General features: G+C 59.9%; 110 protein-coding genes and 1 pseudogene (2 of these 111 running past the window's edge). 64 read left to right on the top strand and 47 right to left on the bottom strand.

What is annotated here, in order from left to right; translation table 11 throughout:
- Window positions 1-835, bottom strand: partial view of a KpsF/GutQ family sugar-phosphate isomerase gene (locus CKW21_RS10505; RefSeq protein ID WP_095193904.1) — the 5' portion only. It extends 140 nt beyond the left edge of the window; only the first 835 of its 975 coding nucleotides appear in the window; its start codon is at window positions 833-835; its stop codon lies off the left edge, out of view.
- Window positions 836-1,109: 274 nt separating this feature from the next.
- Between CKW21_RS10505 and CKW21_RS10500 the strand changes: the two genes are divergently transcribed.
- The 10 genes from CKW21_RS10500 (at window position 1,110) to hisC (ending at window position 9,067) form a co-directional block, all read left to right on the top strand.
- Complete coding sequence (locus CKW21_RS10500; protein ID WP_095193903.1) at window positions 1,110-1,922, top strand: ATP-binding cassette domain-containing protein; 813 nt, start codon at window positions 1,110-1,112, stop codon at window positions 1,920-1,922.
- A complete protein-coding gene (gene mlaE, locus CKW21_RS10495) occupies window positions 1,922-2,719 on the top strand; it encodes a lipid asymmetry maintenance ABC transporter permease subunit MlaE (RefSeq protein WP_095193902.1) in 798 nt (265 codons plus the stop codon). The genes CKW21_RS10500 and mlaE overlap by 1 nt, the downstream gene beginning before the upstream one ends.
- Window positions 2,719-3,186 (top strand): outer membrane lipid asymmetry maintenance protein MlaD, encoded by a 468-nt coding sequence (gene mlaD / locus CKW21_RS10490; RefSeq protein WP_008054374.1) that lies wholly within the window; start codon window positions 2,719-2,721, stop codon window positions 3,184-3,186. Before mlaE ends, mlaD begins: the two co-directional genes overlap by 1 nt.
- An 11-nt stretch (window positions 3,187-3,197) precedes the next feature.
- Window positions 3,198-3,851: a phospholipid-binding protein MlaC gene (locus CKW21_RS10485; RefSeq protein ID WP_095193901.1), complete on the top strand. Its 654-nt coding sequence runs from the start codon at window positions 3,198-3,200 to the stop codon at window positions 3,849-3,851.
- Window positions 3,848-4,153, top strand: coding sequence for a lipid asymmetry maintenance protein MlaB (locus CKW21_RS10480; protein ID WP_095193900.1), 306 nt, complete (start codon window positions 3,848-3,850; stop codon window positions 4,151-4,153). Before CKW21_RS10485 ends, CKW21_RS10480 begins: the two co-directional genes overlap by 4 nt.
- 114 nt (window positions 4,154-4,267) lie before the next feature.
- Window positions 4,268-4,507 (top strand): BolA family protein, encoded by a 240-nt coding sequence (locus tag CKW21_RS10475; RefSeq protein WP_095193899.1) that lies wholly within the window; start codon window positions 4,268-4,270, stop codon window positions 4,505-4,507.
- 22 nt (window positions 4,508-4,529) lie between these two features.
- Window positions 4,530-5,795: a UDP-N-acetylglucosamine 1-carboxyvinyltransferase gene (gene murA / locus CKW21_RS10470; protein WP_095193898.1), complete on the top strand. Its 1,266-nt coding sequence runs from the start codon at window positions 4,530-4,532 to the stop codon at window positions 5,793-5,795.
- Between the two features lie 129 nt (window positions 5,796-5,924).
- Window positions 5,925-6,560 (top strand): ATP phosphoribosyltransferase, encoded by a 636-nt coding sequence (gene hisG / locus CKW21_RS10465; RefSeq protein WP_095193897.1) that lies wholly within the window; start codon window positions 5,925-5,927, stop codon window positions 6,558-6,560.
- Window positions 6,561-6,686: 126 nt separating this feature from the next.
- Complete coding sequence (hisD, locus tag CKW21_RS10460; RefSeq protein WP_095193896.1) at window positions 6,687-8,012, top strand: histidinol dehydrogenase; 1,326 nt, start codon at window positions 6,687-6,689, stop codon at window positions 8,010-8,012.
- Window positions 8,013-8,014: 2 nt separating this feature from the next.
- Window positions 8,015-9,067: a histidinol-phosphate transaminase gene (hisC, locus tag CKW21_RS10455; protein ID WP_095193895.1), complete on the top strand. Its 1,053-nt coding sequence runs from the start codon at window positions 8,015-8,017 to the stop codon at window positions 9,065-9,067.
- A gap of 122 nt (window positions 9,068-9,189) precedes the next feature.
- Here the strand turns inward: hisC and CKW21_RS10450 are convergent, their stop codons facing one another.
- The 3 genes from CKW21_RS10450 to algW form a co-directional block, all read right to left on the bottom strand.
- Entirely contained in the window at window positions 9,190-9,909 is a 720-nt protein-coding gene (locus CKW21_RS10450; RefSeq protein WP_095193894.1) for a DUF4198 domain-containing protein, read from the bottom strand.
- 12 nt (window positions 9,910-9,921) lie between these two features.
- Complete coding sequence (locus CKW21_RS10445) at window positions 9,922-12,027, bottom strand: TonB-dependent siderophore receptor (protein WP_095193893.1); 2,106 nt, start codon at window positions 12,025-12,027, stop codon at window positions 9,922-9,924.
- Between the two features lie 87 nt (window positions 12,028-12,114).
- Window positions 12,115-13,275: a Do family serine endopeptidase AlgW gene (algW, locus tag CKW21_RS10440; RefSeq protein WP_095193892.1), complete on the bottom strand. Its 1,161-nt coding sequence runs from the start codon at window positions 13,273-13,275 to the stop codon at window positions 12,115-12,117.
- Between the two features lie 102 nt (window positions 13,276-13,377).
- Between algW and CKW21_RS10435 the strand changes: the two genes are divergently transcribed.
- The 3 genes from CKW21_RS10435 (at window position 13,378) to cysN (ending at window position 17,211) form a co-directional block, all read left to right on the top strand.
- Window positions 13,378-14,136 (top strand): Nif3-like dinuclear metal center hexameric protein, encoded by a 759-nt coding sequence (locus tag CKW21_RS10435; RefSeq protein WP_095193891.1) that lies wholly within the window; start codon window positions 13,378-13,380, stop codon window positions 14,134-14,136.
- A 249-nt stretch (window positions 14,137-14,385) separates the two neighbouring features.
- Window positions 14,386-15,303 (top strand): sulfate adenylyltransferase subunit CysD, encoded by a 918-nt coding sequence (gene cysD / locus CKW21_RS10425; RefSeq protein WP_095193889.1) that lies wholly within the window; start codon window positions 14,386-14,388, stop codon window positions 15,301-15,303.
- Window positions 15,304-15,312: 9 nt separating this feature from the next.
- On the top strand, window positions 15,313-17,211 hold the full coding sequence (gene cysN / locus CKW21_RS10420; protein ID WP_095193888.1) for a sulfate adenylyltransferase subunit CysN: 1,899 nt from the start codon (window positions 15,313-15,315) through the stop codon (window positions 17,209-17,211).
- 204 nt (window positions 17,212-17,415) lie between these two features.
- Here the strand turns inward: cysN and CKW21_RS10415 are convergent, their stop codons facing one another.
- From CKW21_RS10415 to CKW21_RS10405, 3 genes are read right to left on the bottom strand one after another with little or no spacing between them, the layout of a single operon-like run.
- The gene (locus CKW21_RS10415) at window positions 17,416-18,321 is read right to left on the bottom strand and encodes an acyltransferase (RefSeq protein WP_095193887.1); all 906 of its coding nucleotides are present in this window, start codon (window positions 18,319-18,321) and stop codon (window positions 17,416-17,418) included.
- Complete coding sequence (gene pta, locus CKW21_RS10410; RefSeq protein ID WP_095193886.1) at window positions 18,322-20,421, bottom strand: phosphate acetyltransferase; 2,100 nt, start codon at window positions 20,419-20,421, stop codon at window positions 18,322-18,324. It abuts the gene before it with no gap.
- 57 nt (window positions 20,422-20,478) lie between these two features.
- Window positions 20,479-20,805: a DUF3565 domain-containing protein gene (locus CKW21_RS10405; protein WP_095194069.1), complete on the bottom strand. Its 327-nt coding sequence runs from the start codon at window positions 20,803-20,805 to the stop codon at window positions 20,479-20,481.
- On the opposite strand from CKW21_RS10405, the gene CKW21_RS10400 reads away from it, so the two are divergent.
- From CKW21_RS10400 to CKW21_RS10390, 3 genes are all read left to right on the top strand, one after another.
- Complete coding sequence (locus tag CKW21_RS10400) at window positions 20,774-21,259, top strand: peptidylprolyl isomerase (RefSeq protein WP_095193885.1); 486 nt, start codon at window positions 20,774-20,776, stop codon at window positions 21,257-21,259. The genes CKW21_RS10405 and CKW21_RS10400 overlap by 32 nt on opposite strands.
- A gap of 123 nt (window positions 21,260-21,382) precedes the next feature.
- Complete coding sequence (locus CKW21_RS10395) at window positions 21,383-21,865, top strand: glutathione peroxidase (protein ID WP_095193884.1); 483 nt, start codon at window positions 21,383-21,385, stop codon at window positions 21,863-21,865.
- Window positions 21,866-22,081: 216 nt separating this feature from the next.
- Entirely contained in the window at window positions 22,082-23,185 is a 1,104-nt protein-coding gene (locus tag CKW21_RS10390; protein WP_095193883.1) for an NADH:flavin oxidoreductase, read from the top strand.
- 118 nt (window positions 23,186-23,303) lie between these two features.
- Here the strand turns inward: CKW21_RS10390 and CKW21_RS10385 are convergent, their stop codons facing one another.
- Window positions 23,304-24,503, bottom strand: a complete 1,200-nt coding sequence (locus CKW21_RS10385; protein WP_095193882.1) for a glycosyltransferase family 1 protein — start codon at window positions 24,501-24,503, stop codon at window positions 23,304-23,306.
- A gap of 40 nt (window positions 24,504-24,543) precedes the next feature.
- Window positions 24,544-25,296, bottom strand: a complete 753-nt coding sequence (cysZ, locus tag CKW21_RS10380) for a sulfate transporter CysZ (RefSeq protein WP_095193881.1) — start codon at window positions 25,294-25,296, stop codon at window positions 24,544-24,546.
- A 315-nt stretch (window positions 25,297-25,611) separates the two neighbouring features.
- Here cysZ and trxB point away from each other — a divergent pair, with 315 nt between their 5' ends.
- Entirely contained in the window at window positions 25,612-26,568 is a 957-nt protein-coding gene (trxB, locus tag CKW21_RS10370; RefSeq protein ID WP_095193879.1) for a thioredoxin-disulfide reductase, read from the top strand.
- 182 nt (window positions 26,569-26,750) lie between these two features.
- Here trxB and CKW21_RS10365 read toward each other — a convergent pair whose 3' ends face one another.
- The 6 genes from CKW21_RS10365 to CKW21_RS10335 form a co-directional block, all read right to left on the bottom strand.
- A complete protein-coding gene (locus CKW21_RS10365; RefSeq protein WP_095193878.1) occupies window positions 26,751-28,001 on the bottom strand; it encodes an aspartate aminotransferase family protein in 1,251 nt (416 codons plus the stop codon).
- Between the two features lie 263 nt (window positions 28,002-28,264).
- On the bottom strand, window positions 28,265-28,603 hold the full coding sequence (locus tag CKW21_RS10355) for a HopJ type III effector protein (protein WP_095193876.1): 339 nt from the start codon (window positions 28,601-28,603) through the stop codon (window positions 28,265-28,267).
- The gene (locus tag CKW21_RS10350; RefSeq protein WP_095193875.1) at window positions 28,596-28,892 is read right to left on the bottom strand and encodes a DUF1244 domain-containing protein; all 297 of its coding nucleotides are present in this window, start codon (window positions 28,890-28,892) and stop codon (window positions 28,596-28,598) included. Before CKW21_RS10350 ends, CKW21_RS10355 begins: the two co-directional genes overlap by 8 nt.
- Before the next feature lie 45 nt (window positions 28,893-28,937).
- Window positions 28,938-29,684 (bottom strand): hypothetical protein, encoded by a 747-nt coding sequence (locus CKW21_RS10345; RefSeq protein ID WP_095193874.1) that lies wholly within the window; start codon window positions 29,682-29,684, stop codon window positions 28,938-28,940.
- Window positions 29,677-30,375, bottom strand: a complete 699-nt coding sequence (gene folM, locus CKW21_RS10340) for a dihydromonapterin reductase (RefSeq protein ID WP_095193873.1) — start codon at window positions 30,373-30,375, stop codon at window positions 29,677-29,679. Before folM ends, CKW21_RS10345 begins: the two co-directional genes overlap by 8 nt.
- A 131-nt stretch (window positions 30,376-30,506) precedes the next feature.
- Entirely contained in the window at window positions 30,507-31,076 is a 570-nt protein-coding gene (locus CKW21_RS10335; protein ID WP_095193872.1) for an antibiotic biosynthesis monooxygenase, read from the bottom strand.
- 210 nt (window positions 31,077-31,286) lie between these two features.
- Between CKW21_RS10335 and CKW21_RS10330 the strand changes: the two genes are divergently transcribed.
- Window positions 31,287-32,246 (top strand): MerR family transcriptional regulator, encoded by a 960-nt coding sequence (locus tag CKW21_RS10330; protein WP_095194068.1) that lies wholly within the window; start codon window positions 31,287-31,289, stop codon window positions 32,244-32,246.
- Between the two features lie 2 nt (window positions 32,247-32,248).
- On the opposite strand, the gene CKW21_RS10325 is transcribed toward CKW21_RS10330, so the two are convergent.
- Window positions 32,249-32,854 (bottom strand): hypothetical protein, encoded by a 606-nt coding sequence (locus CKW21_RS10325; RefSeq protein WP_095193871.1) that lies wholly within the window; start codon window positions 32,852-32,854, stop codon window positions 32,249-32,251.
- Window positions 32,855-32,908: 54 nt separating this feature from the next.
- Window positions 32,909-33,385 (bottom strand): PAS domain-containing protein, encoded by a 477-nt coding sequence (locus tag CKW21_RS10320; RefSeq protein ID WP_095193870.1) that lies wholly within the window; start codon window positions 33,383-33,385, stop codon window positions 32,909-32,911.
- A gap of 130 nt (window positions 33,386-33,515) precedes the next feature.
- On the opposite strand from CKW21_RS10320, the gene CKW21_RS10315 reads away from it, so the two are divergent.
- The 4 genes from CKW21_RS10315 (at window position 33,516) to CKW21_RS10300 (ending at window position 37,085) form a co-directional block, all read left to right on the top strand.
- Entirely contained in the window at window positions 33,516-33,971 is a 456-nt protein-coding gene (locus tag CKW21_RS10315) for a flavodoxin (RefSeq protein ID WP_095193869.1), read from the top strand.
- Between the two features lie 232 nt (window positions 33,972-34,203).
- A complete protein-coding gene (locus tag CKW21_RS10310) occupies window positions 34,204-34,986 on the top strand; it encodes a class II aldolase/adducin family protein (protein WP_095193868.1) in 783 nt (260 codons plus the stop codon).
- Entirely contained in the window at window positions 34,986-35,885 is a 900-nt protein-coding gene (locus CKW21_RS10305; protein WP_095193867.1) for an alpha/beta fold hydrolase, read from the top strand. Before CKW21_RS10310 ends, CKW21_RS10305 begins: the two co-directional genes overlap by 1 nt.
- 288 nt (window positions 35,886-36,173) lie before the next feature.
- Window positions 36,174-37,085, top strand: coding sequence for an SDR family oxidoreductase (locus CKW21_RS10300; RefSeq protein WP_095193866.1), 912 nt, complete (start codon window positions 36,174-36,176; stop codon window positions 37,083-37,085).
- Between the two features lie 52 nt (window positions 37,086-37,137).
- Here CKW21_RS10300 and CKW21_RS31750 read toward each other — a convergent pair whose 3' ends face one another.
- The 3 genes from CKW21_RS31750 to CKW21_RS10285 are packed head-to-tail and all read right to left on the bottom strand — an operon-like array spanning window position 37,138 to window position 39,912.
- Window positions 37,138-37,662, bottom strand: a complete 525-nt coding sequence (locus tag CKW21_RS31750; protein WP_256590185.1) for a hypothetical protein — start codon at window positions 37,660-37,662, stop codon at window positions 37,138-37,140.
- A 34-nt stretch (window positions 37,663-37,696) separates the two neighbouring features.
- Window positions 37,697-37,957, bottom strand: coding sequence for a bacteriocin immunity protein (locus CKW21_RS10290; protein ID WP_095193865.1), 261 nt, complete (start codon window positions 37,955-37,957; stop codon window positions 37,697-37,699).
- Window positions 37,954-39,912 (bottom strand): S-type pyocin domain-containing protein, encoded by a 1,959-nt coding sequence (locus CKW21_RS10285; RefSeq protein ID WP_095193864.1) that lies wholly within the window; start codon window positions 39,910-39,912, stop codon window positions 37,954-37,956. The genes CKW21_RS10290 and CKW21_RS10285 overlap by 4 nt, the downstream gene beginning before the upstream one ends.
- 754 nt (window positions 39,913-40,666) lie before the next feature.
- On the opposite strand from CKW21_RS10285, the gene CKW21_RS10275 reads away from it, so the two are divergent.
- The 3 genes from CKW21_RS10275 to CKW21_RS10265 all read left to right on the top strand — a co-directional run bounded on the left by CKW21_RS10275 (window position 40,667) and on the right by CKW21_RS10265 (window position 46,544).
- The gene (locus tag CKW21_RS10275; protein ID WP_095193862.1) at window positions 40,667-42,460 is read left to right on the top strand and encodes a DUF1302 domain-containing protein; all 1,794 of its coding nucleotides are present in this window, start codon (window positions 40,667-40,669) and stop codon (window positions 42,458-42,460) included.
- Between the two features lie 23 nt (window positions 42,461-42,483).
- On the top strand, window positions 42,484-43,854 hold the full coding sequence (locus CKW21_RS10270; protein ID WP_095193861.1) for a DUF1329 domain-containing protein: 1,371 nt from the start codon (window positions 42,484-42,486) through the stop codon (window positions 43,852-43,854).
- Between the two features lie 140 nt (window positions 43,855-43,994).
- A complete protein-coding gene (locus tag CKW21_RS10265) occupies window positions 43,995-46,544 on the top strand; it encodes a LuxR C-terminal-related transcriptional regulator (protein WP_095193860.1) in 2,550 nt (849 codons plus the stop codon).
- A 254-nt stretch (window positions 46,545-46,798) separates the two neighbouring features.
- On the opposite strand, the gene CKW21_RS10260 is transcribed toward CKW21_RS10265, so the two are convergent.
- Window positions 46,799-47,605 carry an IclR family transcriptional regulator gene (locus CKW21_RS10260; protein WP_095194066.1) on the bottom strand — a complete coding sequence of 269 codons (807 nt, stop codon included), beginning with the start codon at window positions 47,603-47,605 and terminating at the stop codon, window positions 46,799-46,801.
- 179 nt (window positions 47,606-47,784) lie between these two features.
- On the opposite strand from CKW21_RS10260, the gene hmgA reads away from it, so the two are divergent.
- From hmgA to maiA, 3 genes are read left to right on the top strand one after another with little or no spacing between them, the layout of a single operon-like run.
- The gene (hmgA, locus tag CKW21_RS10255) at window positions 47,785-49,089 is read left to right on the top strand and encodes a homogentisate 1,2-dioxygenase (protein WP_095193859.1); all 1,305 of its coding nucleotides are present in this window, start codon (window positions 47,785-47,787) and stop codon (window positions 49,087-49,089) included.
- A 3-nt stretch (window positions 49,090-49,092) separates the two neighbouring features.
- Window positions 49,093-50,397: a fumarylacetoacetase gene (gene fahA, locus CKW21_RS10250; RefSeq protein WP_095193858.1), complete on the top strand. Its 1,305-nt coding sequence runs from the start codon at window positions 49,093-49,095 to the stop codon at window positions 50,395-50,397.
- Between the two features lie 12 nt (window positions 50,398-50,409).
- On the top strand, window positions 50,410-51,045 hold the full coding sequence (gene maiA / locus CKW21_RS10245; RefSeq protein WP_095193857.1) for a maleylacetoacetate isomerase: 636 nt from the start codon (window positions 50,410-50,412) through the stop codon (window positions 51,043-51,045).
- 114 nt (window positions 51,046-51,159) lie between these two features.
- Here maiA and CKW21_RS10240 read toward each other — a convergent pair whose 3' ends face one another.
- Entirely contained in the window at window positions 51,160-51,963 is an 804-nt protein-coding gene (locus CKW21_RS10240) for a SirB1 family protein (protein ID WP_095193856.1), read from the bottom strand.
- A gap of 183 nt (window positions 51,964-52,146) precedes the next feature.
- On the opposite strand from CKW21_RS10240, the gene CKW21_RS10235 reads away from it, so the two are divergent.
- Window positions 52,147-53,166, top strand: coding sequence for a Glu/Leu/Phe/Val dehydrogenase dimerization domain-containing protein (locus CKW21_RS10235; protein WP_095193855.1), 1,020 nt, complete (start codon window positions 52,147-52,149; stop codon window positions 53,164-53,166).
- Window positions 53,167-53,355: 189 nt separating this feature from the next.
- Here CKW21_RS10235 and CKW21_RS10230 read toward each other — a convergent pair.
- Window positions 53,356-53,595 (bottom strand): annotated as a pseudogene (locus tag CKW21_RS10230) (YebG family protein); the annotation flags it as partial.
- A 341-nt stretch (window positions 53,596-53,936) separates the two neighbouring features.
- Here CKW21_RS10230 and CKW21_RS10225 point away from each other — a divergent pair.
- On the top strand, window positions 53,937-54,437 hold the full coding sequence (locus tag CKW21_RS10225; protein ID WP_095193853.1) for a phosphate-starvation-inducible protein PsiE: 501 nt from the start codon (window positions 53,937-53,939) through the stop codon (window positions 54,435-54,437).
- On the opposite strand, the gene CKW21_RS10220 is transcribed toward CKW21_RS10225, so the two are convergent.
- Complete coding sequence (locus CKW21_RS10220) at window positions 54,434-54,751, bottom strand: DUF3509 domain-containing protein (protein WP_095193852.1); 318 nt, start codon at window positions 54,749-54,751, stop codon at window positions 54,434-54,436. The two genes, CKW21_RS10225 and CKW21_RS10220, sit on opposite strands and share 4 nt — an antisense overlap.
- 325 nt (window positions 54,752-55,076) lie before the next feature.
- Window positions 55,077-56,453: an L-serine ammonia-lyase gene (locus CKW21_RS10215; protein ID WP_095193851.1), complete on the bottom strand. Its 1,377-nt coding sequence runs from the start codon at window positions 56,451-56,453 to the stop codon at window positions 55,077-55,079.
- Between the two features lie 135 nt (window positions 56,454-56,588).
- Here CKW21_RS10215 and CKW21_RS10210 point away from each other — a divergent pair, with 135 nt between their 5' ends.
- The 8 genes from CKW21_RS10210 to CKW21_RS10175 all read left to right on the top strand — a co-directional run bounded on the left by CKW21_RS10210 (window position 56,589) and on the right by CKW21_RS10175 (window position 64,876).
- Window positions 56,589-57,536, top strand: a complete 948-nt coding sequence (locus CKW21_RS10210; protein ID WP_095193850.1) for a LysR substrate-binding domain-containing protein — start codon at window positions 56,589-56,591, stop codon at window positions 57,534-57,536.
- A gap of 214 nt (window positions 57,537-57,750) precedes the next feature.
- The gene (locus CKW21_RS10205) at window positions 57,751-58,161 is read left to right on the top strand and encodes an HPF/RaiA family ribosome-associated protein (RefSeq protein WP_095193849.1); all 411 of its coding nucleotides are present in this window, start codon (window positions 57,751-57,753) and stop codon (window positions 58,159-58,161) included.
- A 271-nt stretch (window positions 58,162-58,432) separates the two neighbouring features.
- The gene (locus CKW21_RS10200) at window positions 58,433-58,735 is read left to right on the top strand and encodes a DUF3649 domain-containing protein (protein WP_095193848.1); all 303 of its coding nucleotides are present in this window, start codon (window positions 58,433-58,435) and stop codon (window positions 58,733-58,735) included.
- Window positions 58,732-60,312, top strand: coding sequence for a PepSY domain-containing protein (locus CKW21_RS10195; protein WP_095193847.1), 1,581 nt, complete (start codon window positions 58,732-58,734; stop codon window positions 60,310-60,312). Before CKW21_RS10200 ends, CKW21_RS10195 begins: the two co-directional genes overlap by 4 nt.
- Window positions 60,313-60,639, top strand: a complete 327-nt coding sequence (locus CKW21_RS10190; RefSeq protein WP_095193846.1) for a DUF3325 domain-containing protein — start codon at window positions 60,313-60,315, stop codon at window positions 60,637-60,639.
- A 4-nt stretch (window positions 60,640-60,643) separates the two neighbouring features.
- Window positions 60,644-61,231 (top strand): RNA polymerase sigma factor, encoded by a 588-nt coding sequence (locus CKW21_RS10185; protein WP_095193845.1) that lies wholly within the window; start codon window positions 60,644-60,646, stop codon window positions 61,229-61,231.
- On the top strand, window positions 61,228-62,217 hold the full coding sequence (locus CKW21_RS10180; RefSeq protein ID WP_095193844.1) for a FecR family protein: 990 nt from the start codon (window positions 61,228-61,230) through the stop codon (window positions 62,215-62,217). Before CKW21_RS10185 ends, CKW21_RS10180 begins: the two co-directional genes overlap by 4 nt.
- 217 nt (window positions 62,218-62,434) lie before the next feature.
- Window positions 62,435-64,876 (top strand): TonB-dependent receptor, encoded by a 2,442-nt coding sequence (locus tag CKW21_RS10175; protein ID WP_095193843.1) that lies wholly within the window; start codon window positions 62,435-62,437, stop codon window positions 64,874-64,876.
- Window positions 64,877-64,993: 117 nt separating this feature from the next.
- On the opposite strand, the gene CKW21_RS10170 is transcribed toward CKW21_RS10175, so the two are convergent.
- Entirely contained in the window at window positions 64,994-65,869 is an 876-nt protein-coding gene (locus CKW21_RS10170) for a helix-turn-helix domain-containing protein (RefSeq protein WP_095193842.1), read from the bottom strand.
- A 138-nt stretch (window positions 65,870-66,007) separates the two neighbouring features.
- Between CKW21_RS10170 and CKW21_RS10165 the strand changes: the two genes are divergently transcribed.
- Window positions 66,008-66,910: a DMT family transporter gene (locus tag CKW21_RS10165; protein ID WP_095193841.1), complete on the top strand. Its 903-nt coding sequence runs from the start codon at window positions 66,008-66,010 to the stop codon at window positions 66,908-66,910.
- Window positions 66,911-66,922: 12 nt separating this feature from the next.
- Here the strand turns inward: CKW21_RS10165 and CKW21_RS10160 are convergent, their stop codons facing one another.
- The gene (locus tag CKW21_RS10160) at window positions 66,923-67,432 is read right to left on the bottom strand and encodes a DUF2165 family protein (protein ID WP_095193840.1); all 510 of its coding nucleotides are present in this window, start codon (window positions 67,430-67,432) and stop codon (window positions 66,923-66,925) included.
- Between the two features lie 203 nt (window positions 67,433-67,635).
- Entirely contained in the window at window positions 67,636-68,610 is a 975-nt protein-coding gene (locus tag CKW21_RS10155; protein ID WP_095193839.1) for a D-glycerate dehydrogenase, read from the bottom strand.
- A gap of 198 nt (window positions 68,611-68,808) precedes the next feature.
- On the opposite strand from CKW21_RS10155, the gene CKW21_RS10150 reads away from it, so the two are divergent.
- Window positions 68,809-69,066 carry a hypothetical protein gene (locus tag CKW21_RS10150; protein WP_095193838.1) on the top strand — a complete coding sequence of 86 codons (258 nt, stop codon included), beginning with the start codon at window positions 68,809-68,811 and terminating at the stop codon, window positions 69,064-69,066.
- Between the two features lie 156 nt (window positions 69,067-69,222).
- On the opposite strand, the gene CKW21_RS10145 is transcribed toward CKW21_RS10150, so the two are convergent.
- The 5 genes from CKW21_RS10145 to norR form a co-directional block, all read right to left on the bottom strand.
- Window positions 69,223-69,972, bottom strand: coding sequence for a YkgJ family cysteine cluster protein (locus tag CKW21_RS10145; protein WP_095193837.1), 750 nt, complete (start codon window positions 69,970-69,972; stop codon window positions 69,223-69,225).
- An 83-nt stretch (window positions 69,973-70,055) separates the two neighbouring features.
- Entirely contained in the window at window positions 70,056-70,382 is a 327-nt protein-coding gene (locus CKW21_RS10140) for a hypothetical protein (RefSeq protein ID WP_095193836.1), read from the bottom strand.
- Between the two features lie 138 nt (window positions 70,383-70,520).
- Window positions 70,521-70,979 carry an N-acetyltransferase gene (locus CKW21_RS10135; RefSeq protein WP_095193835.1) on the bottom strand — a complete coding sequence of 153 codons (459 nt, stop codon included), beginning with the start codon at window positions 70,977-70,979 and terminating at the stop codon, window positions 70,521-70,523.
- A gap of 39 nt (window positions 70,980-71,018) precedes the next feature.
- A complete protein-coding gene (locus tag CKW21_RS10130; protein ID WP_095193834.1) occupies window positions 71,019-71,921 on the bottom strand; it encodes a chemotaxis protein CheV in 903 nt (300 codons plus the stop codon).
- A 190-nt stretch (window positions 71,922-72,111) separates the two neighbouring features.
- On the bottom strand, window positions 72,112-73,662 hold the full coding sequence (gene norR / locus CKW21_RS10125) for a nitric oxide reductase transcriptional regulator NorR (RefSeq protein ID WP_095193833.1): 1,551 nt from the start codon (window positions 73,660-73,662) through the stop codon (window positions 72,112-72,114).
- 156 nt (window positions 73,663-73,818) lie between these two features.
- On the opposite strand from norR, the gene hmpA reads away from it, so the two are divergent.
- From hmpA to cyoE, 7 genes are all read left to right on the top strand, one after another.
- Complete coding sequence (gene hmpA / locus CKW21_RS10120) at window positions 73,819-75,000, top strand: NO-inducible flavohemoprotein (protein WP_095193832.1); 1,182 nt, start codon at window positions 73,819-73,821, stop codon at window positions 74,998-75,000.
- A 290-nt stretch (window positions 75,001-75,290) separates the two neighbouring features.
- Complete coding sequence (locus tag CKW21_RS10115; protein ID WP_095193831.1) at window positions 75,291-75,800, top strand: disulfide bond formation protein B; 510 nt, start codon at window positions 75,291-75,293, stop codon at window positions 75,798-75,800.
- A gap of 826 nt (window positions 75,801-76,626) precedes the next feature.
- On the top strand, window positions 76,627-77,562 hold the full coding sequence (gene cyoA / locus CKW21_RS10105; RefSeq protein ID WP_095193830.1) for a ubiquinol oxidase subunit II: 936 nt from the start codon (window positions 76,627-76,629) through the stop codon (window positions 77,560-77,562).
- Between the two features lie 3 nt (window positions 77,563-77,565).
- On the top strand, window positions 77,566-79,596 hold the full coding sequence (cyoB, locus tag CKW21_RS10100) for a cytochrome o ubiquinol oxidase subunit I (protein WP_095193829.1): 2,031 nt from the start codon (window positions 77,566-77,568) through the stop codon (window positions 79,594-79,596).
- Window positions 79,597-79,599: 3 nt separating this feature from the next.
- Window positions 79,600-80,226 carry a cytochrome o ubiquinol oxidase subunit III gene (locus tag CKW21_RS10095; protein WP_095193828.1) on the top strand — a complete coding sequence of 209 codons (627 nt, stop codon included), beginning with the start codon at window positions 79,600-79,602 and terminating at the stop codon, window positions 80,224-80,226.
- On the top strand, window positions 80,226-80,561 hold the full coding sequence (gene cyoD, locus CKW21_RS10090; protein WP_095193827.1) for a cytochrome o ubiquinol oxidase subunit IV: 336 nt from the start codon (window positions 80,226-80,228) through the stop codon (window positions 80,559-80,561). Before CKW21_RS10095 ends, cyoD begins: the two co-directional genes overlap by 1 nt.
- An 11-nt stretch (window positions 80,562-80,572) precedes the next feature.
- Window positions 80,573-81,460, top strand: coding sequence for a heme o synthase (cyoE, locus tag CKW21_RS10085; RefSeq protein ID WP_095193826.1), 888 nt, complete (start codon window positions 80,573-80,575; stop codon window positions 81,458-81,460).
- A gap of 938 nt (window positions 81,461-82,398) precedes the next feature.
- On the opposite strand, the gene CKW21_RS10075 is transcribed toward cyoE, so the two are convergent.
- Window positions 82,399-83,811: a PLP-dependent aminotransferase family protein gene (locus CKW21_RS10075; protein ID WP_095193825.1), complete on the bottom strand. Its 1,413-nt coding sequence runs from the start codon at window positions 83,809-83,811 to the stop codon at window positions 82,399-82,401.
- Between the two features lie 148 nt (window positions 83,812-83,959).
- Here CKW21_RS10075 and CKW21_RS10070 point away from each other — a divergent pair, with 148 nt between their 5' ends.
- The 10 genes from CKW21_RS10070 to CKW21_RS10025 all read left to right on the top strand — a co-directional run bounded on the left by CKW21_RS10070 (window position 83,960) and on the right by CKW21_RS10025 (window position 93,285).
- The gene (locus tag CKW21_RS10070) at window positions 83,960-85,060 is read left to right on the top strand and encodes a hypothetical protein (protein ID WP_095193824.1); all 1,101 of its coding nucleotides are present in this window, start codon (window positions 83,960-83,962) and stop codon (window positions 85,058-85,060) included.
- 40 nt (window positions 85,061-85,100) lie between these two features.
- Window positions 85,101-86,381, top strand: coding sequence for an acetyl-CoA carboxylase biotin carboxylase subunit family protein (locus CKW21_RS10065; RefSeq protein ID WP_095193823.1), 1,281 nt, complete (start codon window positions 85,101-85,103; stop codon window positions 86,379-86,381).
- Between the two features lie 46 nt (window positions 86,382-86,427).
- The gene (locus CKW21_RS10060) at window positions 86,428-86,922 is read left to right on the top strand and encodes a RidA family protein (protein WP_095193822.1); all 495 of its coding nucleotides are present in this window, start codon (window positions 86,428-86,430) and stop codon (window positions 86,920-86,922) included.
- Window positions 86,923-87,004: 82 nt separating this feature from the next.
- A complete protein-coding gene (locus CKW21_RS10055) occupies window positions 87,005-87,472 on the top strand; it encodes a cupin domain-containing protein (RefSeq protein WP_095193821.1) in 468 nt (155 codons plus the stop codon).
- Between the two features lie 265 nt (window positions 87,473-87,737).
- Entirely contained in the window at window positions 87,738-88,382 is a 645-nt protein-coding gene (yfcF, locus tag CKW21_RS10050; protein WP_095193820.1) for a glutathione transferase, read from the top strand.
- A 30-nt stretch (window positions 88,383-88,412) separates the two neighbouring features.
- On the top strand, window positions 88,413-89,765 hold the full coding sequence (locus tag CKW21_RS10045; RefSeq protein WP_095193819.1) for a KamA family radical SAM protein: 1,353 nt from the start codon (window positions 88,413-88,415) through the stop codon (window positions 89,763-89,765).
- 30 nt (window positions 89,766-89,795) lie between these two features.
- Window positions 89,796-90,668 (top strand): branched-chain amino acid aminotransferase, encoded by an 873-nt coding sequence (locus CKW21_RS10040; RefSeq protein WP_095193818.1) that lies wholly within the window; start codon window positions 89,796-89,798, stop codon window positions 90,666-90,668.
- A 21-nt stretch (window positions 90,669-90,689) separates the two neighbouring features.
- The gene (locus tag CKW21_RS10035) at window positions 90,690-91,448 is read left to right on the top strand and encodes a TauD/TfdA family dioxygenase (protein WP_095193817.1); all 759 of its coding nucleotides are present in this window, start codon (window positions 90,690-90,692) and stop codon (window positions 91,446-91,448) included.
- A 63-nt stretch (window positions 91,449-91,511) separates the two neighbouring features.
- Window positions 91,512-92,471, top strand: coding sequence for a diiron oxygenase (locus CKW21_RS10030; RefSeq protein WP_095193816.1), 960 nt, complete (start codon window positions 91,512-91,514; stop codon window positions 92,469-92,471).
- Between the two features lie 13 nt (window positions 92,472-92,484).
- On the top strand, window positions 92,485-93,285 hold the full coding sequence (locus tag CKW21_RS10025) for an N-acyl homoserine lactonase family protein (RefSeq protein WP_095193815.1): 801 nt from the start codon (window positions 92,485-92,487) through the stop codon (window positions 93,283-93,285).
- A gap of 111 nt (window positions 93,286-93,396) precedes the next feature.
- On the opposite strand, the gene CKW21_RS10020 is transcribed toward CKW21_RS10025, so the two are convergent.
- The 4 genes from CKW21_RS10020 to CKW21_RS10005 form a co-directional block, all read right to left on the bottom strand.
- Window positions 93,397-94,827 carry a PLP-dependent aminotransferase family protein gene (locus CKW21_RS10020; RefSeq protein WP_095193814.1) on the bottom strand — a complete coding sequence of 477 codons (1,431 nt, stop codon included), beginning with the start codon at window positions 94,825-94,827 and terminating at the stop codon, window positions 93,397-93,399.
- Window positions 94,828-95,248: 421 nt separating this feature from the next.
- Entirely contained in the window at window positions 95,249-95,953 is a 705-nt protein-coding gene (locus tag CKW21_RS10015; protein WP_095193813.1) for a hypothetical protein, read from the bottom strand.
- Window positions 95,954-96,210: 257 nt separating this feature from the next.
- On the bottom strand, window positions 96,211-97,731 hold the full coding sequence (locus CKW21_RS10010) for a HAMP domain-containing sensor histidine kinase (RefSeq protein ID WP_095193812.1): 1,521 nt from the start codon (window positions 97,729-97,731) through the stop codon (window positions 96,211-96,213).
- Entirely contained in the window at window positions 97,728-98,447 is a 720-nt protein-coding gene (locus tag CKW21_RS10005; protein ID WP_095193811.1) for a response regulator transcription factor, read from the bottom strand. The genes CKW21_RS10010 and CKW21_RS10005 overlap by 4 nt, the downstream gene beginning before the upstream one ends.
- 256 nt (window positions 98,448-98,703) lie before the next feature.
- Between CKW21_RS10005 and msrB the strand changes: the two genes are divergently transcribed.
- Both msrB and msrA read left to right on the top strand, forming a co-directional pair.
- Window positions 98,704-99,222, top strand: coding sequence for a peptide-methionine (R)-S-oxide reductase MsrB (msrB, locus tag CKW21_RS10000; protein WP_095193810.1), 519 nt, complete (start codon window positions 98,704-98,706; stop codon window positions 99,220-99,222).
- 47 nt (window positions 99,223-99,269) lie between these two features.
- The gene (gene msrA / locus CKW21_RS09995) at window positions 99,270-99,983 is read left to right on the top strand and encodes a peptide-methionine (S)-S-oxide reductase MsrA (protein WP_095193809.1); all 714 of its coding nucleotides are present in this window, start codon (window positions 99,270-99,272) and stop codon (window positions 99,981-99,983) included.
- A gap of 206 nt (window positions 99,984-100,189) precedes the next feature.
- Here the strand turns inward: msrA and CKW21_RS09990 are convergent, their stop codons facing one another.
- Both CKW21_RS09990 and CKW21_RS09985 read right to left on the bottom strand, forming a co-directional pair.
- A complete protein-coding gene (locus tag CKW21_RS09990) occupies window positions 100,190-101,203 on the bottom strand; it encodes a sensor domain-containing diguanylate cyclase (RefSeq protein ID WP_095193808.1) in 1,014 nt (337 codons plus the stop codon).
- Window positions 101,204-101,277: 74 nt separating this feature from the next.
- Window positions 101,278-102,183: a LysR family transcriptional regulator gene (locus CKW21_RS09985; RefSeq protein ID WP_095193807.1), complete on the bottom strand. Its 906-nt coding sequence runs from the start codon at window positions 102,181-102,183 to the stop codon at window positions 101,278-101,280.
- 102 nt (window positions 102,184-102,285) lie between these two features.
- Between CKW21_RS09985 and CKW21_RS09980 the strand changes: the two genes are divergently transcribed.
- Complete coding sequence (locus CKW21_RS09980; RefSeq protein ID WP_095193806.1) at window positions 102,286-103,461, top strand: aspartate aminotransferase family protein; 1,176 nt, start codon at window positions 102,286-102,288, stop codon at window positions 103,459-103,461.
- 97 nt (window positions 103,462-103,558) lie between these two features.
- Here the strand turns inward: CKW21_RS09980 and CKW21_RS09975 are convergent, their stop codons facing one another.
- The 4 genes from CKW21_RS09975 to CKW21_RS09960 all read right to left on the bottom strand — a co-directional run bounded on the left by CKW21_RS09975 (window position 103,559) and on the right by CKW21_RS09960 (window position 107,284).
- Window positions 103,559-104,050 carry an adenylate kinase gene (locus CKW21_RS09975; RefSeq protein WP_095193805.1) on the bottom strand — a complete coding sequence of 164 codons (492 nt, stop codon included), beginning with the start codon at window positions 104,048-104,050 and terminating at the stop codon, window positions 103,559-103,561.
- Window positions 104,051-104,192: 142 nt separating this feature from the next.
- A complete protein-coding gene (locus CKW21_RS09970; RefSeq protein ID WP_095193804.1) occupies window positions 104,193-106,112 on the bottom strand; it encodes an alkaline phosphatase D family protein in 1,920 nt (639 codons plus the stop codon).
- Between the two features lie 133 nt (window positions 106,113-106,245).
- The gene (locus tag CKW21_RS09965; protein ID WP_095193803.1) at window positions 106,246-106,503 is read right to left on the bottom strand and encodes a hypothetical protein; all 258 of its coding nucleotides are present in this window, start codon (window positions 106,501-106,503) and stop codon (window positions 106,246-106,248) included.
- On the bottom strand, window positions 106,493-107,284 hold the full coding sequence (locus CKW21_RS09960; RefSeq protein WP_095193802.1) for a VacJ family lipoprotein: 792 nt from the start codon (window positions 107,282-107,284) through the stop codon (window positions 106,493-106,495). Before CKW21_RS09960 ends, CKW21_RS09965 begins: the two co-directional genes overlap by 11 nt.
- 166 nt (window positions 107,285-107,450) lie before the next feature.
- On the opposite strand from CKW21_RS09960, the gene CKW21_RS09955 reads away from it, so the two are divergent.
- The 3 genes from CKW21_RS09955 to CKW21_RS09945 are packed head-to-tail and all read left to right on the top strand — an operon-like array spanning window position 107,451 to window position 110,026.
- On the top strand, window positions 107,451-108,161 hold the full coding sequence (locus CKW21_RS09955; RefSeq protein ID WP_095193801.1) for a response regulator: 711 nt from the start codon (window positions 107,451-107,453) through the stop codon (window positions 108,159-108,161).
- On the top strand, window positions 108,158-109,519 hold the full coding sequence (locus tag CKW21_RS09950; RefSeq protein WP_095193800.1) for an ATP-binding protein: 1,362 nt from the start codon (window positions 108,158-108,160) through the stop codon (window positions 109,517-109,519). The genes CKW21_RS09955 and CKW21_RS09950 overlap by 4 nt, the downstream gene beginning before the upstream one ends.
- Window positions 109,520-109,573: 54 nt before the next feature.
- Window positions 109,574-110,026, top strand: a complete 453-nt coding sequence (locus tag CKW21_RS09945) for a hypothetical protein (protein ID WP_095193799.1) — start codon at window positions 109,574-109,576, stop codon at window positions 110,024-110,026.
- A gap of 3 nt (window positions 110,027-110,029) precedes the next feature.
- Here CKW21_RS09945 and CKW21_RS31485 read toward each other — a convergent pair whose 3' ends face one another.
- Complete coding sequence (locus CKW21_RS31485; RefSeq protein WP_170948653.1) at window positions 110,030-110,206, bottom strand: hypothetical protein; 177 nt, start codon at window positions 110,204-110,206, stop codon at window positions 110,030-110,032.
- Window positions 110,207-110,344: 138 nt separating this feature from the next.
- On the opposite strand from CKW21_RS31485, the gene CKW21_RS09940 reads away from it, so the two are divergent.
- Window positions 110,345-110,686, top strand: a complete 342-nt coding sequence (locus tag CKW21_RS09940; RefSeq protein WP_095193798.1) for a potassium channel family protein — start codon at window positions 110,345-110,347, stop codon at window positions 110,684-110,686.
- Window positions 110,687-110,824: 138 nt separating this feature from the next.
- Here the strand turns inward: CKW21_RS09940 and CKW21_RS09935 are convergent, their stop codons facing one another.
- Together CKW21_RS09935 and fdhF are read right to left on the bottom strand one after the other, a co-directional pair.
- Window positions 110,825-111,046, bottom strand: a complete 222-nt coding sequence (locus tag CKW21_RS09935) for a formate dehydrogenase subunit delta (RefSeq protein ID WP_095193797.1) — start codon at window positions 111,044-111,046, stop codon at window positions 110,825-110,827.
- A protein-coding gene (gene fdhF, locus CKW21_RS09930; protein WP_095193796.1) for a formate dehydrogenase subunit alpha crosses the window boundary here: on the bottom strand, window positions 111,043-112,950 show its 3' portion. 969 nt of this gene lie beyond the right edge of the window; only the last 1,908 of its 2,877 coding nucleotides appear in the window; its start codon lies off the right edge, out of view — the gene reads right to left on this strand; the stop codon is at window positions 111,043-111,045. The genes CKW21_RS09935 and fdhF overlap by 4 nt, the downstream gene beginning before the upstream one ends.

Genomic DNA, 112,950 nt, shown 5'->3' with positions numbered 1-112,950 from the left:
CGGTCTTGCCGTGGGCGGTCATGACCTGATCGATGGTGACGCTGTGGATATCGATTGTGCGATCCAGGGTGCGGCGCAAATCACCGTCAGTGAAGATCCCGGCCAATTTGCCGTCGGCTTCAAGGATTACGGTCATGCCCAGTCCCTTGCGGGTCATTTCCATCAGCGCATCCTTGAGCAGGGTGCCGCGCTGGACCTGTGGCAGCTCTTGCCCGGCGTGCATGACATTTTCCACTTTCAGCAGCAGGCGTCGGCCCAATGCACCGCCGGGATGGGAAAAGGCGAAGTCTTCGGCAGTAAACCCACGGGCTTCCAGCAGGGCCACGGCCAGGGCATCGCCCATGACCAGCGCGGCGGTGGTCGAAGAGGTGGGCGCCAGGTTCAGCGGGCAGGCCTCATGTTCGACATGCACATTGAGGTTGACCTCGGCGGCCTTGGCCAACGGCGAATCGGGATTGCCTGTCACGCTGATCAGCTGGATGCCCAAGCGCTTTATCAGTGGCAGCAGGGTGATGATTTCATTGGTGGAGCCGGAGTTCGACAGCGCGAGGATGATGTCGTCGCGGGTGATCATGCCCATGTCACCGTGGCTGGCTTCCGCCGGGTGGACGAAAAATGCCGTGGTGCCGGTGCTGGCCAGGGTTGCAGCGATCTTGCTGCCGATATGCCCGGACTTGCCCATGCCGACCACGACTACGCGGCCTTTGCTGGCCAGAATCATTTCGCAAGCGCGTACGAAATCTGCGTCGATGTGCGGCAGCAAGCCTTGTACGGCTTCCACTTCGAGGCGGATGGTACGTTGGGCGGATTGAATCAGGTCGCTGGATTGGCTCATGTCGGAAATCGTTTAGCCTGATGAAAAGGCGGCGATTATAGCGGTTATGATCAAAACCCTCACGCAAGTTCGTCGCGCATTGTCATTCCTTGTTACTTAATCCCTCTAAATGAAGCTTTTGGCTGGTCATATTGCTGAACTTGGTCCGGCAATGACCTTGGGCGCATGGCGCTTGCAGTGATATAGTTCGCCGCCAGTTCGGCCCGCCCGGGAGTATGTGCTTTCGTCAGGAAGCCAGGCGTCCGAGTGAGAGGCTGCATCGCAAGGAGTTTAGATGAGTGCCGATAACGCCTACGCGGTCGAGCTGAAGGGACTGACCTTCAAGCGCGGTGCGCGCAGCATTTTCAATAACGTCGATATCCGTATTCCCCGCGGCAAGGTCACCGGCATCATGGGGCCTTCCGGGTGTGGCAAGACTACGCTGTTGCGGTTGATGGGCGCGCAGTTGCGACCTACCAAGGGCGAAGTCTGGGTCAACGGTCAGAACCTGCCGAAGCTCTCGCGCAGCGATCTGTTCGATGCCCGCAAGCACATGGGCGTGCTGTTTCAGAGTGGTGCGCTGTTTACCGATCTCGATGTGTTCGAGAACGTGGCCTTTCCGCTGCGCGTTCATACCCAGCTGCCGGAAGAGATGATCCGCGATATCGTCCTGCTCAAATTGCAGGCCGTTGGCTTGCGTGGCGCCATCGAGCTGATGCCCGACGAACTGTCCGGCGGCATGAAGCGTCGTGTCGCGCTGGCGCGGGCGATTGCGCTTGATCCGCAGATTCTCATGTATGACGAGCCCTTCGTCGGCCAGGACCCTATCGCCATGGGGGTGCTGGTGCGCCTGATCCGCCTGCTCAACGATGCGCTGGGGATCACCAGTATCGTGGTTTCCCACGACCTGGCCGAGACCGCGAGCATTGCCGATTACATCTATGTGGTGGGCGATGGGCAGGTGTTGGGGCAGGGCACGCCTGATGAACTGATGAAATCGGACGACCCGCGCATCCGTCAGTTCATGACTGGCGAACCCGATGGCCCGGTTCCGTACCACTTTCCAGCGCCGGATTACCGCGCAGATCTCCTGGGGAAGCGCCGCTGATGCGCAGAATTTCATTAATAGAACGCGTACGTCGGTTCGGTCTGGCCGGAATCGACACCGTTGCGGTGTTCGGTCGCTCGACCCTGTTCCTGTTTCACGCATTGCTCGGCCGTGGCGGCATCGGCGGTGGTTTCGGCCTGCTGGTCAAGCAGCTTCATTCCGTCGGCGTGATGTCGCTGGTGATCATCGTGGTCTCCGGGATTTTCATCGGTATGGTGCTGGCGCTGCAGGGCTTCAATATCCTGTCCAGCTACGGTTCGGAGCAGGCGGTAGGGCAGATGGTTGCGCTGACCCTGTTGCGCGAATTGGGTCCGGTGGTGACGGCCTTGCTGTTTGCCGGGCGTGCCGGTTCGGCGCTGACCGCCGAGATCGGCAACATGAAGTCCACCGAACAATTATCCAGCCTGGAAATGATCGGGGTCGACCCGCTCAAGTACATCATTGCCCCACGCCTGTGGGCCGGCTTCATTTCCCTGCCGGTGCTGGCGATGATTTTCAGCGTGGTGGGCATCTGGGGCGGTTCGTGGGTGGCCGTCGACTGGCTGGGCGTTTATGAAGGCTCCTACTGGTCGAACATGCAAAACAGCGTGACCTTTGCTGACGATGTGCTCAACGGCATCATCAAAAGCATGGTGTTTGCCTTCGTCGTGACCTGGATTGCCGTATTCCAAGGCTATGACTGCGAACCCACTTCCGAGGGGATCAGTCGTGCCACTACCAAGACCGTGGTGTATGCCTCTCTGGCAATCCTCGGCCTGGACTTTATTTTGACCGCCTTGATGTTTGGAGATTTCTGATGCAAAACCGCACCCTGGAAATCGGTGTCGGCCTTTTCTTGCTGGCTGGCATCCTGGCTTTGCTGTTGCTGGCGCTGCGGGTCAGCGGCCTGTCCCCGAGCCCGAGCACCGAAACCTATAAACTTTATGCGTATTTCGACAATATCGCCGGTTTGACTGTCAGAGCTAAAGTGACCATGGCCGGTGTGACCATCGGCAAGGTCACGGCAATCGATCTGGACCGCGACAGCTTCACCGGTCGAGTGACCATGCAACTGGAAAAGCGCGTAGATAACCTGCCTGCCGACTCCACTGCATCTATCCTGACCGCTGGCCTGCTGGGCGAGAAGTACATTGGTATCAGCGTGGGCGGGGAAGAAGCCCTGCTCAAGGATGGCGGGACCATCCACGATACCCAGTCGTCGCTGGTACTCGAGGACCTGATCGGCAAGTTCCTTCTCAATACCGTTAGCAAAGACGCCAAATGAGGAATGTTTAAATGATCTCTACCTTGCGACGTGGCCTGTTGGTATTACTCGCGGCCTTGCCGTTGATGGCTAACGCCGTGGCGGCGCCTTCCGCGCACGAACTGGTACAGGACACCACCAACCGTTTGCTGGCCGATCTGGCAGCCAACAGGGAAAAGTACAAGCAGGATCCGCAGGATTTTTATGCGGCGCTCAACAGCATTGTCGGGCCTGTCGTGGATGCCGAGGGTATTTCCAAGAGCATCATGACCGTCAAATACTCGCGCAAGGCCACGCCTGAGCAAATGAAGACCTTTGAAGAAAACTTCAAAAAGGGTCTGTTTCAGTTCTATGGCAATGCCTTGCTCGAATACAACAACCAGGGCATCACCGTTGATCCTGCCAAGGACGAGTCGGGCGAGCGCACCAGCGTCGGCATGACCGTCAAAGGCAGCAATGGCGCGGTCTATCCGGTGTCCTACACCCTGGAAAAGGTCGGTGGCGAGTGGAAGCTGCGTAACGTCATCATCAATGGCATCAACATCGGCAAGCTGTTCCGCGATCAGTTCGCCGATGCGATGCAGCGCAATGGCAATGACCTGGACAAGACCATCAACGGATGGGCCGGGGAAGTCGCCAAGGCCAAGGAAACCGCTGAACAATCCACCGAGAAACAAACCCAATGAGTGAGTCGGCAGTCCAGATGGACGAAGCCGGCGAGCTGCGGCTCAGCGGCGTGCTGGATTACCGCACCGGTCCAGGCTTGCGAGAGCAGGGGCAGGCGTTGATCAAGGCGAGCAAGGCCGCGGCACTGGTGGTCGATTGTTCAGCGGTGACCAAGTCCAGCAGCGTCGGTCTATCCTTGTTGCTGTGTTTCATGCGCGATGCTCAGGCGACCGGCAAGTCGCTGAGCATCCGCGCGATGCCAGAAGACATGCGCGAAATCGCTCAGGTCAGTGAACTGACCGAGCTGTTGGCGCATTCCTAACCCGCATCGATAAAGAAGCCCCCCGTCAGAGTCCTGCTTCGCGGGGTTCGCAGGCGAGGGGCTTTTTTGTATGATGTCCGACCCGCGCGCACAGGGCGCCGATTGAGGTTGAGCATGCAGGCCGTAGAAGTGAAGAGCTTCCTTGAAGGAAAGCTGCCTAATACAAAGGTGGAAGTTGAAGGCGAAGGCTGCAATTTCCAGCTGAACGTGATTAGCGATGAACTGGCGGCGTTGAGCCCGGTCAAGCGTCAGCAGCAGATCTATGCCCATTTGAACCCATGGATCACCGATGGCAGCATCCATGCGGTCACTATGAAATTTTTCAGCAGCGCGGCCTGGGCCGAGCGCACCTGAGCCCAAGGGCGTCGAGATTCTTATGGATAAATTGATTATTACTGGCGGTGCTCGTCTTGACGGCGAAATCCGCATCTCCGGGGCAAAGAACTCTGCCCTGCCGATCCTGGCTGCCACCCTGCTGTGCGATGGTCCGGTGACCGTTGCCAACCTGCCGCACCTGCACGACATCACCACCATGATCGAACTGTTCGGTCGCATGGGGATCGAGCCGGTGATCGACGAGAAACTGGCCGTCGAAATCGACCCACGCACCATCAAGACCCTGATCGCTCCGTACGAACTGGTTAAAACCATGCGTGCGTCGATCCTGGTACTGGGCCCGATGGTTGCCCGTTTCGGTGAAGCCGAAGTGGCGTTGCCTGGCGGTTGCGCCATCGGTTCGCGTCCGGTTGACCTGCACATCCGCGGCCTGGAAGCCATGGGCGCGATCATCGACGTCGAAGGCGGCTACATCAAGGCCAAGGCCCCTGAAGGCGGCCTGCGCGGTGCGCACTTCTTCTTCGACACCGTCAGTGTGACCGGTACCGAAAACATCATGATGGCTGCTGCGCTGGCCAAGGGTCGCAGCGTACTGGCAAACGCCGCGCGCGAACCTGAAGTGGTCGACCTGGCGAACTTCCTGAACGCCATGGGCGCCAAGGTTTCCGGCGCGGGCACCGACACCATCACCATCGATGGCGTCGAGCGTCTGCACACCACCACTTACAAAGTGATGCCTGACCGTATCGAAACCGGCACCTACCTGGTTGCCGCTGCCGTGACCGGCGGTCGTGTGAAGGTCAAGGACACCGATCCGACCATCCTCGAAGCCGTTCTGGAAAAACTTCGTGAGTCGGGCGCAGAAATCACCTGCGGTGACGACTGGATCGAACTGAACATGCACGGCAAGCGGCCTAAAGCCGTCAACGTGCGAACCGCTCCGTACCCGGCGTTCCCGACCGACATGCAGGCGCAGTTCATCTCCCTCAACGCCATTGCCGAAGGCACCGGCGCTGTGATCGAGACGATCTTCGAAAACCGCTTCATGCACGTTTACGAACTGCACCGCATGGGCGCCAAGATCCAGGTCGAAGGCAACACCGCCATCGTCACCGGCACCGAAAAGCTCAAGGGCGCGCCAGTCATGGCCACCGACCTGCGTGCCTCGGCCAGCCTGGTGATCTCGGCGCTCATCGCCGAAGGCGACACCCTGATCGACCGCATCTACCACATCGACCGTGGTTACGAGTGCATCGAAGAGAAACTGCAGATGCTGGGCGCCAAGATCCGTCGCGTTCCGGGCTAGTTTCTGTTTCATGGGCATACGGATGTGCCCGCCGGTTTTGTTTCAAGTCGAGGCTGGCAACAGCCTCGATGTGTGTCCGGCGCCATTTGCGACCGGGCATCAGTAGCCTGATAAGGACTGACGTTTCCCATGTTGACCATCGCACTGTCCAAGGGCCGCATCCTTGACGACACCCTGCCGCTTCTGGCTGAAGCGGGCATCGTGCCGACCGAGAATCCGGACAAGAGCCGCAAGCTGATCATCCCCACGACCCAGGAAGATGTACGCCTGCTGATCGTGCGTGCCACCGACGTGCCGACGTATGTCGAGCATGGTGCCGCCGACCTGGGCGTCGCCGGTAAAGACGTGCTGATGGAATACGGTGGCCAGGGTCTGTACGAGCCGCTGGATCTGCAGATTGCCCAGTGCAAACTGATGACCGCCGGCAAGGTCGGCGCAATCGAACCCAAGGGCCGCCTGCGTATCGCCACCAAGTTCGTCAACGTTGCCAAGCGCTACTACGCCGAACAGGGTCGTCAGGTCGACATCATCAAGCTGTACGGCTCGATGGAACTGGCACCGCTGATCGGTCTGGCCGACAAGATCATCGACGTCGTCGACACCGGCAACACGCTGCGGGCCAACGGCCTGGAGCCACAGGATTTCATTGCCGCCATCAGCTCCCGGCTGATCGTCAATAAAGCTTCGATGAAAATGCAGCACGCCCGTATCCAGGCGTTGATCGACACCCTGCGCAAAGCAGTGGAGTCTCGACACCGCGGCTGATTCACCTGCGCGCCCGCAAGGCGCGCCCGTCTATCCGCCTCATAGCCAGAATTCTCAGGTGCCCAAGCGGAAACGACTGCTAAGTTAGGGCGCCTGAGTTTTTGCCAATTCTATGAGGCTCTCGCTATGACCGCACCGACTGCAATTCGCCGACTCAATGCTGCTGACCCGGATTTCGCACATCATCTGGATCATCTGCTGAGCTGGGAAAGTGTGTCTGACGACTCGGTCAATCAGCGCGTGCTGGACATCATCAAAGCCGTGCGCGAGCGTGGCGATGCGGCGCTGGTGGATTTCACCCGCCAGTTCGATGGCCTGGACGTGAAAACCATGGCCGACCTGATTCTGCCGCGCGAACGCCTGGAACTGGCGCTTACGCGCATTACCGTGGAGCAGCGCGAGGCCCTGGAGAAAGCCGCGGCCCGCGTGCGCAGCTATCACGAAAAGCAGAAACAGGACTCCTGGAGCTACACCGAAGCCGACGGCACCGTGCTGGGCCAGAAGGTCACGCCGCTGGACCGCGCCGGCTTGTACGTTCCGGGCGGCAAGGCGTCGTACCCGTCGTCGGTACTGATGAACGCGATTCCGGCCAAGGTTGCCGGAGTGACCGAAGTGGTCATGGTGGTGCCGACCCCGCGCGGTGAAATCAACGAACTGGTGCTGGCCGCTGCCTGCATCGCCGGTGTGGACCGCGTGTTCACCATCGGTGGCGCGCAAGCGGTCGCCGCATTGGCCTACGGTACCGAAAGCGTGCCGAAGGTCGACAAGGTGGTGGGGCCGGGCAATATCTATGTCGCCACCGCCAAGCGTCATGTGTTTGGCCAGGTCGGTATCGACATGATTGCAGGCCCGTCGGAGATCCTCGTGGTATGCGACGGCAAGACCGATCCGGACTGGATCGCCATGGACCTGTTCTCCCAGGCCGAACACGACGAAGACGCCCAGGCGATTCTGGTCAGCCCGGATGCCGCATTCCTCGACCAGGTCGCCGCCAGCATTGCCAAACTGCTGCCGACCATGGAGCGCGCCGCGATCATCGAAACCTCGATCAATGGCCGTGGTGCGCTGATTCAGGTGCGTGACATGGAACAGGCCATGGAAGTGGCCAACCGCATTGCGCCAGAGCACCTTGAGTTGTCGGTTGCCGATCCGCAGGCCTGGTTGCCGCAGATCCGCCACGCCGGCGCGATCTTCATGGGCCGCCACACCTCCGAAGCCCTGGGCGACTACTGCGCAGGTCCCAACCACGTATTGCCGACTTCCGGTACGGCGCGGTTCTCGTCGCCGCTGGGTGTGTACGATTTCCAAAAGCGTTCGTCGATCATCTTCTGCTCCGAATCCGGCGCTTCCGAGCTGGGCAAGACCGCCTCGGTGCTGGCCCGTGGCGAATCGCTGAGTGCTCATGCGCGTAGCGCCGAGTACCGCATCATTGACGACAAGCAGGGGAACTGAGCATGAGTAAATTCTGGAGCCCGTTCGTCAAGAATCTGGTGCCTTACGTACCGGGCGAGCAGCCGAAACTGGCGAAACTGGTGAAGCTCAACACCAACGAAAACCCGTACGGTCCATCGCCGAAAGCGTTGGCGGCGATGCAAACCGAACTGAATGACAACCTGCGTCTGTACCCGGACCCGAACAGTGACGTGCTGAAAAACGCAGTTGCCAGGTACTACGGCGTGCAGACCAATCAGGTGTTCCTCGGCAACGGTTCCGACGAAGTGCTGGCGCACATCTTCCACGGCTTGCTGCAGCACGATCAGCCGCTGTTGTTCCCGGACATCAGCTACAGCTTCTATCCGGTTTACTGCGGTTTGTACGGTATCCAGTTCGACGCGGTGCCGCTGGATGAGCAATTCCAGATCAACCCGGCGGACTACGCCAAACCGAACGGCGGGATCATCTTCCCCAACCCGAACGCACCGACCGGTTGCCTCCTGGCGCTGGACGCTGTCGAACAGATCCTCAAGGCCAGCCCGGACTCGGTGGTCGTGGTGGACGAGGCTTACATCGACTTCGGCGGGGAAACGGCGATCAGTCTGGTCGACCGTTATCCAAACCTGCTGGTGACACAGACCTTGTCCAAGTCCCGTTCTCTGGCCGGTCTGCGTGTCGGCCTGGCGGTGGGGCATCCGGACCTGATCGAGGCGCTGGAGCGGATCAAGAACAGCTTCAACTCCTATCCATTGGATCGCATGGCGAATGTCGGCGCGGCAGCGGCTTTCGAGGACCGCGAGTATTTCGACAAGACCTGTCGCCTGGTGATCGAGCACCGTGAATGGGTGGTCGCGCAATTACAGGCCAAGGGCTTTGAAGTGCTGCCGTCGGCGGCGAACTTCATTTTTGCCCGGCACCCGCAGCATGATGCAGCGGGATTGGCGGCGAAGCTGCGCGAGCAGGGCGTGATCGTGCGGCACTTCAAGCAGCAGCGGATTGCCCAGTTCCTGCGGATCTCGATTGGTACGCCGGAGCAGAATCAGGCGCTGATCGACGGCCTCGGCGAGCTTTAATCCAGTACAGGACCTGTGGGAGCGAGCCTGCTCGCGAAGAGGCCATAACCTTCAACATCATCGTTGACGGTTAAACCGCTTTCGCGAGCAGGCTCGCTCCCACAGTTTTTTTGTAATGGCTTTTACTCGTGATGCGGCTCGCCCAGGAACGTCAGCGAACTGAACAACCCTCGGCTATTCACATCTGCGCTGTCCTTCACCGGCACTTCGACCTGCGCCGAAATCACATTCAACCCTTCATTACGTACCAGCACCTGCGCCCGACCGTCCTTGTCGGTTTCGGTGGTCAGGGTGTTCGGCGCGTTCCGATAGTCGCCAACCAGCTTCACGCCTGCCGCCGGTTTGCCATCCAGTAGCACCCGGACCGGCAGCGAGTTGCCCGGTCCAACGGTCAGCGGATCGACCTCCGGCTGGATCAGCAACTTGATCTGATCAAGTTTCGGCAGCTTTGCCCCCGGCTGAAAGATCGCCAGGCTGTACTTGAATGTTTCCGTGGATTCGATGGCGCCGGGCACTTTGCTGCGTCCCTCGTTGATCCATTTTTTGTCAGCGGTTTGCGACCACATGCCGTTGTTCAGCGCCACCGCGATGACGGCGGGTGGTTTCAGCGGTTGCAGGCGTGCGTGATCGGCCAGGCGCTGCACCGTGACCGGAATCATTTTTCCATTGCCGTCGTAGGCCCAGGCGCCGCTGATTTTCTGGGCCTTGAACGCATTGTCCTCGGCGCCATGGCCGTAGATCACTTCGATGTTACCGCGGCGTTGTTCGGTCCAAAGACCATGGGCCGAGACCTGAGTGGCGAACAGCAAGCCGAGTAGCGCCAGGGGTTTGAGAGGGTGCATGGGGACGTCCTTTTACAGAGTGAGTGTCAGGCTGACGGTGAAATTGCGCGGCTCACCGGGGTTGACCCAGTAGTTGCTGTACGAGCGCTCGAAGTATTTCTCGTCGAAAACATTGTTCAGGTTCAGCCCCACCGTGACGTTTTCGCTGGCCTTGTAATGGGCGAGCAGGTCGACGGTGTGGTAGGCCGGCAGCTCGAAGTCGCTACCGGCTTCGCCCGAGCGGTCGCCGACATAAGTGAAGGCTGCGCCGACGTCCGAACCGCGTAAGTGGCCGTCCTGAAATTCGTAAACGCCCAACAGGCTGCCGCTGCGCTTGGCCACGCCGAGAATTCGGCTGCCCGTGGGAATGACTTTGTCGCCCTGGGTGACTTCAGCGTCGATGTAGGCGAAGGCGCCGATCACCCGTACCGCATCGGTGACTTGCCCGGCGACTTGCCAATCGAAACCCCGGCTGCGCGCCTTGCCCATGGCGCGGCTGGTGTCGGTACCCGGATCAAGGGCAAGGACGTTTTCCTTCTCGATATGGAAAGCGGCAAGGGTGCTGCTCAAGCGCTGGTCGAACAGCTCGCTCTTGATGCCGACTTCATAGCCGACGCCTTCTTCCGGGTCGAAGGATTTGCCGGCGGCGTCCAGACCGTTATTGGGTTTGAACGAAGTGGAAGCATTGGCGAACAGGCCCACTTCAGGTGTCAGCTGATAGAGCAGGCCGGCCCGTTGGGTCAGGGCATCGTGACGCTGGCGGCTGGTGGCGCTGCGGGAGTGGTCGTCGATGCGCTGCTCGAACTGTTCGAAGCGCGCGCCAAGCATGCCCCGCAGCTTGTCGGTGAAGATGATCTGATCCTGCAGGTTCAGCGCTCGGCTTTCGACGTGTTCGAAGAAGTCCGTGCCGGAACGTGTGCCGTTGGGTTTCGGCTGGCCGTAGATCGGGTTGTAGATGTCGATGGCATAGGGGCTGCCAGCGATGGTCGTGACCCGCTCGTCCTTGCGATAGTTCTCATACTCACTGCCGATCAGCAGTTCGTGCTGCCAGTCACCGAGGTCGAACAGGCCGCGCAGTTCGAGCTGGGTGATGCTGTCGTACCAGTTGTTGTCACGCTCGCGGTAGCGACGGTTGACGGTATGGCCGTCAGCATTCAGCGGGCGCGACTCGGAGGCGAAACCCCAGAGCTTCCCTTCCTTGTAGTGACTGGCCAGACGCAGCTTCCAGGTGTCGTTGAGCTGATGTTCGAGCGCGGCCTGCAGCAGATTGTTGTGGTTGTCGATGTCACCGTCGTTGGGTTCGCCGAGGAAGGTCGAACGGGAAACGCCGCTCCACGTATTGTTCGGTGCGACGATGCCGCGGTCGAAGGTAGAGCTGTGCCGGACGAATTCGCTTTCCACCAACAGGCTGGTATCGGGATTCAGTTGCCAACTGAAAGAGGGCGCCACGAACACTCGCTGGCTGTCGACGTGATCGCGGAAGCTGTGGTTGTCCTCGACGGCCAGATTGACCCGTGACAACACATTGCCGTTTTCATCCAGCGGCGTGTTGACGTCCAGCGCGGTTCGGTAGCGATCCCAACTGCCGGCGCTGGTTTGCAGCGTAGCGAAGGCGTCGGCCTGTGGCTTCTTGGTGACAATGTTCACCGTGCCACCAGGATCGCCCCGCCCATAGAGGCTGGCCGCCGGCCCTTTGAGGACCTCGATGCGTTCGATGTTGGCCACGTCCGGCGTGCTCGGATAGCCGCGGTTGGCGCTGAAGCCGTCCTTGTAAAACTCCGACGTGGTGAAGCCGCGCACGCTGTATTCGTAAAGCGTCAGGCCGCCAAAGTTGTTCTGCTTCGACACACCGCCGGCAAAATCCAGCGCACGTTCGACGCTGGTGCTGCCCAGGTCTTTGAGTACGCTGGCAGGAATCACGCTGATCGATTGCGGGATGTCGCGGATGGCCGTGTCAGTCTTGGTCGCGCTGGAGGAGCGGGTGGCGCGATAGCCATGGACCGGCCCGGTGGGGGATTCGTAATCGGAAGTGACGCTGATGGCGTCCAGTTCGAGGGTTCGGGATTCTTCGGCCAGGAGCGGATTTCCCAGCAGGCCGAAGGCGAATCCGACGAGGGAAGCCTTTGTTCGAGACGACATGTTATGTTGTTCCAATTGCAGTAATTGAAACAATATAACATGTCTAATGAGAATGTCTTCCAATAGCCCGAGATTCTCGGGCCAGGTTCAGTTCTCTTCTTTTTCCTTGACCGGCGCGGGTGGTGGACGCAGACCGATTTCTGCCGTGAGCTTGAGTTCCTTGCCGTTGCGCATCACCAGCACCGTGACCTTATCGGTCGGCTTGATCCGTGCGACCTGGTTCATCGAACGGCGACCATCGCCGGCCGGTTCGCCATCGATGGAGAGGATCACATCGCCCAATTGCAGACCGGCCTTCTGTGCCGGGCCGTCGCGGAAAATCCCGGCGACGACGATACCCGGACGTCCCGACAGACCAAAGGATTCCGCCAGTTCCTGGGACAATGGCTGCACTTCAATGCCCAACCAGCCGCGAATCACCTGTCCGTGTTCGATGATCGACTTCATCACCTCCATCGCCAGTTTGACCGGAATCGCGAAACCGATGCCCTGGGAGCCGCCGGACTTGGAGAAAATCGCGGTGTTGATGCCGGTCAGGTTGCCGTTGGCGTCCACCAGCGCGCCGCCGGAGTTGCCGGGGTTGATGGCAGCGTCGGTCTGAATGAAGTCTTCGTAGTTGTTCAAGCCCAGCTGATTGCGCCCGGTGGCGCTGATGATGCCCATGGTCACGGTCTGGCCGACGCCGAAGGGGTTGCCGATGGCCAGCGTCACGTCGCCGATGCGGATATTGTCGGAGCGGCCGACAGTGATCGCAGGAAGATTCTTCAAGTCGATCTTCAACACCGCGAGGTCGGTTTCCGGGTCGCTGCCAATCACCCGGGCCAGGGTTTCACGGCCGTCCTTGAGGGCCACCACGATCTGGTCGGCACCGCTGGTCACGTGGTTGTTGGTCAGAATGTAGCCTTCCGGGCTCATGATCACGCCGGAGCCCAGGCTCGATTCCATGCGTTTCTGCTTGGGTGAGTTGTCACCGAAGAAGCGGCGGAACTGCGGATCTTCAAACAGTGGATGGTTGGGTTTGTTGATGACTTTGGTGGTGTACAGGTTCACCACCGACGGCGCGGCGGTGGTCACTGCGTCGGAATAGGACACCGGGCCCTGCTGCATGCTGGTGGTTTGCGGGGCTTGTTGCAGGTTGACGTCTAGGCTAGGAAGCCCGACCCACTGCGGGTAACGCTGGATGATTAACAGAGCGACAAGCACGCCGGCCAACAACGGCCAGCCGGAAAAACGCAGCGCCTTGAGCATTAAGCACGTCCTGAAAGGTTGCAGGCGGTTAGAGACCGCCCATAATGTCGCGCATTATACGAGGCCGCGCGCGCCTCTGAACGGGATATTTAGGAGTCTTTTATGGCCGTCGCCCTGAGCACACTCGTCGAAGAAGCCGACCGTTACCTGAACAGCGCCAGGATTGCCGATTATTGCCCCAACGGCCTGCAGGTCGAGGGCCGGCCGCAAGTGATGCGCATTGTCAGTGGCGTCACGGCCAGCCAGGCATTGCTCGATGCCGCGGTTGAAGCCAGCGCCGATCTGGTGCTGGTGCATCACGGCTACTTCTGGAAGGGCGAAAATCCGTGTATCACCGGCATGAAGCAACGTCGCCTGAAGACCTTGCTCAAGCACGACATCAGCCTGTTGTCCTATCACTTGCCGCTGGATCTGCACCCGGATGTCGGCAACAACGTGCAACTGGCGCGTCAGCTCGACATCACTGTCGAAGGCCCGCTCGATCCTGACAATCTGAAAATCGTCGGCCTGGTCGGCTCGTTGAACGACCCGATGACGCCCCGGGACTTCGCCCGTCGCGTGCAAGAGGTCATGGGCCGCGAGCCATTGCTGGTCGAAGGCAGCGCGATGATTCGCCGAGTCGGTTGGTGCACCGGTGGCGGCCAGGGCTACATCGATCAGGCGATCCTGGCGGGTGTCGATTTGTACCTCAGCGGCGAAGCCTCCGAACAAACCTTCCACAGCGCCCGGGAAAACGACATCAGCTTCATCGCCGCCGGCCACCATGCCACCGAGCGCTATGGCGTGCAGGCGCTGGGCGATTACCTGGCGCGGCGGTTTGCCCTTGAGCACATCTTCATCGATTGCCCGAATCCGATTTGAATCCACCCCCTATCCCCTGTGGGAGCGAGCCGGCTCGCGAAGGCTGCATCGCATTCACCATTGATGTGTCTGACACGCCGTCTTCGCGAGCAGGCTCGCTCCCACAGGGGCAGGGCGGCCAAACGGGCAGGCATATTCATATACCCTTTCGATCTAGTCGGTGCCCTGATTAGAAGCGGTCGCTGTGCTAGGATTCCCCGCTCGAACACGGCCCGCTGGCCGTTCATAAGAAAGATTTCGTGAGTAGCCATGGTCGACAAACTGACGCATCTGAAACAGCTGGAGGCGGAAAGCATCCACATCATCCGCGAGGTGGCCGCCGAGTTCGACAACCCGGTGATGCTGTACTCCATCGGTAAAGACTCCGCCGTGATGCTGCACCTGGCACGCAAGGCATTCTTCCCCGGCAAGCTGCCGTTTCCGGTGATGCACGTCGACACCCAGTGGAAATTCCAGGAGATGTACAGCTTCCGCGACAAGATGGTCGCCGAGCTGGGCCTGGACCTGATCACCCACGTCAACCCGGAAGGCGTTGCGCAGGGCATCAACCCGTTCACCCACGGCAGTGCCAAGCACACCGACATCATGAAGACCGAAGGCCTGAAACAGGCATTGGACAAGCATGGTTTCGACGCGGCCTTCGGCGGTGCCCGTCGCGATGAAGAGAAGTCCCGCGCCAAGGAGCGCGTGTACTCGTTCCGCGACAGCAAGCACCGCTGGGACCCGAAAAACCAGCGTCCCGAGCTGTGGAACGTCTACAACGGCAAGGTCAACAAGGGCGAGTCTATCCGCGTCTTCCCGCTGTCGAACTGGACCGAGCTGGACATCTGGCAGTACATCTACCTTGAAGGCATCCCGATCGTGCCGCTGTATTTTGCCGCCGAACGCGATGTCATCGAGAAGAACGGCACGCTGATCATGATCGACGACGAGCGCATCCTCGAACACCTGAGCGATGAAGACAAAGCCCGCATCGTCAAAAAGAAAGTGCGTTTCCGTACCCTTGGCTGCTACCCGTTGACGGGCGCGGTGGAGTCCGAGGCCGAAAGCCTCACGGACATCATTCAGGAAATGCTCCTGACGCGAACTTCCGAGCGCCAGGGCCGTGTCATCGACCACGATGGCGCAGGCTCGATGGAAGACAAAAAACGTCAAGGTTATTTCTAAGGGGCTGTCATGTCGCATCAATCTGATTTGATCAGCGAGGACATCCTCGCCTACCTGGGCCAGCACGAACGTAAAGAGCTGCTGCGCTTTTTGACCTGCGGTAACGTCGACGACGGCAAGAGCACCCTGATCGGGCGTCTGCTGCACGACTCCAAGATGATCTACGAAGATCACCTGGAAGCGATCACCCGCGACTCGAAAAAAGTCGGCACCACCGGCGAAGACATCGACCTGGCATTGCTGGTCGACGGCCTGCAGGCCGAGCGTGAGCAAGGCATCACCATCGATGTCGCCTACCGCTATTTCTCCACCGCCAAGCGCAAATTCATCATCGCCGACACTCCCGGCCATGAGCAGTACACCCGCAACATGGCCACCGGTGCGTCCACCTGTGACCTGGCGATCATCCTGGTCGACGCCCGTTACGGCGTGCAGACCCAGACCCGTCGCCACAGCTTCATCGCCTCCTTGCTGGGCATCAAGCACATCGTCGTCGCCATCAACAAGATGGACCTCAAGGACTTCGACCAAGGCGTGTTCGAGTCGATCAAGGCCGACTACCTGAAGTTCGCCGAAGGCTTGAAGATGAAGCCGACCAGCATGCACTTCGTGCCGATGTCAGCCCTCAAGGGTGACAACGTGGTGAACAAGTCCGAGCGTTCGCCGTGGTACACCGGCCAGTCGCTGATGGAAATTCTGGAGACCGTGGAAGTGGCGGGAGACCGCAACTTCACCGACCTGCGTTTCCCGGTGCAATACGTCAACCGTCCGAACCTGAACTTCCGTGGTTTCGCCGGCACCCTGGCCAGCGGCATCGTCAAGAAGGGCGACGAAGTCGTGGTGCTGCCGTCGGGCAAGAGTAGCCGCGTGAAATCCATCGTCACCTTTGAAGGTGAACTGGAACATGCCGGTCCGGGTCAGGCAGTAACGCTGACCATGGAAGACGAAATCGACATCTCCCGTGGCGACCTGCTGGTCCATGCCGACAACGTCCCGCCCGTCACCGACAGTTTCGAAGCGATGCTGGTGTGGATGGCTGAAGAGCCGATGCTGCCGGGCAAGAAATACGACATCAAGCGCGCCACCAGTTACGTGCCGGGCTCCATCGCCAGCATCGTCAACAAGGTCGACGTGAACACCCTGGAAGAAGGCCCGGCCAGCGCGTTGCAGCTGAACGAAATCGGCAAGGTCAAGATCGCGCTCGATGCGCCGATTGCCCTCGACGGTTACGACAGCAACCGCACCACCGGCGCGTTCATCATCATCGATCGCCTGACCAACGGCACCGTCGGCGCCGGCATGATCGTCGCGCAACCGGTGGCGCATGGCACCAGCACGCACCACGGCAAACTGGCTCACGTTGCCACCGAAGAACGCGCTCAGCGCTTCGGCCAGCAACCGGCCACCGTGTTGTTCAGCGGCTTGTCGGGCGCGGGCAAAAGCACCCTTGCCTACGCCGTTGAGCGCAAGTTGTTCGACCTGGGCCGTGCAGTGTTTGTGCTCGATGGCCAGAACCTGCGTCACGACCTGAACAAAGGTCTGCCACAGGATCGCGCCGGGCGTACCGAGAACTGGCGTCGTGCCGCGCACGTGGCGCGTCAGTTCAACGAAGCCGGTTTGCTGACCCTGGCGGCGTTCGTTGCGCCGAGTGCCGAAGGGCGTGAGCAGGCTCGGGAGCTGATCGGCAAGGAGCGTCTGCTGACGGTCTACGTCCAGGCTTCGCCGACGGTCTGTGCCGAGCGTGACCCGCAAGGTTTGTACGCGGCAGCCGGGGATAACATCCCGGGCGAATCCTTCCCGTACGACGTGCCGCTGGATGCCGATCTGGTGATCGACACCCAGTCCGTGTCGCTGGAAGAGGGCGTCAAGCAGGTGCTGGAACTGTTGCGTAAACGCGGCGCGATCTAGGATAGAAGCAGCGACAAGCTATAAGCTTCAAGCTGCAAGAAAAAACCGCCGATGAGTGATCATCGGCGGTTTTTTTTTGTGTCCTTCAGATTGCTATCGCTGGCAAGCCAGCTCCCACAGGTTTCCCGGCCGTACAAAACATTTGTATTCACTGAACAATACTGTGGGAGCTGGCTTGCCAGCGATAAGGTCGGTACAGGCGCCTCAGGACTTAGCTGGATACTCCCGATGCATCTGCCCCAACAACGCATCCTTGTCCTGCCACAACTGATTGATCCAGCCCTGGAACTGCAAGCGGTACTCACCGTCCTGGTCGTAGTTCTTGCCGATGAACTGCGGCGCAATCTTCAGTTCTTCAAAATGCACCACCACATCCTTCACGTTCCCGCACAGCAAGTCCCAGAAGCCCGGGCGACCGGCCGGGTAGTGGATGGTCACGTTGACGATCGATTCAAGCTGCTCGCCCATCGCATCCAACACAAACGCAATGCCACCGGCCTTGGGTTTGAGCAGATACTTGAACGATGACTGCTGCTGGGCATGCTTGCCTTCGGTAAAGCGCGTGCCTTCAACGAAATTGAAAATGCCGACCGGGTTATCACGGAATTTCGCGCAGGTCTTGCGAGTGGTTTCCAGGTCCTTGCCTTTCTTTTCCGGGTGCTTTTCCAGATACGCCTTGGAGTAGCGTTTCATGAACGGAAAGCCCAGCGCCCACCACGCCAGTCCAATCACCGGCACCCAGATCAGCTCTTGCTTGAGGAAGAACTTCAGCGGCTGGATACGCCGATTGAGCACGTACTGCAGCACCAGAATGTCGACCCAGCTCTGGTGGTTGCTGGTGATCAGGTAGGAGTGCTGATAGTCGAGGCCTTGCAGGCCGCTGAGGTGCCAGCGGGTGCGGCAAACCAGGTTCATCCAGCCTTTGTTGATACTGATCCAGGCTTCATGGGTATGACTCATCAGCCAGCGCGCCAAGCGCTGGGTGGGGGCAAACGGCAACACTTTGACCAGCGCCACACAAAACAGAAACGAGCAGAGCAAAATCGTGTTCAGCGCCAACAGCAGCGCGGCGATCACACCGCGCACGGGTGCAGGTAGAAAATCCAGCATTTAAACATCCATAGGTCGGTTGGCAGCCTGGATCGCGGTCAACGCGATGGTGTAGACGATGTCATCGACTTGCGCGCCGCGCGGCAAGTCGTTCACCGGTTTGCGCAAGCCTTGCAGCATCGGCCCGAGGCTGACGCAATCAGCGCTGCGCTGCACGGCTTTGTGGGTGGTGTTGCCGGTGTTGAGGTCCGGGAACACGAACACCGTCGCGCGACCGGCCACCTGGCTGTTCGGCGCCAACTGCCGGGCCACGGTTTCGTTGGCGGCGGCGTCGTACTGCAACGGGCCGTCGATCAGCAGCGAGTGTTGCTGTTCATGGGCGAGCAATGTCGCTTCGCGGACCTTCTCGACTTCTTCGCCGCTGGCCGACTCACCGCTGGAATAGCTGATCATCGCCACCCGTGGGGTGATGCCGAATGCCGCCGCCGAGTCGGCGCTTTGCAAGGCGATTTCCGCCAGTTCAGTGGCGCTCGGGTGCGGGTTCATCACGCAGTCGCCGTAGACCAGCACTTCTTCGGGAAACAGCATGAAGAACACCGACGACACCAGGGTGCAGCCCGGCGCCGTCTTGATCAGCTGCAGGGCAGGGCGAATGGTATTGGCGGTGGAGTGAATGACGCCCGACACCAGGCCGTCGACTTCATCCAGTGCCAGCATCATGGTGCCGATCACCACGGTGTCTTCCAGTTGCTGCTCGGCCATCGGTGCGTTGAGGCTTTTGCTTTTGCGCAGTGCAACCATCGGCTCGACGTAGCGCTCGCGGATCAGGTCCGGATCGAGGATTTCCAGCCCCGGTGGCAGTTCGATGCCTTGGGCGCGAGCGACCGCTTCGACGTCGGCCGGCTTGGCGAGCAATACACAGCGGGCAATGCCACGGGCCTGGCAAATCGCCGCGGCTTGCACGGTCAACGGCTCACTGCCTTCTGGCAGGACGATGCGCTTGTTGGCGTTCTGCGCGCGCTGGATCAACTGGTAGCGGAACACTGCCGGTGACAGGCGCATCTCCCGTGGCGTGCCACAGCGCTGGTGCAGCCAGTTGGCGTCCAGATGGCTGGCGACGAAGTCGGTGATGATCTCTGCGCGCTCGCGGTCGTCGATCGGGATTTCCTTGTTCAGGCCGTTCAACTGGTTGGCGGTGTCGTAGGAGCCGGTGCTCACCGACAACACCGGCAGACCGGCCTGCAAGGCGCCACGGCACAGGTCCATGATGCGCGGGTCGGGCAGGGTGTCGCTGGTCAGCAGCAGGCCGGCCAGGGGCACACCGTTCATGGCCGCGAGGCTCACAGCGAGAATGATGTCGTCGCGATCGCCGGGGGTCACCACCAGCACGCCGGGTTTGAGCAGTTCCACGGTGTTGCGCATGGTGCGTGCGCAAATGATGATGTTGGTCATGCGCCGGGTTTCATAGTCGCCGGCGTTGAGCACCTGGGCGCCCATCAGGTCGGCCACGTCGCGAGTGCGCGGGGCATTCAGTTCCGGCCGGAACGGAATGCAGCCCAGCAGGCGGAAATCGCCACTGCGCAACAGCGGCGAATGTTCTTTCAGGCGCGCGGCAAAGGCCTCCATGCTTTCATCTGTCTTGACCTTGTTGAGGATCACGCCGAGGACTTTCGGATCTTTCGGGCCGCCAAACAACTGCGCCTGCAATTCCACACGACCGGAAAGTTCGGTCAGCACTTCGTTTTCCGGCGCCGACACCAGGATCACTTCGGCGTCGAGGCTCTTGGCCAGATGCAGATTGACCCGCGCGGCATAGCTGGCGCTTCGGGTCGGCACCATGCCCTCGACGATCAACACGTCCTTGCCGATGGCGGCCTGCTGATAAAGGGTGATGATCTCTTCGAGCAATTCGTCCAGCTGACCATCGCCGAGCATCCGTTCGACATGGGCCAGGCCCAGCGGCTGCGGCGGTTTCAGGCCGTGGGTGCGGGCCACCAGTTCGGTGGAGCGCTCGGGCCCCGTGTCACCCGGATGCGGCTGGGCAATCGGTTTGAAGAAGCCGACCTTGAGGCCGGCGCGCTCAAGGGTACGCACCAGCCCGAGGCTGATGGAGGTCAGGCCCACGCCAAAATCGGTGGGTGCGATAAAAAAAGTTTGCATGCGGATTCTCTAAGGGAACGCAATGGTGAGCGCCTATGGCTGGCGATCTACCGAAATTCAGTCGCCAAGGTTATCGCTAACCATGCCTTGTGCGCACCAACCGCAATCAAAGGGTTGGCCTATTTTTTCAAGGCGCCGTGCAGGATCCATGACCCAGGCCCGGGATTGCCAGGGTGGCTGGTGGCGCAGGTGTTGGGTATGGCCGCAGGAAAGCTCGGCCACCCAATGGCCGTCCTCGTCCTGATGGAAGCCTGTGATCGTCACGTCCCGTCTGTCCGGGTTGTGTTCGCTTTCGGGCGATTGCTTCGCTAAACTGGGTCTTTCATTATTCTTTTGCAAAAGGTCTCGCCCCATGCTGATCGCCGCCAATAAGGCTGTCTCCATCGACTATACCCTGACCAACGACGCTGGTGAGGTCATCGACAGCTCCGCCGGCGGCGCGCCGCTGGTCTACCTGCAAGGCGCAGGCAACATCATCCCGGGCCTGGAAAAGGCTCTGGAAGGCAAGGCAGTCGGCGAAGAGCTGACCGTAGCCGTTGAACCTGAAGATGCCTACGGCGAATACGCTGCCGAACTGGTCAGCACCCTGAGCCGCAGCATGTTCGAAGGCGTCGATGAGCTGGAAGTGGGCATGCAGTTCCACGCTTCCGCTCCGGACGGCCAGATGCAGATCGTGACCATCCGCGATCTGGACGGCGACGACGTCACCGTAGACGGCAACCACCCGTTGGCCGGTCAGCGCCTGAACTTCCAGGTCAAGATCGTCGCCATCCGTGATGCCAGCCAGGAAGAAATCGCCCATGGTCACGTCCATGGCGAAGGTGGCCATCATCACTGATTTTCTGCGCTAAGCTCAGATGACTGGAGAGGCGCCCCTAGGGCGCCTTTTTAGTCTGCGGCTGTCTCATGTGACACTGCCAAGTGGCTGTTTCGAGAAGAACACGGGAATCTGGAGTACGTCATGAGTGCTTTTCACGACCTTAATTTGACAGCCCTGGACGGTCAGGTGCTACCTCTGGCACCTTTCAAGGGGCACGTCGTGCTGGTGGTCAACGTTGCCTCAAAATGCGGCTTGACCCCGCAGTACGCGGCGCTGGAAAACCTCTACCAGCAATACAAGGGCAAGGGTTTCAGTGTATTGGGCCTGCCGTGCAATCAGTTTGCCGGGCAGGAACCGGGTTCCGAACAAGAGATCCAGGCATTTTGCAGCCTCAACTATGGCGTGACCTTCCCGCTGTCCAGCAAGCTGGACGTCAACGGTCACGATCGTCATCAGCTGTACAAGCTGCTGGCGGGCGAGGGTGCCGAATTCCCCGGTGACATTACCTGGAACTTCGAAAAGTTCCTGCTGGGCAAGGACGGCCGTGTGCTGGCGCGCTTCTCGCCACGTACCGCGCCGGACGATCCAAGCGTCGTTCAGGCGATTGAAAAAGCCCTGAGCTGACATCCCCCTGTATAGGAGCGAGCTCGCTCGCGATGAACGCAAGAACGCTACGGGGCATCTGACCTCCAGCGTTATCGTTGACGACCATCGCGAGCAAGCTCGCTCCTACAGTCACCCGCCTTTTAAACCTTAATCACCCAAATCAATAGTGCTGTTCAGCGCGTGCGAACCTCCATATTATCGCCGTCATAAAGTCTATTCCCGTGGAGCGTCCCCATGCCCGTCAAAGCCCTGTTCAAACCGTTCCACCTCGGCACCCTCGAACTGCCGACCCGTGTCGTCATGGCACCGATGACCCGCTCGTTTTCGCCGGGTGGCGTACCCAATTCCAAAGTGATCGAGTACTACCGTCGTCGCGCCGCGGCCGGCGTTGGTCTGATCATCACCGAAGGCACCACCGTCGGTCACAAGGCTTCCAATGGCTACCCGAACGTTCCGCAGTTCTACGGTGACGCGGCGCTGGCCGGCTGGAAAAAAGTCGTCGACGCGGTACACGCTGAAGGCGGCAAGATCGTTCCGCAACTGTGGCATGTGGGCAGTGTGCGCCGTATCGGCACCGAGCCGGACGCCAGCGTACCGGGCTACGGACCGTCGGAAAAAGTGAAGGACGGTCAGGTCGTGGTTCACGGCATGACCAAACAGGATATTCAAGACGTGATCGCAGCGTTCGCCCAGGCAGCCAAGGATGCCCGGAGCATCGGCATGGATGGTGTGGAAATCCACGGCGCCCACGGCTATCTGATCGACCAGTTCTTCTGGGAAGGCAGCAATCAGCGCACCGATGAATACGGTGGCAGCCTGGCCAACCGTTCGCGTTTCGCCATCGAGTTGATTCAAGCCGTGCGTGCGGCCGTCGGCGAAGGCTTCCCGATCATCTTCCGTTTCTCCCAGTGGAAACAGCAGGATTACACCGCGCGCCTAGTGCAAACACCGCAAGCGTTGGGCGAGTTTCTCCAGCCGTTGTCCGACGCCGGCGTGGATATTTTCCACTGCTCGACACGCCGCTTCTGGGAGCCGGAATTCGACGGTTCCGAACTGAACCTGGCCGGCTGGACCCGCAAGCTCACCGGCAAGCCAACCATCACCGTCGGCAGTGTCGGCCTGGACGGCGAGTTCCTGCAGTTCATGGTCAACACCGACAAGGTCGCCCAACCGGCCAGCCTGGAAAAACTGCTGGAGCGTTTGAACAACGATGAGTTCGACCTGGTGGCTGTCGGTCGTGCGCTTCTGGTGGACCCGGACTGGGCGCAGAAAGTGCGCGACGGCCGTGAGGACGACATCCTGCCGTTCAGCCGTGAGGCGTTGATGACGCTGGTTTAATCAGCGGCCAGGCGCTCCCCATCGCGGGCAAGCCCGCTCCCACAGGTTTTGTGTACAACGCATAACCACTGTGGGAGCGGGCTTGCCCGCGAAGACTGACTCAACATCACCGAAGATGTCAGGGGACAGTCGGTGCATTCGGGATCGCCAACTCCCCAACACAAGCCCCCCGCAACTGCCCCTCGAACTGCTCGATAATCGCCGCCCAACCCTGGCGACTGGCATGCTGACGCGCATTGAGCCTCATGCAGCGCAAGGTCTCGCGCTTTTCCAGCATCCATGCCGCCGCATCACAGAAGGCTTCTTCATCCCCCGGCATCGCCAGCACACCGTTGTAGCCATGGCGAATATGCTGCGCCGCTGCAGCCTGATCGTAAGCCACCACTCCCAGCCCGGAAGCCAGCGCCTCGAGCACCACATTGCCAAAGGTTTCAGTCAGGCTCGGAAACAGAAATACATCTCCCGACGCATAATGACTGGCCAACGCTTCACCTCGCTGGGTGCCACAGAAAATCGCGTCGGGCATTTCGTTTTCCATGAGCAGGCGTTGCGGACCGTCGCCCACCACGATCAGCTTCAGAGTGCGCTGTGGATAAGTCGCCTTCAGCGTGTCGAAACAGCGCTTGAGCAAGCCCAGGTTTTTCTCCTGTGCCAAACGCCCTACATGGATGACTGCAATGTCGTTCTCGCCCAGCCCCCATTGTTCGCGCAGCGCATTCAAGCGTTTAGCCGGATGAAACAATTGGCTGTCGACGCCTCGGGACAGCAGCGCCAGACGCTCGAATTGCCGCCGCTCCAGCTCCATCCGCTGGCTGACACTGGGCACCAGTGTCAGGGTCGAGCGATTGTGGAACCAGCGCAGGTAGTGGGTCAGCAGGCGCGTCAGCAAACCGAGCCCATACTGGCTGGAATACTGCTGGAAGTTGGTGTGAAAGCCGCTGACCACCGAAATTCCCAGCCGACGTGCCGCGCGTAATGCCGACAACCCGAGCGGCCCCTCGGTGGCGATGTACAGGACATCCGGGCGATGGCGCTTCCAACGCCTGAGCAGCTTGTGCATGGACGACTGCCCCCATTGCAGGCCGGGATAACCCGGCAGCGGCCAGCCACGGCACAGCAACAATTCATCGTCGCTGGCCGCCGACTGATCGCAGCTCTGGCGCGGTCGCACCAATTCCACCTGATGCCCGCGCGCGCGCAAACCGTCGCACAAGCGACCAAGGGTATTGGCCACGCCATTGATTTCGGGAGGGAAGGTTTCGGTGATCAGGGTGATATGCAGAGCTGTCGTCATGGCCCCAGTGTCAGCTGGGGCCATGTCGTCGTTGTGACGGTCAGATGATGGATTTATGAACGGCTCAGCGCTGGCTCACCAGGTTCTCGGCCCCACGCTCGCGCACCCAGAACAACGTCGCCCCGGCCACCGCCGCGGGCATCATCAGGATGTTGACCACCGGGATCATCAACATCAGGTACACCATCCCGCCAAAACTCATGCTCTGCCAGCGTTTCTGCCGCAACCAGGCGAGCATCTCGTTCCAGCCCAGCTTGTGGTTGTCCGCCGGGTAGTCGATGTACTGGATTGCCATCATCCACACCCCGAACAGCAGCCAGAGTGGCGCGGCGATGATGTTCAGCACCGGGATGAAGGAAAGGATGAACAAACCGATCGCACGGGGCAGGAAATAACCGAGCTTGCGCATTTCCCGGGCCAGGGTTCGCGGAATCATGGCGACCAGTTCGCCCCAGCTGAAGGCCGGGAAGTCGTCGGTGCCACGCACCACCACCTCGACCTTTTCCGCCAGAAAGCCGTTGAACGGCGCGGCGATGATGTTGGCGAGCATGGTGAACGTGAAAAACACCATCAACACCACCAGCACCACAAACAGCGGCCACAGCACATAACTGAGGAAACTCAGCCAATCGGGCAGCGACGGCATCAGCGTATCGACCCACAGGCTGAACTGATGGCCGGCCAGATAGATCAATCCGACGAACAGCACCAGGTTGATCATCAGTGGAAGCAATACAAAAAGGCGCAGGCTGGGGCTGAGAACCAGTTTCAGGCCCTCACGCAGGTATTGCGGGCCGGACAGAACGGGGGCGGGCATAACGTGCTCCGAGCAGAGGGAAAACGCGCCGACCTTACCGGCTTTACCTGACGGGCGAAAGCGCGGCAGCGGCATCGACATTAACTGTAACAAAGGCGTCCTGTTCGTCACGCTGACGGGATAGAGACCACCTATGAGCTGGATTGTTAAACCGTATTTCCTTAATCTTCGCCCCCTCGATACGCTGCACCCAATCTTTTTACAGGACTGTCGAGTTCAAGCCTTCCCCAAGTGCTTTCAATGGTCCTTTTTTATTCCCGCCGGCAACCCGGCGTTCCGCGCCAGGTGTTCCGGGCCGGTCAACAGGAGCAGGTCATGTCTGAAGTCCGTCATTCGCGAGTGATTATTCTCGGTTCCGGCCCTGCCGGTTACAGCGCCGCGGTCTATGCCGCCCGTGCCAACCTCAAGCCACTGCTGATCACCGGCATGCAAGCCGGCGGTCAACTGACCACCACCACCGAAGTCGACAACTGGCCGGGCGACGTCCACGGCCTGACCGGCCCGGCGTTGATGGAGCGCATGAAAGAGCACGCCGAGCGCTTTGAAACCGAGATCGTCTTCGATCACATCAATGCCGTGGACTTCGCTGCCAAGCCGTACACCCTGATCGGCGACAGCGCGACCTACACCTGCGACGCTCTGATCATCGCCACCGGCGCCAGCGCTCGTTACCTGGGCCTGCCGTCGGAAGAAGCGTTCATGGGCAAAGGCGTTTCTGCCTGCGCCACCTGCGACGGTTTCTTCTATCGCAACAAGCCCGTGGCTGTGGTCGGCGGCGGCAACACCGCTGTTGAAGAAGCCCTGTACCTGGCCAACATCGCCAGCACCGTGACCCTGATTCACCGTCGTGAAACCTTCCGCGCCGAGAAGATCCTGATCGACAAGCTCAATGCACGGGTTGCCGAAGGCAAGATCATCCTGAAGCTGAACGCCACCCTGGACGAAGTCCTGGGCGACAACATGGGTGTGACCGGTGCCCGTCTGAAGAACAATGACGGCAGCTTCGACGAAGTGAAAGTCGACGGCGTGTTCATCGCCATCGGCCATACCCCGAACACTTCGTTGTTCGAAGGCCAGTTGACCTTGAAAGACGGCTACCTGGTTGTCCACGGCGGCCGTGACGGCAACGCGACGGCCACCAACCTCGAAGGTATCTTCGCGGCGGGTGACGTGGCTGACCACGTCTACCGTCAAGCCATCACCTCGGCCGGCGCCGGTTGCATGGCGGCCCTGGATGCCGAGCGTTATCTCGACAATCTGCAGAACGCTTGATTCTGATTCTGTAGAAACAAAAAACCGGCTTCGGCCGGTTTTTTTGTGCTCACAAGAAATGTAATCAACCCTGTGGGAGCGAGCCTGCTCGCGAAGACGGACTGACAGTCAACATTGATGTCGCCTGACACTCCCTCTTCGCGAGCAGGCTCGCTCCCACAGGGACTGTGTGGACTTTTAGTTCAGGTCAATTTCGCCAGGCACGCCTCAAGAATGTCGAGGCCTTCTTCCAGCACAGTCGCCTCGGTCGTCAGCGGTGCCAGCAACCGAATGATGTGCCGCGATTTGCCGCTGGGCATCAGCAGTAACCCGGCTTCTCGCGCCAGCGCCAGCAGTTGCGTCAACTGCGCCGAAGCCGGTGTTCCATCGGCCTTTGCCAGCTCAATCCCGCGCATCGCGCCAACGCCGGTCAGGCGCCCGAGGTAGGGTGACAGGTTGCGATCACGCCAGGATTGGTAGCGGCTGACTATCGCTTCTTCCTGCTGCGTACCCCAGGCTTGCAGATGGGCATCGGTCATTTCGTCCAGGGTCGCCAGCGCGGCGGCACAGGCGATGGGGTTGCCGGAATAGGTGCCGCCCAGACCACCCTTGGGCAAGTTGTCGAGCAGCGACTTGCGCCCGACCACGGCACCCAGCGGCACGCCGCCGGCGATGCTTTTACCCAGCAGGATCAAGTCCGGTTCGATGCCCAGTCGCGAGAACGCGAAGCGCTGGCCGGTACGGCCGAAACCGGACTGGATTTCATCGGCGATCAGCACAATGCCTTTCTCGTCGCACAAACGCCGCAGCGCCTGGGCGAACACTACGTCCATGGCCAGGAAACCCGCCTCACCCTGCACCGGTTCGACAATGACGCAGGCCACGTCATCGATATCGATTTCGACGCTGAACAGGCGCTCCATGGCCTTGAGGGCTTCGGTGCAGGTCACGCCGTTGTCCTGGCTGGGAAAGGGCAGGTGATACACCGGTCCTGGCAACACACCGACTTTCTGCTTGTAGGGCGCGACTTTGCCGTTGAGATTGAGGGTGGCCAGGGTGCGACCGTGGAAGGCGCCATCGAAGGCAATGACCGCCGTGCGGCCGGTAGCGCCTCGGACGATCTTCAGCGCATTCTCGGCCGCTTCGGCACCGCTGTTGGTGAGCATGCCGCTGACCGGGTAGGTCACCGGTATGAACGCTGCCAGGCGATCCATGAGTTCGATGTAGGGCGTATGGGGCGCGGCATTGAACGCGTAATGAGTCAGGCGGGTCGCTTGCTCGCGAATCGCCTCGACGATGCGCGGATGACAATGGCCCAGGTTCAGCACCCCGATGCCGCCGACAAAGTCGATGTAGCGTTTGCCATCAGTGTCCCAGACCTCGGCGTTTTTGCCGTGGCTGAGCGTGACGGGGTGAACGATGTTGATCGACTGACTGATGGTTTCGCTGCTCATGGATGACCGGCTCGGAAGTGGGAGGACTTCTTTTTATCTAAGCCGTGAGCGCGGGTACCGGGCAAACGAAATAAAGTCGCCGGGTCAATCTTAAAAGTCGGGATATGTGGTTAAAACCTGCATCTCTACCCTGTGGAAGCGAGCCTGCTCGCGATGGTCGTCAACGATAACGCTGGCTACCTGGAACCCCGCGGTGTTCTTGCGTCCATCGCGAGCAGGCTCGCTCCCACAGGGTCCAGTTCAGGTTCAAAGCCGGGTTTGATTCAGCGGCGAGTCAGGGGTTGCTGCGAGAATTTCACACCGGCCAGACCGTGGGCCATCAGCGCACGGATATTACCGTGATCGCTGCCTTCAGGCGTCGCCAGCACCGAGCGGTAATGCTCACCGAACGCCAGCAGGGCTTCGTCATCGCTCAGGCCTTCGAGCAGCGCCAGGCCCAGGGTCTTGCACGAACCTTCGTTCTGCCCTGCAGCGTTTTCCACGCCGCCATTGTTGAAAGCCTGGGGCTGGTAGTCGTAACCGGCGGCAATGAATGCCAGGGTATCGGCGAAGGCGTGTTCGCCGCTGTTGAGGCTGGTGCGCAGGGTGTTCAAATCATTCATGGGTTTTTCCTTTGGCGAACGCCGCTTGCTGGTCGGCGCTGGCTTCTTGCTGATATTGGGCTTTCCACTCGGCGTACGGCATGCCGTAAACCACTTCGCGGGCTTCGTCGAGGCTGACCTCGATCTGGCGTTCGTCGGCGGCCGCCTTGTACCACTTGGACAGGCAGTTGCGGCAGAAACCCGAAAGGTTCATCAGGTCGATGTTCTGCACATCCTTGCGGCTGTCCAGATGGGCCACCAGCCGGCGAAAAGCGGCGGCTTCAAGTTCCAGGCGTTGTTGATCGTTCATGTGAGGTCTCTTGCACGCTATGAGGCAAAGTCGTTGTAAGGAAAGTTACAAAGGCGCGGGGTCGGCGTCGGTGAAGATGTTCACCGAGTTGCGTTCGGCAGTCCGGATGAACGACTGCGTCATCATTGCGATGTCTTGAATGATGAACAACTTTTTGTCCGGGTTGTTCAGCAGGTCGGTGGAAAGATTATTCCCTTCTTGCTCGCCGGGCCATATGCACCAGATGGATAGAATCTTTTCTCCGGTTTTTTTGATGGTGGCGGGCTCATAGTTGATTTTGTAACCCACCGATTCGGCGCCACCAAAGGTGTACTGGAAAATGTCCTTGATGGTGTCTACCGATTCGGTGGTTTTCAGGTAGTAGGCCACGATGATGCGTTCGACGTTGAAGCCAATCCACATTTTAGTCTGGATGTTTTCGTTTTTGAGCGTGTAGTTGGCCCCAAAGATATTGTTGATTGCGGAGACTGTTACGGTCAGTTTCTGTCCGTGTGAGTCCTCGATATGCCCCAGGGTCGCCGGCATATTTCTCAACAATACGTGTTGTGTCTTGGTGGTCAGGTAATCCAGGTTGGCTTCACGCTCGCCAAAGACCAGTATCAGTGCAATGACCAGCCCTGTGCCGGCCGTATGTGCCACTGACAGGGACAGCAGGATCCAGTCGCTATGATCGGGAACGCCTACAAAGGCAAGAGATACATAAAGTGCTGCCACCAGCAGGATCGACAATGCCGTGATCAGAGACCACTTTATTTTTCGTGGAAGATAGATCAGTTTTTTCGAGTCAATCATTCACGATCCCTTTCTTGATGTGACGCCCGCCATTGATGACGACGCTGCTTCCAGTGCTGTAGTTGGTGTTGAGCAAGAACATGACGGCGTCGATCAAGGGTTGTGCGCCGGGTTCGAATTCGAGAAGGGCTTTCTTCAGGGTTCGCTGGGAGTATTCCGGCGTGCTGTCGTCCTTGAGCATGAGCAAGCCGGGAAGGATGGCGTTCACTCTGATGCCGGGGGCGTATTTCTCAGCAAAGGACAGCACCATGTTCTGCAGTGCGGATTTGGTGGCGGCATAGCCAATATGGTTCTTGCTGCCCCTCGAAGACGTCTCGTCGCAGATATGGATGATGTCGGATCGTTCCAGTCGCTGCAGATGCTCTCCCAGTTCAAGGTTCAAATGGTAGGGCGCTTCGACATGGAGTTTGAACATGGTGTTCAGGTTCTCCAGGCCATCGTCGAGCCACAGTGAGGCGTTGTGGATCACTGCACGTAAACTGTCGAAGTTAGTCTTGATATAGGCGATCAGCGCCTCGCGATCGCTCTGCAGTTCAAGGTTTGCCTGGAATGGCAACATGTTCGGATGGGGTGTCGCCAGGCTGGTGGAGCGACTGACGCAGATGACAGTGTGGCCACTCTCGGCCAGTGTAGTGGCAAGTTGGAGACCGACGCGCTTGCTGGTACCGGTGACAAGGATTGGACTATTCATAACTCTGCGATCAGCTTCAGTAGGTCTATGCACGGGCTAAGTTCGTGCAGCATAACTGAAGTTTTCCCGCTCGCGGGGAGCATCTCCCGCCCGTAGCGATCCTTTGCTATCAGGCGAGAACGACGGTGCCGTCAGTGATCGCTCACCGTTTCAGCAGTCAAGGAAGGTGTCGGCGCATTTTTGTGCAGCCAGCCTGCCAGCACACGGGTCGATAGCGGAATAAAGAAGTAGACCATCAACGGCGTCAGGCACAGGGTGCTGATGAATACCCGGCTCAGCAGGCCCATTTCGCTGAGCAACGGCCCCAGCACAAAGTTGAACAGCAGTGATACCGGAAAGAACGCCAGCCAGATCGCCACCGCTTGTTTCCAGCGGGGCGGGCGTTGGCCGGCAGCGCCGAACCAGCCTTCGATGCCACTGACCCGATGTTCCGTCGGGTGGGCGAACAAGTCCCTGCCGCGTGCCAGCCACGCGGTGCGCGAGGCGGAATGCTCCCAAGTGTGCAGGGTCTGCTCGTCGGCGAAGCGGAAGATGATCTGGAATTCGTCATCGTCGGGTGGCGGAGCGAGTACGCCGGAGCCGAGATAACCGGGGAAGTCGGTGGCCAGTCGTTCGCCTTCGCGCAACCAGGCGATCAGGTCCTGATAACGCCCATCGGCGACACGGCGCGCAACCATCAGCGTGACGGGGGAGGTAGACATCATGTATCTCCGTAAACGAATGCGTCGCTCCGGGTAGGAGTATCGCCAGGCGCAGCGCCGGGGTGGTGGGCTGCGTCTTGGGACAAGCAAGGATTATTCCTGATTCTATTGGCGACGTCTGTGGCCATCGTAACAATCAATGTCTTGAACCATGACGGGGCGGCGGGGGTACAATGGGATCCAAACAAAAACACGGACGTAAAACCGCTGATGCCTGTCCTGACTGACGTTGCTCCCGGTGAGTTGCCTACGCTCTCTCTTGAGCGGGAAGAACTCTTCCCCATTCGCGAGGTGGCGCGGTTGACTGGAATCAACCCGGTTACGCTTCGTGCCTGGGAGCGGCGTTACGGCCTGATCGTGCCCACTCGCACCGAAAGCGGGCATCGCCTCTACTCCATGGCCGATATAGAGCGCGTGCGTAGCATTCTCGACTGGATCGAGCGTGGCGTCGCGGTCAGCAAGATCGGCAAGATCCTGGCCAAGGCGGCGCCGTTCGAGGCGTTGTCGCACATCATCCCCAACGACCTCGTACAAGCCGATTACGCGCAATGGCAGCAGCAGGTCCAGGCTGCGGTGAGTGCTTTCGACGACGTTCAGCTGGAGCAGGTCTACGGGCAGATTTTTTCCACTTACTCCCAGCCGGTGGTGTTTCAGGACATCCTGGTCCCGCTCTGGAAGCAATTGTTGCAACGCCAGGACTCGTTCGGTCGGACCAGCGAGTGGCTGTTCCTGGACGGTTTTTTGCGGTCACGGGTTTTGCAGCGCTTGCTGTTGATCCGTGACAAGCAACCCCGGCGAGTCATCGTCAGCGCCCTGGCCGGCCAGTGCCGGGAACTGGAGTTACTGATTGCCGCACTGTTCCTGAGCAGCGGGCAAACCGGTGTGCGCGTGTTGACCATCGGTCAGCCATTCGACGAGTTAACGCTGATCTGCGAAAGGATCAAACCCCAGGCACTGGTGCTGTTTTCCAATCACGTACCGACTCCCGATTTGCCTCGACGCTTGAATCGCCTGGCGATGAGTCTGGATTGTCCGGTGCTGCTGGCCGGTGATGCGTCCGATCTGGCTCAGGAAAGTCTGGCCGGGTCGTCGATCGGTTGCCTGGGGAACGAAGGCCTGGTGATGCGCCAGCGACTGAAACAGTTTCTGGCGGGTAACCTGGATACTTGAACTCAGAGATGCAGGGCGGGATGGGTCAAGCGATGCTGTTGCAGGATGTATTGGCGCAGGCGTTCGGTTTCATCCGTGTCATCCTGGCTCAACTGGTAGGCATAGAAGCCGTTCTCGGTTTCCTTCTCAAGCGTGCCGCGCAAGGCGATCCGCTCGTAACCTGACGGGCTGAACCACAAGGCGAAATGCTTCGGTGCCTTGGTCTTGTTGCGAACCTCCAGCAAAATCCCTTTGAACGACACTTCGTGCACCCACATCGTGCCAGGCTGACCCTTGGCGTTTTCCAGCGCCACCGGTTCTTCCAGTACCAATCGCCATGGCCGGACCAGTGGCCCGTCCTCGTAGATACTCGGCACACCCAGACGCAGATGCAGCGCATGAAATTCGTCTTCCACCAGATGCAGTGGAAAGGTCATTTGCTGGTTTTCGAAATTGGCGTGAATAGTGACTTGCTCATGGGCGGCAAGGCGCGTGAGCAAGTCACGGATTTGCGAACCACCGTTGACGAGCAGGCTCGACGTCGCGTCCCGCACATTGAGTTGCGGGTTATGTTGCATTGTCTGGATGAAATCCAGCTCGTCCTGGGTCAGGAGCGCGTCGCGTTGCATGGCTAGCTCGAAAGAAATATTTACAAAGTCATTGGTGATTGTAGTAAATGACAACTAATTCGCTGATTTGTTTGTGCCGTTCGTCGCCTTGAGTGCGGCAAGCTCGGCCTGGACTTCAGCCAATTGCGCTTCAAGCTGCGCCACCCGCTGCTGTGCCTTGACCTGTACGGTCACGTCTTTCTGTACGCCGATGAAATAAACCTGTCCGTCGTTCGGGTTTTTCACCGTCGAAACGGACAGCTCATTCCAGAACGGTGTGCCGTCCTTGCGATAGTTGCGCAGGATTTCCCGACACGATCCCTCGCTGTTCAACGCGTCACGAATCTTCGGTAGCGCATCCTGATCACGGTCGCCGGATTGCAGGAAACGGCAATCCTGGTAGAGGATTTCTTCGCTGCTATAACCGGTCAGGCGTTCGAACGCCGGGTTGACGTAAATCAGGATCTTGTCCTGATCGCCTTCCTTTTCGGCAATCACGATACCGTCGTTGGAGGCGTTGATCGCCAGTTGCAGCAGTTTTGCGTTGATCATCAGTCAAACCCTTCCTTGTTGGTTTTCAGGGAGCGTTCTCAATTGAGAACACCTCTTAAGCATTCTAAAAGAACAATCCAGGCCGTGCTGTTAATATCCCGGTCTTTTACTCAGCTTCAGGATCAGATTGATGAAAGTCGCCATCATTTCCGGCTCGGTGTACGGCACGGCTGAAGAAGTCGCCCGGCATGCCGCCGGCATTTTGAAAGCCGCCGGTTTCGAAACCTGGCACAACCCGCGTGCAAGCCTGGCCGATGTCCAGGCCTTTGGCCCCGAAGCCTTCCTGGCCGTGACCTCGACCACCGGCATGGGCGAGTTGCCGGATAACCTGCAGCCACTGTATTTCGCCATTCGTGACCAGCTGCCTGCGGCATGGCGTGGTTTACCGGGGGCGGTGATCGGTCTGGGCGATGCGAGTTATGGCGATACGTTCTGCGGCGGTGGCGAGTTGATGCGAGAGTTGTTCGGTGAACTGGGCATCCGTGAAGTCCTGCCGATGCTGCGCCTGGACGCCAGTGAAAGCGTGACCCCGGAAGCGGACGCCGAGCCCTGGCTGGCGGAATTGGTGGGCGCTCTGCGCGGCTGATCGACTCCGCCTGACGTTCCTGCCAGGGGTTCGTCATGGTTCTGACGGGGCTGCGCAAAGCACGCCCCGCACCTTCTCTGGCGACGGCCATTTGACATGGATCCAAACTTCCTGACCTGCTGACTCGTACGGCCATCAAGCTGGCTGCCAACGCAACTACACGAACCCCAAGCGCTGACTAGACTCGGTAGTCATTGGAAACACTCCATAATAAAAACCGAGGTTCCTGACCGTGAGCGTAACCCCCCTCCAATCGCACCAGAGTGTCAAAGACCTGGTCAGCCCGGCCGAATGGCAGACCCGTGTCGACCTCGCGGCCTGTTATCGCCTGGTGGCCCAGCATGGCTGGGACGATCTGATTTTCACCCACATTTCCGCCAAGGTTCCGGGCACTGAAGATTTTCTCATCAACCCGTTCGGGCTGATGTTTCATGAAATCACCGCGTCGAGCCTGGTCAAGGTTGATCAGGCCGGCAACAAACTGATGGACAGCCCCTACGAGATCAACCCGGCCGGGTACACCATCCACAGTGCGGTGCATGAAGTCCGTCACGATGTCGTCTGCGTACTGCACACCCACACGGCGTCCGGTGTTGCGGTGTCAGCGCAGAAACAGGGTGTGTTGCCGATCAGCCAGCAGTCGCTGTTCGTCCTTTCGAGTCTGGCGTATCACGCTTACGAAGGTGTTGCGCTTAACCACGAGGAAAAGGCTCGCCTGCAAGCCGACCTTGGCGAAAACAATTTCCTGATGCTGCATAACCATGGCCTGCTGACCTGCGGCAGCAGCATCGCCGACACCTTCCTGATGATGTTCACCTTCCAGCGCGCCTGCGATATCCAGGTCATGGCGCAGACCGGCGGCGCGGAGCTGATCGCCATCGAACCGCAGATTCTGGCGGGCGCCAAGGCGATGATCGCCGGCGTTACCAAAAGTGCTCAAGGCATGGGTGGCGCGCTGGCCTGGCCAGCGCTGCTGCGCAAACTCGATAAACAAGACCCGGGTTATAAACTCTAATGGCCCTCGCCGAGATCCCGCTGTGTATCTGGCGCAAGCGCGGCCAGTCATTTGTGTTCCGTGGCCAGACCATCCGTTACTGGACGGCCGGGCAGGGTGAACCGCTGCTGCTCATTCATGGCTTCCCGAGCGCCAGTTGGGACTGGCACTACCTGTGGCAGCCGCTGACCCAGCGCTATCGTGTGATCGCCTGCGACATGCTCGGTTTCGGCGACTCGGCCAAACCGGTGAACCACGAATACAGCCTGCTGGAACAGGCCGATCTGCAACAGGCGCTGCTGGATCATCTGAATATCGGGCAACCGGTGCACTTGCTGGCCCATGACTACGGCGACAGCGTGGCCCAGGAGCTGCTCGCCCGGCATTACGAGTCGCTGATCAATATCGCAAGCTGTGTGTTCCTCAATGGCGGGTTGTTTCCGGAAACCCATCGTCCGGTCCTGATGCAAAAACTGCTGCTCAGTCCCCTGGGCTGGATGATCGGCCGCGCGTTCAGTCGTGATGGGCTGGTGAAGAGTTTTCGCAAGATCTTCGGTCCACACACCCGTCCCAGCGAAAGCGAGATGGATGATTTCTGGAGCCTGATCGAAAACAATCACGGCCCGCGCATCATGCATAAATTGATCGCCTACATTCCCGAGCGACGCGTACAGCGCGAGCGCTGGGTCGGCGCGATGCAGCGCGGCGAAGTGCCGCTGCGGGTGATCGATGGCGAGGTCGACCCGATCTCCGGCGCGCACATGGTCGCGCGTTACCGGGAGCTGATCCCCGACGCCGATGCGGTGTTGTTGAGCGACATCGGGCATTACCCGCAGATTGAAGCGCCGTGTCAGGTGCTTAAACACTACCTGGCGTTTCGCGACCAACTGATATCGCCGCTCAAGATGGCCTGTTCCTGATTCTTGCCTGTCACTGAACCACTGTGGTGAGGGAGCTTGCTCCCGCTGGGGCGCGAAGCGGCCCTAAAACTGAGGTGTATCAGCCAAAAAAGCGGTTCATGGATCTTGCGACTGCTGCGCAGCCGGACGGGAGCAAGCTCCCTCGCCGCAGGTTTTGTGTTCACCCGTTGTGCCTTCAATCATCCCCCAGCCTTATCGCACACCATTCAGCCTCCCCCCTGTTCATTGTGACCCGCAGCGCCGTGCCTGAAACTCCCAGTCAATGTCCCTGGCCTGCTGGAGTTCCCCATGAATGAGTCTGTGCGCTTCGAAGATAAAGTCGTGATCATCACCGGTGCAGGTGGCGGCCTGGGACGGGCGCATGCGCTGTTGTTCGCCAAACAGGGCGCCAAAGTGCTGGTCAACGACTTGGGCGGCTCAACGCAAGGCGAAGGTGCCAACGCTTCGGCGGCAGATCGCGTGGTCGCGGAAATCCGCGAAGCCGGCGGCACCGCCGTGGCCAACCACGACTCGGTCACCGACGGCGACAAGCTTGTCCAGCATGCCCTCGACGCTTTCGGTCGCGTCGATGTCGTGGTCAACAACGCCGGGATCCTGCGCGACAAGACCTTCCACAAAATGGACGATGCCGACTGGGACCTTGTTTACCGCGTTCACGTCGAAGGCGCCTACAAAGTCACCCGCGCCGCCTGGCCACACATGCGCGAGCAAAGCTACGGCCGGGTGATCTTCACCGCGTCCACGTCGGGCATCTACGGCAACTTCGGCCAGTCCAACTACGGCATGGCCAAACTCGGCCTCTACGGCCTGACCCGTACCCTGGCCATCGAAGGCCGCAAGAACAACATCCTGGTCAACGCCATCGCCCCCACCGGCGGCACCCGCATGACCGAAGGCCTGATCCCGCCGCAAGTGTTCGAACAACTCAAACCGGAACTGGTCAGCCCGCTGGTGGTGTACCTGGCCAGCGAAAACTGCCAGGAAACCTCCGGCCTGTTCGAAGTCGGCGGCGGCTGGATGGGCAAGGTCCGCTGGGAACGCAGCCTCGGCGCCGGCTTCGACCCACGGGTTGGCTTCTCCCCGGAAGATGTGGCCGCGCATTGGCAGCAGATCTGTGATTTCGAGGGCGCGGCGCATCCGAAGGACAACATTGAGGCGCTGAAGGAAATGATGGGGAATTTGCAGAAGTATTCGATTTAACGGGCGATGACACCAAGCCGCTGTAAAAGGCAGCTTGGTGATTAAAAGTACACTAAACGTATCGCTTCTCTTTAAAGAAGTCGGGGGCTATCCAGTTGGGGCCTTTGACCGTTTTCCCATTTTCGTCACTTGCTAATATGCCATCCTGGAAAAGTAAGTTGTAAACTCTTACTAATTCGCCGTGTGACATTTCCGGTCGGAAGCGTCCGTACATGCGCTCCACCTGCATGGCGGATCTAAATAGCGCGAAAACTGAAACAACCTCTTCTGTAGATTCGTTTTTTACTATTTGCTCAACAGCGTTCATTTGTCCGCGCTCCTTGAGTTCTTTCTCGTATTCTCGTTGATCTTGTGCATTCATCGCATTGATTGCCGTTTCTTTACCGGACACAGGGGTGCCGTTTGTGGCATCGACGGCAAGTTCTATGGAGTTATCAATAGCTCGGAAGCCGACCGCGACCGGAAGATCGATTTTCCCATTGGTTTCGGCAATGGTTGGCAGTTCATCGGTATCGAGGTCCGACAGCGGGACGCTCAGGGCGAACGGTTCTTTATCGTCCCGTAAGACGGGGAACAAGCGTGAATGCTTGCTCCCGTTTTTTTTGCTTCTATTATTCGGCTTTGAAGCCAGTTTTTCCGTTGTCTAGTCGCCACTGCTTTATTGCGTTTATCACACCTGTCGGGCTGTCCTCAATGCCCTCTCTAGGGTCATACAAAACGCCTGTGCCATCGGGATGCTCTGAAGTGGTAACAATGTTTTCAACAATTGCATCGTGTTCTTCTTCAGAAGAGTAATTTCCTTCGAACAAACGCTCGATTAGAATCATGTATTCTTCTTCTGTGTATTCTTCAAGTTTGCTCTTAAAATTCATTCTTTTACTCCTCTTGTCTTTGCGTGAGTTTGAATGTGCGATTTAGGTGTCATAATTTGAAGGTTGTCCATGTCGTAAACTTCGCCACCTTCCCCGATTGGGATGATATGGTGGATTTCATACTTTATTCTCCTGCCCACTTGATCTTGAGGAAAGGCAGTTGGAGCGAGGCCCTGCTTCATGTCCATTTGCCTTAGTTTTGTAAACTGGGCATTCAATAACTCATCGTTACTCACAGCCTTCCAAAATTCATTGCGGAAATTTTTAAATGTCGAAAATTTCCGTCCTCGGAGTTTATCCGCAATGTGCGCGGGAATCGGTGCACCTTTGGGCATTGAGGCAGTCTCCAGCCAATTTCCGGATATTAATTGTCCTGTACCGCTAGATACACCAGGTTCGCTCCGCCGATCCCTGAAAACTACATACTGAGGTGGTATACCCGACTCAGACGGGAATATGTAGATGACATCCTCAAAGCTATAGAGATCCAGCTCCGGGTTGGGATCGATCCTTCCTTCGAGAGCGGTTGCGGTAGCGCCGGTGTAAGGGACAATGTCCGGTTCGGTTACCGGAAGAGCCGTGGACGCATTGCCAGGCCTGACAATTGGCGTCCATGTCATGCCAGGGGATTGGGCGTGCGGACTCTCGGTTCTGTAGACGTTCAGAACTGGATCGTAGGTGGCCAAACGCACCGGTACTTTGCGAGGTAGCATGGTGCTGTTCGTGGCAGCTACGGAAAACTCTGTGGTGTTACCCACAGTCCGGGAGCCGATCGCGACCGGCAGTTCGATTTCCCCGTTGGCCTGGGCGATAGCATGGAGTTCATTGGCGTCATACGTCGCGAGGTCCGAGAGCGGGACGCTCAAGGCGTACGGTTCTTTGTTCTCCCGTAGCGCGTAGTAAACCAGCGCTGCAACACCAACAACGATCACCACGCCTGACGCTGTCCCAACAGTGGTTGCCAACGCTGTGGTTGCTGCGGCGGCTGCCGATTGCAGGGCCGTCCTGATCGCAAGGGTTGTCGCTGCATCGACTGCCAGCGCTCCAGCTGCAACGGTGAACACCGGACCATTTGCCGCCGCCGCGCCCGATACGGAAAAGGGGCGAATGCCTTTGGCGGCGTTCAGCGACTCCATCGTCTCGCGGGCCGCTTGTTCCTCCGCTTGCCGTTGGTTTTCGCGGCGCAGTTGCTCGGCTTGTCGTTGAACCTCTGCCTCGGCTTCGAGGCGAGCTCGTTCAGCAGCGATGTACTGTGCGGCTGCCTCAGACGCAATTCGGGTCTGTTCGGCGGCGACACGTTGTGCTTCCTGCTCCGCTGCCAATCGCGCTTGTTCAGCCGCCTGTAAGACACTAAGGGTCTGCTGCAGATCAAGAGATCGCTGATTAAGCGAATGGAGGGTTTGCGAGAGTAATCTGACGTCGACAGCCGCTCTGAGTGATTGATTCAAAGCCTGCATGGCAATGCCGTTCGGTCCCGGCCACTTTTCCATTGTCGTGGCTTTTTTCATGAATTCATTGATGTGCCGGTTAAAAGGATCTCCTCCATAAAACGCATTGGCGGTCGCTGTTTTACTATGGTGTTCGGCTGCTTTTCGTTGCCAGAGCGTATTTAAAACTCCCAACTCACGGGCGATTGACTGTACTGGCGTAACTGGATCGACAGGACCTTCAGATCTAACCGCTGCCAGTTCGGCTTCGATGGTGTTCGGTAGTTCGTTGGATCGGATCTGAAGTTCTTGTTCCAATACCTTGGTTGTGCGTTGGACGGTTAACAAATTTTGACCGTAGGTCCCCCCGGCACCGTAGCCGAATGGCCCTCCCGTGAGGTCGTTTCGCCCGTGAGGTGGGAGAACCATGTGGTCGGGTGCAATGCCGACTGTGTGAACGGGCTCATCAATTTCGAGAAAACCAGGCTTTGATGTGTTTGGACGCGGTGGTCCAGGTGGTTTTTGCATATTCATATCCTTGTGAATTTGCACACTGTTTGATATGTGGCCTTTGTTGGTGTGCTTGCGCAACCAACTGTTTCGTTGTGCCATTCAAAGTTACAGCGAAATTAAAAGTAATGAGTCTGAGAAGTGCGTGGGCATTTACATAGGGGGTTGAGAGTCATGTCGATAAAACGGAAATTCAGGCGAAATAATCTTCTGCGTAAAAAGATATTTCTTATGCAGTTACAGGAAGTGTCTTGTAGGACCTTTTTTAAACATCAGGTGAAGCAGGCTGGCGCCACAAAACCCCCGCCCATAAAAAAGGCCGCTGCAAACGCAGCGGCCAAAGCAAGACGTTGGATCCAGGAGCTACAAATCAACGTCGGTGTACACGGGGTGATGACTCGAAACCTTCAAGTCATCTGAGATCTGTCGCAATAGCGTAGACGAATTACACGCTTTTGCTTCGCGTTTTCAGGCTGTTTACCGTGAAAGCCTGATCAGAATAAGTCTTTGCCGACAAAGGAAAAATAGCGATTCCGGACATGCACTGTTACGGGGCGCGCAACAGTTGAGTGTTCTACCCGGCATCGATATCCCCTGGCGTATGCATGTGGCTGATGGCGTCCCATCCAGCCGATCCATGCTCCGCGCAATACCGCGTCCCATGCAGCCAGTCATCCTTTGGAGGTACACCACGAATACCTCCTTGGTGCGCTTATCGACCCCGGCAGGCGGCAGTAGGGTGAGGCCTTCTGTCACTCACCGGGGAAGACGCATGACAAAAACAACAATGCGCGCCATCTTCACACCGCAGGCGCTGGCCGCTGCGGTTGCCTTGGGTTGCTGTGCCCAGGCGCAGGCTGTTTCTTTCAACATCGGGGAAATCGAGGGGACGTTCGACTCTTCGTTGTCGGTCGGTGCAAGTTGGGGCATGCGCGATGCCGACGATGCGTTGGTGGGCACCGTCAACGGTGGCAGCGGGCAGGCTTCGACCGGTGACGACGGGCGTCAGAACTTTCGAAAGGGCGAAACCTTCTCGAAGATTTTCAAGGGCATTCACGACCTCGAACTGAAGTATGGCGACACCGGTGTATTTGTCCGTGGCAAGTACTGGTACGACTTCGAGCTGAAGGACGAAGACCGGCCGTTCAAGCCGATCAGTGATCACAATCGCAAGGAGGGCGCCAAGTCTTCCGGTGGGCAAATCCTCGATGCGTTCGTCTATCACAACTACTCCATCGGCGAACTGCCGGGCACGGTGCGTGCGGGCAAGCAGGTGGTCAGTTGGGGCGAAAGTACCTTCATCGGCAACTCGATCAACAGCATCAACCCGGTCGACGTGTCCGCGTTTCGCCGTCCCGGTGCCGAGATCAAGGAAGGTCTGATTCCGGTCAACATGCTGTTCGCGTCACAGGGCCTGACGGACAAGCTGACGGTCGAAGGCTTCTATCAACTGGAGTGGGACCAGACTGTCGTCGACAACTGCGGCACCTTCTTCGGCGTCGATGTGGTGGCGGATGGGTGCGACAAGGGCTACACCGTCGCCAGCCCGGCCATTGCGCCGTTGCAGCCGATTGCCGCGGCCTTTGGCCAGGGCTTTGAGGTCACCAAGGAGGGGGTGGTCGTTCCTCGCGGTCAGGACCGCGATGCCCGGGATTCGGGGCAATGGGGTACGGCGCTGCGCTGGTTGGGGGATGACACCGAGTACGGTCTGTACTTCATGAACTACCACAGCCGCACACCGAACGTCGGCACGACCACGGCAGGCTTCTCTACGCTGGCGAGCATTCCCGGGATCGTCGCGGCTGCCAACCGTATCGCGCCCGGCAGCGGTTCTGGCCTGGCGCAAAGCGTGATGCTCGGGCGCGGCCAGTACTACCTCGAGTACCCGGAAGACATTCGCCTCTACGGCGCGAGTTTCTCCACCACCTTGCCCACCGGCACGGCGTGGACCGGCGAGATCAGCTATCGCCCCAACGCACCGGTGCAGGTCAACACCAACGACCTGACCCTGGCGATGCTCAACCCGATTGCCGGCGGCGCCGCTTCACCGATCGCCACCACCCCTGGCGCCGACAACAAAGGCTATCGGCGCAAGGAAGTGACGCAGATCCAGAGCACCCTGACGCACTTTGTCGATCAGATCGCGGGCGCGGATCGCCTGACACTGGTAGGCGAAGCGGCGGTGGTGCATGTCGGTGGCCTGGAGGCCCGGAGCAAGCTGCGTTATGGCCGCGACTCGGTGTACGGCCAGTATGGTTTCGGCGGCGATACCGATGGTTTCGTGACCTCGACTTCGTGGGGTTATCGCGCCCGGGCGATCCTCGATTACAACAACGTAATCGCCGGGATCAACTTCCGGCCCAACCTGTCGTGGTCCCACGACGTCGCCGGGTACGGCCCCAACGGGCTGTTCAACGAAGGTGCCAAGGCCGTCAGCCTCGGCGTCGATGCGGACTACCGCAACACCTATACCGCAAGCCTCAGTTACACCGACTTCTTCGGTGGTGACTACAACGTGCTCGAAGACCGCGACTTCGTGGCATTGAGCTTTGGCGTGAACTTCTGATCTGTCTGAGAAGGATGATTTCCATGCGCAAGATGATTCTGCAATTCGGCACCGTCCTGGCCCTGAGTCTGCTGGCCGCCAACGTGATGGCAGCGGTGTCACCGGAAGAAGCGAACAAACTGGGCACCAGCCTCACACCGCTGGGTGCCGAGAAGGCCGGCAACGCCGACGGCTCGATCCCGCCGTGGACCGGTGGTATTCCGAAAAACGCCGGCGCGGTGGACAGCAAGGGCTTCCTGGCTGATCCGTTCGCCAATGAAAAACCACTGTTCATCATCACGGCGGCAACGGTGGACAAGTACAAGGACAAGCTCTCGGACGGGCAGATCGCGATGTTCAAGCGCTACCCCGAGACTTACAGGATTCCGGTTTATCCGAGCCACCGCACCGCGGCGCTGCCGCCGGAAATCTACGAGTCGGCCAAGCGCAGCGCGTTGAATGTCATTCCGACCAACGACGGTAACGGCCTGGCCAACTTCACCGGCAATCGTTACTACGCCTTTCCGATTCCGAAGAACGGCGTTGAAGTGATCTGGAACCACGTCACCCGTTATCACGGCGGCAATCTGCGTCGCACCATTACCCAGGCAACGCCACAGTCCAATGGCGATTTTACCGTCATCCGCTTCAAGGACGAGGTGGCCGTGCCGTCGTTGCTGGGGGATCTGAAACCGGGCAGCGATGACAACGTACTCAACTATTTCAAACAGGAGGTGACGGCACCGGCGCGGCTGGCGGGCAACGTGCTGCTGGTTCACGAGACCCTCGACCAGGTCACGGAACCGCGCAAGGCCTGGATCTACAACGCGGGCCAGCGGCGTGTACGGCGTGCACCGCAAGTGGCCTATGACGGCGTGGGCACTTCGTCCGACGGCCTGCGCACCACCGACAACTTCGACATGTTTTCCGGTGCGCCAGACCGTTACGACTGGAAGCTGATCGGCAAGAAAGAAATGTACATCCCGTACAACAGCTACAAACTTGATTCGCCGAACCTGAAATACACCGATGTGATCAAGGCCGGCCATATCAACCAGGACCTGACCCGCTATGAATTGCACCGGGTCTGGGAGGTCGTCGCGACGGTCAAGCCCAACGAGCGGCATGTGTACGCCAAGCGTCACATGTACCTCGACGAAGACACCTGGCAGGTGGCGCTGGCCGACCACTATGACGGTCGCGGTCAGCTCTGGCGTGTGGCCGAAGGGCATGCGCAGTTCTACTACGATCATCAGGTGCCGGCCTATACGGTCGAGGCACTGTATGACCTGATTGCCGGTCGCTACATCGCGCTGGGGATGAAAAACGAAGAGAAGCGCAGCTTCGAATTCAACATCGCGGCCAAAGCCGGGGACTACACGCCGGCAGCCCTGCGGAGCACGGGTGTGAGGTAATCGTCCTACAGGCTCCTACACAAAAAGGTGACCTCGCGGTCACCTTTTTTATGGCTGCAAATCAACCTGCTGAATACTTCTTCAACAAGCGCTCGGGAGGGGGCTAGGGTGGCGCCACAACTATAAAAAGGCGCACCACTATGACTGCCATGACGACGTGTCTGGACCGTCTTGGACTTCTGCCTCGCTTGTGTTCCCATCACCTGTCCCGCGAACGCTTGGTCGAGCCATTGCTGGCCTCCACGGCACGGGTGAAATTGCTCTGTGCACCGGCGGGCAGCGGCAAGAGTGCGCTGCTTACCGAATGCCTGTTGCGGGCGTCGGGACATTGTCGGGTGTATTGGTTGCCGTTGGCGGGCGAGTCGTTGAGTGTTGCCGATTTCCGGCAGCGGCTGGCGCATGCGCTGGGACTGGCTGCGTCGGATGAGATTGCATTGCTGGAGCACCTGGCCCGGTTGCAAACGCCGACCTGGCTGTTTATCGATGATTATTGCCGCGCCCCCAATCCTGAGCTCGATCGCCTGCTTGACCGTTTACTGGCCATGAGAAGCCCGTCATTGAGTTGGTGGCTGGGTTCGCGTCGACGGCCATCCTGCAACTGGCCACGCTTGTTGCTCGATGATGAGTTGTACGAGTACGACGGGCAGGCACTGGCGTTTACCGAGCAAGACGTCGAACAGTTGCTCGTCCACGTAGAGCCGTCACGGGCGAGCAGCGTTGCCAGAAGAATCATCCAGCGCAGCGGCGGTTGGTGTGCCGGCGTGCGCATTGCCCTGCTCGACGGCTGTCAGTGGGCCGCCGGGCAGGACAAGCAGGAACGCTCGGCGACGCTGCTCGATTACTTGCAACACGAACTGTTCAACACGCTGCCTCCGGAGCTGGTTGAGGCCTGGCAGGTGCTGGCCCATTTGCCGCGATTCAATGCTGGACTGTGCGAGCATCTGTTCGGTGCGGGTGAAGGCGCAAAGGGGTTGCAGACCTTGCAGGACATGGGGTGCTTCATCGAGCCTTGGGAAGACTCCGCCGACTGGTTGCGCGTCTTCGTGCCACTGGCCCGGGCCATGCGTGAGGAGCAGGGTTCGGCCGGTCGCTCGTGGCATCGGCGCGCATGCCAGTGGTTCTGCGCCGAGGAGGATTGGCAGGGGGCGTTCGAGCAGGCGTTGTTGGCCGAGGAGTTCGAAGCCGCGGTCAGCTTGTTGCAGCATTTCAGCTTCGAGCATTTGTTCCGCAGCGAGAATGTGCGCCTGTTGCTGAATCTGCATGAGCGCCAGGGGCAGGAGTTGACCCTCGGGTCGCCGCAATTGGTCGGTCTGATCACGGCGGCACTGTTGTTTGCCGGGCGCTTCGACCAGGCGGCGCCGTGCATCGAGCAAATGGCGCGCTTCGCCCCGCAACCGACGGCCGCCCTGCAACGGCAACTGTTGGCACGCTGGCAGGCGCAACAAGGCTGGTTGCTGCATTTGCAGGGGCGTATGGCGGCGGCTCGCGGGCACTTTGTCGATGCGCTGGCCGAGTTGGCAGCGGACGCCTGGCCGGCCCGCTTGTTGTGCCTGTCCGGGTTGACTCAACAGGCGCTGCTCAAGGGCGAACTCGATGCCGCGCAGGCCCTGAACCGAGAGGCGCTGTGCCTGGCGCGGGCGCAAGGTTCGTTGCTGTTCGAGGGGTTGCTCGAACTCGATCACGCGCAGTTGCTGGAACAGCGCGGCGCTCCCCGACGCGCCGAGAGCCTGCTGACCGATGTACATGAAATGTTGTGTCGACAGGCTGACCGTCCAACGCCGTTGCTGGGGCGAATCGCCTTGCGTCGCGGGCGTCTGGCGCTCTGCCAGGGGCAGGACGAAATGGCCGCCGAGTTCTTCAATAGTGGTCTTCAGGACTGCCTGCACAGTCTGGACAAGCGCGCGTTGTATGGCTTTCTCGGGCAGGCCCAGGTGGCGGCCAATCAGCGGAATTACGCCCACGCCTTTGACCGCTTGCGCGAGGCCGAGCGCTTGATGCAGCAGCGGCAGATTCCCGACACGGTGTATCGCGGTGTTTTGTTGCAGATCAGCAGTCACTTCTGGTTGCAGCAAGGTCGACCGCAATTGGCTCATGAAACCTTGACCCGCGTGGCGCGCCACTACCGTGGGGCCGATGCACGACAGGCCCCCCCGGCCACTGTGGGGCTGATTGCCCGGGTCGAGTATTTGCTGGTACTCGCCGAAACCCATCTGCACCGGGCCACGCGACCACTGGAGCAGCTCAAGACATTGCTCGACCACGCGCAACAGCATGGGATGCTGGCGCTGGAAGCGGAATTGCTGTTTGCAATCTGCGAAGTGGCGGACCTGATCGGCGAACCTGACAGGGCGAAATCGGCGTTGCAGGCGGGGCTGGAATTGGTCAGGCGCTGCCATTTGCAGCAGGCCTTGAGCGAACTGCGGTTGCGTCAGCCGGCATTGCTCAGTCGCCTGGGCGCGGACGACGAGCCGGTGGCGACCCTGGATGCCAACCCGTTGAGCGGGCGAGAGCTGGAGGTGCTCAGCCTGATCGCCCAAGGCAACTCCAATCAACAGATCGCCGAGCAATTGTTTATCTCATTGCACACGGTGAAAACCCACGCGCGACGCATTCACAGCAAGCTTGGCGTGGAGCGCCGGACTCAAGCCGTGGCCACGGCGAAGAAGCTGGGCTTGATTGCGCAGGGGTAGGGGCGAGTCCCGCTGTGGGGAGCTTTTTTCTACCTGCGATAAGTGGCCATCGCCGAGCCCTTGTGGGAGCGAGCCTGCTCGCGAAAGCGGCGTATCAGCCACCGGCATTGCTGGATGTAAGGACGCCTTCGTCGGAACGCCGCCCGGAGCCGGCTCGCTCCCACAGGGAATCAGTGGTGTATTGGAGATTGAGATCAGGCATAAAAAAGCACCCCGAAGGGCAATGCCGGTACGTTAGGCGTTAGAACAAATGCTCATCGGTCAACAGGCCCGCTGTCCGCTTCGAAGCCCATTCGCCAACTGACCGCGCGGGCGGCGGATAAAAGGCGTCGGGCGGCAGGTCCGTCTTCATCGGCATGAAACAGCGACGTCGGTCCTACCACCGTCAGCACCGCCACCACATTGCCCATCGCGTTGAATACCGGCGCCGACAAGGCATCGACACCGGGCATCAGCAAACCATGCACATGGTGCAGGCCACGTGCGCGGATCTGCTCACACATGGCGGCATAGGCCTGATCGTCAGCCAATGCGTGGGCGGTCTGGGCTTGCAGTTCCTGCTCACGCAGCTCGATGGTTTCCCTTTTGGGCAGATAGGCGCCAAACACCAGGCCTGTGGAAGAACTGAGCAAAGGCAACACTGAGCCCAATTGGGTCACTACCGTCACCGCTCGCACCGCCGGCTCGATGTGCACCACGGTCGCGCCCTGATTGCCCCATACCGCCAGAAAACAGGTTTCGTTCAAGTCGTCGCGCAGTTCGGCCAAGGGCAGGGCGGCGACTTTCAGCACGTCCATACTGTTGAGTGCCGCCAATCCGACACGCAAGGCTTCACGACCCAGCCCGTAATGGTTGGTCGCTGGATTTTGTTCGGCGAAGCCGCTGGCGATCAGTGCCTGCAAATAGCGGTGGACCTTGCTCGCCGGCATTTGCACGTGTTCGGCCAGGCGCGAGAGTGATGTCGAGGGCGACAACTCGGCCAACGCCTTGAGGATGTCGGTTCCCACCTCGGCGGAGCGGACTTTCTGTTTGCCGTTGCTGTCGCTGGCGGGCTTTTGCATGGTGGCGCCGTCTTTCAAGGGATGAGTTCCGGGGATGAATGGGCGTCTTTATAGCTTGACGGTCAATACCAATCAAATTACGTTATTCGTAATTGGATTACGATAAAAACAACTTTGGTGTGCCCAGACCTCTTGCGCAGAGCGACAGGCCACGACCCACTCCCTGTTCAGGAGGCTCCATGAACCTCGATTCATCGACGCCAGCACTGGCTTATCAGTCAGGCTTCGGCAACGAATTCAGCAGCGAAGCGTTGCCCGGTGCGTTGCCGGTCGGCCAGAACTCGCCACAGAAAGCCCCTTACGGCCTCTACACCGAACTGTTTTCCGGCACCGCGTTCACCATGGCCCGCAGCGAAGCGCGGCGGACCTGGATGTACCGTATCCAGCCATCGGCCAATCATCCGGCATTCGTCAAACTCGATCGGCAACTGGCTGGCGGGCCACTGGGTGAAGTAACCCCCAATCGCCTGCGCTGGAATGCCCTGGATATTCCCGCCGAGCCGACCGATTTCATTGATGGCCTGGTGAGCATGGCCGCCAACTCCGGCGCGGATAAACCGGCCGGGATCAGTATCTTCCAGTACCGCGCCAATCGGTCCATGGAGCGAGTGTTCTTCAACGCCGACGGCGAAATGCTGCTGGTGCCGCAACTGGGGCGACTGCGGATTGCCACTGAACTCGGCGTGCTGGAACTGGAGCCTCTGGAAATCGCCGTACTGCCACGGGGTTTGAAATTCCGCGTCGAGTTGCTTGACCCGCAAGCCCGCGGCTACATCGCCGAGAACCATGGTGCGCCCTTGCGCCTGCCAGATCTTGGGCCGATCGGCAGCAATGGTCTGGCCAACCCGCGGGATTTCCTCACCCCGGTTGCCCATTACGAACACCTCACGCAACCAACGACCCTGGTGCAGAAGTTCCTCGGCCAGTTGTGGGGCACCGAGCTCGATCATTCGCCGCTGAACGTGGTCGCCTGGCATGGCAACAACGTGCCATACAAATACGACCTGCGCCGTTTCAACACCATCGGCACCGTCAGTTTCGATCACCCGGACCCGTCGATCTTCACCGTGTTGACTTCGCCGACCAGCGTCCACGGTCTGGCCAACCTCGATTTCGTGATCTTCCCGCCACGCTGGATGGTCGCCGAGAAAACCTTCCGTCCACCGTGGTTCCACCGCAACCTGATGAACGAATTCATGGGCCTGATCCAGGGCGAGTACGACGCCAAGGCTGAAGGTTTCGTCCCCGGCGGCGCGTCGCTGCACAGCTGCATGAGTGCGCACGGGCCTGACGGCGAAACCTGCACCAAGGCGATCAACGCGGACCTCAAACCGGCGAAAATCGACAACACCATGGCCTTCATGTTCGAGACCAGCCAAGTGCTGCGTCCGAGCCGATTCGCCCTCGATTGCCCGCAACTGCAAACCAACTACGACGCTTGCTGGGCCACGTTGCCCGCCACTTTCGACCCAACCCGGAGATAACCCATGACGCAGACTTCCATCACTCGCAGCTGGGTTGCTTCCGCCAACGGCCATGCGGATTTCCCGCTGCAAAACCTGCCACTGGGCGTGTTCAGTGTGAAAGGTTCGGCACCGCGCAGCGGCGTGGCCATTGGCGAGCATATTTTCGATCTGCAGGCCGCACTCGATGCCGGCCTGTTTGACGGAGCAGCAAAAACCGCCGTCGAAGCCACCCGTGGCGGGCAGTTGAATGCGTTCTTCGAACTGGGCCGCGAAGCTCGTGTAGCCCTGCGTGAGCGTCTGCTGGAATTGTTGAGCGAAGGCAGCACCCTGCACGGCAAGATCGAGGCCCAAGGCGCTAAATTGCTGCCACTGGCGGCGGATTGCGAGATGCACCTGCCGGCGAAAATCAATGACTACACCGACTTCTACGTCGGCATCGAACACGCGCAGAACGTTGGCAAGCTGTTCCGTCCGGACAACCCCTTGCTGCCGAACTACAAGTACGTGCCGATCGGCTACCACGGCCGCGCCTCGACCATTCGCCCGTCCGGTACCGATGTGCGTCGGCCCAAAGGCCAGACCTTGCCGGCCGGCCAGACCGAGCCGACCTTTGGTCCGTGCGCGCGCCTGGATTATGAGCTGGAGCTGGGCATCTGGATCGGCCAGGGCAATGACATGGGCGACTCGATCGCCATTGGCGACGCCGCCGATCACATCGCCGGTTTCTGCCTGCTCAACGACTGGTCGGCGCGGGACATCCAGGCCTGGGAATACCAGCCGCTGGGTCCGTTCCTGTCGAAGAGTTTCATCACCAGCATTTCGCCGTGGGTGGTGACCGCCGAAGCGCTGGAGCCATTCCGTCGCGCCCAACCTGCGCGCCCGGAAGGTGATCCGCAGCCGCTGCCGTACCTGTTCGATAAACGTGATCAGGCCGCCGGTGCCTTCGATATCGAACTGGAAGTGCTGCTGCTGACCGAAGCCATGCGCGAGCAGAACCTGCCGGCCCATCGCCTGACCCTGAGCAACTCGAAACACATGTACTGGACCGTGGCACAAATGGTCGCGCACCACAGTGTCAACGGCTGCCAGCTGCAGGCCGGTGACCTGTTCGGCTCGGGCACCTTGTCGGGGCCGGAAAACGGTCAATTCGGCAGCCTGCTGGAAATCACCGAGGGCGGTAAAAAGCCGATCGAACTGGCGTCGGGCGAGGTGCGCAAGTTCCTTGAAGACGGCGACGAAATCATCCTGCGTGGCCGTTGCAGCCGCGAGGGCTTTGCCTCCATCGGCTTCGGCGAGTGCCGCGGCAAAGTGCTGCCGGCGCGCTGAGGGGAACGGGTCATGGAACTCTATACCTACTACCGTTCGACCTCGTCCTATCGGGTGCGTATCGCACTGGCATTGAAGGACCTGGATTACCAGGCGCTGCCGGTCAACCTGATTGCGCCGCCCGGTGGCGAACATCGCCAGCCGCCGTATCTTGGCATCAACCCGCAAGGCCGCGTGCCGGCCTTGCGCACCGATGAAGGCGAGCTGCTGATCCAGTCACCGGCGATCATTGAGTACCTGGAGGAGCGTTATCCACAGGTGCCGCTGCTGTCCAAAGACTTCGCTGCCCGCGCCCGTGAGCGCGGCGTGGCGGCGTTGATCGGCTGCGATGTGCATCCTCTGCACAACGTCAGCGTGCTCAACCGGCTGCGACAGTTGGGGCACGATGAGACGCAGGTTGGGGAGTGGATCGGCCACTGGATCAGTCAGGGACTGGCTGCCGTGGAGCAGTTGATCGGTGACGACGGTTACTGCTTTGGCCCGCAACCCGGCCTGGCGGACGTGTACCTGATTCCGCAGCTGTACGCGGCCGAGCGCTTCAACGTTTCCCTGCAAGCCTGGCCGCGGATTCGTCGCGTGGCCGCTCTGGCCGCTACGCACCCGGCGTTCATCAAGGCGCATCCGGCGAATCAGCCGGACACCCCATAGCGCGCAACACCACCCCCTGTGGGAGCGAGCCTGCCCGCGAAGACGGAGGCAGATCCAGCTTCGATGTGACTGGTAAATCCTTTCGCGAGCAGGCTCGCTCCTACATAGGGAGGTTCAATGGACGATGGAATTGGGCGGCAGATGCCCCAGCCGCTCCGTCAGGCGAATTCGCTGGATCGGGTCGTCGCTGAGCAACAGGGCATGTTCCAGGTCGAAGCGTTCGGCGTTGGGGCAATCCAGCCGCTGGTAGAGACTGGCTCGGGCCAGGTAGTCGGCGGCGGTGCCGTTGCCCAGTTCCAGCACGCGCTCGGCATCGACCAGGGCACCGATGTAATCGTCGTTGGAAAGGTGCAGCTGGCGCAGGTTGCGCGACAGTCGTTGCAGCATCTGCACGGGCTCGGCGGTGACCAGGTGTTCGGCGCTGAGCTTCATGTTCGGGCCGTACTGGCGTTGCAGTAGTTCCCGGCAATCGTTGGGGTAGAGGCGACGGCCGCCGCACGGATCGAGCAGGTGATCGGCACCCGGTACGCGCAGTAGAAAATGGCCGGGGAAGTTGACGCCGACCAGAGGGATTTCCAGGCCCCTGGCCAATTCCAGCGCAATCAGCCCCAGGGCCAGGGGTTGCCCACGCCGGCGTTGCAGCACGCGATTGAGCAGCGCCACTTGCGGACGCAAGGGGGTAAAGTCGTCCTGGGCGAATCCCAGGTCATTCATGCGCCGCAGCAGTGGTTGTGCCAGTTCGCTCACCGGCAACATCGGCAGACTGCCACTGATTCGTTGTTGCAGCGTCTTGAAATCCAGCAGCAGCGATTCGGGATTCACCTCGCTGTCATGTTCGGCGGCAATCCATAGCGCCGCCTCGAACAGCGCGGGCGGTGAACGTTGCAGACAGGCGAAAAACGATTGGCGCGGGGTCATCAAAATCTCCGGGCAATGCCTCGTTTTAGCCCCGTCTGTGCCATTCGTCCAGTGCTGCACAAGGGTGCTCAGCGGTTATTTCCGAATGTCTGAATGGGCGCTTCGGTTATTCCGGTGCGCTTCTGCAATTTTTGTGCGCAAGCCTATACTGGCGACTACAAGAAGTGATTCGGGAGCCCTACGATGTTCGCTCTCATGCAAAGCACTCGCCTTGAATCGCTACATCTTAGCGTCGACCCGGCCACCGGGCTGAAGGCGGTCATTGCCATTCATAACAGTCGCCTGGGGCCTGCCCTGGGTGGTTGTCGTTACCTTGCCTACCCCAGCGACGAGTCAGCGGTCGAGGATGCCGTGCGCCTGGCCCAAGGCATGAGTTACAAGGCCGCACTGGCCGGCCTGGCCCAGGGCGGCGGGGTGGCGGTCATCGTTCGTCCCGTTCACGTGGCCAATCGCGCCGCGCTGTTCGAAGCCTTCGGGCGCTGCATCAATCAGCTCGACGGTCGCTACATCACTGCCATCGACAGTGGCACGTCGGTGGCGGACATGGATTGCATCGCCCAGCAGACCCAGCACGTCACCAGCACCACTTCAGCGGGCGACCCGGCACCCCATGCCGCAATGGGCGTGTTCACCGGCATTCGCGCCACCGCCATGGCGCGGTTGGGCAGCGACAATCTCGAAGGCTTGCGCGTGGCCATTCAAGGCTTGGGCAACGTGGGTTTTGCACTGGCGGAACAGTTGCATGCCGCGGGTGCCGAACTGCTGGTCAGCGACATCGACCATGGCAAGGTGCAACTGGCCATGGAACAACTCGGCGCTCACCCGATTGCCAACGATGCGCTGCTCAGCACACCTTGCGACATTCTTGCGCCCTGTGGGCTGGGTGGCGTGCTCAATAGCCATAGCGTGACGCAACTGCGCTGCTCGGCGGTGGCGGGGTCGGCGAACAACCAGCTGACTCATCTGGACGTTGCCGATCAGCTGGAACGGCGCGGCATTTTGTATGCGCCCGATTATGTGATCAATGCCGGCGGGCTGATCTATGTTTCACTCAAACACCGGGGTGAAGAGCTGGCGACCATCACCGCGCACCTGTCAAAAATCAGCTCGCGACTGACCGAAGTGTTCGCCCATGCCCAGGCGGAAAAACGTTCGCCGGCGCGAGTGGCGGACGAACTCGCGGAAAAAGTTTTGTATCGATAGACGATCTTGGGTTTTGAAAATGAAAAAGGCCCTGAGTCATTCGACTCAGGGCCTGTTCAATTCGGGCGTTGCTTATTTTGCTGCTTTGGCGGCCTTGGCTGGCTTGGCCGGGGCAACCGGCTCAACGACCGCCTCTTCAACGGGAGCCGCCACTTCAACCGGTTGCGGGACTTCAACGGGCGCGGTGAGCAACTCGGACAAGGCGTCCGGCTGGCTCTTGAATGCCTTGGCAAACACATCGCGATTTTTCGCCATGTAGATCCCGGCTTCTTCCACTTGCTGTTCGGTCAGGGACGGAACGGCTTTGTGCAACACTTCAGCCAGCAACTCGGCCAGCTCGAGCATTTTGTCATGACGGTCAGCTTCGGCTTTATCCATGAACAAGCGCTCCAGATCTCGGCTGCTGCGGTATACCACTTCGACGGCCATTCACCACCTCACATGCCTTCACATTTGGTTGTCTGATTCGACTACTGTATTTATATACAGCGAAAAGGATAAGCGAATCGCTGGGGTTTGGGTAGTGGCTTTTTAATGTAGACCGAATTCGGGTTTTGTCAGCTCTGCCGAGTTGTCCTCTTCGCGAGCAGGCTCGCTCCCACAGTATCGGGACCTCACTGAAACGGGTGCGACCAAACGCCACGGAGCGCAACCCGCGTCGGCTCGCCATGATGGCGTGGCCCTGTTTCTGCATAAAACAGCTTCTGCGTAGAACAAACGTAAAGTCCAACCCGCATTATCCGGTCGAGCCGACCTAAGGAAGCATCATCGTGAAAATCAACTGGGCCGAAAACCTGCGCCAGAGCGTGCATGAACTGGCGGAATCCCTGGGCAACCTGTTCGTCGAGACCTTTCACTACCTGGCGCTGTTTGCCATCGGTGCCGTAACCGCGTGGGCGGCGGTGATGGAGTTTCTTGGGATGATCGAAGAAGGGCACATCAAGATCGATGACATCTTGCTGCTGTTCATCTACCTGGAACTGGGGGCGATGGTCGGGATTTATTTCAAGACCAACCACATGCCGGTGCGCTTCCTGATCTACGTGGCCATTACCGCACTGACACGTTTGCTGATTTCCAACGTGTCGCACCACAACCCGCCGGACCTGGGGATCATTTACCTGTGCGGCGGGATTCTGCTGCTGGCGTTTGCGATTCTGGTGGTGCGTTACGCTTCGTCGCAATTTCCATCGGTGAAAATTGAAAACCCGCATCGCAAGATCGGTACGGGTTCCAGTGAGCAGCCGGAAGTGGAAAAGGGCGAAATTTAAAGGCCCATGGCAGGTCGGGGCCGGCCTTTGGCCGTTGGTGGCGGCAGGTGGGGTGTGCCGCCATCGATCATGGCTTCGAGGATCGCCACTGCACTGTGGCCCTGTTCGATGGCGATGCCGAACTGAATGCTTTGCACCAGGCGCTTGAGGCGCTCGGGGTCGTTGCGTTGTTCGGCGCTGATCATGCGCTTTGCGACGACGTGACCACAGTTGGACAGGGTCAGCATGATGCTGCCGTCCAGGCCCTGAATGCTCAGGTTGATCTGATAGTCCGCTGCAAAGGCATCGGTAATGAGCTGAAAGGGGTTGTCCATGATGCGTCACCGCCTGATTGAACGTGCAGTTGTTGACCGGTCGAGATCGGGATTAGTTCGCAACACCAGACCATCGGCCATTCCATAGCCATTTCGCCATCAATGCTTGCAACAGGGATGTAGCAAGGGGCGTGCCGGATGGATTGTCGGACAATCATGGCGGCCACGCAGAAACTAATGTGGGAGCGAGCCTGCTCGCGATGACGGCTGCCCAGTCAACGCCTGTGTCGTCTGACAGTCCGCTATCGCGAGCAGGCTCGCCCCACAAAGTTTGCATTTGTCGGCCCGTTTCAGGGCAATAAATGTCGACGTGCCTCTAAAGCGATCAGCATTCCACCCAGTTCACCGCCAGACCACCCCGTGACGTTTCCTTGTATTTGTCGTGCATATCAGCGCCGGTATCACGCATGGTGCGGATCACCCGGTCCAGGGAAATGAAGTGTTTGCCGTCGCCGCGCAGGGCCATTTGGGTGGCGTTGATTGCCTTCACCGCGGCAATCGCGTTGCGCTCGATGCAGGGCACTTGCACCAGGCCGCCCACCGGGTCGCAGGTCAGTCCGAGGTTGTGTTCCAGGCCGATTTCGGCGGCGTTTTCCAGTTGTTCCGGAGTGGCACCCAGCACCTCCGCCAGACCGGCGGCAGCCATGGCGCAGGCCGAACCGACTTCGCCCTGGCAGCCGACTTCGGCGCCGGAGATCGAGGCGTTTTTCTTGCAAAGGATGCCGACGGCCGCCGCGCCCAGAAAGAACGCCACCACGTCGTCGTCCGACGCATCCGGATTGAATTTCATGTAGTAGTGCAGCACCGCCGGAATGATCCCTGCCGCGCCATTGGTCGGGGCCGTGACCATGCGTCCGCCGGCGGCGTTTTCTTCGTTGACCGCCAGGGCAAACAGGTTGACCCATTCCATTGCCGAGAGGGTCGAAGTGATGACGTTCGGTTTGCCGATTTCCAGCAGGCTACGGTGCAATTTCGCGGCGCGACGCGGAACATTCAGGCCGCCGGGCAGAATGCCTTCGTGTTGCAGTCCTTGCTCGACGCACTCACGCATCACCGACCAGATGTGCAGCAGGCCCTCGCGGATTTGTTCGTCACTGCGCCAGGCCCGTTCGTTGGCCATCATCAACTCGGAAATCCGCAGGCCGTGCTGGTTGCACAACTGAAGCAATTCGACGGCGCTGGAGAAATCGTACGGCAACACCACATCGCTGGCGGGGGCGACGCCGGATTCGGCTTCGGCCGCTTCGATGATGAAGCCGCCGCCGATCGAGTAGTAGGTTTGCTCGAACAGCTCGCCGGTTTCGCCGAAGGCTGTCAGGGACATGGCATTGGGGTGGTAGGGCAGGCTTTCGTCGAGCAGCAGGAGATCGCGCGACCAGTCAAAGGCGATGGTCACCTGGCCAGCCAGGGACAGTTCGGCAGTTTCTCGCAGGGTGTGGATTCGGCTGTCGATGGTGGTGGGGTCGATACGGTCCGGCCATTCCCCCATCAAGCCCATGACACAAGCGCGGTCGGTAGCGTGACCGACACCGGTCGCCGACAGGGAGCCGTAAAGTCGGATTTCCACTCGCCGCACGTCAGGCAGCAAACCCTGATCGACCAGCGCCTGGGCGAAGGTCGCCGCCGCGCGCATCGGACCGACGGTATGGGAGCTGGACGGACCGATGCCGACTTTGAAGAGATCAAAAACACTGATAGCCATGCTAAAGCCTATGCCTGCAATGGAAGATGAATCGCTGCCATTTTTGTAGGACAAGCGCACTTTCAGCGATACTGCCAACCTCGTTCCTACGTGACCAACGAAACTTCCTAAGACAGCCTTTAGCAGGACTAAACGATGAGCCGTCAATTGCACGCCCAGACTTATGTGTGGCTGCAGGTGTTTTCCTGCGCCGCACGGCACTTGTCGTTCACCCGCTGTGCCGAAGAACTGCACATCACGCCGGGGGCGGTCAGCCAGCAGATCCGGCAACTGGAGGAACGCCTGGGTTTTCGCCTGTTTCATCGGCGTGCCCGGGGCGTGGAGCTGAGCGCCGAAGGCCAGCGGCTGGCCATCACGGTCAACGAGGCCTACGGCAGCATCGATGCGGAATTGCGACGACTGGACGCGGGCATGATCAGCGGCACCCTGCGGGTGCGCTCGATCCCGTCGTTCCTGAGCAAATGGCTGACCCCGCGCCTGCCGCGCCTGCAGCAGCGTTTTCCGGATATTCAGCTGCGACTGGTGGCTGAGGACAGCAGTGTGCCGTTGCATGAGGGCGACTTCGATCTGGCCATCGACCTGAACGACGGCAGCTACCCCGGACTGTTATCCACAGCCTTGCTCGATGAACAGATTTTCCCGGTCTGTGCACCGGGCCTGTTGCGGGGTCGTCCGCCGCTGCATGGCCCTGCGGACCTGATGCATTTCCCGTTGCTGCACGACATCACCGCCTGGCGCGGTAGCTATGAATACGCGGAATGGGAGTTTTACCTCAACGCCATCGGCTTCGAAGGCGCGGATGTGCGGCGCGGGCATACCTTCAATCGCAATCACCTGACCATCGAAGCGGCGATTGCCGGAATGGGCGTGGCGATTGCCCGGCGAACCTTGTTGAACGACGAACTGGAGCGTGGGGCGTTGATCGTGCCATTCGGCCTGGCGGTGCCCAATCACAAGCGCTACATGGTGCTCTATGCGCCAGGCGCGCTGAGCCATCCGGGCGTGCGTGCGGTGCATGATTGGCTGGTGGAGGAGGCGGGGATATTTCGCAGTCTGCACCCGCTGGGGGAGCAGCAGATGTGAGAATTTGTGACAAGGGAGCGGGACGACCCAACTCCCGACCTTAACAGCGCTTTTACCGGTTGTCCGGCTTTTTTTGCGATTACAAATTTATCTTTTTTCAGGGGTTGAATTGTTCAGCGTACAGACCGATTGTGTAACCAAGAGGTCACGGTGATGACGCCCAAGGGCTTAGCTGACCGGCCTCTCGCGAGCTAGCTGAAATAAGGGATGAACTATGCAAATCCAAGTCAATAGCGATAACCATATTCAAAGCAGCATCCGACTGGAGGAGTGGGTACGAACCACCATTGAGAGCACGCTCGAACGTTATGAGGAGGACCTGACCCGGGTCGAGGTTCACCTGCGGGACGAGAACGGCGACAAGCCCGGTCCCCACGATCTACGCTGCCAACTGGAAGCGCGGCCAAAAGGCCACCAACCGATTTCTGTCACCCATAAAGCCGCCAACCTGGAACTGGCGATCGACGGCGCTGCCGAAAAACTCGAGCACGCGCTAGAACACTTGTTCGGCAAATTGCGCGGCAAACCACGCGCCGCCGTGGTGCCATTCGAACGCAAGCCTCATGCCGACAGGCTGCTGGAAGAAGAGTTTCTTGAAAACGAACAGGCTGCCCAGAACGGTTGAAGCCTGATTTAACTTCCCAATGAAAACGGGCCTGCAATGCAGGCCCGTTTTATTTTCAGCCTTCACCCACCTTTATAGTTAAAACGTTTGTGGCGAGGGAGCTTGCTCCTGCTGGGGTGCGCAACGCCCCCAAAACCATCCAGTGAGTCCTATCAGACAAAACCAGGCTGATCCCGAACGGCAGCTTTGCGTATGAGAATATTTATCATTAATATTGCGCCCTTGCTGGCCCGGTGATGTTCACTGGGCCTGACCCGGTTCAAGGTCGCCGATGAAAGCCAAACCCTCGCTCCCCGTTTCCTATCGACTGGCGGTCACCTCGCGGGTGCTGGCGGCCGTACTCGGCGGCTACGTCATCACGGCGCTGTCCAGCGTTTGCCTGACACTGTGGGTGCCCATGGCCCGGGCCGAAGCGGTCGTGACCGGGATGATGAGCTCTTTCGTGGTCTACCTGCTGGCGGTGATCTGGTGCTTTGCCTGTCGCACGGCGTGGCGGGCATGGCTCGGATTGATCGTGCCCTCGCTGCTCCTGGCGGCGGCAGCGGGCGTGGCGTACTGGATGGGCCGCTCATGAAAGAAGGATTCCGCCAGGCCATGGCCTGGTTGCACACCTGGGCCGGATTGACCTTCGGCTGGTTGCTGTTTGCGATTTTCCTGACCGGCACACTTGCCTATTTCAAGGACGAGACCAGTCACTGGATGCAGCCGGAAATTCCCGCGCGCGCGGTGTCCTCCGAGGACAGCCTGACCCTGGCCCAGCGCTATCTTGAACAGCACGCCCCGAATGCCTCGCGCTGGATCATCGATTTGCCCGATGCCCGCGAACCCGGCCTGTCGGTGCGCTGGCAGCAGACGCCGGCCAAGCCCGGTGAGCGCGGCCAGCTCACGGAAAAACTCCTCGACCCGCAATCCGGCAACGAAGTGCAGGGCCGCGACACCCGGGGCGGTGAGTTCTTCTACCGCTTCCACTTTCAATTGCAAATGCCTTATCCGTGGGGCCGCTGGCTGTCGACCATCGCGGCCATGGTGATGTTCGTCGCGCTGATCAGCGGGATCATTACCCACAAGAAAATCTTCAAGGACTTCTTCACCTTCCGCCCGCGCAAGGGCCAGCGTTCCTGGCTTGACGGGCACAACGCGGTGGGTGTGCTGGTGTTGCCGTTTCACCTGATGATCACCTACAGCAGCCTGGTGATTTTCATGGCCCTGGTGATGCCGGCGAGCATCCTGGCCTCGTATAAAGGTGATGTGCAGGCGTTTTACAGTGAGGTGTTTCCCGCGTCCAATACCGCGAAAGCCGCCGGTGACCCCGCGCCATTGCTGCCGTTGGCGCCGATGCTGGAAAAGGCCCGCGAACAGTGGTCGGGCGGGCGGGTCGGGCGCTTGACGGTGAACAATCCGGGCGATGCGAACGCCTCGGTGGTGCTGGCGCGCGATGGGGCCGACCGTGTGGTTCACGACTTTGGCAGCGCCGTGACCTTCAATGGCGTGACCGGGCAACTGCTCGCCGCGACACCGGCGCAACCATTGCCGATGGCCATCGCCGGCAGTTTCTACGGCTTGCACATGGGCCATTTCGCCGGCCCGGTATTGCGCTGGTTGTACTTTATCTGCGGGCTGGCGAGTACGGCGATGATCGGCACCGGGCTGGTGATCTGGCTCGGCAAGCGTCAACTCAAGCATGCCAAAAGCGGCGTGATGCCCTTCGAGTTGCGGCTGGTGGAAGTGCTGAACATCGCCAGCATGTCGGGACTCGTTGTCGCGGTGGCGGCGTTCTTCTGGGCCAACCGCCTGATACCGGTGGACATGGCCGGGCGGGCGGATTGGGAGGTCAACGCCTTCTTCATCGTCTGGGGCTTGAGCCTGTTGCACGCCATCTTCCGCCGAGGGCGCGCGGCCTGGGTAGAGCAGTTGGCACTGGCGGCGCTGCTGTTCGGCGCGGTGCCGTTGCTCAACCTGATGACCACGCCGTATCACCTCGGCGTCACGCTGGTGCAGGGCGATTGGGCCATGGCCGGTTTCGATCTGGCGTGCCTGGGCAGCGGTCTGTTCCTCGGGTGGGCGGCGTGGAAAATGCAGCGCGCCGGGCGGGTTTCAGTCACCGGCCAGCAACAGGCGCAACCGATCGCCCTTGAACAGGAAGCCAACTGAATGTTGCTGGCCTGTTTGCTCTGTTATGGCGGTTTTACCGCGCTGTGTTTGTCCATGGACCGTCACCATGCCGAGTTGCTGGGGCGCAAATCGTCGCTGCCCGTGCGTCGACGGATGAAGTGGGCGGGAGGGTTGTTGCTGGCCGTGTCGTTGTGGGCAGCGGTGTCGACGACCGGTTGGGCGCTGGGCCTGGTGGAGTGGTTCGCGGTGTTGATGCTAAGTGCCTTGCTGCTGGTGATGCTGATGCCGTATCGCCCGCGCCTGGCATTGTCCCTGGCTGGGTTGGGTCTGCTGGCCAGCCCGATTGCTGCCTTTGCGCCGTATTGAATCCATGATCAGTCGTCCGCCCGAGCCCTTTGAAATAGAGCCCTCTGAAATAGATCGCGATGAGCCGCGCGGTGACCGTGCGCATTTTCTTCAGGTGTTTCTGTCGCAACGTTCGCAAATGGAAGCGCTGGTGAGCCGCCGCGTCGGTTGCCGGGCGACCGCCGCAGACCTGGTGCAGGACTTGTTCCTGCGTTTCTGGCGCCGGCCGCTGGTACAGGTCGAGGAACTCAGTACCTACCTGTTGCGCTGCGCCGGCAACATTGCTATCGACCATTTGCGTAGCGAAGGCACGCGAGCCCGGGCCAGCGAAGGCTTGATGGCAGAACCGTCGGACGGCGTCGGCAGCGAACCGCAAGCGGCACTGGAAGCGGGCAACGATTTGCGGCATGTCGAAGCAGCGTTGCGCGCATTGCCAGAGCGTACGCGGCAGATCTTTTTGCTTAACCGCATCCATGGCCGCAAGTACGCCGAAATCGCCAAGGCCATGGGTCTGTCCCAAAGTGCCGTGGAAAAACATATGATGCGCGCGCTCGAGGCCTGCAAGGCCAGCCTGCGGGAACCGGAACCGCGTACGCCAGGGAAAGCATCGTGAACAATTTACAAACCGTCACCCCGACGCCCGCTCAGGAGCAGGCCGCACTGACTTGGCTGAGCCTGTTGCATGACCAGCCGAGCAGTGGTGATCAAGCCACCTTCAGCCAGTGGTTGAAGGCTGACCCGGCTCATGCCGAGGCCTACGCCCGTGCGCAAGTGCTGTGGGAGTTGAGCGAAGTGCCGGCGCGCACCCTGGCCGATGAAGACGCATTGGCGTTGCAGCGTTACCTCAACGCCATGAATCACTCGCGCCGCCACAGCGTGCGGCGCTGGTCCGGTGCCCTGGCGATGGCCGCTTGTTTATTGTTGATGATCAGCCTGGGCACCGGTTGGCAACCGACGCGCTGGCTCGATGACCTGGGCGCCGATTATGTCTCGGCGCCGGGGGAAATCCGCACCGTCACCCTGGCCGATCAATCACAAGTCACCCTGGATGCCGACAGTGCCATCGCCGTGGATTTCAGTGGCGGGGAACGGCATGTGCAGGTGCGTCGCGGTGCCGGTTTCTTCAGCGTGACCCACACCGGTGAGCCGTTTGTGGTCGACGCCGAAAAAGGTCAGGCGCGGGTACTCGGCACGCAGTTCGAGGTGCGCCTGCAACCTCGGGGTGCGCAGGTCACGGTGTTGTCCGGTCGCGTCGCAGTGACGGCGGATAAAGACGCCGCGCAACAAATCCTCACCGCCGGCCAGCAAGTGGCTTATGGCGAGGGTACGGCGCAACCGCTGCATGCGGTGGACAGTGAAGCGCAGTTGGCGTGGCGCCAGGGTTGGCTCAACTACTACAAGGCGACGTTAGCCGAGGTGGTGCAGGACCTGGGGCGGTATTACCCGGGGCGGATTGTGTTGCTCAACGATGAACTGGCCAAGCGTCGGGTCAGTGGCAGCTTTGCGAGCAAGAACCCGCAGGCGGTGTTGAGTTCGTTGCAGGGGGTGTTGGGGTTTGAGCAGCATCAGGTTTTGGGGCATCTGATTATTTTGCGTTGAGCCGACCGGCCTATTCGCGAGCAGGCTCGCTCCCACAGGGGAATGCATTTTCAAATGTGGGAGCGAGCCTGCTCGCGAAAGGGCCAGATCAACCACCACATATTTCTGAATAAAAATATTTTCAACTTTCTGCTGAGGTAAAACCGAACGCCATCCGTGTAGTGACTGAAACTGCGAGTCATTCGCATCCGCTGCGGTTCTACACAGGTCATGAGTCATGAAGTCCAGGGCAAAATCGGGTTCGGTCAAACGATGGTTGAGTGTTTCTGCTTTGAATGTTTCGGCGTTGAGCTTTTCGGCTTTGGCGTTGCTGCCGCTGAGCGTGGCGATGGCCGCGGATGCCAGCGCCCAACAACACACGCAGTTCAGCTTTTCGATGGCCGCCAAACCGCTGCCCCAGGCCTTGAGCGATTTCAGCCGGGTGACGGGCATCAGCGTCGTCTACACCGATGAAGCGCCCTACGGTCTCAATGCGCCGGCCGTAAACGGCCAGATGAGCGCCGAACAGGCCCTGCAGCGATTGCTCAGCGGTTCGGGCTTCACCTACCGACGTACCGATAGCCACACCATGGCCCTGGAACCGCTACCCACCGAAGGTGCCTTGAACCTGGGGGCGACCACCATTACCTCAGTGATGGATCAATCCACGAGTTACCAGCCACCGCCCACCAGTTCGGTGATGCGCACCTCGGCCCCGCTTCAGGAAATTCCGCAGACCGTCAACGTGGTCGCGGCTCAGGTCATTCGCGATCAGGCACCGCGCAATCTGGATGACGCCCTGGCCAACGTCAGCGGCATCACCCAGGGCAACACGCTGGGCAGCACCCAGGATTCGGTGATGACCCGCGGCTTTGGCGACAACCGCAACGGTTCGATCATGCGCGACGGCATGCCGATCGTGCAGGGCCGTGGCATGAACGCGACAGTGGATCGGGTCGAAGTGCTCAAGGGGCCGGCCTCGCTGCTCTACGGGATTCAGGACCCTGGCGGCGTGGTGAACATGGTCAGCAAAAAGCCCGAACTTGAGCAGTACAACGCCTTGACCCTGCGCGGCTCGACCTATGGCGAAGGCAAGAACGGCAGCGGCGGCACCTTCGACAGCACCGGTGCGTTGGGCACTTCAGGGCTGGCCTATCGCATGGTGCTGGATCATGAAGACGAAGATTACTGGCGCAACTACGGCGTGCATCGCGAGACGCTGGTTGCACCGTCGCTGGCCTGGTTCGGCGAGAGCACCAAGCTGTTGTTCGCCTACGAGCACCGCGAATTCCTGACCCCGTTCGACCGTGGCACGGTGATCGATCCGCGTGACAATCACCCGCTGGACATCTCCCGTGATCGGCGGCTCGACGAACCCTTCAACAACATGGAAGGGCGCTCGGACCTCTATCACTTCGAAGCCGATCACGAACTCAACGACAACTGGAAAGCCCACTTCGGCTACAGCTGGAACCGCGAAACCTACGATGCCAGCCAGGTGCGCGTGACCGCCATCGACACCAGGAAGGGCACGCTGACCCGCAGCATGGACGGCACGCAAAATGCGATCAGTACCGACCGGTTTACCACGGCGAGTGTCGAGGGCAACGTCGACGTCCTGGGCATGCGTCATGACCTGGTGTTCGGCATCGATGACGAATACCGCAAGATCTACCGCGAAGACCTGATCCGCCAGAAGAGCCTGACTACCTTCAGCTACCTCAATCCGGTGTATGGCCGTGAAGTCGAAGGCACCACCGTCAGCCCGGCCGACAGTGCCCAGACTGATTTGCTGCGCAGCAATTCAGCGTTTTTGCAGGACTCGATCCACCTCACCGACCAATGGATTCTGGTGGCCGGTGCTCGTTTCCAGGAGTACGACCAGTACGCCGGCAAAGGCGTGCCGTTCCATGCCAACACCGACAGCAACGGCCAGAAGTGGGTGCCGCGGGCGGGGCTGGTATATCGCTATTCCGACGCATTGTCGTTCTACGGCAGCTACACCGAATCGTTCAAACCCAACTCGACCATCGCGCCCTTGAGTGGCAGCACCGTCGTGCTCGACGGCAGTGTCGCGCCGGAAGAAGCCAAGTCCTGGGAGATCGGCGCCAAGCTTGATCTGCCGGGACGCGTGACGGGCAACATCGCACTGTTCGACATCACGAAGCGCAACGTGTTGATCGCCAACTCCGAAGGCCCGGTGACGATCTACAGCGCTGCCGGTGAAGTGCGCTCCCGTGGTCTGGAAGTGGATTTGAGCGGCCAGCTCAGCGACCGCTGGAGCATGATCGGCAGCTACGCCTACACCGACGCCGAAGTGACCGAGGACCCGGACTACAAAGGCAAAAAACTGCAAAACGTGGCGAAGAACAGCGGCTCGCTGTCGGCGGTGTATGACTTTGGCAGGATCATCGGCGGCGATCAGCTGCGGGTCGGCGCGGGAGCGCGTTACGTCGGGGAGCGGGCGGGTAACGCCGTGAACGATTTTGAGCTGCCGGGCTACACCGTCGCTGATGCGTTCGCTACCTACGACACTCAGCTCGACGGGCAGAAGGTCAAGTTTCAGCTCAACGTGAAAAACCTGTTCGACCGCACTTACTACACCTCGGCGGCGAGTCGGTTCTTTGTGTCGATGGGGGATTCGCGGCAGGTGATTTTGTCGAGCACCTTGGAGTTCTGATCGGAATCCGCGTCATCGTTCTTCGCGAGCAGGCTCGCTCCCACAGTTGGATCGCGTAAACCTGTGGGAGCGAGCCTGCTCGCGAAAGCGGCCTTAAAGGCGCCGAAAAACTTGGGGCTAACGCAAAAAAGCCTGCCGATACTCCCCCGGCGTCCCGCCCACGCTTTGCCGAAACCGATTGGTGAAATGACTGGCACTGGCAAACCCACAAGCCAGCGCAATCTCCCCCAATGGCTGCGATGTCGAACGCAGCAACTCCCGCGCCCGATTCAACCGACGCGCCAGTACGTACTGATGTGGCGGCAAGCCGAAGCTCTCGCGGAACATCCGCGCGAAGTGGTATTCCGACAGCGCACACAATGCCGCCAGTTGTCCCAGGCTGATGGCTTCGGCCAAGTGGCCGTCGATGTACTCCACCAGCAACCGTCGTTGATGCGCCGCCAGACCGCCCTTGAGACGCAAGCCCGGGCGCGTGCTGACTTGGCTGAGCAGGGCATGACTGAGCATTTCGTGGGCCAGGCTGCTGGTGAGCAGGCGTTCACCCGGTTCGTCCCAGTTGAGGGCGATCAACTGTCGAAAGCGCAGCGCCTGCTGCGGATCATTCAGAAAGGTTTGTTCGCGCAACTGCAATTCGCGAGGTTCGCGATCGAGCAGCGTGACGCAGCCCAGGGCAAATTGTTCGGGGCTGAAATACAGGTGTGCCAGGCGAATATCACCGTTGATCACCCAGCCGGACTGATGATCGGCGGGCAGGATGCACAACTTGTCCGGGCCACCCTTGGTGCCGGGCTGGTCGCGACGGAAGGTGCCTGTGCCACCGGCGATGTAGCACGACAGCGTATGGTGGCTCGGCGCTTCGTAGTCCTGGGCATCGTGATGGTTGTTCCACAAGGCTGCGGACAGGCCGTCACCGAGCTCGGCGCTGTGCTCGAGGCGAGCATTGGGCGAGCGGTTGAGGGCTTGAAAGACTTGCAGGGTTTCCAGTGCGGACATGATCAGTTCTCTCCAACGCCTTGCATCCTACTCCGTAGACATACGCCTGCCAGCCCGCCACACGACAAAAGCGCAAGTTTATGCAAGTGCGCCAAGGCGCGGCGCAGGACACTGGGCACCTATCGAGGAGCCTTTGCCATGAACCTGTCTTTGTACCTGTTGACCGTGCTGATCTGGGGCACCACCTGGATTGCCCTGAAATGGCAACTGGGCGTGGTGGCGATTCCTGTGTCGATCGTCTATCGCTTCGGCCTCGCCGCGCTGGTGCTGTTCGCAATGTTGCTGCTCAGCCGAAAGCTGCAAGTGATGAACCGGCGCGGGCATCTGATCTGCCTGGCGCAGGGGGTGTGCCTGTTTTGCGTTAACTTCATGTGCTTTCTGACCGCCAGCCAGTGGATTCCCAGCGGCCTGGTCGCCGTGGTGTTTTCCACCGCCACGCTGTGGAATGCGTTGAATGCGCGAGTATTCTTCGGCCAGAAAATCGCCCGCAATGTGTTGATGGGTGGCGCGCTGGGCTTGCTCGGCCTTGGCCTGTTGTTCTGGCCGGAACTGGTCGGCCACACCGCCAGCCCGCAAACCTTGCTCGGCCTGGGCCTGGCACTGTGCGGCACCTTGTGCTTCTCGGCGGGCAACATGCTCTCGAGCCTGCAACAGAAGGCCGGGCTCAAGCCGTTGACGACCAACGCCTGGGGGATGGCCTACGGTGCGGCAATGCTGTCGGTGTGGTGCCTGGTCAAAGGCATACCGTTCGACATGGAATGGAATACCCGCTACATCGGTTCGCTGCTGTATCTGGTGATTCCAGGCTCGGTAATCGGTTTCACCGCTTACCTGACGCTGGTCGGCCGCATGGGGCCGGAACGTGCCGCCTATTGCACCGTGCTGTTCCCGGTGGTGGCGCTGAATGTCTCGGCGTTTGCCGAAGGTTACCAGTGGACCGCACCGGCGCTGGTGGGGTTGGTGATGGTTATGCTGGGTAACGTGTTGGTATTCCGCAAACCCCGGCCAAGTGTGAGTCCCGTGGCGAGCAAGTTGGCATGAGAAATAAACGATTCAATTATCCTTCGCCACCAGCAGATATATCAGGCCGAGGAACATGTATTCAATGTTGTTTCTTGCCCATTCATAGGCGTTTCGCTGAGCGGAATATTCCATGTCGAACCACTCATTGAGTATGACCACGTAAAAGAATTGGTAAACGAAAATTGCGGTGGTGAAACCGATAATGGCGAATTTCTTGGCTGCATGGAATTCACTCCGTGGGGCTACAAGCTTTCGGTAGAGATGATAAGTTCCAAGCAGAAAACTGAAAGTGAAAATAATCTCGAGCGTTATGATTGCCCAGTAAAAGCGGTGATGGAAGAACGTGGAAGTGACTGCTCGGTAACGTCGAGAGTCATTTCCAACTGTTTCGCCCATGCTGATGATTCGCCCGATGTAGTCAGTGTACGCCGCGTAGTCGGTGAAGTTGTTGATGAGTGTCATTAGTCCGAAAAGCGCCGCCATCAAGACAATTAACACTTTGCTCCGCCTGATGACTCCGGCGGTGGTGAAGTTATTCATGCAAATACTCTCCGAATACACGATCGGTGCTTTTGTTTGTCGGAGTTTATAGGCGTTTTTTGTAAGTCAGCCGAAGACTGAGTTGCAAGTTATGTCTTTGTTGATGTTTAAACGAAGTTGTGGGGGACTTGATACTTGGGGGCCGGTGGATATTGGCAAGGGGGATGCAAGCGGCACGTCGAACAAGACGTGCCGCGCTTCAATCAACCCTTCCAGACCTGCGGATTGACCAGGTCCTGCGGGCGCTCGCCCAGCAAGGCGCTGCGCAAGTTACTCAGGGCACGGTTGGCCATCGCTTCGCGGGTTTCATGGGTGGCCGAGCCGATATGCGGCAAGGTCACGGCGTTTTTCAGCTGGAACAGTGGCGACTCGGCCAGTGGTTCTTTTTCGTAAACATCCAGCCCGGCACCGCGAATCCGGTTGTTTTGCAGGGCTTCTATCAGTGCCGGCTCATCCACCACCGGGCCGCGCGAGATGTTTACCAGGATGGCATTGGGCTTCATCAGCGCCAGTTCGCGATGGCTGATCAAATGTCTGGTCTTCTCGCTGAGCGGTACCACCAGGCACACGAAGTCGGCTTCGGCCAGCAGTTGGTCCAGGCTACGCAACTGTGCACCGAGTTCCTGTTCCAGCTCGGTCTTGCGGCTATTGCCGCTGTAGATGATCGGCATGTTGAACCCCAGGCGACCCCGGCGGGCGATGGCCGCACCGATGTTGCCCATGCCGACGATGCCCAGGGTCTTGCCGTGCACATCACAACCGAACAGCGGCGCACCGACGGTGGCTTGCCATTGCCCGGCCTTGGTCCAGGCATCGAGTTCGGCCACGCGCCGGGCACTGCTCATCAACAAGGCGAAGGCCAGGTCGGCGGTGCTTTCGGTGAGTACGTCGGGCGTGTTGGTCAGCATGATCCCGCGTTCGTTGAAGTACGCGAGGTCATAGTTGTCGTAGCCCACCGAGACACTCGACACCACTTCCAGTTTGGCAGCGTTCTCAAGCTGCGCACGACCGAGTTTGCGGCCGACGCCGATCAAGCCGTGGGCATGGGGCAGGGCTTCGTTGAACTGGGCATTGATGTCGCCGTTTTTCGGATTCGGCACAATGACGTCGAAGTCTTGTTGCAGGCGTTCGACCATTTCAGGCGTGACACGACTGAAGGCGAGGACGGTTTTTTTCATGGGTGCAGGCTCGTCGGGCGGAGGAGATTACTTAGCAAGCTACTAGCTCCAAGCGGCAAGCTGCAAGTTTAAAAGCCGCTCTCTTCGCTTTTATCTTGAAGCTTGCAGCTTGTAGCTTGCAGCTGCCCCTCAGCTATACTGCCGCCTTTCGCGGCTCGCTGACCGGGCCCGACACATTACGCATCACCCGGAGCTTTCATGACTTCCCCGAAACAACCGCCGGTCGCCGAGGCCTTGAGCGACGAGCAGGCAGAGCTGCCAGACAGCGCCGAGTCCAGCACCGATGGCGAAACCAAAGCCGCGATCCCGGCGTTCAAGTTCCCGTTCAAACCGGGTGAACTGGCAGCCGCCAAAGGCTCCAACCAGCCCTGGTACAAGAACGGCGCCAAAAACGGCCACACCAAGACACCGGGCATGGCCCCGCCGGGGACTCGGCGGTCGATGGGCAAGCGCTGAGTTTTAGATTTTGCGGTGCCTGATTTGCCCTCTTCGCGAGCAGGCTCGCTCCCACAGTGGATCTGAGTTGCGCACAAAATCTGTGTTCACTGAAGAACCCTTGTGGGAGCGAGCCTGCTCGCGAAGGGGCCGGCACAAACAGCAAAGATCCTGGGATCAAGCCGCCCGCAACGAAATAAACGCGTAATTCCCCGGCTCATCCGGCGCCACCTGCGCACCCGCCGCCACTACCTGCCCGGCAATATCCTCGCTCGAAACATGGAACTGCCACTCGCTGTCCCACTGCGGCAATGTCTGCCCGTCCAGCTCATCGATGATCGTGGCGAACTCGTTCATATCCGGCAGGTAGGCGGTAAAACCATCACCTTTCAACGCCGTGGTCCGAATCCCCAGCAACGCGCAAATCGCGTCCTTCATCAGAATGTCATCGCGATCCGCCTGACGTGAACGCTGGATCAAATCCGACAACTCGCGGTCGACCAGTTCACCGCCAACAATCAGGTCCGGTCCTTTTTCCCACGACTCAGTCGGACATTCCTTCAGGGCAATGTTCAGAGGGATGTGCGGATTGATCTCCATCGGGTAGATACGGCACACCAGCGGGCGGCGTTCGTAGATCCTGCAGAGATTGTCTTCGTCAAGATTCCGACAGGCTCCCACGTTGTAGGCGGCAAAGGTGATGGCGACGAAGGCCTCCGCGTCGGCACTGCGGATGACCGCAGAACGGCGTTCGGCGTGTTCACGTTGCTGTGGCGGCAGACCCAGGCCGTTGCTCAGGAAACCTTCCACAAGCACGATCACTTGCCCACCGTCAGCTGCCCACATCCGGGCTTCTGGCAGGGTCAGGGAGACATGGTGGTCATTGCAGCATTTGCCACAGCCTACGCAGGAAAACGTCGTATTCATTGAGCGGTCAGTCGCATCCGAGGGCATGAAACGGCGACAGAATGCCGCCGTGAAGGCCGCTGTCGAAGCAAGTTATGCGCCACTCACTGCGCCTTGGCGGCAGGGCGGACCGAGTCCCACTCGGTGACGTACGCGGTTTTGCTTTTTTTGTTGTAGAGACACAACTCGGTGCCTTGCGCGCCTTTCATGTGTTTTTGCGGGTACTGACCTTGCAGCAGGAGGGCGGTGTAGCCGACACGGTCATCGAACTGCGCGGCATTGCCGACGGGTTGGGCATTCTTCAGGCCACTGGCCTTGGTGCAACCGGCGAGTACGGTTTTGTCGTAGGCGGCCCAGGCATCGGGGCTGGAGGCGTGGGTCTGAGTAGTCAGGGCGGTGAGGCAGAGGAGGGTCAGGGTGGCGGCTTTCATAGATCAGGAATCCTTGGATGTGCAATGGCCAAGGTTGGAGTATGCCTGATGGTTTGATGGCGATTATACGGGCCTCTTCGCGAGCAGGCTCGCTCCCACATCCCCTGTGGGAGCGGGCTCGCCCGCGATGGCGGTGGGTCAGACTGGCACAGGTTCCCGGCGGACCGCATACATCCCGGCACTTTCATACAACCGCCGCGCCCGCAGGTTGTCCTCCAGCACCTTCAAATCCACAAACCCTTCCCGGCGCTGCTGAAATACTTTGAACGCATGCAACAGCAACGCGCGCCCCAGGCCTTGCCGTCGAGCCCGCGGATGCACCACCAGATTCTTGATGTAGGCACTGGTCCAGCACTGGCACACGGCGACTACGCCTTCGGCATCGAGGGCAATGAAACACAGGAAAGGATCGTATTCAGGATCAGTCTCAAACTGCTGTTGCCACAGCGTCAACGCGGGTACGCGACCGCCGCCGTCGCGATACCCAAGCTCCATCAAGTGGTGCACAGCTGCAGCGAGTTCGGCGTGGTAATGGGTCAATTGAATGCCGGTTGGCCAGGCCATGTCCGGCACGGCCTCGGCGAGGTCGCGCCGCATCAGCCAGCACCACGTTTCTTCCGGGGCCCCGGCCAAGACTCAATGACCTTGTTCGGCCACAGCCTTGGCCGCTTCGATCAGGCATTTGGTCAGTTCCGGTGACGAAAACTTGGTCAGCACCGCGTTCGCACCGGCCAGACGTGCCTTTTCGCTGTTCATCGCGCTGTCCAGTGAGGTATGCAGCAACACATAGAGATGCGCGAAGTCCGGGGTTTCGCGCAGGGTGCGGGTGAAGGCGTAGCCATCCATCTCGGACATTTCGATGTCGGAGACAATCAGGTTGATCTGCTGGGCGGTGCCTTGCAGGTCCAGCAAGCAATCGATGGCTTCCTTGGCACTGCGCGCCGTGTGGCATTGCAGGCCGAGATTGCGCAGGGTATGCACCGATTGTTGCAAGGCCACCTGGCTGTCATCGACCACCAGGATCCGCGCGTTGCCCAGCACTTCAGCGTCTTCCATGCTGAGTTCGGTGGGTGCCATGTCGATCTGCACCGGGGCAATACCGTGGATGACTTTTTCGATGTCCAGCACCTGCACCAGCGTGCCGTCCACCGAGGTCACCCCGGTAATGTACGAGCGCACGCCACCAGAACCAAAGGGCGGTGGGCGGATGTCAGTGGTCAGGCAATGGACGATTTTGCTGACGGCTTGAACGTGCAAGCCCTGCTTGGAACGGCTGACGTCGGTGACGATCAGGCAGCCACCGTTCGGATCTTCCAGCGGGCGTTCGCCGATGGCGCGGCTGAGGTCGATCACCGACAGCGAGGCGCCGCGCAAAGTGGCGATGCCTTTTACGTGAGGGTGCGACTCCGGCAGCTTGGTCAGCGGCGGGCAGGGGATGATTTCACTGACTTTGAGCAGGTTGATCGCCATCAACTTGCCACTGCGCAAGGTGAACAGCAGAAGCGAAAGTGAATCCGCACGGCCTTTGGTGGAGGACATAAGTACCTTCTGAGGAAAAAGGTGACGGACGACCGTGAAGATCGCCAACAGCTATCAATGCCGGGTTATCGACTTGTTGGGGGCAGGCTTTAGAAAATCAGGTGAAGGGTAGACCGCCTTCGCGAGCAGGCTCGCTCCCACAAAGGCAGCGATTATCCCTGTGGGAGCGAGCCTGCTCGCGAAGAGGCCCTCACTTCATCCCTAACCTTTTGGCCATCCGCCCAAGATTCGCCCGGTCCAGCCCCAACTCCCGCGCCGCACTGGCCCAATTGTGGTTGTGCCGTTCCAGGCACGCGCCGATCAACTGGCGCTGATAATTTTCGGTGGCCTCGCGCAAATCTCCGGTCACCAACGCCACAGCGGTCGCGGCCGGTTGCTCGGCGGTGATTTCAACACTGCCGCTGGGCAGGTCCAGATCGACAGCGCTCAAACTGAGGATTTTCGGTCGTTCCTTGCAGTTACCCAAGGCTTTCAAGGCGCTACGGCCTATCAAGTGTTCCAGCTCCCGCACGTTGCCCGGCCAGTCGTAGGCGAGCAACGCCACCTGGGCGTCGCTGTTCAGGCGCAGGCTGTTGAGGCCCATGCGCGAGCGGTTTTGCTCCAGGAAGTAACCACTGAGCAGCAGCACGTCGCGGCCACGATCACGCAGGGCTGGTACGAGCAATGGGTAAACGCTGAGGCGATGGTAGAAGTCGGCACGATAGCGACCGCTGCGCACTTCTTCGGCCAGGTCGCGGTTGGTCGCCGCGATCAGCCGCACATCGACCTGATGTTCCTTGTCCGAACCCAGGCGCTGCAGCTGACCGCTTTGCAGTACGCGCAGCAATTTGGCCTGGACTGTCAGCGACAGCTCGCCGACTTCATCAAGAAACAGTGTGCCGCCATTGGCCAGTTCGAACTTGCCGCGCCGATCGTTCATCGCCCCGGTAAAGGCGCCGCGTACGTGGCCGAACAACTCGCTCTCCACCAGCGTATCGGGCAGCGCGGCGCAGTTGAGGCTGATGATCGGCTTGTCGGCCCGGGGCGAGGCGGCGTGGATGGCCTGGGCCACCAGCTCCTTGCCGACCCCGGTTTCTCCGGTGATCAGCACGGTCAGATCGCTGCCGCCCACCAGATTGATTTCTTCCACCAAGCGTTTATGCGCCTTGCTCTGGCCGATCATTTCACGGTTCTGCTGACCGCTGGCCTGGCGGTACACCTCGGCGCGCTGGTGTTCATCTTCGACGCGATTGTTCAGGCGTTCGATGCGCTCGGCGGCATTGACCGTGGCGGCGGCGAGGCTGGCGAAGGCTTCCAGGGCGTCCAGTTCGATCGGTTCAAACTGCTCCGGATTGAGGGCGTCGAGGGTCAACAGGCCCCATGGCCGCTCGTCGATAAAGAGCGGACAGCCCATGCAGTCATGGACTTCCAGATGGTCATCGAGCCCATCGACCAGGCCGTCATAAGGGTCGGGCATGTCGCTGTCGGCGGCGAAGCGGGTCGGGCCATGGCTGCTGAGCAATGCTTCGAAGCGCGGGTGTTCGCTGACCTTGAAGCGTCGGCCGAGTGTGTCGGTGCTCAACCCGTCAACGGCCAGCGGCACCAGCCATTCGCCATCGAGGCGCAGCAGGGCGGCGGCATCGCAGGGCAGCAGGGCGCGCATGGCTTCGAGCAGGCGTCTGTAGCGCTCGCCTTCGGGGAGTTCGCGGGACAGGTCCGAGACCAGTGGCAACAGGGCGGTAAGCAGGGATTTTGCAGTCATAGTGACTCCATGTAGTCGGTGTGACTATAAGTCAAAATGTGTCGATATGACTATCTTGTTGTTAAGTTACTGATTTACATGAAAATTAATGTTGGCACGGAACCTGATAAGCATAAGGCAACAGTTAAGAAACCCTCGTTGCTCAGGAGTCACTTTATGCTTAGCGTCCAAGACCGTGCCATCGTCAAATCCACTGTGCCTCTGCTGGAAAGCGGTGGTGAAGCCCTGATCACGCATTTCTACCGGATGATGTTGTCCGAGTACCCGGAAGTTCGCCCACTGTTCAACCAGGCCCACCAGGCCACCGGTGACCAACCGCGCGCCTTGGCCAACGGTGTATTGATGTATGCACGCCACATCGACCAGCTCGATCAGTTGGGCGACCTGGTGGCGAAGATCATCAACAAGCACGTGGCCCTGCAGATTCTGCCGGAGCATTACCCGATTGTCGGCACCTGCCTGTTGCGCGCGATCGCTGAAGTCCTGGGCGAAGAAATCGCCACACCGGAAGTGATCGCGGCGTGGGGTGCGGCTTACGGTCAACTGGCGGACATCCTGATCGGTGCCGAAACCAGCATCTACGACCAGAAGGAACAGGCTCCGGGCGGCTGGCGCGGGGCGCGGGAATTCATCGTGGCGGCCAAGGTCGAGGAAAGCGCGGAAATCACTTCGTTCTACTTCGAACCGGTGGACAAAGGCTTGATTCTGGCGGCAGAGCCGGGCCAGTACATCGGCATGAAACTGATCCTTGATGGCGAAGAGATTCGTCGTAACTACTCGCTGTCGGCCCTGGCAAACAAAGGCCAGTACCGCATCAGCGTCAAGCGTGAAGCCGGCGGTCGCGCTTCCAACCACCTGCACGATCAATTGCATGTGGGTTCAAGCATCCAGCTGTTCCCGCCAGCGGGCGAGTTCACCCTGACCGCCAGCGACAAACCACTGGTACTGATCAGCGGCGGCGTCGGCATCACCCCGACCCTGGCGATGCTTGAAGCGGCGCTGGAAACCGAGCGCCCGGTGCACTTCATCCACTGCGCCCGCAACGGCAGCGTTCACGCTTTCCGCGACTGGATCGACGGCCTGGCCGAGCGTCACCCGCAACTCAAGCGCTTCTACTGCTACGCCGAAGACGACGGTGTCAGCCCGGCGGCCGACAAGGTCGGGTTGTTGAACCAGGAGCAGTTGGGTGAGTGGTTGCCCGCAGAGCGCGATGTGGACGCTTACTTCCTGGGGCCGAAGGGCTTCATGGCAGCGATCAAGCGTCACCTCAAGGCGCTGGGTGTGCCTGAGAAGCAGAGCCGTTACGAGTTCTTCGGCCCGGCTTCGGCGCTGGAGTAAACACGGGTGGCGACTCGGGAGACCGAGTCGCCTGCTTCGCGAGCAGGCTCGCTCCCACAAGGGATCTTCAGCGAACACAGTCTTTGTGCCTGGCGTAGATCCACTGTGGGAGCGAGCCTGCTCGCGAATGCCGCACCACGGTTTCAAAGGGTGAAAACCGCTCGAAAGTTAATCCCTTCTTAACCCGCCTATCGTCTATTCCCCCCGACATCCTCCATTACGCGCCAGGCTCTCCAAGAGCAAACTCAGCGTGTAGACTGGCGGCAATCGATATTTTTAAGGGAAACGCGATGAGCGAGGAAACAATGCGGTTGGGGCGTGAACGGCGCTATCTGGTATTGCTGGGCATCATCTGCCTGGCGCTGATCGGCGGTGCGCTGTACATGCAAATCGTGCTGGGCGAGGCGCCTTGCCCGCTGTGTATCCTGCAACGTTATGCCTTGCTGTTGATCGCGATCTTCGCCTTTGTCGGTGCGGCCATGCACAGTCGTCGCAGCATCACGGTGTTTGAAACCCTGGTGGTGATCTGCGCGCTGGCAGGTGTCGGTGTGGCAGGGCATCACGTCTACACGCAGTTCTATCCGGCCGTGAGTTGCGGCGTCGATGTGCTGCAGCCGATTGTCGATGGCTTGCCGCTGGCGAAGATCTTCCCGCTGGGCTTCCAGGTCGACGGCTTCTGCTCTACGCCATACCCGCCGATCCTCGGTTTGTCGCTGGCGCAGTGGGCGTTGGTCGCCTTCGTGCTGGTGGTGGTACTGGTTCCGCTGCTCACCGTGCGTAACCGCAAAGCACTGCGCTGAGGTCATCGGCGACAACGCCGGCGCGAATGAAAAACGCCCCGGTCCTTGAACAGAGGACCGGGGCGTTTTTGCATTTTCAGAGGGAAGGTAAAAAGACCGTGATGTGCGGCAACGAAGGGTGCGACAAGTGTGCGACATGTTGTCACATCTTGAGTGTCGCACCGGCTTTCAAGGCGCCGGATTGGTGCTCGACCACGCAACGAAATTGGCCTGTTTTTCAATCAGTTTGTTTGGCCTTCATCAGGCTGCAGCAGGCAGTTTTAACAGGGGCTGGCGATTTGCCAGAGCCCCCGCGATATGGGGGCTTGGGCAGGATCCTGACAGGCTGTCGAGCCCACGATACTGTCTGAATTGCCGGTGGTAGACCTACTATTTTTGGTGTTTTTGTTGAGAATCAATTTCGATAACATGCGCGACTTTTACGAGTTCCGCGAAGGATTGTTGCGGCTCGGGATATAAATTATTTCGGGATGAGACATGGTTTAAAAAACGCTACATAACTACAATCGCCCGCACTGAATTCCCGGCGCTGCTCACAACCACAGGTGCTTGAGCAGGAACAGGGTGTCGAGAGGCCGGGCGGCTTCATGCGACTCCCAGGTGTCGGTGCCTCCAACTATCCGCACCAAATGGAATTGGTCTGTAACAAGGCCTTTGACCACGAATTCGAATAAGAACTCAACGCTGGCCCAGGATTTGTCGAAACGCGTCTGACGCTCGACGGGCAGCCCTTATTCAATCCAAGAAAAATGCCAACCCTTGGCAGGGTGAAGTGTTGGCGATCAAAACCCAACCGCATTGCGCAAGCTGCTTTAGAGGTCGTGAGATGAGTAAAAACAGGTACCCCAGACTACTAGGCTTATTGCCGCTGATCGGCACGTTGTTGCTGTCAGGCTGCAACATGACCTTGCTCAATCCCAAGGGCCAGGTTGGCCTGGATGAGCGAAACCTGATCATCACCGCAACGCTGCTGATGCTGTTGGTCGTGATTCCGGTCATCATCATGACCTTCCTGTTCGCCTGGAAATACCGCGCCTCCAACACCAGCGCGACCTACACGCCGAAATGGAATCACTCCACCAAGATCGAGATCGCGGTGTGGACTGTTCCGGTGCTGATCATCATTGCCCTGGGTTACATCACCTACAAGTCGACCCACGCCCTGGACCCATACAAGCCGCTGGAATCCGACGTCAAGCCTGTGACCATCGAAGTGGTCGCGCTGGACTGGAAGTGGCTGTTCATCTACCCGGAACAAGGCATTGCCACGGTCAACAAGATCGTGTTCCCGGCGCACACGCCGATCAATTTCCGGATCACTTCGGACGCTGTGATGAACTCGTTCTTCATCCCGGCCCTGGGCGGCCAGATCTACGCGATGGCGGGCATGCAGACCAAGCTGCACCTGATCGCCAACGAGAACGCTGAAATGGACGGTATCTCCGCCAACTACAGCGGTGCCGGTTTCACCGGTATGAAATTCAAAGCGACCGCAACGACCCAGGAAGAATTCGACGCCTGGGTAAGTGAAGTCAAAAAGGCACCTAAAAAGCTTGAACAGGCTGAATACGCAGCTCTTGCCAAGCAGAGCCAGAACAACCCAGTCGAGCTCTACTCCTCGGTTACGCCGAACCTGTTCCAGACCATCGTCGACAAGTACGAAGGCATGAAACCGGGTCCTAAGGTCAAGCACGAGAAGAAAGAGAAAGAAGTGGCCGCTACGGACATGAACTCGCATTCAGCTGCCGGGGCAGAGGAGTAAACGATGTTTGGTAAATTAAGTTGGGAAGCGGTCCCGTTCCACGAGCCGATCGTGATGGTGACCATCGCCATGATCGCGCTCGGCGGTGTGGCACTGTTCGCTGCAATCACCTACTTCAAGAAGTGGACCTACCTGTGGACCGAGTGGCTGACGTCGGTCGACCACAAGAAAATCGGCGTGATGTACATCATCGTCGCCATGGTCATGCTGCTGCGCGGCTTTGCCGACGCCATCATGATGCGTACCCAGTTGGCCATGGCCACCGAAGGTTCGCCTGGTTACCTGCCACCTGAACACTATGACCAGATCTTCACCGCTCACGGTGTGATCATGATCATCTTCATGGCGATGCCATTCTTCACCGGGCTGATGAACCTTGCAGTGCCGCTGCAGATCGGCGCGCGTGACGTTGCCTATCCGTTCCTGAACTCCCTGAGCTTCTGGCTGCTGGTTTCCGGCGTGGTGCTGATCAACCTGTCCCTGGGCGTCGGCGAATTCGCCAAGACCGGTTGGGTTGCCTATCCGCCGCTGTCGGGCCTGCAATACAGTCCTGGCGTGGGGATGGACTACTACATCTGGGCGCTGCAGCTATCGGGTCTGGGGACAACGTTGACGGGGGTCAACTTCCTGGCCACCGTGCTGAAAATGCGTACCCCTGGCATGAAACTGATGGACATGCCGATCTTCACCTGGACCTGCACCTGGGCCAACGTCCTGATCGTGGCTTCGTTCCCGATCCTGACCGCTACCCTGGCGTTGCTGACGCTTGACCGTTACATGGATTTCCACATTTTCACCAATGAACTTGGTGGCAATCCGATGATGTACGTCAACCTGTTCTGGGCTTGGGGTCACCCCGAGGTTTACATCCTGATCCTGCCGGCGTTCGGTATCTTCTCCGAAGTCATCTCGACTTTCTCGGGCAAGAAACTGTTCGGCCACCACTCGATGATCTACGCATCGGGCGCGATCTCGGTCCTGGGCTTCATGGTTTGGCTGCACCACTTCTTCACCATGGGTTCGGGTGCCAGCGTCAACGCCTTCTTCGGTCTGGCGACGATGCTGATTTCCATCCCGACGGGTGTGAAACTGTTCAACTGGCTGTTCACCATCTACCAGGGCCGTCTGCGCTTCACCAGCCAGGTTCTCTGGACCCTGGGCTTCATGGTGACCTTCGCCATCGGCGGCATGACCGGCGTACTGCTGGCCATTCCGGGTGCTGACTTTGTTCTGCACAACAGCCTGTTCGTGATCGCGCACTTCCACAACGTGATCATCGGCGGCGCAGTATTCGGTTACATCGCAGGCTTCGGCTTCTACTTCCCGAAAGCGTTCGGCTTCAAGCTGCACGAAGGCTGGGGTAAAGCAGCGTTCTGGTTCTGGATCTCGGGCTTCTTCGTCGCCTTCATGCCGCTCTATGCACTGGGCTTCATGGGCATGACCCGTCGTCTGAACGCCACGACCAACCCTGAGTGGGTACCGTACCTGTACGTTGCCATGTTCGGTGCGGTGATGATCGCCGTGGGTATCGCTTGCCAGCTGATCCAGCTCTACGTGAGTGTGCGTGACCGCAAGAAGCCAGAGAACATGTGCGAACACGGCGACCCGTGGAATGCCCATACCCTGGAATGGTCGACCTCGTCGCCACCTCCGTTCTACAACTTCGCCGTGCTGCCGAAAGCCGACGTGATCGACCCGTTCACCGAAGCCAAGGAAAACGGTACCGCGTACAAGGCTCCTGCCAGGTACCAACCGATCCACATGCCGAACAACACCGCGACCGGCCTGGTCATGGGTGCTCTGTTGACCGTGTTCGGTTTCGCGATGATCTGGCACATCTGGTGGCTGGCAATCGCTAGCCTGGCCGGCACCGTGATCTATTTCGTGATCCACGCGGCCCGTGATGATCAAGGCTATATGGTGCCGGTCGACGTGATCGAGCGCATCGAAGCCGAGCAGCACAAGCGTCTGGTAGCGGCCGGGAAAGTCCCAGCCACCGCCACCCGTGTTGAAACCTCGTTGGAACAGGCTTAAACCATGTCGAACTTAGTGACCAATGCTGGACACGCCCATGGTCATGACCACGGGCACGATGACCACCACCACGACTCGGGCGAGATGACCGTATACGGTTTCTGGCTCTACCTGATGACCGACTGCATTCTGTTTGCGTCGATCTTCGCGGTGTACGCGGTACTGGTTAACAACGTAGCGGGTGGCCCGTCGGGCCACGACATCTTCGAACTGCCATACGTACTGGGCGAAACCGCTCTGCTGCTGTTCAGTTCGATCACCTACGGCTTCGCCATGCTGGCGTTGTACAAAGGCAAGAAGCAGCAGGTTCTGGGTTGGCTGTTCATGACCTTCCTGCTCGGCGCCGGCTTCATCGCCATGGAGATCAACGAGTTCCACTTGCTGATCTCCGAGGGCTTCGGTCCTAGCCGTTCCGGCTTCCTGTCGGCGTTCTTCACCCTGGTCGGTACCCACGGTCTGCACGTATCCGCAGGTCTGATCTGGATGGGCATCATGATGTACCAGGTCAACAAACATGGCCTGACGTCGACCAACAAGACCCGCCTGAGCTGCCTGAGCCTGTTCTGGCACTTCCTGGACGTGGTCTGGATCTGCGTCTTCACCGTTGTTTACCTGATGGGGACTCTGTAATGGCTAATGCACACTCCCATGACAGCCATGATGCTGGCCACGGCAGCGTAAAGTCGTACGCCATCGGCTTCATCCTGTCGGTGATCCTGACCGTCATCCCGTTCGGCCTGGTGATGTACCCGAGCCTGCCGAAGGCCACGACGCTGGCAATTATCCTGCTGTTCGCAGTGATCCAGGTGATTGTTCACCTGTATTACTTCCTGCACCTGGACCGTTCCGTGGCTCAGCGTAACAACGTGATTGCGTTCGTCTTTACGGCCATCGTGATCCTGCTGCTGGTTGGCCTGTCGATCTGGATCATGTTCAGCATCCACACGTTCATGATGGCGAAGTGAGGTAAGTCCGGATGTCCTTTAAGCACTTTATCCAAATCACCAAACCGGGGATCATTTTCGGTAACGTGCTTTCTGTGGCAGGCGGATTTTTCCTGGCCTCCAAAGGGCATGTCGATCTGGCCATCTTCCTGGCCGCCATGATCGGCACGTCCCTGGTGGTCGCCTCCGGTTGCGTGTTCAACAACTGCATCGACCGCGACATCGACCTGAAGATGGAACGCACCAAGAACCGGGTGCTGGTCCAGGGCCTCATCTCCCTGAAACTGGCCCTGGCCTATGCGACCGTCCTGGGTATCGCTGGCGTGGCGTTGCTGTACACGGTGGCCAACCCGTTGGCCGCGCTGTTCGCGGTGATCGGTTTTGTCATCTACGTCGGCTTCTACAGCCTGTACCTCAAGCGCAAGTCGGTTCACGGCACGCTCGTGGGCAGCCTGTCGGGCGCCATGCCGCCGGTGATCGGCTACGTCGCGGTGAGCAACACCTTCGACATGGCCGCGCTGACCCTGCTGGTGATGTTCAGCCTGTGGCAGATGCCGCATTCCTACGCCATCGCGATCTTCCGCTTCAACGATTACCTGGCCGCATCGATTCCGGTGCTGCCAGTGAAGCGCGGGATTCAAGTGGCCAAGAAGCACATCCTGATCTACATCCTGGCCTTCCTCGTGGCGACCTTGATGCTGACCTTCAGCGGCTACGCCGGCATGAGCTACCTCGCCGTCGCCGCGGCCATGGGCATGTACTGGCTGTACATGGCCTGGACCGGCTACAAGGCCGTGGATGACACCGTCTGGGCACGCAAGCTGTTCGTGTTCTCGATCTTCACCATTACCGCGTTGAGCGTGGCGATGTCCCTGGACTTCAAAGTGCCGACCGAGTTGCTGGTGACGTACGCGCCTTAAGCGTCGGACGCGATAAAGAAAAACCCCGCCCTTTGAGAGAAGGAGCGGGGTTTTTTGTTGGGGGATTTCTGGTGGATCGAGTTGCCGTCTTCGCGAGCAGGCTCGCTCCCACACGGGTTCGGTGTCGTCCCGGTTTTCAGTTTGGTGCTGACCTCCTGTGGGAGCGAGCCTGCTCGCGAAGGCGGTGTCTCAGGCGACATTGATGCTGGATGTGGCGGCCTCTTCGCGAGCAGGCTCGCTCCCACAATGATTCAACGTTGCCGGCAATTTCCAGCATGACGCTGAACCCCTGTGGGAGCGAGCCTGCTCGCGAAGGCAGTGTCTCAGGCGACATGGATGCTGGGTGTGGTGGCCTCTTCGCGGGCAAGCCCGCTCCCACAACGATTCAACGTTGCCGGTAATTTCCAGCATGATGCTGAACCCCTGTGGGAGCGAGCCTGCTCGCGAAGGCGGTGTCTCAGGCGACATTGATGCTGGGTGTGGTGGCCTCTTCGCGAGCAGGCTCGCTCCCACACTGATTCAACGTTGCCGGTAATTTCCAGCATGACGCTGATCCCCTGTGGGAGCGAGCCGGCTCGCGAAGGCGGTGTGTCTGGCGACATGGATGCTGGGTGTGGTGGCCTCTTCGCGAGCAGGCTCGCTCCCACACTGATTCAACGTTGCCGGCAATTTCCAGCATGGCGCTGATCCCCTGTGGGAGCGAGCCTGCTCGCGAAGGCGGTGTGTCTGGCGACATGGATGCTGGATGTGGTGGCCCCTTCGCGAGCAGGCTCGCTCCCACAATGATTCAACGTTGCCGGCAATTTCCAGCATGGCGCTGAACCCCTGTGGGAGCGAGCCTGCTCGCGAAGGCGGTGTGTCTGGCGACATTGATGCTGGATGTGGCGGCCTCTTCGCGAGCAGGCTCGCTCCCACAGGGTTATGTGGTGGTCAGTTACTTACTTGGATTCAAGCAATCGCAAGAACCGGTCGCGCACCTGGGTGTTGTCGCTGTGGGCGACGTTGAAGCGCAGGAATCGGCTGGCGTCCGGCGCTTTGCTGAGCAGGGTGCCGGGGGCCAGTACCAGGTCGATGTCCAGGCCTTTCCTGGCCAGTGTTTCGGCATCAAAGCCTTCGGGTAATTGCGCCCAGATAAACAGCCCTTCGTGGGGCAGCGATGACACCGAGCAACCGGCTTCCATCAACCAACCACTCACCCGGCTGCTCGACTCATAGAGCCTGTCCACCGTGCGCCGTGTGTGTTTGGCGTAGCTGCCGTCGCTGAGCATCGAGCAGATGATCTGTTCCGCCAGCTCTGACGTCATGCCGCCGCAGGCCATTTTCAGGGTGATAATCCGTGCCGCCAGGGGTGGTGAAAGCACTGCAAAGCTGACGCGACTGTTAGCCGTCAGGGTCTTGGAGAAGCCGGAAATGTAGCTGACATTGTCCAGCCCGCCCGCTGCCAGACGCGGCGTCTGCCGTTGCTGCAAGTCGCCATACAAATCGTCTTCGACGATGTGGAAACCATAGCGGTGGCTCATTTCCAGCAAACGATAAACCTGTGCCTGCGAGAAGGAATGGCCGGTCGGGTTGTGCAGGGTGTTGTTGGTCATGTAGAGCACGGGACGACGGGTACTCACCAATTGCTCGAAGGCCTCCATGTCCATGCCGTCAGCACCACGGGCAATGGTGATGACCTTGGCACCATGCAGCGCCAGATTGGTGTGCATGGTGAAGTAGCATGGATCGTCGAGCAGCACCGTGTCGCCAAGTTTGACCAGCAGGCGCATCAACAGGTCGATGGCCTGTACGGTGTTGGCGGTGGTGACAATCTGCTCCACGGGCACTTCGATGCCCAGGGCCGACAGCTTGACCTGCAAGGCCTCACGCAACGGCAAGTAACCGGCGGCGACGCCGTATTCGCCCATTTGCAGAGAGGTGGCGCGCAGAGTGCCACGCACGGCTTTGAGCAGTTCTTCGGCCGGCAGCCACGAGGAGGGCAGGAAACCGGCGCCAGGGCGCAGTGCGCCAGTGTCCTGCAGTACCGCACGGCGGACCACGCTGAGGGTGTCTTGCGGTTGCAGGTCCGGACCGGCATCGGCCTTGAGCGTGGTGCTGGAGCGGTGCACGTAGTGCCCCGAGCCCTGGCGTGAAACCACCAGACCTTTGGCCCGCAAGCGGTCCAGCGCATCCACCACCGTGGACTTGCCTACGTTCATCAACTCGGAGAGTTCGCGAATCGGAGGCAACCGCGAACCGTGGGGCAGGCCGCCCTGGCTGATCGCCACCGACAACTGATCGACAATCTGCTGAACCAGCGGCACTCCCGGCTGGAACTCGATGGCGGCGATCACTGCGCGCTGAACCTGCATTTTACTGGTCTCTCCGGCAGTAAAGTTCGTTTGATTCTATACGAACTTGCTCTGATGAAAACAAGCGTCCCTCTCTACCATCACCTTACAGACTTTCCTGATTGTTCGCGCCGGGCGCCTGAACAATCGCTGGTTCCAGAGGTGTTGCATGAGTGTTCAAACAACGGCCGCCGTGGCCAAACCGGTGATCAACATTCGCCTGTTCATGATCCGGATCATCACCGCGGTGTCGCTGTTCGCGGTACTGGGCAAGGCCAACGTCTGGCTCGACACCGCGACCAACAGCATCCTGGCCCTCGGTTATCGAGCCTTGCTCTTGCTGCTGCCGCTGACGTTGCTGGTACTGGGCCGTCGCTCCTTGAGCGTCACCTTGACGTGCGCGGCCGCCGGCCTGGTGCTGCTGGCGGTCACCAGCAACCAGGGCGTGGTGATGTTCGCCGCGGCGTTGTTTGCCTACGGCATTGCGATTGCCGGCTACCTGATCAAGAGCGAAGCGGCGCAGACCAAGGAAGGTGCGGCGTATAACCGTGTCGCCATGAACATGGGCAGCCTGTTGGCCGGTTTGATCCTGCTCTCGCCACTGCTGACCCCGACCATGTTTTTCCTCGGCGCGGCGGCATTCGTCCTGCTGTGCCTGCCGATCGCCGCAGGCGCGACCTTTACCACCCAGCCGGTGGTGGCGAGCCCGGTCACCCACGATTGTAGCGGCTGGCGCAACAAACTGCCGTGGGCGATCGCCGGGATCATCATGGGCATCAAGTTGTTCGGGGTGTTCTCGATCCTGCCGCAAGCGATCCTGCTCAAGACCGGTGAACTGCCGGCGTGGTACGGCCTGATGCTGATCCTCAACAGCGCCGTGGTGGTGTTCGCCCAGGTGCCGGTGATGAAGCTGATCGAGCGCACCGGGCGCTTCAAGGTGGTGGCGGTGATCGGGATCATCGTCGGCGGCTTTGCGGTGTTGTCGTCACCGGCGGCGTTCCGTGTCGAAACCCTGGTCGGCGCGTTGATCTGGGTGGCGTTGCTGTCCATCGCCGAATGCGCGTTCAGCTACCTCGATTACTTCTCGGTCAAGCAGAACAACATGTTCGTCAAGGAAGTGGCCCTGGGCGTCGGTGCCGGCCTGACGGTGCTGATCATGCGGGTCGTGCCGGCGCCGTACAACGCCCTGGTGCTGGCCGCCATCGGTGCCGGCGGGATCCTGGCCTGGTACTGGCTCAACCGTAAATCCAATGCGTCGTTGCACGACTGAGACAGCGCAGCGTCGGTTTTCTTTGCAGGTCGGGGGTTTTATGAATACGACATCATGCGTAGTAGTGGTCGGATACAACGGCAATCGGGTGCACGACATCCAGAAATTGCGCGACCTGTGCAAGTCACTCTACAACGCGCGACTGATTCTGCTGGTCGAACAGATCCAGCCCCAGGACGAACAGGTGGCCGATCACGTCTGCAGCACATCGCTGGCCGAGAAGGACGTGGCAGCCTCACTTGAGCTGGTGGTCGGTTGCCTGAACGCCGACAGTTGGAAATTGATCGGCGTGCTGCCGTTTTCTGATCGCGGCGTGCTGCTCGGTGCGGCCCTGGCCAGCCATTTTGGCTTGCCCGGAATCACCCGGGCCGAGGCGCGGGCAGGGTTGGACAAGCAGATTTTCCGCCATCTCGAAGCAACGGCTGCAACGTCGCCAGAGGATTATCGCCCGGTGTTTTCCGAGCGGGTCGAGAGCCTGCCGCAACTGCGCCAGCGTGTGGTTGAACTGGGCGGCAGGGCTTTCATCAAGCCGGCCTGCGAAGGCGCGAGCCGCGGCTGTCGCGTGATCCAGCATCCGTCGGAATGCGATGAGGCCTGGCAGGCGCTCAAACCGTATCGCGAGGGTGGCATCGTCCTTGAAGAACTGATTCAGGAAGCACGGGAGTACAGCTGGGACTGTGTGGCCGGGAGTACCTGGGTCACCGAAAAGACCACCACCGAAGGCGCCTATCGTGCCGAGATCCAGCAAGTGGTACCTGCACCGCTGCCGGCAGACGTGCATACCCGCCTGATGGCTGCCGGCCGGCACATGGCCGGTCTGGTGTCCGAGAACAATGGCGCGTGGCACAACGAAGTGTTCCACAGGGCCGACCAACTGACGTCGGCCGTGGAAACCAATATGCGTCCCGGCGGCATGCACATCTGGGACCTGGCCAAGCGTGCTTTTGTCGATTTCAACCCGTGGGAGCGCTGGGTGCGCTGGGCCGTGGAAGGCCAGATCGAACATCACGAACCGGTAGCGCGCGGCTATTGCGGCATTCGCCTGCTCAGAGCGCCGGCGGGCGGGATATTGCGCTCGACGCCTGACATCGAAGCCGTGGCCAATGCGCTGCACATCGACCTGGTGGAAGCCACCTTCGCCAAGCGTGTTGGTGATTCAGTCAGTGCACTGGTGAAAGACAACTTCTCGTTCATCGGCCACATCGTGTTGTTCAACGAGCACTACGGTCAGCTCAGCAACGACCTGTTGCGCCTGGCCGAAGCCATTGAATCAAGAGTCGGGATCACGAGCCTGGCGCCGTCCGCCAGGGCCGTGGGCTAAGTAGCGATCGATGTTTTTTGCAGTATTGATCTAGAGGATTCGGACAATGATTGAACACATGACCTGTGATGAACGCTTCATCGCCCTGGCCAAGGAATTCGGTTATGACATCTACGGCGAGAACACCGCCGGCGGCCATTACGCACCGCTGATTCGCCATCACGATGAACTGTATATCAGCGGTCTGGTGCCGCGCATGAACGGCAAAATCCACTATCCCGGCCGGGTCGGGCTGGACCTCAACATGGCGGATGCGCAGGCGGCGGCCAGCATCAGTGCGATGCGCGGTCTGGCACTGATGGTCGATGCCATCGGTTCGCTGGATAAGATCAAGTCGTTGATTCGGGTCACGGTGTATGTGAAATCCACGGCGGACTTTGTCGACCTCAGTGAAGTAGCCAACGGGGCCTCGGATGTCTTCAGTCATGTGTTGGGCGACGCCGGGAAACATACTCGAACCACCATTGGTGTTTATCAGTTGCCGAAAAATTCCGCTGTTGAAGTTGATATGATCGCAGCGTTGCGGCCTTCGGCTATATAAGTCTGAGTGGCCTGGCTTTACAGTGGTTAATTGTTCGCCTAGTGTCTGGTGACTTAAGTCACCAGCCATATGGAATTCGTGGATGAATAATATTCAAGGTGGGTTTTTTCCCTATAAGGATTTTCGCCAGAGCTTAAAGCGCCCGCCTGGCAGTGCGCGGGTGTGGAAACAAGACGAACTTGTGGACATGCGTCAGAGTCTTGCAGCCAGCGAGGTCGATATTGTTGCGCTGGCCCACGACAACAGCCTCGAAGGTTGCAGGTTGATGCCAGGCATGGCGGTGTCCATGCAATGGTTGATACCCGGCTCGACGCTCACTGGCCATACCCATTCCTGGTGGCACCTGTTCATCATTCAGTCTGGCAGTGGCACGTTGACCCTGGGCGATGCCAATGCAGTGAGCGTCGGCCCTGGTGACGTGCTGCTGGTGCCGGCCTGGACCGAGCACGGCTTCGTCAACACCAGCGCCACCGAACCGCTGGTCATGCTTAACATGAGCAACATGCCGCAAATGGCGATGCTCTCCAACCTGGCGACCGCCACGGTCTGACCCTCCCCAAATTCCCCCACCCCTGTAGGAGCGAGCTCTGCTCGCGATGGTCGTTAACGATAACGCTGGGAGCCTGATACCCCGCGGCGTTCTCTGGTCCATCGCGAGCGAGCTCGCTCCTACAGGGAGGGGCAGGTTTTTCTGCCTCATCAACTTTCTGTATCCGTAGAAACAGATAATTTCTGTATCTGTTCAGCGTTTAAACACCTAACTACGATCGATTCCAATGCAACGGATTAGTGTGATTAGTGCAAGGGAGCGTTCTATGGAAAGTACGAAACTGCAATTGTGTGTGGGTGCGGATTTTGTCAGTGCGTTTGCAATGTCCGCGTTTGTGGCGTTGAAAGAAAAACAACTTTCATTCGAATTGGTTACGGTAGATTTGAAGGCGAAGGAGAATTATAAAGCGACTTATCGTGATCTTTCCCTGACCAACAAAATTCCAACATTAGTTCATGAGGGTTTTGCGCTGTCGGAATCTTCCGCCATCGCCGAATACCTGGATGAGCTGTCACCTGGACATAAAAAACTGTTCCCTCAAGACATCAAGCAACGCGCCCGTGCCCGTCAGCTTCAGGCCTGGTTGCGCAGCGATCTGCTGGTGGTGCGCAAAGAACGCCCATTTGACCTGGTGTACTTCGGCAAGAAACACAACCCGCTTTCCGACGAAGCCCGTGCTGCGGTCGACCGCTTGTTCTTTGTGGCCGATCGCTTGCTGCAAGAGGGCGCCGAGCACCTGTTCGGTGACTGGAGCATTGCCGACACCGACCTGGCAATCATGCTCAACCGACTGGTCGCCAACGGTGATCCGGTACCTGCGCGGCTCGCGACCTACGTGCGCCGTCAATGGGACCGCGACAGTGTTCGGGCCTGGATGGACATAGAGCGCGTAGCGCCAGCCGTTCAGTAACCGCCGCCAGCCAACACCAGGAGCGCTGCCATGCAGGGAATGTCGGAGCTGGAAAGATACAAACCCTATAACTCACGTACCATCCGCGACACGCCGTACTGGCACAAGCTGACGCCGGCCTTGCAGGAAGCAATGACCGTCGTCGCGCGGGTCATGCCGTTTCGCACCAACGAATACGTACTCGGTACGTTGGTCGACTGGAACAACATTCCGGACGATCCGGTTTTCCGCATGACCTTTCCCCACAAGGACATGTTGCTGCCGGACGAGTACGCATCGCTCAAGCAACTGATCGAACAGGACGATGCGGCGGCCATCAAGCGCCGGATCGAAGCGATCTGGCTACGGATGAACCCTCACCCGGCCGGGCAGTTGACCCATAACAACGCCATTCTCGACGGAAAAGTCCTGCCAGGCATTCAGCACAAGTACCGCGAGACCGTGCTGTTTTTCCCCGGTGCCGGTCAGACCTGTCATGCGTATTGCACCTTCTGTTTCCGCTGGGCGCAGTTCATCGGTGAGGAAGAACTCAAGTTCAACGCACGGGAATCCCAGGAACTGGTGAGTTACTTGCGGGTGCACACGGAAGTCACCGATGTGCTGATCACCGGGGGCGATCCGCTGATCATGAACAGTCGTTCGCTGGCCGGATACATCGAGCCGCTGCTGGAACTGGCGCACCTGAAAAATATCCGCATCGGCACCAAGTCCGTGGCGTATTGGCCACAGCGATTTGTCCGCGACAAGGACGCGCCGGAGCTGCTCGAACTGTTTCGGCGGATCGTCGCGGCGGGGAAAAACCTGTCGATCATGGGGCACTACAACCACCCGGTGGAGATCCGCCAGGACATCGCCCGACAAGCCGTCGAACGCATTCGCTCCACCGGTGCCACCCTGCGCATGCAGGCACCGGTGATCCGCCACATCAATGAAAACCCCGCCGATTGGGCCGAGCTGTGGACCGAAGGCGTGAGGCTCGGGGCGGTGCCGTACTACATGTTCGTCGAGCGGGACACCGGCCCCAGCCATTACTTCGCAATGCCGCTGGCGCGGGCGTTCGAGATTTTCCAGGCGGCGTACCGCACGGTCTCCGGGCTGGCGCGCACGGTGCGCGGGCCATCGATGAGCACCTTCTACGGCAAGGTGTTGATCAACGGCATCGAGACCGTCGCCGGGGAAAAAGTCTTTGTGTTGCAGTTCCTCCAGGCCCGGGACCCGCAATGGGTATTGCGCACCTTTTATGCGCGCTTCGACCCGCAGGCGACCTGGTTCGACCAGTTGCGACCGGCCTTTGGCGAGCGAGGGTTTTTCTTTCAAACCGAGCCTGAGCTTTTGCTGGCACCTGCGCCGGAATTGATACCGGTGCTGCTGCAAACGGCGTAGGACGATTCTTGGAATTGGGGAGACAAGGACATGAGCGGTATCCCGTTTGATCAACGCGAAGGATGGATCTGGCTCGACGGCGAGTTCGTCGAGTGGTCCCAGGCGCGCCTGCATGTGCTGACCCATGGCTTGCATTATGCGAGCACAGTGTATGAAGGGGAGCGCGTGTACAACGGCAAGGTCTTCAAGCTGCGCGAACACACTGAGCGGTTGTATCGCTCGGCGCAGCTGATGGATTTTGCCATCCCGTTCGAGCCCGCCGAACTGGAAGCAGCGAGCCATGAAGTGCTGCAGCGCAACCAGGTGGTCGAGGGCTATTTGCGGCCGGTGGCGTGGCGCGGCAGCGAGATGATTTCCACCTCGGCACGTTTCAACCGCGTGCATGTGGCAATCGCCTGCTGGCAATGGCCGAGCTATTTCGACCCGGCGGCGCGCATGGCCGGCATTCGCTTGAAAACCGCTACGTGGCGGCGCCCGCCACCGAGCAGCAGCCCCTTCGAAGCCAAGGCGTCGGGGCATTATCAGATCGCCACACTGAGCAAGCACGATGCGGAAAACAACGGCTACCACGATGCCTTGATGCTCGACTGGCGCGGTCACGTCGCCGAGGCCACCAGCGCCAACGTGTTCTTCGTTAAAGGTCGGACTTTGTACACGCCGACGCCGGATTGTTTCCTCAACGGAATTACCCGGCAGACCGTCATCGAGCTGGCCAGGACCCTGGATTACCAGGTGATCGAAACCACGATTTTGCCTACGCAGCTGGGCGAGTTCGACGAGTGTTTTCTGACGGGCACCGCCGCCGAAATCACTCCTGTGCAAAGCATCGATGAACAGCCTTACCGACCGGGCACCGCGTGCCGCGAATTGATTGCCGCCTACACCTCAACCGTCAACGCCTGATAAACCGCCAGGAACCTCACCATGTCAGATCAAGGGATTGTTGCGTCCAAACCTTATGTTTCCCTGGGCCATCGCCATGAGGAATTGTCGAGCCGTGGCTGGACGGTGCTGACGCCGGGGGAGTTTTCCCACGACGTTTTAGGCACCCTGCACGAGTTCGGCCCGGTCATTCCGCAATTCAACGGGCAGACTGCCTTCGCCATCACCCGCAAGCCGGGCTATGAAGACCTGCCGTACTCCCAGAGCATGAACGGCATTGGCCCGCACACCGAGGCGCCGGTGTATGGCCCGCCGCCGCGTTACCTGGCGCTGCATTGCCATCATCAGGCGACTTGCGGTGGCGGCCACACGGGGCTGGTGGACGGTTACGCGTTCTTGCAGTCACTGGAGCGCAGCGACCCGCAACTGCGCGAATGGCTGGATGACACCCCCGTGGAGTTCGTTGCCACCGCCAAACCCGGCGAGCCCGCGCAAACCCGGGTCAAGGAGTACATCCTGACGCCCACCGAGGAGGGCGACATTTTCCGCTTCAGCTACAACCAGTTTCACTACGGCGATGTGAACCCGTCGAAGCAAGCCTTGCAGCAATCACAGGTCAACAACAACGACTCGCCGCTGGCCAGGTTTGCCGTACTCGGCGAAGCGTACTTCGTCGAGCACAACACCCCGGTGCTGATTCCCGACGACTGCATGCTGATCTGGGACAACTGGCGGATGATCCACGCCCGGAGTCGATACACTGACCCGGCGCGCCACCTGACCCGCTACTGGCTGGCCTGATTCTTACGTTTCCATTCCTTCGGCGTACCCCTCAGCGGGTACGCGTCCTACAGGTATCGCGTCATGCAAACAGCAATCGAGATCGCCAAGGTCGATCATCAACTGGTCGTGCGGCTCAATCAGGCCTGGACCCGGCGTGCCACGGTCTGCTCGCCGGACAAGATGTCGGCCGACGAGGTGTTCGACCCGGCGCGCCCGGACTACCCGGAGCGCATGGTGCCGTTCTTTCACCACCCCAAATTCCAGGTCTTGAGCGATGAACTCAAGAGCAGCGTGGTGACCTGGGGCTGGATCGGCTACAACCTGCGCACCGTGACCGCCGAAGAACACGTGGTGAATCCGGCGCTCAGCGTCATCGCCAATCAATACCTGGGCAAGGATGACTGGCATTTCCGCGAGGCCATGCAGCAAACCTTGATCGACGAGCATTACCACACGCTCATGCACCTGCGGGCCATCGAACGGACCAAACTGGAGCGTGCGCTCGATCAGAATCTGGACTTGCCGCCGTCAGTCACCTATCTGCGACTGCTGGCCTTGCGGGAAACGCTGGCCGAGCAATGGCAGAAAGACCTGGCGGCGATCACCTTCGCGGTGGTGGCCGAGATCAGCGTCAACGCTTATCTGGATCTGCTGGCGGACGACCAGAGTATCCAGCCGCAAAACCGTCGCGTCGCCGAGCTGCATAACCGTGACGAATATGCCCACAGCAAAGTGTTGGCTGAAGTGGCCAAGGTGATGTACGCCAACATGCAGCCGGCGCAGCGGGAATTTTTCGCACGCACCTTGTCGGTGGCACTGAGTGCCTTTGTCGCTCAGGACTACTCGATGTGGGAGGCGATTCTGATGCAGCTCGGGGTTGTGGACGCCGCACTGATCATTGCCGACACCCGCGAGAGCAACAAGAACGCGACGATCATGCGCGACTACAGCGGCCTGCATAAATTGGCGCAGGAGCTGGGTATCAGCGATCAGATCGACTTCGATTTTCGTCCGACCTTGAAAGCCACCGCGGCGGCCTGAACCAGGAGGTTCCATGTCCATTCCTGTGTACGAAGTGTTCGCCATCCGTGTCGGCGCCAACGCCCAGCGCACCGCCCGGGAGAATTTTCTCTACGACGCCTGCTGCGGTGATCCCAATGCGCCGATGCCGCTGGACTACTACTTCTGGGTGATCCGTAACGAACAGCAGGTGATCGTGGTCGACACCTGTTTTCAGCCGGCCACGGCGGATCGGCGCAACCGTCAGATGTATCGCCTGCCAGAAGAATCCCTACGGCAACTGGACATCGATCCGGCGCAGGTCGAGGAGCTGATCCTCACCCATTTGCACTGGGATCATGCCGGCAACCTGGGGCTGTTTCCGAAAGCCACGGTGCACCTGCAAGAAGCGGAGCTGCGCTTTTGCACCGGTCCGAAAATGGCCCATCGCACAGTGAACAAAACCTACGAAGTCGAGGACGTGATGTCGGCGCTGCCGCCGTTGTTCGAAGGGCGCATGCGTTTGCACAATGGCACGGCCGAAGTGCTGCCCGGCATCACTGTGCATGCGGTGGGTGGTCATACACCCGGAAGCCAGGTGGTGCGGGTCAATACCGCGCGCGGCTGGATCGTGCTGGCGTCGGATGCCGCGCACCTGTGGGTCAACATCCGTGAGCGCAGTCCGTTTCCGATTCTTGATGACCTGGCGCAAACCCTGGAGGCCTTCAGCGAAATCGACCGCCTGGCCGACAGCGCAGACCACGTCATCCCCGGCCACGACCCCCTGATCGCCGAGCGTTTTCCGCATTGGAATGATGATCCGCATATCATCTGCCTTCACCAATCCCCAACCTGACCACTTCCCCCTGTGGGAGCGAGCCTGCTCGCGAAGACGACAGCACATTCAACTTTCATGTGTCTGATACACCGCCTTCGCGAGCAGGCTCGCTTCCACATTAGGTCGGTGTCAGCCTTGGGTTTTGAGTAGTTGGCCGAGCGTTGCGAGCGCCTCATCAACCCGCGGCGAATACGGCGCCCCACACCCGATCCGCACAAAGTGACCAAAGCGCCCGGTATTGGAAAAGATATCCCCAGGGGAAATCAGGATGCCGACGTTCAGGGCCTCGTGAAACAACGTCATGGACGAATATTCCCGAGGCAACTCCACCCATAGCAACGTCCCGCCCTGGGGGGTGTTCACGCTCGTGCCCTCGGGAAAGTAGCGCAGGATTGCCGCGTTCATGTGCTGGCGCTGTTGCGCCAGGGTTCTCCTCAAGCGACGCAGGTAACGTTCGTAGGACGGTGTCCCCATGAACGCACTGACCGCCAGTTGCGACAAGGCTTCGCAACCACGGGACTGGGTGTGTTTGAGCATTTCCACGCGGTCGTGCCATTTCCCGGCGCTGATCCAGCCCAGACGCACGCCGGGTGCCAGGGTTTTGTTCAGCGATGCGCAATAGATCAGGTTGTCGCTGCGGTCCCAGTGCTTGAGCGTGGACAACGGTTGCTCGGTATCCACCAGGTCGCCGTAGGTGTCGTCTTCGATCAGCACGGTGTGGTGCTCGGCGCACAGTTGTACCAGCCGCGCCTTGTTGGCGTCGGGCATGATGCTGCCCAGCGGGTTGTGCAGGTTGGGAATGACGATCAGCGCCTTGATCCGTTCGGGGCCTTGCAGCAACTGTTCGAGCGTCAGCAGGTTGATCCCGCTGTGGGTCGTGGCCGGGACTTCCCGCACCTGCAGGTTGAGGCTTTCGAGAATCTGCAGCAAACCGTAGAAGGTCGGCGATTCCACGGCCACGGTATCCCCCGGGCAGGTCACCGCGCGCAACGCCAGGTTAATCGCTTCGGTCGCGCCGTTGGTGATCACGATGCGCTCGGCGGGGAGGTGGGTTTTGCTGGTCAGTGCCCGGCGGGCCAACGTATTGCGCAACGCGATATGGCCGCAGGTCGAGCCCGTCGTGTCGAGCAGATGCGGGTCCTGGCGCAACGTCTTGAGCATGTTGTCCTGCAGCGTCTTGAGCGGATAAAGCTGCGGCGCGCAGTAGGCACTGGCCAGGTTGACCTTGATTGTCGCCTGCTGACTGGCCTTGAGCACCGATGACACTTGTTCGTGAATGCCCGCATAAGCCTCAGTATCCAGCGGCGGGGGCAGGGCGATGGGGATGGGTTTGCTCGGCGTGTCGGGCTGGCGAATGTAATTGCCGGAGCGAGGCCGCGCTTCCAGCACGCCACAGTCTTCCAGTTCTCGACAGACTTGCACGGCAGTCGACAGGCTGACGGCGTGTTTCTCCATCATCAACCGGATCGAAGGAAAGCGCTCACCGGTTTTCAGGGTGCCGCTGCGGATGGCGTCCAGGTAATGGTTGGCCAGCTGACGGTATAAAGGCGTCGTGTTCATGATGACCTCAGCAGTCGCACCACTGAGGTCTCTGGCTGGAAAGTGAGGTTGACGCTCCACGACCTTCATCAGAGCAGGCGGACCCGTGGTGCTGAAGGGTTAAGGGAAGGGTGTTTCTGGCGTCGATACTGGAAGAGTAATCGCGGATTTGCCCGAATCACGGGCAATAAAAAGCCCCGCTTTGGGGCGGGGCTCAATGTTGCGTGCTCAAGAGAAACCTGTGGCGAGGGGATTTATCTGTGGCGAGGGGATTTATCCCCGTTGGGCGGCGAAGCCGCCCCAAACTGCTCACCTGTGTTCATTCAGGAAAACCGCATACTCCGGGTTTACGACGGCTGCGCCGCCGAACGGGGATAAATCCCCTCGCCACAGATGAATCCCCTTGCAGGCATCCTCTCACCACAAATGCAGGTGGTACAGGTTACTGCGCAGCGATGCTGTAGCCATCGAACGCGGTCTGCTGTTGCAGGGCGGTGATGATGTTCTTGCGGTTGGCGGCTTGTTCGGCGCCGGTGTTGTCCAGGAAGGTCTCGCTTTCCAGCTCGGCTTCTTCGCCTTCACCGACGAAAGTGAAACCTAGGAATTCCAGGGCTTCGCGGTCAACGTTCAAACGTGAACGCGGCGTGCGCAGCGGCAGGGTGACGCTGATGCCGTCCTTGCTGATGGTGAACACTTCGGCTTCTTTCTTGGCCCGCGCAGCCTTGCTCTTGCCGCCGCTCGGATTGCTGATCGCCTGGTGCGTCTGGTTCAGCACCTTCAACGCCAGACCGTAGACGATTTCCTGAAACGCCGGGTCGTCCTTGAAGCTGGAGAGAATGCGGCTGATCGGGAACTTGCTGCTCAGGTCTTCCAGAGCGGCAATGTCAGCGGCTTCGGCATCCTTGAGTTGCTTGAGCTGGCCCATCAATTCATAGGCTTTGTCGTCGTCGAAGCTGTCGTGTGCCTGGCGGATCGCGGCGCGCAGCTCGCGGATCTGGTCGCTTTCGCGGCTGGACTGGAAAGCATCCAGGACCATCTCGCTGATGGTTTTTGCCTGGGGCACGTGTTGTGAAAGATTGATGGAGTTTTCGTATTCCGCTTTGGACGACAAGGTGACTACGGATTCAGCGGTGTTGGAATCGGACATTGAAATTTCACTACTTCTTTTAACTTGAATAGGGGCGAGAAAGCACGGGGGCTTTTTCAGGCCGACTAATCTATTGGACCGGGGCGGTGTTGTCACGAAGGAACAGGCAGGCGGGCAAATGGATGTTGAAGTTGCCGGCTCTTCGCGAGCAGGCTCGCTCCCACAGTTGATCCGGGATGCCACAAATATTTGCGTCCAACACATAACCTCTGGGGGAGCGGGCCGGCTCCGGGCGGCGATCCGACGAAGGCGGTCTGTCAGGCTTGCCCGGGAGTGTTGAGGTTCATCGAACGCATGGCCAATGCCGATGCAGTCGCTTCATCCACCGCCAGTGAGAAACGAAAGGTCGCTCCGCGTCCGGGTAGATCGACCAACTGAATCTCACGACCATGCAATTGCAGGATGCGATGCACAATTCTTAGCCCCAACCCGCCATCACGCCGTGCGCCGCCAATGTTGAACGGTCGCAGGAACAACCCTTCGCGCAGTTCGGGAGCGATGCCCGGGCCGGTGTCGCTGACGGTCACTTCGATGAACGATCCTTGGGGCCGCAGGCCGAGTTCCACCTCTCCACCTGGCGGGGTATGACGCAGGGCGTTATCGAACAGGTTGGTCAGCACCCGCTCGATCAGCCCCAGGTCGGCACAGGCCGCCGACACATTGGGAGCGAACGTCGCCTTGAGCTCGACCTGTCGCGCCTCGGCGGTGAGTTCGAACTTCTGGAAGATGTCCTGGGCCAGATCGGTCAGGGAAAAACGCTCCAGCACCGGTTGCACGAAACCGTGCTCCAGGCGCACCAGTTCCAGCAACGACTGCGCCAGTCCGCCGACCTTGCGGCTCTGATCCAGCGCGATGCCCAGGTAACGGCGACGGTCGGCGGGGGACAGCGTGGCGTCCTTGAGCGACAGGGTTTCCAGATAGCCATGCAGCGAGGCCAGCGGCGTGCGCAGGTCATGGGAAATGTTCGCCACCAGCTCGCGGCGTTCCTGATCCTGGCGGGTCAGCGAGCGCCACTGTTCACCGAGGCGCGCCTGCATCTGCCGGAAGGTGGCGTCGAGGATGGCGATTTCATCGTGGCTGGTGGCGTTTTCCACCGGTACAGTTGTCGGCGGCACGACCGGGACGCCGTCGATGTCGAACTGGCTGACGGTGTCGGTCAGGCGGCGCAACGGCCGGGTGATCAGGGCAAACGCCGTGAGACCGGCAATCAGGCACAGCAGCGCCACCAGACCGATGGACAGCAGGGCGGTGTTGAGTGCGGCGCTGGTGGCACCGCGTTCGGCGATGCGGTCATGGTCTTCACCCAACAGCACCACATACAGATAACCGGCCGGTTTGCCATCCACCTTCAGCGGCGCGGCGCTGAACACCTTGCGCGCATCGCCGCTGCGCGGATCGTCGCCGAGAATCGGCAGGGCGTCGCCCCTGAGCAGGCGCTGGATCGGCGCCAGGTCGATCTGTTGCCGACGTATCCGACCCTCGGGCGCGGCGCTGCCGACGATCTTGCCCTCGGTGTCCAGCAGATAGACCTCGACACTGGGGTTGACCAGCATCAGCTTGCTGAACAGATCACGCACCGCATTGGGCATCAGTCCCTGGGCGTCCATCAGCACCGTATCGCGGGCGATGTGTTGCGCCAGATCCCGGGACAACCCTTGCACCACTTCCAGTTCATGCATCTGGTTGGAGCGCACTTGCATCCATGCCGAAGTGCCGCAGCACACCAGCAGCAGCACGGCGAACACCAGCGACAGGCGTTGTGTGAGGGTCAGCCTCATGGTTGCGGCTCCTGGCTTGAGGCGAATTTGTAGCCGCGGCCCCAGACCGTGAGGATGCGCACCGGTTGTGCCGGATCGGCCTCGATTTTCGCGCGCAGGCGATTGATGTGCGTATTGACGGTGTGTTCATAGCCTTCGTGGCTGTAGCCCCAGACGGCATTGAGCAGGTCCATGCGCGAAAACACTTTGCCGGGCTGGCGCGCGAAGAAGTACAGCAGGTCGAATTCCCGTGGCGTGAGGTCCAGGCGCCGACCGTCGAGTGACACTTCACGGGTGATCGGGTCGATGGCCAGGCCATCGATGTTCAGGCTGCCGGCGTCCATCTTCAGGTTGCGCGCCATGGCATCGACCCGGCGCAACAACGCTTTGACCCGGGCCACCAGTTCGAGCATGGAAAACGGCTTGGCCAGGTAGTCGTCGGCACCGAGTTCGAGGCCGAGGATCCGGTGCACTTCGCTGGAGCGGGCGCTGGTGATGATGATCGGGGTGTAGCGGGCCATGGCGCGGGCGCGCCGGCAGATTTCCAGGCCATCGACGCCCGGTAGCATCAGATCGAGAATCAGTGCATCCCAGCTTCCTTGCTGCAGCAGACGCATGCCTTCATTGCCATCGGCGCAGTGCACCACCTCGAACTGCTCATCACGCAGATGCAGGCAGATAAGGTCGGCAATATGCAGGTCGTCCTCGACCACGAGGACGCGTTTGTTCTGTTCCATCCACTCATCCTTCGATTGATACCCTGTACCTGTAGGAGCGAGCTTGCTCGCGATGGTCGTTAACGATAACGCGTGTTAGCTGGCTGAACGCGTAACGTCGGCATCCATCGCGAGCGAGCTCGCTCCTACACAGCATTGTGCGTTTTTTTCGGGCGCCGAGTTATCACGAATTGTTTAACTTCCCGTGAGGATTTGGCGATCAACCCAAGCCTAGGCTGTGTTCCATGAACAGACCCTGGATTGTTTGGAGACGACCATGTTTTCACGACGGCAATTTCTGTTAGCGAGCGGCGGGCTGGGGGTTGCAGCCCTGGCGATCGGTGTATTGCCAAAATTTGCCGCGAGCCCTGCGCTGATCAGCGAGGCCGACGCGGCCGAGGTGTTCGAAGTGACTCACAGCGACAGTGAATGGCGCGCCATCCTCAGCGACGAGCAGTACGAAATCCTTCGTGAAGAGGGCACCGAGCGGGCCTACAGCAGCCCGCTGAACAACGAGCACCGTGATGGCACATTCGTCTGTGCAGGCTGTGGCCTGCCGTTGTTTTCATCGGCGACCAAATTCGACAGCCATACCGGCTGGCCGAGTTTCTGGGCGCCGCTGGACAACGCCGTGGCCACCCGTCAGGACCGATCCTTCGGCATGGTGCGCGAAGAAGTGCACTGCCGGCGCTGTGGCGGTCATCTGGGGCATGTCTTCGACGACGGACCGAAGCCGACCGGGTTGCGTTACTGCATGAACGGTCTTGCGATGAAATTCGAGCCCAGGGCGGCCTGATTGCCACCCGGCTGATACCCCCCTTCAATTATTCCGGAGTCCGCCCCATGAAAACCCTGCTCACCTGGCGTCGTACGCTGTTGGGATTGCTCGCTGCCGGCGTCATCGGCCAATGCTCGGCGTTCTCTCTCGGCGGTGCTGAGGAAGCGGTCATTATCCCGCCGCCGACCATCGATGAAGTCACTCAGGCCCATAGCGAAACCGCAGTCTTTGCCGGCGGTTGCTTCTGGGGCGTTCAAGGCGTGTTCCAGCATGTCAAAGGCGTTAAGAATGCCGTATCCGGTTACGCCGGCGGTGCAGCCGGCACCGCTCGATACGAGCGTGTCAGCAATGGTGATACCGGTCATGCGGAGTCCGTGGAAGTCACGTTCGACCCGAGTCAGGTCAGCTACGGCACTTTGCTGCAAATCTACTTTTCGGTGGCGCATAACCCGACCGAACTCAACCGTCAGGGACCGGACACCGGTACCCAGTATCGCTCGGCCATTTTTCCCAAAAGCAGTGAGCAGCAACGGGTCGCACAGGCCTACATCGCCCAGCTCGACGCTGCCCGTTCGTTCAACAAACCCATTGTGACCAAACTGGAAACCTACAACGGTTTCTACCCGGCAGAGGAAGAGCATCAGGACTTTCTGACCGAGCACCCGACCTATCCCTACATCGTGATCAACGATCTGCCGAAGGTGGCGCAGCTCAAGCAGCTGTACCCTGATCGCTATCAGGAGAAACCGGTGTTGGTGAAAACAGGGATGCAGGAGTGAGGCTGTTTACTTAAGCAGAGCTCGAGTCAGCGAAGTATCTGTGGCGAGGGAGCTCGCTCCCGCTTGAGTGCGTAGCACTCACAAAAAATCGCGGTGGTTGCCTGATTTTTTGGGGCCGCTGCGCAGCCCAACGCGAGCAAGCTCGCTCGCCACAAGAATTGGCAAGACTCAAGACTCGCTTTCATTAGGAACAATGGATGAGAGGGTTATCCGGAGATCACATTCTTGCCGGCGATCTTCGACCGATACAGGGCCTGGTCGGCGCGGGCCATCAGGCCGGTCTGCTGCTCTTCATCGAAGCGCTGGACCACGCCGAAACTCATGGTCACCTGGAAGTCCCCCACGGGCATCAAGTCCGACAAACCATGACGGATGGTTTCGGCCAAGGTTCTGGCGTCAGCCAGCGGGGTGTTGGCCAGGACCATGATGAATTCGTCGCCGCCCCAACGGGCCAGCAGATCACCTTCGCGCACGAAGCGTTTGACGTTTTCGACCACCTGCACCAATGCCGCATCGCCCAGCGCATGGCCATAGTGATCGTTGATGTTCTTGAAGTCGTCAATGTCCATGGCGATCAGCGACAGGGGTTCGCGAAAACGCTGGGCGCGCTCGCAGGCCTGGGGCAGCAACTGTTCCAGGCGATAGCGATTGGCGATGGCCGTCAGCGTGTCGGTTTGCGCCAGCTTTCGGTTTTCTTCGAGCTGCAGTTGCAGCTGCTGATTGACCCGCGACAGTTCCCGGGTGCGCTCTTCGATCATCGCTTCCAGGGAGTGATTGCGCCGCTGCAGCTCTTCGACCAGGCGCCGCTTGTCTTCGATGCTTCGATGGGCGCCGACCATGCGCGCCACCGAACCGTCGGCATTGCGGGCCAGCACGTGGCCACGGTCTTCGATCCAGATGTAGCCGCCATCCTGTGTCCGGCAGCGATACTCGGCTTGATAAACCGGGCTGCGCTCGCTCAGGTGGTCATCGAACTGGGCCATGACCCGGGGATAATCTTCGGGGTGGATGACGTTCTCCCAGGTCAACACAGTGTTGTCCAGGGAATGAGGCGAATAGCCAAGCATTTCGTACCAGCGGGCGTTGCGGTAAACGAAGCCAGTGTTGGCGTCCCAGTCCCAGATGCCGTCGCTGACCAATTCGAGGATGGCGTGCAGCATGCTGTCGTTCATGTCTGACACATTGAACTTCACTGGTTCGATGTTCGATGCCTCGCCCATCGCTGCTCTCCTTGCTGCCTGATATCAAAATGACCTGCCCGTCGCGGAGATTAGATCATGGCGCATTCACCCGGCTAGTGCTTGCCCCACATCCCCATGGCGAAGTCGACGAAACGACGCAGTTTCGGCAGACGGTAGCGATCCTGAGCGTAGACCAGGTGCATCGGTCGGCTCGGCAGTTGATAGCGCTGCAAAAGGGGCACCAGTGTGCCGTCCTCGAGATCCCGCTCCACCAACGCATCGGGCACCATCACAATGCCCATCCCGGTTCGCGCCGCCTGATGCAGGCCTGCCGAGCTGTTGATCACCATCGGACCGCTGACCGCCACCACGATTTCGCTATCCGGACCATTGAGGCGCCATTGTCGTGCTACCGATTGCCAGTCATCGCCGGCCGGATAGGCGAACGCCAGGCAATCGTGGTGTTGCAGGTCTTCAGGTTTTTCCGGGGTGCCGCGACGCGCCAGATAGTCCTTCGAAGCGCACATGGTCAGGGTGTAGTCGATCAGCGGGCGGGCGATCAGGTTGGAGGGTTCGAGTGCACCCAGGCGGAAGGCCACGTCGAAACCATGATCCAGCAGATCCGGGCGGCGATTGGTCAGCACCACGTCCAGCTTCACCCGTGGATTGTGCAGGCTGAACTCACTCAAGGCCGGTGCCAGGCGCTCGGTGCCGAAGGTCAGCGGTGCGGTGATGCGCAAAGTGCCGCTCGGTTCATCCAGAGTTTGCTCCGCCAGGCGTTCGGAGTCCGCCACCAACCCGAGCACTTCAAGGCAGCGCTGGTAATACGCACTGCCGAATTCCGTCAGGCGCTGGCGCCGCGTCGTACGGTTGAGCAGGCGCACACCCAGACGTTGCTCCAGCGCCTTGAGGTGATTGCCGACCATGGTCGTGGACATTTCGCACTGCTGTGCGGCGGCGGTCATGCTGCCGGCTTCCACCACCCTCACGTAAACGGTCATTGCCTGGAACAAATCCATTATCAAGCTCAGCTTTTAAATGATCGAAGTTTTACGCAGTTTATCCAGTTCAGGTGGCTAACCATACTGCAAAAACACCGACAATTGATGGAGCCTGATGTCATGACCGCCGCCTGCCTGATGAGTACTTACCAGCCCTTGGCCTTGAGTTTCGATAAAGGCCTGGGCACGCGCCTGTGGGACCGGGCGGGTCGTGAATACCTGGATGCGGTGGCCGGGGTGGCGGTGACCAACGTTGGCCACTCTCATCCGAAAATCGTCGCGGCCATCAGCGAACAGGCCGGGTTGCTGCTGCACACCTCGAATCTCTACAGCATCGACTGGCAGCAGCGGCTGGCGCACAGGCTCACTAAACTTGCCGGCATGGACCGGGCGTTTTTCAACAACTCCGGTGCAGAAGCCAACGAAACGGCGCTGAAAATCGCGCGGCTGCACGGCTGGCACAAAGGCGTCGAACAACCGCTGGTGGTGGTCATGGAGAATGCCTTTCACGGGCGGACCTTGGGCACTTTGTCCGCCAGCGATGGCCCGGCCGTACGCCTGGGTTTCAACCAATTACCGGGGGATTTCATCAAGGTGCCGTTCGGCGACCTCAAGGCACTGGACAAGGTCCAGCAAGCCCACGGTCCGCGCATCGTGGCGATTCTGATGGAGCCGATCCAGGGCGAAAGCGGCGTGCAACTGGCGCCACCCGGCTATCTCAAAGCCGTGCGCGAACTGTGCAGCCGGCGCGGCTGGTTGCTGATGCTCGATGAAATCCAGACCGGCATCGGCCGAACCGGCCAGTGGTTCGCCTGCCAGCACGAAGGCATCGTTCCCGACGTCATGACCCTGGCCAAAGGCCTGGGCAACGGCATCCCGATCGGCGCCTGCCTGGCCCGTGGCAAAGCCGCCGAACTCTTCACCCCCGGCAGCCATGGCAGCACGTTCGGCGGCAATCCGCTGGCATGTCGCGTCGCTTGCACCGTGCTGGACATCATCGAAGAACAGGGATTGCGGGAGAACGCCCGGCTACAAGGCGAACGGCTGCTCGGCAAATTGCGCATGGAACTGGCCGACCACCCGAACGTCCTGGCGATCCGCGGCCAGGGCCTGATGATCGGCATCGAACTCAAGCAGCCGATCCGCGACCTGACCCTGATCGCCGCCCGGGATCACGGCCTGCTGATCAACGTGACCCGGGGCCAGACCATCAGGTTGCTGCCGCCGCTGACGATTGATGAGCGGGAGGTGGAGATGATTGTCAGAGGGGTGAGTCGGGCGATTTCAGCAGCTTGAAATGCACCCTTTGTGGGAGCTGGCTTGCCAGCGATGGTCGTTAACGATTACGCGGGGCATCAGACAGCCCGTGCGTCCATCGCGAGCAAGCTCGCTCCTACAGGTGTGTGATGAATGCTGTGGCGTCCTTGCGGCACATCAGTTGAAGTTTGAAACCGCCAAACCCGTCGAACAACCGCTGATGCGCAGCAAACCCACCGGACCCGTCACGCGCACGATAGCTGCCGGCCCAGTCCAGCAAGGCGATCAACAACTCGTCGTTCTCGTCCCGTTTCGCCTCGCGCTGGCGAATATTGGCGACGCACTCCTCATCTTCAACACTTAACCAGATCAACGCCGTCGCCCGGGGCAGAAGCTCGCTGATGATCCAGTCGTAAACGCCTTCGATCACCCAGCGCTCTTCACTGGCTGCTATCCGCGCCATGCCCAACACCTCGGCGCGGGGGCGGGCGATGCTGTGTTCGTCGGATAGCCAGTGGATGTGATCGAGATCGGTCCAGGGCAGTTGCAGTTGCTCGGACAGCCGTTGGGCCAGCCAACTCTTGCCGGAACCGGAATTGCCGATGATCAGGGTTCGGGTGAGGTCCATGAGCGACACCGATAAAAATGTGGGAGCGGGCTTGCTCGCGAAAGCGATATGCCAGACACCACTGCAGGGACTGACAGTCAGCATTCGCGAGCAGGCTCGCTCCCACAGGTATTGCGGATGACCAACATTATTGGTCAGGCCTTCAGTCCTCATGCTCCGGCGCCACCATCCGTGTCTTCGGCGCCCCATTGGCGTTGTGCTGAAAGATATCCCGCGGTTGTCCTTTTTCATTAAAGAACACCTGCCCGATCCCCGCCGAGTTCCACAGCCGTTCACCTGCTTCAGCATGCTCAGGAATGTGCGGCACGATGCGCATGCGTCGGCGTTTGGTCAGCCAGTTGAGTGGCGAGCGGGGTGAGTAGAGCCAGCGGTTGAGGCGGTCGAACCATTCCAGCAGGCTCGGCGGGAATTCGTTCTTGATGCCGCTGCTGGTGATCTGCCAGATGCGCGGGCCGGCCTTGCGGTGTCGGATCAGCACTTCGTAGACAAAGGAATAATGCACATCGCCGGACAGCACCACGTAGTTACCCGGCGTGCGCGAGTGTCGGAAAATATTCAGGATCACCTGCGCCGCGCCGCGATGGGCCATCCAGTTTTCCGCATCCACCAGCAGCGGATAACCGCACCAGCTGAATACCCGTTGCACGGTTTCGATCAGTTTCACGCCAAAGACCGGCGCCGGTGACACGATGATCGCCGACGGGTGATCCAGCAACTCCTGCTGCAATTCGCTCAGGGCTTCCCAGTCCAGCAAGCCCGACGGTTGCTTGAGGTTCATCTCGCTGCGCCAGCGCCGGGTGCGGGTATCGAGTACGACCATGGCCGGGGTGGTCGGCAGTACGTAATGCCAGCGCTGAAACCTCAGCAGCTCATCGATCAACGCGTCCTGGACGTCGCTGTCGAGGTATTGGTCGTGCCCTGTAGCGGTCAACGAGCGGGCCTTGTCCAGCACACCCTTGAAGGCGTCCGGGTTGTTGCCCCAACCCTGGCACAACATGTAAGCCAACAGCGCGTTACCGATGATGCGTTTGGAGAACGGATGGCCGTAGGCCGTTTCCTCCCATTGCGCGGAAAGATTCCAGTCATCGGTAATATCGTGATCGTCGAATATCATCAGGGTCGGCAAGTGCGCCAGTGCCCGGGCGACGTTGCCCAGCCCGGCCTTGAAGCCCTCGATGCGCGTCTGTTCCAACGCATAACGCTCGCGCCTTTGCGGCGTCAGCACTGGTGGTTGTGGCGCAATCAGGGTCCAGGGCACCGGCGACCAGACCAAGAGGTACATGGCCATGACTTCGGCGAAGGTCACCAGATGGTTGTCGGCGCTGCTGCTGGTGAAAATCGGCTTGCGCGCGCCACCGAAAAATCGCTCGCGCAGGGTCTCGTTGCTCTCCAGCGCCGGTAACAAATCCGCGCGGTGATAGTAACTGGCAGGGTGCTCGTAGAGTTTGGCGCTGTCGCTGACCACGGCGCCTTCCAGATGCTCGCCGTATAAGCCCAGGCGCTCGATCAAGGCATGAATCGCCCGCAGCGTCGGCCCGGCAACATCGTCGGCATAGACCTGATCGCCGCTCATCATCAGCAACGCCGGGCGATCACAGGCGTCATGCTCCTGGGCCAACAGCGTATCGACACAGAGCAAACCATCGGTCGCGGGATGATGAGGCTTGCGGCAGGAACCATGCAGCAATTGATCAATGCGTGAGCGCAGGACGAAGTTTGGCGAACGGGCATCGCCGTACACCAGATGCGGCGCCCAGTCGGCGATGCCGGTTCCGCCGTCGATCAGCAGGTCGTACTCGATCAACTCATCGCAGGGCAGGGCGGTGTCCAGCACCACATCGATCAGGTGCACAAATGCATGAGTGCCCACCGCAATGACCGTGCTTTGCCCGGCATCGAGGCGAATGTCGCCCACACCCTGCAAACGCAGCGTCAACTCCAGCGCCCGGGAGCCCACCAGCCACATCACCAGGCGTGTGGGTTCCAGACGCCGCAGCAGTGGGCCGGCCAGGACTGGGGGCAGGGATTGATGTGTGTCGGGCAAGGGCGAAGAACTGGACATCAGGGTTTCAGGATTCAAAGTGCAGAGGCGCGGGATGATAACGCAGCTAGCTTAAGTAAATCGTTGCCGATATGACTTGGAATTGTGCAGTTGGTTGCCGTTACTGATGCACTGTGTTTCCACTTTTTCGAGATCAACCCGGTGTGTGACGGTCCCCACTTTCCGTGACGGTGTCTCCGTTGGCCACCAACCAGCGAAACAGCTCACTCACCGACACCGTATGACTGCGCTCGATCCACCTCACCACCGCCGGGCCGTAGTGCTCGGTGTAGCGGGTGAGCACCAGATGGCGACAGTCTGCTGACAGGCGCAGGGTGATTTCCCGGCAGTGCAGGTTGGCCGCGTCGTCCCGACTGACCCGTTGTTGCAAAATCAGGCCATCAGAAACCATCGGCGGGTGCTCCTTTGCATTGAGGATTGGAAATCTGCGCCGAGCCTTGTTTGCCATCGGCCACGAAAGCCGCGCGGCGTTCGGCGACTACGTTGCGCAACGCGCTGTAATAGTCCGGGAGCTTTTGCAGGCTGTCGGTCAGCGGCAAGGCTTGCGCGCGGCCATCGACAACGTCGCCGACCGTGTTGATTGTGGACAGCGTGTCCACGGTGTCGCTGTTGTCGCCGAACGGATCGACCATGAAACTCAACACACGTCCGGCGGCGTCGCGGCTGTTGGAGGTGCCGAGCAACGGCAGCTCGACGATCGGGCCGTTGCCGATGCCCCACACGCCGAAGGTCTGACCGAAGTCGGCGTTGTGTCGTGGAATGCCCGCCATGCCGGAGACATCGACCAAACCAGCCACACCGAGGGTGGTGTTGAACAAGAAACGCCCCAAGGTGTTGGCCGAACGCCCCGGATTGCCCTGCAACAGGTCATTGATAAAGACCTTGGGCTCGCCGAAGTTCGCCACGAAGTTATGCACACCGGTCTGGAAAAAATCCGGCGTGTAGCGATAGCCGCGAGCGACCGGTGCCAAGGCATAGTCGTCGACCGCCCGATTGAATGCGAAGACTCCTCGGTTGAACGGTTCCGCCGGGTCGTCCACCGAATAGCTGATTTCGGCGCAGGTCACGGTGGTGGCGGACGGCGGCTGGCTGCTGCAACCCGCCAATCCGGCGGCCAGCATGGCAATCGAGGTACGACGGGTCAGCCAGGGAGCACACTTCAAAGGCAACATGGACGCAAGTCTCGGGAGGAATTCGCCGTGATGCTGAGGCCCGAGCCTTGCGCAAAGATGTCTGGTTTATTGCAGCGTTGTCGTTTTATTGCAGGATTGAAATATATGACGGACCGTCACGAATGGTTTTAGATAACGGTTCCATTCGCCCCGTAAGTGACCTTCGGTGAACAGCCTTTTAATCGTCGATGACGACCTCGAAGTCCTCGATCTCCTGAAAAAATTCTTCGTGCAGCACGGCTACAGCGTCGAGGTCGCCACCGACGGCGCGTCGCTGTGGGCGGCCATCGAGCGCCAGCCGCCGGACCTGATCATTCTCGACGTCATGCTGCCCGGCGACAGCGGCCTGATCCTCTGTCAGCAACTGCGGATACGCCATACCATCCCGGTGATCATGCTCACGGCCATGGGCGAACTCAGCGACCGGGTGGTCGGCCTCGAATTGGGTGCCGACGATTACCTGACCAAACCCTTCGACGCCCGGGAGCTGCTGGCCAGGGTGCGCGCCGTGCTGCGCCGGGTGGACGAACGCCGGCCGCTGGCGCAGGAACGGCCAAGGCCGCTGATCGACTTCGCCGACTGGCACCTGGATGTCACCCGCCGCGAACTGCGCTCACCGGACAACGTGATGATTCCGCTGTCGGCCGGCGAATTCGACCTGCTGCTGGTCTTCGTCGAACACCCGCAGCGCATCCTCACCCGCGAACAATTGCTGGACCTGGCGCGCGGGCATTGCCATGACGCCTTCGATCGCAGCATCGACGTGCAGGTCAGCCGCCTGCGGCGCAAACTCGAATCCGACACCAAGCGCCCGGCGATGATCCGTACCGTGCGCAATGGCGGCTACCTGTTCACCCCCAGCGTGACCCGGCGATGAGTTGGCTGGCGCGGGTTCGCCGCGACACGGTGGGGCGCTGGATCGCGCTGACGATCATCCTGGCCATGCTCATTTCACTGGCGCTCAACGGCCTGTTTATCCAGCTGGCCGGCGTCTGGGCACGCCCGCCACTGACTGAAATCGGCCTGTTGGAAAAAGCCGCCGCCATCACCCGCGTCATCGAGGCCGCCCCGACGACTTTGCGCAACTCACTGGCGCAAGCCGCCGGCGAAAACGGCTTCATCGTCACCTGGCACCCTGACCGGCACGATCTCAACCTGCCAACGGTGGACGATGCGAAATCGGACATCGGCTCGACCATCCTGCAACCCATGCTCAAAACCCCGAACCGGCGCATCGAAGCCTATGAACCGGCGGACTGGACCGAACACAAGTCCGACGCCCATTACGCGCTCTTGATCGAGCTGGCCGACGGCTCATGGGTGATGTTCTCCGCGCCCTCGCGCAGTTGGGGGCTCGATGAGGCGCCGCGTTACTTGATCGTCATCCTGCTGGTGCTGATCTCCACCGGCCTGGTCGCCCTGATCGCCACCCGCCGCCTCGCCACGCCCTTGCAACGCTTCGCCGAAGGCGCCCGGCGCTTCGGTATGGACTTCCGAGCGCCGCCTATCGAACCGCTCGGCCCCCAGGAAATCCGCCAGGCGATCCTCGCCTTCAACGCCATGCAGGCCCAACTGCAACACTTCATCCGCGACCGCACGCAAATGCTCGCCGCCATCTCCCACGACCTGCGCGCGCCCCTGACGCGGATGCGCTTGCGCGGTGAATTCATCGAAGACAGCGAGCAACAGCAACGGCTGTTTCGTGACGTGGATGAAATGCAGGCGATGATCAACGCGGCGCTGGAGTTCTTTCGCGACGACGCCCGGCTGGAACCGGCGACCCAGTTTGATCTGGCGGAACTGCTGCAAACCCTGCTGGATGACTATCGGGATCAGGGTGTCGAGATTGCCTTCAGCGGGCCGCAGCGGCTGGTGTATTTCGGCCGGCCGCTAGGGCTCAAGCGGGTGATGACCAACTTGCTGGAGAACGCGATCAAGTATGGTTCTGAGCCGGCGGTTGAACTGCATGCCGATGCCGAGCAGGTGCGGATCAAGATACGGGACCGTGGGCCGGGGATTCCTGAGTCCAGCCTTGAGCAAGTGTTCACACCGTTCTTCCGCCTGGAAGGCTCGCGCAACAAAAGCACCGGGGGCGTTGGCCTGGGGTTGTCGGCGGCGCGGGCGATTGTGCTGGAGCATGGCGGGGAGTTGAAGCTGCGCAACCGGTCGAAGGGTGGGTTGGAAGCGTTGGTGGTATTGCCGGTGCATCCGGGTACGGGATTCGGACTACAGTGAGTGATCCATGCACCTTGCGGGCGCTCGGGAAGGCGCTGACCAGAGGAGAGGAACATGAACCGAATCATCCTGCCGGCACTGGCCATTTTCATCGCGGCGCAACCCTCGGCCTACGCCATCAGCGACAAGTACCGCCAACAACTTGAGCAATCCGGTTGCACCCAGGTCAGCGAGACCCAGGGCTGCGATATCCACAAGAGCAAGGCCGACAACGCCAAGGCCGGATTTACCAACCCTGCTGCCGATAGCGCAGACACGCAGACGCCTTATGCCGGGCAGTGGGTCGCCAAAAGCGATGCCGGCGCGACCGTCGCCACGATTCGTATCGATGCCAAGGAGCAGGTCTGGGTCAACGGCAAGCGAGTCAACGCCAAGCGTACCGACGGCACGCTGCAGTTTCGCCAGGGCAAGCTCACCTTCACGATTCAGGGCGATCGGCGGCTGCTGAATGAGGATTACTGGACCGACAGCGCTGCCGGGACCAAGGGGCCGATACAGATCGAGTAGCCGTTACATCCTGGGGCGCGGCATCGTCGAGGGCATGCGTTGTTGTTCGGGGATAATCCTGCCACTGCCTCCGGTGTCGGGTGGGCTTGCCTGGTCGTCCTGCCGAGTGTCATGGCACGACGACCCGCTGATGGCCATGAACACGAAGAGCAGCAGTGGCGTGATCGGGGGCTTGAACATGGGCGTCTCCAGAACCGGACCCATTGCAGCTTAATCGCTGTTCTGCACGCGCACCGAGCCGTTGGTCCGCCTTCATATTCCAGAGTTTGTGCCAAGCTGATGGGGCGCCCATTCGCCGGTCGTTCAGGAAGCCATGACATGAAGCACGCCCCTACGTCGCACATCCGTCGAGAGTTCTACAAGTCCGTCGGCTTCTACCTTCGACTGGCCTGGCCGATCTTTTCCGCGATGCTGATCATCATCGTGACGGTTGGCTTGATCATCGGTTATCTGGAGGGCTGGGATGCGTTTGACGGCATCTATTTTGGCTTCGTGACCGGCTTGACCATCGGTTATGGCGAACTGGTACCGAAACTGCCGCTGTCGCGGGTATTGGCGATATTGCTTGGGTTCAATGGCGTGCTGCTGACGGCGATCTTTGCGGCCATCAGCGTGCGGGCGATCGAGACGGCGGTGCGGGTGACGGGGGGAGATAAGTAAGGCGGGCAAACATTACACAACACCCCTGTGGGAGCGGGCTTGCTCGCGAAAGCGGTGTATCAGTCAATGCAATATCGCCTGACAGTCCGCATTCGCGAGCAGGCTCGCTCCCACAGGTTTTCGCACTGTTCTCCTTATCTAAGCTTCCCACCCCGCGCCACTGACCGCTTCTTGGGCCAACGGATGCAAATCCGCCCCGTGGTGCTCCTTCTGCCAGGCCAGCAATTCCTTGCGCATGCCCGGCGTCCAGAACATTTGCAGATGGTTACGCACACCCAGTACAGCCTGTTGCTGGTCCGGTTCGCTGGCGAAGTACTGAGCGATCTGGTTGGCCATCTTGATCAGGTTCTCAGTACTCATCGACGCACCTCCGCTTTAGCACCTTGACGGCGTTCCTTGAGCAGGCGGTGCTGTTCGTCGGTGAATTTCTGGAAGCGTTTTTGCCACTCGGAAGGGTGGTAGACGCGGCTGACTTCCACGGCGGTGACCTTGTACTCCGGACAGTTGGTGGCCCAGTCGGAGTTATCCGTGGTAATCACGTTGGCCCCCGATTCCGGGAAGTGGAATGTGGTGTACACCACGCCCGGGGCGACCCGTTCGGTGACCTTCGCACGCAGTACGGTCTGCCCGGCACGGCTGCCGATGCCGACCCAGTCGCCTTCGTTGATGCCCCGGCTTTCGGCATCGGTCGGGTGGATTTCCAGGCGGTCTTCGTCGTGCCAGGCGACGTTCTCGGTACGCCGGGTCTGGGCGCCGACGTTGTACTGGCTGAGGATGCGCCCGGTGGTGAGCAGCAGCGGGTAGCGGCTGTTGACCTTCTCTTCGGTGGGCACATAGCCGGTGAGCATGAAGCGCCCCTTGCCGCGCACGAACTGCTCGATGTGCATGGTCGGCGTGCCATCCGGTGCCGCAGCGTTGCACGGCCATTGCAGGCTGCCGTGGCGTTCCAGTTCGGCGTAGCTGACGTTGGTGAAGGTCGGCGTCAGGCTGGCGATTTCATCCATGATTTCCGATGGGTGCTTGTAGTTCATCGGATAGCCCAAGGCGTTGGCCAGGGCCACGGTGCCTTCCCAGTCGGCCTTGCCGCCCAGCGGGTCCATGACCTTGCGTACCCGCGAAATACGGCGCTCGGCGTTGGTGAAGGTGCCGTCCTTTTCCAGGAACGAAGCGCCCGGCAGGAACACGTGGGCGAACTTCGCCGTTTCGTTGAGGAAGATGTCCTGCACCACCACGCATTCCATGGCCGACAGGGCCGCGGTGACGTGCTGGGTATTCGGGTCGCTCTGGGCGATGTCTTCGCCCTGGCAGTACAGCCCTTTGAAGCTGCCGGCCAGTGCCGACTCGAACATGTTGGGAATACGCAGGCCCGGGTCGGGTTGCAGGGTGACGTTCCACGCCTGTTCGAATTGCGTGCGGACGGTTTCGTTGGAAATGTGCCGGTAGCCGGGCAACTCGTGAGGGAACGAACCCATGTCGCAGGAGCCCTGCACGTTGTTCTGCCCCCGCAGCGGGTTCACGCCCACGCCTTCGCGACCGATGTTGCCGGTGGCCATGGCCAGGTTGGCAATGCCCATCACCGCCGTGCTGCCCTGGCTGTGCTCGGTGACGCCCAGGCCGTAATAGATCGCCGCATTGCCACCGGTGGCATACAGGCGAGCGGCGGCACGGATGTCGGCAGGTTCTACGCCGCAGATCGGGCCAAGGGCTTCCGGCGAGTTTTCCGCGCGGCTGACGAACTCGCTCCAACGGGCGAAGTCGTTGCCCTCGCAACGGGCGTCGATGAAGGGCTGGTCTTGCAAGCCTTCAGTGATGATCACATGGGCCAAGGCGTTGAGCATGGCGACGTTGGTGCCGGGGCGCAGGGCCAAGTGATATTCGGCGCGGGCGTGCACCGAGTCCACCAGATCAATGCGCCGTGGGTCGATGACGATCAGCCGTGCGCCTTCACGCAGACGGCGCTTGAGTTGCGAGGCGAACACCGGGTGCGCATCGCTGGGGTTGGCGCCCATCACCAGGATCACATCGGCCTGCATCACCGAGTCGAAGCTCTGGGTGCCGGCGGACTCGCCCAGGGTTTGTTTCAGGCCATAGCCGGTCGGCGAATGGCAGACCCGCGCACAGGTGTCGACGTTGTTGTTGCCGAAGGCGGCGCGCACCAGTTTCTGCACCAGGTAGGTTTCTTCGTTGGTGCAACGGCTGGAGGTGATGCCACCGATGGAATCGCGACCGTATTTCTGTTGCAAGCGACGGAATTCGCTGGCGGC

This window comes from Pseudomonas sp. Irchel 3A7 (genome assembly GCF_900187565.1).
Classification (GTDB): Bacteria; Pseudomonadota; Gammaproteobacteria; order Pseudomonadales; family Pseudomonadaceae; genus Aquipseudomonas.
This window is presented reverse-complemented; position numbering and strand designations above follow the sequence as displayed.

Coding starts and splice junctions, on each gene's coding strand:
- CKW21_RS10500 (WP_095193903.1), top strand. CDS start 1,110: ATGAGTGCCGATAACGCCTACGCGGTCGAGCTGAAGGGACTGACCTTC.
- mlaE (WP_095193902.1), top strand. CDS start 1,922: ATGCGCAGAATTTCATTAATAGAACGCGTACGTCGGTTCGGTCTGGCC.
- mlaD (WP_008054374.1), top strand. CDS start 2,719: ATGCAAAACCGCACCCTGGAAATCGGTGTCGGCCTTTTCTTGCTGGCT.
- CKW21_RS10485 (WP_095193901.1), top strand. CDS start 3,198: ATGATCTCTACCTTGCGACGTGGCCTGTTGGTATTACTCGCGGCCTTG.
- CKW21_RS10480 (WP_095193900.1), top strand. CDS start 3,848: ATGAGTGAGTCGGCAGTCCAGATGGACGAAGCCGGCGAGCTGCGGCTC.
- CKW21_RS10475 (WP_095193899.1), top strand. CDS start 4,268: ATGCAGGCCGTAGAAGTGAAGAGCTTCCTTGAAGGAAAGCTGCCTAAT.
- murA (WP_095193898.1), top strand. CDS start 4,530: ATGGATAAATTGATTATTACTGGCGGTGCTCGTCTTGACGGCGAAATC.
- hisG (WP_095193897.1), top strand. CDS start 5,925: ATGTTGACCATCGCACTGTCCAAGGGCCGCATCCTTGACGACACCCTG.
- hisD (WP_095193896.1), top strand. CDS start 6,687: ATGACCGCACCGACTGCAATTCGCCGACTCAATGCTGCTGACCCGGAT.
- hisC (WP_095193895.1), top strand. CDS start 8,015: ATGAGTAAATTCTGGAGCCCGTTCGTCAAGAATCTGGTGCCTTACGTA.
- CKW21_RS10450 (WP_095193894.1), bottom strand. CDS start 9,909: ATGCACCCTCTCAAACCCCTGGCGCTACTCGGCTTGCTGTTCGCCACT.
- CKW21_RS10445 (WP_095193893.1), bottom strand. CDS start 12,027: ATGTCGTCTCGAACAAAGGCTTCCCTCGTCGGATTCGCCTTCGGCCTG.
- algW (WP_095193892.1), bottom strand. CDS start 13,275: ATGCTCAAGGCGCTGCGTTTTTCCGGCTGGCCGTTGTTGGCCGGCGTG.
- CKW21_RS10435 (WP_095193891.1), top strand. CDS start 13,378: ATGGCCGTCGCCCTGAGCACACTCGTCGAAGAAGCCGACCGTTACCTG.
- cysD (WP_095193889.1), top strand. CDS start 14,386: ATGGTCGACAAACTGACGCATCTGAAACAGCTGGAGGCGGAAAGCATC.
- cysN (WP_095193888.1), top strand. CDS start 15,313: ATGTCGCATCAATCTGATTTGATCAGCGAGGACATCCTCGCCTACCTG.
- CKW21_RS10415 (WP_095193887.1), bottom strand. CDS start 18,321: ATGCTGGATTTTCTACCTGCACCCGTGCGCGGTGTGATCGCCGCGCTG.
- pta (WP_095193886.1), bottom strand. CDS start 20,421: ATGCAAACTTTTTTTATCGCACCCACCGATTTTGGCGTGGGCCTGACC.
- CKW21_RS10400 (WP_095193885.1), top strand. CDS start 20,774: ATGCTGATCGCCGCCAATAAGGCTGTCTCCATCGACTATACCCTGACC.
- CKW21_RS10405 (WP_095194069.1), bottom strand. CDS start 20,805: ATGGAGACAGCCTTATTGGCGGCGATCAGCATGGGGCGAGACCTTTTG.
- CKW21_RS10395 (WP_095193884.1), top strand. CDS start 21,383: ATGAGTGCTTTTCACGACCTTAATTTGACAGCCCTGGACGGTCAGGTG.
- CKW21_RS10390 (WP_095193883.1), top strand. CDS start 22,082: ATGCCCGTCAAAGCCCTGTTCAAACCGTTCCACCTCGGCACCCTCGAA.
- CKW21_RS10385 (WP_095193882.1), bottom strand. CDS start 24,503: ATGGCCCCAGCTGACACTGGGGCCATGACGACAGCTCTGCATATCACC.
- cysZ (WP_095193881.1), bottom strand. CDS start 25,296: ATGCCCGCCCCCGTTCTGTCCGGCCCGCAATACCTGCGTGAGGGCCTG.
- trxB (WP_095193879.1), top strand. CDS start 25,612: ATGTCTGAAGTCCGTCATTCGCGAGTGATTATTCTCGGTTCCGGCCCT.
- CKW21_RS10365 (WP_095193878.1), bottom strand. CDS start 28,001: ATGAGCAGCGAAACCATCAGTCAGTCGATCAACATCGTTCACCCCGTC.
- CKW21_RS10355 (WP_095193876.1), bottom strand. CDS start 28,603: ATGAATGATTTGAACACCCTGCGCACCAGCCTCAACAGCGGCGAACAC.
- CKW21_RS10350 (WP_095193875.1), bottom strand. CDS start 28,892: ATGAACGATCAACAACGCCTGGAACTTGAAGCCGCCGCTTTTCGCCGG.
- CKW21_RS10345 (WP_095193874.1), bottom strand. CDS start 29,684: ATGATTGACTCGAAAAAACTGATCTATCTTCCACGAAAAATAAAGTGG.
- folM (WP_095193873.1), bottom strand. CDS start 30,375: ATGAATAGTCCAATCCTTGTCACCGGTACCAGCAAGCGCGTCGGTCTC.
- CKW21_RS10335 (WP_095193872.1), bottom strand. CDS start 31,076: ATGTCTACCTCCCCCGTCACGCTGATGGTTGCGCGCCGTGTCGCCGAT.
- CKW21_RS10330 (WP_095194068.1), top strand. CDS start 31,287: ATGCCTGTCCTGACTGACGTTGCTCCCGGTGAGTTGCCTACGCTCTCT.
- CKW21_RS10325 (WP_095193871.1), bottom strand. CDS start 32,854: ATGCAACGCGACGCGCTCCTGACCCAGGACGAGCTGGATTTCATCCAG.
- CKW21_RS10320 (WP_095193870.1), bottom strand. CDS start 33,385: ATGATCAACGCAAAACTGCTGCAACTGGCGATCAACGCCTCCAACGAC.
- CKW21_RS10315 (WP_095193869.1), top strand. CDS start 33,516: ATGAAAGTCGCCATCATTTCCGGCTCGGTGTACGGCACGGCTGAAGAA.
- CKW21_RS10305 (WP_095193867.1), top strand. CDS start 34,986: ATGGCCCTCGCCGAGATCCCGCTGTGTATCTGGCGCAAGCGCGGCCAG.
- CKW21_RS10300 (WP_095193866.1), top strand. CDS start 36,174: ATGAATGAGTCTGTGCGCTTCGAAGATAAAGTCGTGATCATCACCGGT.
- CKW21_RS10290 (WP_095193865.1), bottom strand. CDS start 37,957: ATGAATTTTAAGAGCAAACTTGAAGAATACACAGAAGAAGAATACATG.
- CKW21_RS10285 (WP_095193864.1), bottom strand. CDS start 39,912: ATGCAAAAACCACCTGGACCACCGCGTCCAAACACATCAAAGCCTGGT.
- CKW21_RS10275 (WP_095193862.1), top strand. CDS start 40,667: ATGACAAAAACAACAATGCGCGCCATCTTCACACCGCAGGCGCTGGCC.
- CKW21_RS10270 (WP_095193861.1), top strand. CDS start 42,484: ATGCGCAAGATGATTCTGCAATTCGGCACCGTCCTGGCCCTGAGTCTG.
- CKW21_RS10265 (WP_095193860.1), top strand. CDS start 43,995: ATGACTGCCATGACGACGTGTCTGGACCGTCTTGGACTTCTGCCTCGC.
- CKW21_RS10260 (WP_095194066.1), bottom strand. CDS start 47,605: ATGCAAAAGCCCGCCAGCGACAGCAACGGCAAACAGAAAGTCCGCTCC.
- hmgA (WP_095193859.1), top strand. CDS start 47,785: ATGAACCTCGATTCATCGACGCCAGCACTGGCTTATCAGTCAGGCTTC.
- fahA (WP_095193858.1), top strand. CDS start 49,093: ATGACGCAGACTTCCATCACTCGCAGCTGGGTTGCTTCCGCCAACGGC.
- maiA (WP_095193857.1), top strand. CDS start 50,410: ATGGAACTCTATACCTACTACCGTTCGACCTCGTCCTATCGGGTGCGT.
- CKW21_RS10240 (WP_095193856.1), bottom strand. CDS start 51,963: ATGACCCCGCGCCAATCGTTTTTCGCCTGTCTGCAACGTTCACCGCCC.
- CKW21_RS10235 (WP_095193855.1), top strand. CDS start 52,147: ATGTTCGCTCTCATGCAAAGCACTCGCCTTGAATCGCTACATCTTAGC.
- CKW21_RS10220 (WP_095193852.1), bottom strand. CDS start 54,751: ATGGACAACCCCTTTCAGCTCATTACCGATGCCTTTGCAGCGGACTAT.
- CKW21_RS10215 (WP_095193851.1), bottom strand. CDS start 56,453: ATGGCTATCAGTGTTTTTGATCTCTTCAAAGTCGGCATCGGTCCGTCC.
- CKW21_RS10210 (WP_095193850.1), top strand. CDS start 56,589: ATGAGCCGTCAATTGCACGCCCAGACTTATGTGTGGCTGCAGGTGTTT.
- CKW21_RS10205 (WP_095193849.1), top strand. CDS start 57,751: ATGCAAATCCAAGTCAATAGCGATAACCATATTCAAAGCAGCATCCGA.
- CKW21_RS10200 (WP_095193848.1), top strand. CDS start 58,433: ATGAAAGCCAAACCCTCGCTCCCCGTTTCCTATCGACTGGCGGTCACC.
- CKW21_RS10195 (WP_095193847.1), top strand. CDS start 58,732: ATGAAAGAAGGATTCCGCCAGGCCATGGCCTGGTTGCACACCTGGGCC.
- CKW21_RS10190 (WP_095193846.1), top strand. CDS start 60,313: ATGTTGCTGGCCTGTTTGCTCTGTTATGGCGGTTTTACCGCGCTGTGT.
- CKW21_RS10185 (WP_095193845.1), top strand. CDS start 60,644: ATGATCAGTCGTCCGCCCGAGCCCTTTGAAATAGAGCCCTCTGAAATA.
- CKW21_RS10175 (WP_095193843.1), top strand. CDS start 62,435: ATGAAGTCCAGGGCAAAATCGGGTTCGGTCAAACGATGGTTGAGTGTT.
- CKW21_RS10170 (WP_095193842.1), bottom strand. CDS start 65,869: ATGTCCGCACTGGAAACCCTGCAAGTCTTTCAAGCCCTCAACCGCTCG.
- CKW21_RS10165 (WP_095193841.1), top strand. CDS start 66,008: ATGAACCTGTCTTTGTACCTGTTGACCGTGCTGATCTGGGGCACCACC.
- CKW21_RS10160 (WP_095193840.1), bottom strand. CDS start 67,432: ATGAATAACTTCACCACCGCCGGAGTCATCAGGCGGAGCAAAGTGTTA.
- CKW21_RS10155 (WP_095193839.1), bottom strand. CDS start 68,610: ATGAAAAAAACCGTCCTCGCCTTCAGTCGTGTCACGCCTGAAATGGTC.
- CKW21_RS10150 (WP_095193838.1), top strand. CDS start 68,809: ATGACTTCCCCGAAACAACCGCCGGTCGCCGAGGCCTTGAGCGACGAG.
- CKW21_RS10145 (WP_095193837.1), bottom strand. CDS start 69,972: ATGAATACGACGTTTTCCTGCGTAGGCTGTGGCAAATGCTGCAATGAC.
- CKW21_RS10140 (WP_095193836.1), bottom strand. CDS start 70,382: ATGAAAGCCGCCACCCTGACCCTCCTCTGCCTCACCGCCCTGACTACT.
- CKW21_RS10135 (WP_095193835.1), bottom strand. CDS start 70,979: ATGCGGCGCGACCTCGCCGAGGCCGTGCCGGACATGGCCTGGCCAACC.
- CKW21_RS10130 (WP_095193834.1), bottom strand. CDS start 71,921: ATGTCCTCCACCAAAGGCCGTGCGGATTCACTTTCGCTTCTGCTGTTC.
- norR (WP_095193833.1), bottom strand. CDS start 73,662: ATGACTGCAAAATCCCTGCTTACCGCCCTGTTGCCACTGGTCTCGGAC.
- hmpA (WP_095193832.1), top strand. CDS start 73,819: ATGCTTAGCGTCCAAGACCGTGCCATCGTCAAATCCACTGTGCCTCTG.
- CKW21_RS10115 (WP_095193831.1), top strand. CDS start 75,291: ATGAGCGAGGAAACAATGCGGTTGGGGCGTGAACGGCGCTATCTGGTA.
- cyoA (WP_095193830.1), top strand. CDS start 76,627: ATGAGTAAAAACAGGTACCCCAGACTACTAGGCTTATTGCCGCTGATC.
- cyoB (WP_095193829.1), top strand. CDS start 77,566: ATGTTTGGTAAATTAAGTTGGGAAGCGGTCCCGTTCCACGAGCCGATC.
- CKW21_RS10095 (WP_095193828.1), top strand. CDS start 79,600: ATGTCGAACTTAGTGACCAATGCTGGACACGCCCATGGTCATGACCAC.
- cyoD (WP_095193827.1), top strand. CDS start 80,226: ATGGCTAATGCACACTCCCATGACAGCCATGATGCTGGCCACGGCAGC.
- cyoE (WP_095193826.1), top strand. CDS start 80,573: ATGTCCTTTAAGCACTTTATCCAAATCACCAAACCGGGGATCATTTTC.
- CKW21_RS10075 (WP_095193825.1), bottom strand. CDS start 83,811: ATGCAGGTTCAGCGCGCAGTGATCGCCGCCATCGAGTTCCAGCCGGGA.
- CKW21_RS10070 (WP_095193824.1), top strand. CDS start 83,960: ATGAGTGTTCAAACAACGGCCGCCGTGGCCAAACCGGTGATCAACATT.
- CKW21_RS10065 (WP_095193823.1), top strand. CDS start 85,101: ATGAATACGACATCATGCGTAGTAGTGGTCGGATACAACGGCAATCGG.
- CKW21_RS10060 (WP_095193822.1), top strand. CDS start 86,428: ATGATTGAACACATGACCTGTGATGAACGCTTCATCGCCCTGGCCAAG.
- CKW21_RS10055 (WP_095193821.1), top strand. CDS start 87,005: ATGAATAATATTCAAGGTGGGTTTTTTCCCTATAAGGATTTTCGCCAG.
- yfcF (WP_095193820.1), top strand. CDS start 87,738: ATGGAAAGTACGAAACTGCAATTGTGTGTGGGTGCGGATTTTGTCAGT.
- CKW21_RS10045 (WP_095193819.1), top strand. CDS start 88,413: ATGCAGGGAATGTCGGAGCTGGAAAGATACAAACCCTATAACTCACGT.
- CKW21_RS10040 (WP_095193818.1), top strand. CDS start 89,796: ATGAGCGGTATCCCGTTTGATCAACGCGAAGGATGGATCTGGCTCGAC.
- CKW21_RS10035 (WP_095193817.1), top strand. CDS start 90,690: ATGTCAGATCAAGGGATTGTTGCGTCCAAACCTTATGTTTCCCTGGGC.
- CKW21_RS10030 (WP_095193816.1), top strand. CDS start 91,512: ATGCAAACAGCAATCGAGATCGCCAAGGTCGATCATCAACTGGTCGTG.
- CKW21_RS10025 (WP_095193815.1), top strand. CDS start 92,485: ATGTCCATTCCTGTGTACGAAGTGTTCGCCATCCGTGTCGGCGCCAAC.
- CKW21_RS10020 (WP_095193814.1), bottom strand. CDS start 94,827: ATGAACACGACGCCTTTATACCGTCAGCTGGCCAACCATTACCTGGAC.
- CKW21_RS10015 (WP_095193813.1), bottom strand. CDS start 95,953: ATGTCCGATTCCAACACCGCTGAATCCGTAGTCACCTTGTCGTCCAAA.
- CKW21_RS10010 (WP_095193812.1), bottom strand. CDS start 97,731: ATGAGGCTGACCCTCACACAACGCCTGTCGCTGGTGTTCGCCGTGCTG.
- CKW21_RS10005 (WP_095193811.1), bottom strand. CDS start 98,447: ATGGAACAGAACAAACGCGTCCTCGTGGTCGAGGACGACCTGCATATT.
- msrB (WP_095193810.1), top strand. CDS start 98,704: ATGTTTTCACGACGGCAATTTCTGTTAGCGAGCGGCGGGCTGGGGGTT.
- msrA (WP_095193809.1), top strand. CDS start 99,270: ATGAAAACCCTGCTCACCTGGCGTCGTACGCTGTTGGGATTGCTCGCT.
- CKW21_RS09990 (WP_095193808.1), bottom strand. CDS start 101,203: ATGGGCGAGGCATCGAACATCGAACCAGTGAAGTTCAATGTGTCAGAC.
- CKW21_RS09985 (WP_095193807.1), bottom strand. CDS start 102,183: ATGGATTTGTTCCAGGCAATGACCGTTTACGTGAGGGTGGTGGAAGCC.
- CKW21_RS09980 (WP_095193806.1), top strand. CDS start 102,286: ATGACCGCCGCCTGCCTGATGAGTACTTACCAGCCCTTGGCCTTGAGT.
- CKW21_RS09975 (WP_095193805.1), bottom strand. CDS start 104,050: ATGGACCTCACCCGAACCCTGATCATCGGCAATTCCGGTTCCGGCAAG.
- CKW21_RS09970 (WP_095193804.1), bottom strand. CDS start 106,112: ATGTCCAGTTCTTCGCCCTTGCCCGACACACATCAATCCCTGCCCCCA.
- CKW21_RS09965 (WP_095193803.1), bottom strand. CDS start 106,503: ATGGTTTCTGATGGCCTGATTTTGCAACAACGGGTCAGTCGGGACGAC.
- CKW21_RS09960 (WP_095193802.1), bottom strand. CDS start 107,284: ATGTTGCCTTTGAAGTGTGCTCCCTGGCTGACCCGTCGTACCTCGATT.
- CKW21_RS09950 (WP_095193800.1), top strand. CDS start 108,158: ATGAGTTGGCTGGCGCGGGTTCGCCGCGACACGGTGGGGCGCTGGATC.
- CKW21_RS09945 (WP_095193799.1), top strand. CDS start 109,574: ATGAACCGAATCATCCTGCCGGCACTGGCCATTTTCATCGCGGCGCAA.
- CKW21_RS31485 (WP_170948653.1), bottom strand. CDS start 110,206: ATGTTCAAGCCCCCGATCACGCCACTGCTGCTCTTCGTGTTCATGGCC.
- CKW21_RS09940 (WP_095193798.1), top strand. CDS start 110,345: ATGAAGCACGCCCCTACGTCGCACATCCGTCGAGAGTTCTACAAGTCC.
- CKW21_RS09935 (WP_095193797.1), bottom strand. CDS start 111,046: ATGAGTACTGAGAACCTGATCAAGATGGCCAACCAGATCGCTCAGTAC.